Source organism: Niallia yueguangensis, assembly GCF_052663115.1.
On sequence record NZ_JBQTCX010000007.1, the window covers coordinates 1 to 115,343 of the forward strand.

The 115,343-nt window shown below is 35.2% G+C and carries 98 protein-coding genes, 1 tRNA gene, 1 pseudogene, 1 riboswitch and 3 other annotated features (1 of these 104 running past the window's edge); of the genes and pseudogenes, 81 read left to right on the forward strand and 19 right to left on the reverse strand.

All coding sequences use genetic code 11. The annotated features are described in order from the left end of the window. The first annotated feature begins 162 nt into the window (after nucleotides 1-162). From ACTYA4_RS08195 to ACTYA4_RS08285, 19 genes are all read left to right on the forward strand, one after another. Entirely contained in the window at nucleotides 163-624 is a 462-nt protein-coding gene (locus tag ACTYA4_RS08195) for a DUF441 domain-containing protein (protein ID WP_443480627.1), read from the forward strand. A gap of 844 nt (nucleotides 625-1,468) precedes the next feature. Beyond that, nucleotides 1,469-2,587, forward strand: coding sequence for a citrate synthase (citZ, locus tag ACTYA4_RS08200; protein WP_443480628.1), 1,119 nt, complete (start codon nucleotides 1,469-1,471; stop codon nucleotides 2,585-2,587). 405 nt (nucleotides 2,588-2,992) lie between these two features. Further along, nucleotides 2,993-4,261, forward strand: a complete 1,269-nt coding sequence (gene icd, locus ACTYA4_RS08205; RefSeq protein ID WP_443480629.1) for an NADP-dependent isocitrate dehydrogenase — start codon at nucleotides 2,993-2,995, stop codon at nucleotides 4,259-4,261. A gap of 534 nt (nucleotides 4,262-4,795) precedes the next feature. Next, nucleotides 4,796-5,506, forward strand: coding sequence for a winged helix-turn-helix domain-containing protein (locus ACTYA4_RS08210; protein ID WP_443480630.1), 711 nt, complete (start codon nucleotides 4,796-4,798; stop codon nucleotides 5,504-5,506). Further along, entirely contained in the window at nucleotides 5,507-7,267 is a 1,761-nt protein-coding gene (pnpS, locus tag ACTYA4_RS08215) for a two-component system histidine kinase PnpS (RefSeq protein ID WP_443480631.1), read from the forward strand. It begins immediately after the preceding gene. Nucleotides 7,268-7,778: 511 nt separating this feature from the next. Continuing rightward, nucleotides 7,779-10,403, forward strand: a complete 2,625-nt coding sequence (gene polA / locus ACTYA4_RS08220) for a DNA polymerase I (protein ID WP_443480632.1) — start codon at nucleotides 7,779-7,781, stop codon at nucleotides 10,401-10,403. A gap of 20 nt (nucleotides 10,404-10,423) precedes the next feature. After that, nucleotides 10,424-11,248: a DNA-formamidopyrimidine glycosylase gene (gene mutM / locus ACTYA4_RS08225; protein WP_443480633.1), complete on the forward strand. Its 825-nt coding sequence runs from the start codon at nucleotides 10,424-10,426 to the stop codon at nucleotides 11,246-11,248. 205 nt (nucleotides 11,249-11,453) lie between these two features. Further along, nucleotides 11,454-12,089 (forward strand): sporulation membrane protein YtaF, encoded by a 636-nt coding sequence (ytaF, locus tag ACTYA4_RS08230; RefSeq protein ID WP_443480634.1) that lies wholly within the window; start codon nucleotides 11,454-11,456, stop codon nucleotides 12,087-12,089. A 77-nt stretch (nucleotides 12,090-12,166) separates the two neighbouring features. Then, complete coding sequence (gene coaE, locus ACTYA4_RS08235; protein WP_443480635.1) at nucleotides 12,167-12,766, forward strand: dephospho-CoA kinase; 600 nt, start codon at nucleotides 12,167-12,169, stop codon at nucleotides 12,764-12,766. Nucleotides 12,767-12,994: 228 nt separating this feature from the next. Continuing rightward, nucleotides 12,995-13,450 (forward strand): transcriptional regulator NrdR, encoded by a 456-nt coding sequence (gene nrdR, locus ACTYA4_RS08240; RefSeq protein WP_443480636.1) that lies wholly within the window; start codon nucleotides 12,995-12,997, stop codon nucleotides 13,448-13,450. 159 nt (nucleotides 13,451-13,609) lie between these two features. Then, entirely contained in the window at nucleotides 13,610-15,010 is a 1,401-nt protein-coding gene (locus ACTYA4_RS08245; RefSeq protein WP_443480637.1) for a replication initiation and membrane attachment family protein, read from the forward strand. A gap of 15 nt (nucleotides 15,011-15,025) precedes the next feature. Further along, entirely contained in the window at nucleotides 15,026-15,955 is a 930-nt protein-coding gene (dnaI, locus tag ACTYA4_RS08250; RefSeq protein ID WP_443480638.1) for a primosomal protein DnaI, read from the forward strand. 291 nt (nucleotides 15,956-16,246) lie between these two features. Beyond that, nucleotides 16,247-17,122, forward strand: coding sequence for a putative sporulation protein YtxC (locus ACTYA4_RS08255; protein ID WP_443480639.1), 876 nt, complete (start codon nucleotides 16,247-16,249; stop codon nucleotides 17,120-17,122). A gap of 407 nt (nucleotides 17,123-17,529) precedes the next feature. Further along, nucleotides 17,530-19,461 carry a threonine--tRNA ligase gene (gene thrS / locus ACTYA4_RS08260; RefSeq protein ID WP_443480640.1) on the forward strand — a complete coding sequence of 644 codons (1,932 nt, stop codon included), beginning with the start codon at nucleotides 17,530-17,532 and terminating at the stop codon, nucleotides 19,459-19,461. A gap of 202 nt (nucleotides 19,462-19,663) precedes the next feature. Continuing rightward, nucleotides 19,664-19,807, forward strand: a sequence feature (ribosomal protein L20 leader region). Between the two features lie 226 nt (nucleotides 19,808-20,033). Beyond that, the gene (infC, locus tag ACTYA4_RS08265; RefSeq protein ID WP_443480803.1) at nucleotides 20,034-20,537 is read left to right on the forward strand and encodes a translation initiation factor IF-3; all 504 of its coding nucleotides are present in this window, start codon (nucleotides 20,034-20,036) and stop codon (nucleotides 20,535-20,537) included. Between the two features lie 16 nt (nucleotides 20,538-20,553). Beyond that, complete coding sequence (gene rpmI / locus ACTYA4_RS08270; protein WP_152114027.1) at nucleotides 20,554-20,754, forward strand: 50S ribosomal protein L35; 201 nt, start codon at nucleotides 20,554-20,556, stop codon at nucleotides 20,752-20,754. Nucleotides 20,755-20,781: 27 nt separating this feature from the next. Continuing rightward, a complete protein-coding gene (rplT, locus tag ACTYA4_RS08275) occupies nucleotides 20,782-21,138 on the forward strand; it encodes a 50S ribosomal protein L20 (RefSeq protein WP_443480641.1) in 357 nt (118 codons plus the stop codon). A 376-nt stretch (nucleotides 21,139-21,514) separates the two neighbouring features. Next, complete coding sequence (locus ACTYA4_RS08280; protein WP_443480642.1) at nucleotides 21,515-21,796, forward strand: DUF1294 domain-containing protein; 282 nt, start codon at nucleotides 21,515-21,517, stop codon at nucleotides 21,794-21,796. A gap of 63 nt (nucleotides 21,797-21,859) precedes the next feature. Next, nucleotides 21,860-22,447, forward strand: a complete 588-nt coding sequence (locus ACTYA4_RS08285; protein ID WP_443480643.1) for a TVP38/TMEM64 family protein — start codon at nucleotides 21,860-21,862, stop codon at nucleotides 22,445-22,447. 59 nt (nucleotides 22,448-22,506) lie between these two features. Here ACTYA4_RS08285 and ACTYA4_RS08290 read toward each other — a convergent pair whose 3' ends face one another. Beyond that, nucleotides 22,507-22,869: a sigma-w pathway protein ysdB gene (locus ACTYA4_RS08290; protein ID WP_443480644.1), complete on the reverse strand. Its 363-nt coding sequence runs from the start codon at nucleotides 22,867-22,869 to the stop codon at nucleotides 22,507-22,509. Nucleotides 22,870-23,100: 231 nt separating this feature from the next. On the opposite strand from ACTYA4_RS08290, the gene ACTYA4_RS08295 reads away from it, so the two are divergent. Further along, the gene (locus ACTYA4_RS08295) at nucleotides 23,101-24,186 is read left to right on the forward strand and encodes a M42 family metallopeptidase (RefSeq protein ID WP_443480645.1); all 1,086 of its coding nucleotides are present in this window, start codon (nucleotides 23,101-23,103) and stop codon (nucleotides 24,184-24,186) included. Nucleotides 24,187-24,226: 40 nt separating this feature from the next. Here the strand turns inward: ACTYA4_RS08295 and ACTYA4_RS08300 are convergent, their stop codons facing one another. After that, nucleotides 24,227-24,763 carry a 2TM domain-containing protein gene (locus ACTYA4_RS08300; RefSeq protein WP_443480646.1) on the reverse strand — a complete coding sequence of 179 codons (537 nt, stop codon included), beginning with the start codon at nucleotides 24,761-24,763 and terminating at the stop codon, nucleotides 24,227-24,229. Nucleotides 24,764-24,852: 89 nt separating this feature from the next. Here ACTYA4_RS08300 and ACTYA4_RS08305 point away from each other — a divergent pair, with 89 nt between their 5' ends. Continuing rightward, complete coding sequence (locus tag ACTYA4_RS08305) at nucleotides 24,853-25,437, forward strand: TetR/AcrR family transcriptional regulator (protein ID WP_443480647.1); 585 nt, start codon at nucleotides 24,853-24,855, stop codon at nucleotides 25,435-25,437. A gap of 46 nt (nucleotides 25,438-25,483) precedes the next feature. Here ACTYA4_RS08305 and ACTYA4_RS08310 read toward each other — a convergent pair whose 3' ends face one another. Beyond that, the gene (locus ACTYA4_RS08310; RefSeq protein WP_443480648.1) at nucleotides 25,484-26,605 is read right to left on the reverse strand and encodes an AI-2E family transporter; all 1,122 of its coding nucleotides are present in this window, start codon (nucleotides 26,603-26,605) and stop codon (nucleotides 25,484-25,486) included. 1,080 nt (nucleotides 26,606-27,685) lie between these two features. On the opposite strand from ACTYA4_RS08310, the gene ACTYA4_RS08315 reads away from it, so the two are divergent. Next, nucleotides 27,686-28,339 carry an MOSC domain-containing protein gene (locus ACTYA4_RS08315; protein WP_443480649.1) on the forward strand — a complete coding sequence of 218 codons (654 nt, stop codon included), beginning with the start codon at nucleotides 27,686-27,688 and terminating at the stop codon, nucleotides 28,337-28,339. An 88-nt stretch (nucleotides 28,340-28,427) separates the two neighbouring features. On the opposite strand, the gene sspI is transcribed toward ACTYA4_RS08315, so the two are convergent. After that, nucleotides 28,428-28,634: a small acid-soluble spore protein SspI gene (gene sspI / locus ACTYA4_RS08320; protein WP_443480650.1), complete on the reverse strand. Its 207-nt coding sequence runs from the start codon at nucleotides 28,632-28,634 to the stop codon at nucleotides 28,428-28,430. Nucleotides 28,635-28,776: 142 nt separating this feature from the next. On the opposite strand from sspI, the gene ACTYA4_RS08325 reads away from it, so the two are divergent. The 15 genes from ACTYA4_RS08325 (at nucleotide 28,777) to ACTYA4_RS08395 (ending at nucleotide 48,499) form a co-directional block, all read left to right on the forward strand. Beyond that, nucleotides 28,777-29,526, forward strand: a complete 750-nt coding sequence (locus ACTYA4_RS08325; RefSeq protein ID WP_443480651.1) for a TrmH family RNA methyltransferase — start codon at nucleotides 28,777-28,779, stop codon at nucleotides 29,524-29,526. A gap of 327 nt (nucleotides 29,527-29,853) precedes the next feature. After that, nucleotides 29,854-30,098 (forward strand) — a binding site (T-box leader). A gap of 78 nt (nucleotides 30,099-30,176) precedes the next feature. Further along, entirely contained in the window at nucleotides 30,177-31,217 is a 1,041-nt protein-coding gene (gene pheS, locus ACTYA4_RS08330; protein WP_443480652.1) for a phenylalanine--tRNA ligase subunit alpha, read from the forward strand. Nucleotides 31,218-31,235: 18 nt separating this feature from the next. Beyond that, a complete protein-coding gene (pheT, locus tag ACTYA4_RS08335) occupies nucleotides 31,236-33,656 on the forward strand; it encodes a phenylalanine--tRNA ligase subunit beta (protein ID WP_443480653.1) in 2,421 nt (806 codons plus the stop codon). A 406-nt stretch (nucleotides 33,657-34,062) separates the two neighbouring features. After that, nucleotides 34,063-34,536, forward strand: a complete 474-nt coding sequence (locus ACTYA4_RS08340) for a tetratricopeptide repeat protein (RefSeq protein WP_443480654.1) — start codon at nucleotides 34,063-34,065, stop codon at nucleotides 34,534-34,536. Nucleotides 34,537-34,762: 226 nt separating this feature from the next. Then, nucleotides 34,763-35,023 (forward strand): cell division protein ZapA, encoded by a 261-nt coding sequence (zapA, locus tag ACTYA4_RS08345; RefSeq protein WP_443480655.1) that lies wholly within the window; start codon nucleotides 34,763-34,765, stop codon nucleotides 35,021-35,023. A 7-nt stretch (nucleotides 35,024-35,030) separates the two neighbouring features. Then, a complete protein-coding gene (locus ACTYA4_RS08350) occupies nucleotides 35,031-35,573 on the forward strand; it encodes a CvpA family protein (protein WP_443480656.1) in 543 nt (180 codons plus the stop codon). A 105-nt stretch (nucleotides 35,574-35,678) separates the two neighbouring features. Then, a complete protein-coding gene (polX, locus tag ACTYA4_RS08355; RefSeq protein WP_443480657.1) occupies nucleotides 35,679-37,400 on the forward strand; it encodes a DNA polymerase/3'-5' exonuclease PolX in 1,722 nt (573 codons plus the stop codon). Between the two features lie 33 nt (nucleotides 37,401-37,433). Next, nucleotides 37,434-39,785 carry an endonuclease MutS2 gene (locus ACTYA4_RS08360; RefSeq protein WP_443480658.1) on the forward strand — a complete coding sequence of 784 codons (2,352 nt, stop codon included), beginning with the start codon at nucleotides 37,434-37,436 and terminating at the stop codon, nucleotides 39,783-39,785. 150 nt (nucleotides 39,786-39,935) lie between these two features. Further along, nucleotides 39,936-40,343, forward strand: coding sequence for a DUF350 domain-containing protein (locus ACTYA4_RS08365; RefSeq protein WP_443480659.1), 408 nt, complete (start codon nucleotides 39,936-39,938; stop codon nucleotides 40,341-40,343). Nucleotides 40,344-40,899: 556 nt separating this feature from the next. Continuing rightward, nucleotides 40,900-42,585, forward strand: a complete 1,686-nt coding sequence (locus ACTYA4_RS08370; protein WP_443480660.1) for a long-chain-fatty-acid--CoA ligase — start codon at nucleotides 40,900-40,902, stop codon at nucleotides 42,583-42,585. A gap of 15 nt (nucleotides 42,586-42,600) precedes the next feature. Further along, on the forward strand, nucleotides 42,601-43,341 hold the full coding sequence (locus ACTYA4_RS08375; RefSeq protein WP_443480661.1) for an electron transfer flavoprotein subunit beta/FixA family protein: 741 nt from the start codon (nucleotides 42,601-42,603) through the stop codon (nucleotides 43,339-43,341). Between the two features lie 16 nt (nucleotides 43,342-43,357). Further along, a complete protein-coding gene (locus ACTYA4_RS08380) occupies nucleotides 43,358-44,344 on the forward strand; it encodes an electron transfer flavoprotein subunit alpha/FixB family protein (protein WP_443480662.1) in 987 nt (328 codons plus the stop codon). Between the two features lie 135 nt (nucleotides 44,345-44,479). Continuing rightward, a complete protein-coding gene (trxA, locus tag ACTYA4_RS08385; protein WP_443480663.1) occupies nucleotides 44,480-44,794 on the forward strand; it encodes a thioredoxin in 315 nt (104 codons plus the stop codon). 159 nt (nucleotides 44,795-44,953) lie between these two features. Next, entirely contained in the window at nucleotides 44,954-46,726 is a 1,773-nt protein-coding gene (uvrC, locus tag ACTYA4_RS08390) for an excinuclease ABC subunit UvrC (RefSeq protein WP_443480664.1), read from the forward strand. 65 nt (nucleotides 46,727-46,791) lie between these two features. After that, nucleotides 46,792-46,973: riboswitch (Lysine riboswitch) on the forward strand. A gap of 296 nt (nucleotides 46,974-47,269) precedes the next feature. Further along, nucleotides 47,270-48,499, forward strand: a complete 1,230-nt coding sequence (locus ACTYA4_RS08395) for an aspartate kinase (RefSeq protein WP_443480665.1) — start codon at nucleotides 47,270-47,272, stop codon at nucleotides 48,497-48,499. 58 nt (nucleotides 48,500-48,557) lie between these two features. Here the strand turns inward: ACTYA4_RS08395 and ACTYA4_RS08400 are convergent, their stop codons facing one another. From ACTYA4_RS08400 to panE, 3 genes are all read right to left on the reverse strand, one after another. Beyond that, entirely contained in the window at nucleotides 48,558-49,013 is a 456-nt protein-coding gene (locus ACTYA4_RS08400) for a YslB family protein (protein WP_443480666.1), read from the reverse strand. A gap of 161 nt (nucleotides 49,014-49,174) precedes the next feature. Further along, nucleotides 49,175-49,783 (reverse strand): hypothetical protein, encoded by a 609-nt coding sequence (locus ACTYA4_RS08405; RefSeq protein WP_443480667.1) that lies wholly within the window; start codon nucleotides 49,781-49,783, stop codon nucleotides 49,175-49,177. 101 nt (nucleotides 49,784-49,884) lie between these two features. Then, entirely contained in the window at nucleotides 49,885-50,811 is a 927-nt protein-coding gene (panE, locus tag ACTYA4_RS08410) for a 2-dehydropantoate 2-reductase (RefSeq protein WP_443480668.1), read from the reverse strand. 222 nt (nucleotides 50,812-51,033) lie between these two features. Here panE and ACTYA4_RS08415 point away from each other — a divergent pair, with 222 nt between their 5' ends. From ACTYA4_RS08415 to ACTYA4_RS08425, 3 genes are all read left to right on the forward strand, one after another. Next, nucleotides 51,034-51,699, forward strand: coding sequence for a cupin domain-containing protein (locus tag ACTYA4_RS08415; RefSeq protein ID WP_443480804.1), 666 nt, complete (start codon nucleotides 51,034-51,036; stop codon nucleotides 51,697-51,699). Between the two features lie 174 nt (nucleotides 51,700-51,873). Next, nucleotides 51,874-52,560, forward strand: a complete 687-nt coding sequence (locus ACTYA4_RS08420) for a hypothetical protein (RefSeq protein ID WP_443480669.1) — start codon at nucleotides 51,874-51,876, stop codon at nucleotides 52,558-52,560. Between the two features lie 112 nt (nucleotides 52,561-52,672). Next, the gene (locus ACTYA4_RS08425; RefSeq protein ID WP_443480670.1) at nucleotides 52,673-53,245 is read left to right on the forward strand and encodes a hypothetical protein; all 573 of its coding nucleotides are present in this window, start codon (nucleotides 52,673-52,675) and stop codon (nucleotides 53,243-53,245) included. Between the two features lie 803 nt (nucleotides 53,246-54,048). On the opposite strand, the gene ACTYA4_RS08430 is transcribed toward ACTYA4_RS08425, so the two are convergent. After that, nucleotides 54,049-54,237, reverse strand: a complete 189-nt coding sequence (locus ACTYA4_RS08430) for a hypothetical protein (protein WP_443480671.1) — start codon at nucleotides 54,235-54,237, stop codon at nucleotides 54,049-54,051. 314 nt (nucleotides 54,238-54,551) lie between these two features. Here ACTYA4_RS08430 and ACTYA4_RS08435 point away from each other — a divergent pair. Then, nucleotides 54,552-54,761 (forward strand): annotated as a pseudogene (locus ACTYA4_RS08435) (LuxR C-terminal-related transcriptional regulator). 76 nt (nucleotides 54,762-54,837) lie between these two features. On the opposite strand, the gene ACTYA4_RS08440 reads toward ACTYA4_RS08435, so the two are convergent. The 3 genes from ACTYA4_RS08440 to ACTYA4_RS08450 are packed head-to-tail and all read right to left on the reverse strand — an operon-like array spanning nucleotide 54,838 to nucleotide 56,989. Further along, a complete protein-coding gene (locus ACTYA4_RS08440) occupies nucleotides 54,838-55,185 on the reverse strand; it encodes a hypothetical protein (protein WP_443480672.1) in 348 nt (115 codons plus the stop codon). 19 nt (nucleotides 55,186-55,204) lie between these two features. Next, the gene (locus ACTYA4_RS08445; protein WP_443480673.1) at nucleotides 55,205-56,086 is read right to left on the reverse strand and encodes an SAR2788 family putative toxin; all 882 of its coding nucleotides are present in this window, start codon (nucleotides 56,084-56,086) and stop codon (nucleotides 55,205-55,207) included. Nucleotides 56,087-56,098: 12 nt separating this feature from the next. Next, complete coding sequence (locus tag ACTYA4_RS08450; protein ID WP_443480674.1) at nucleotides 56,099-56,989, reverse strand: S8 family serine peptidase; 891 nt, start codon at nucleotides 56,987-56,989, stop codon at nucleotides 56,099-56,101. 738 nt (nucleotides 56,990-57,727) lie between these two features. On the opposite strand from ACTYA4_RS08450, the gene gerE reads away from it, so the two are divergent. Then, nucleotides 57,728-57,952 carry a spore germination transcription factor GerE gene (gene gerE, locus ACTYA4_RS08455; RefSeq protein ID WP_016201768.1) on the forward strand — a complete coding sequence of 75 codons (225 nt, stop codon included), beginning with the start codon at nucleotides 57,728-57,730 and terminating at the stop codon, nucleotides 57,950-57,952. A 182-nt stretch (nucleotides 57,953-58,134) separates the two neighbouring features. Next, the gene (locus ACTYA4_RS08460; RefSeq protein ID WP_443480675.1) at nucleotides 58,135-58,599 is read left to right on the forward strand and encodes a DUF2691 family protein; all 465 of its coding nucleotides are present in this window, start codon (nucleotides 58,135-58,137) and stop codon (nucleotides 58,597-58,599) included. Nucleotides 58,600-58,732: 133 nt separating this feature from the next. On the opposite strand, the gene ACTYA4_RS08465 is transcribed toward ACTYA4_RS08460, so the two are convergent. Further along, nucleotides 58,733-58,990: a YciI family protein gene (locus ACTYA4_RS08465; protein WP_443480676.1), complete on the reverse strand. Its 258-nt coding sequence runs from the start codon at nucleotides 58,988-58,990 to the stop codon at nucleotides 58,733-58,735. A gap of 331 nt (nucleotides 58,991-59,321) precedes the next feature. Here ACTYA4_RS08465 and ACTYA4_RS08470 point away from each other — a divergent pair, with 331 nt between their 5' ends. The 4 genes from ACTYA4_RS08470 to racE all read left to right on the forward strand — a co-directional run bounded on the left by ACTYA4_RS08470 (nucleotide 59,322) and on the right by racE (nucleotide 62,653). Further along, the gene (locus ACTYA4_RS08470; protein ID WP_443480677.1) at nucleotides 59,322-59,954 is read left to right on the forward strand and encodes a TetR/AcrR family transcriptional regulator; all 633 of its coding nucleotides are present in this window, start codon (nucleotides 59,322-59,324) and stop codon (nucleotides 59,952-59,954) included. Further along, nucleotides 59,954-61,219 carry an MFS transporter gene (locus ACTYA4_RS08475; RefSeq protein ID WP_443480678.1) on the forward strand — a complete coding sequence of 422 codons (1,266 nt, stop codon included), beginning with the start codon at nucleotides 59,954-59,956 and terminating at the stop codon, nucleotides 61,217-61,219. Before ACTYA4_RS08470 ends, ACTYA4_RS08475 begins: the two co-directional genes overlap by 1 nt. Nucleotides 61,220-61,386: 167 nt before the next feature. Then, nucleotides 61,387-61,845, forward strand: coding sequence for a MarR family winged helix-turn-helix transcriptional regulator (locus tag ACTYA4_RS08480; protein WP_443480679.1), 459 nt, complete (start codon nucleotides 61,387-61,389; stop codon nucleotides 61,843-61,845). Between the two features lie 10 nt (nucleotides 61,846-61,855). After that, nucleotides 61,856-62,653 carry a glutamate racemase gene (gene racE, locus ACTYA4_RS08485; RefSeq protein ID WP_443480680.1) on the forward strand — a complete coding sequence of 266 codons (798 nt, stop codon included), beginning with the start codon at nucleotides 61,856-61,858 and terminating at the stop codon, nucleotides 62,651-62,653. Nucleotides 62,654-62,736: 83 nt separating this feature from the next. Here the strand turns inward: racE and ACTYA4_RS08490 are convergent, their stop codons facing one another. Beyond that, nucleotides 62,737-62,943, reverse strand: coding sequence for a DUF5316 family protein (locus ACTYA4_RS08490; RefSeq protein WP_443480681.1), 207 nt, complete (start codon nucleotides 62,941-62,943; stop codon nucleotides 62,737-62,739). A gap of 283 nt (nucleotides 62,944-63,226) precedes the next feature. Here ACTYA4_RS08490 and ACTYA4_RS08495 point away from each other — a divergent pair, with 283 nt between their 5' ends. The 4 genes from ACTYA4_RS08495 to ACTYA4_RS08510 all read left to right on the forward strand — a co-directional run bounded on the left by ACTYA4_RS08495 (nucleotide 63,227) and on the right by ACTYA4_RS08510 (nucleotide 65,840). After that, entirely contained in the window at nucleotides 63,227-64,297 is a 1,071-nt protein-coding gene (locus ACTYA4_RS08495; RefSeq protein WP_443480682.1) for a GerMN domain-containing protein, read from the forward strand. 214 nt (nucleotides 64,298-64,511) lie between these two features. Continuing rightward, nucleotides 64,512-65,105, forward strand: coding sequence for an XTP/dITP diphosphatase (locus ACTYA4_RS08500; protein WP_443480683.1), 594 nt, complete (start codon nucleotides 64,512-64,514; stop codon nucleotides 65,103-65,105). 10 nt (nucleotides 65,106-65,115) lie between these two features. After that, on the forward strand, nucleotides 65,116-65,628 hold the full coding sequence (locus tag ACTYA4_RS08505; RefSeq protein ID WP_443480684.1) for a metallophosphoesterase family protein: 513 nt from the start codon (nucleotides 65,116-65,118) through the stop codon (nucleotides 65,626-65,628). A 138-nt stretch (nucleotides 65,629-65,766) separates the two neighbouring features. Continuing rightward, nucleotides 65,767-65,840 (forward strand) — tRNA-Arg (locus tag ACTYA4_RS08510). Nucleotides 65,841-66,322: 482 nt separating this feature from the next. Here the strand turns inward: ACTYA4_RS08510 and ACTYA4_RS08515 are convergent. After that, a complete protein-coding gene (locus ACTYA4_RS08515) occupies nucleotides 66,323-67,156 on the reverse strand; it encodes a hypothetical protein (RefSeq protein ID WP_443480685.1) in 834 nt (277 codons plus the stop codon). 548 nt (nucleotides 67,157-67,704) lie between these two features. Between ACTYA4_RS08515 and ACTYA4_RS08520 the strand changes: the two genes are divergently transcribed. The 22 genes from ACTYA4_RS08520 (at nucleotide 67,705) to yihA (ending at nucleotide 99,562) form a co-directional block, all read left to right on the forward strand. Further along, a complete protein-coding gene (locus tag ACTYA4_RS08520) occupies nucleotides 67,705-68,733 on the forward strand; it encodes an agmatine deiminase family protein (RefSeq protein ID WP_443480686.1) in 1,029 nt (342 codons plus the stop codon). Between the two features lie 22 nt (nucleotides 68,734-68,755). Continuing rightward, a complete protein-coding gene (aguB, locus tag ACTYA4_RS08525) occupies nucleotides 68,756-69,634 on the forward strand; it encodes an N-carbamoylputrescine amidase (RefSeq protein WP_443480805.1) in 879 nt (292 codons plus the stop codon). A gap of 499 nt (nucleotides 69,635-70,133) precedes the next feature. Next, the gene (locus tag ACTYA4_RS08530) at nucleotides 70,134-71,162 is read left to right on the forward strand and encodes a FecCD family ABC transporter permease (protein WP_443480687.1); all 1,029 of its coding nucleotides are present in this window, start codon (nucleotides 70,134-70,136) and stop codon (nucleotides 71,160-71,162) included. Next, entirely contained in the window at nucleotides 71,159-71,941 is a 783-nt protein-coding gene (locus ACTYA4_RS08535) for an ABC transporter ATP-binding protein (protein WP_443480688.1), read from the forward strand. Before ACTYA4_RS08530 ends, ACTYA4_RS08535 begins: the two co-directional genes overlap by 4 nt. 243 nt (nucleotides 71,942-72,184) lie before the next feature. Further along, nucleotides 72,185-73,270 (forward strand): ABC transporter substrate-binding protein, encoded by a 1,086-nt coding sequence (locus ACTYA4_RS08540; RefSeq protein WP_443480689.1) that lies wholly within the window; start codon nucleotides 72,185-72,187, stop codon nucleotides 73,268-73,270. A gap of 177 nt (nucleotides 73,271-73,447) precedes the next feature. Continuing rightward, nucleotides 73,448-76,531 carry a hybrid sensor histidine kinase/response regulator gene (locus tag ACTYA4_RS08545; RefSeq protein ID WP_443480690.1) on the forward strand — a complete coding sequence of 1,028 codons (3,084 nt, stop codon included), beginning with the start codon at nucleotides 73,448-73,450 and terminating at the stop codon, nucleotides 76,529-76,531. Nucleotides 76,532-76,550: 19 nt separating this feature from the next. Continuing rightward, a complete protein-coding gene (locus ACTYA4_RS08550) occupies nucleotides 76,551-77,624 on the forward strand; it encodes a response regulator (protein ID WP_443480691.1) in 1,074 nt (357 codons plus the stop codon). 982 nt (nucleotides 77,625-78,606) lie between these two features. Beyond that, nucleotides 78,607-79,209, forward strand: coding sequence for a LysM peptidoglycan-binding domain-containing protein (locus ACTYA4_RS08555; RefSeq protein WP_443480692.1), 603 nt, complete (start codon nucleotides 78,607-78,609; stop codon nucleotides 79,207-79,209). After that, complete coding sequence (locus tag ACTYA4_RS08560) at nucleotides 79,152-79,523, forward strand: LysM peptidoglycan-binding domain-containing protein (protein WP_443480693.1); 372 nt, start codon at nucleotides 79,152-79,154, stop codon at nucleotides 79,521-79,523. The genes ACTYA4_RS08555 and ACTYA4_RS08560 overlap by 58 nt, the downstream gene beginning before the upstream one ends. Before the next feature lie 1,155 nt (nucleotides 79,524-80,678). After that, nucleotides 80,679-80,930 (forward strand) — a binding site (T-box leader). Between the two features lie 125 nt (nucleotides 80,931-81,055). Next, nucleotides 81,056-82,771, forward strand: a complete 1,716-nt coding sequence (gene ilvB, locus ACTYA4_RS08565; RefSeq protein WP_443480694.1) for an acetolactate synthase large subunit — start codon at nucleotides 81,056-81,058, stop codon at nucleotides 82,769-82,771. After that, a complete protein-coding gene (gene ilvN / locus ACTYA4_RS08570; protein ID WP_443480695.1) occupies nucleotides 82,768-83,286 on the forward strand; it encodes an acetolactate synthase small subunit in 519 nt (172 codons plus the stop codon). Before ilvB ends, ilvN begins: the two co-directional genes overlap by 4 nt. A gap of 52 nt (nucleotides 83,287-83,338) precedes the next feature. Then, nucleotides 83,339-84,361, forward strand: a complete 1,023-nt coding sequence (gene ilvC, locus ACTYA4_RS08575; RefSeq protein WP_443480696.1) for a ketol-acid reductoisomerase — start codon at nucleotides 83,339-83,341, stop codon at nucleotides 84,359-84,361. Next, nucleotides 84,348-85,889, forward strand: a complete 1,542-nt coding sequence (locus ACTYA4_RS08580) for a 2-isopropylmalate synthase (protein ID WP_443480697.1) — start codon at nucleotides 84,348-84,350, stop codon at nucleotides 85,887-85,889. The genes ilvC and ACTYA4_RS08580 overlap by 14 nt, the downstream gene beginning before the upstream one ends. 235 nt (nucleotides 85,890-86,124) lie before the next feature. Beyond that, nucleotides 86,125-87,225 carry a 3-isopropylmalate dehydrogenase gene (leuB, locus tag ACTYA4_RS08585; RefSeq protein WP_443480698.1) on the forward strand — a complete coding sequence of 367 codons (1,101 nt, stop codon included), beginning with the start codon at nucleotides 86,125-86,127 and terminating at the stop codon, nucleotides 87,223-87,225. Between the two features lie 108 nt (nucleotides 87,226-87,333). Further along, nucleotides 87,334-88,743 carry a 3-isopropylmalate dehydratase large subunit gene (leuC, locus tag ACTYA4_RS08590; RefSeq protein ID WP_443480806.1) on the forward strand — a complete coding sequence of 470 codons (1,410 nt, stop codon included), beginning with the start codon at nucleotides 87,334-87,336 and terminating at the stop codon, nucleotides 88,741-88,743. A 33-nt stretch (nucleotides 88,744-88,776) separates the two neighbouring features. Continuing rightward, a complete protein-coding gene (leuD, locus tag ACTYA4_RS08595) occupies nucleotides 88,777-89,373 on the forward strand; it encodes a 3-isopropylmalate dehydratase small subunit (protein ID WP_443480699.1) in 597 nt (198 codons plus the stop codon). A 546-nt stretch (nucleotides 89,374-89,919) separates the two neighbouring features. Next, the gene (locus ACTYA4_RS08600) at nucleotides 89,920-90,948 is read left to right on the forward strand and encodes a tetratricopeptide repeat protein (protein ID WP_443480700.1); all 1,029 of its coding nucleotides are present in this window, start codon (nucleotides 89,920-89,922) and stop codon (nucleotides 90,946-90,948) included. Nucleotides 90,949-91,175: 227 nt separating this feature from the next. Then, on the forward strand, nucleotides 91,176-92,462 hold the full coding sequence (gene tig, locus ACTYA4_RS08605) for a trigger factor (protein ID WP_443480701.1): 1,287 nt from the start codon (nucleotides 91,176-91,178) through the stop codon (nucleotides 92,460-92,462). A gap of 361 nt (nucleotides 92,463-92,823) precedes the next feature. Next, nucleotides 92,824-94,089, forward strand: coding sequence for an ATP-dependent protease ATP-binding subunit ClpX (clpX, locus tag ACTYA4_RS08610; RefSeq protein WP_443480702.1), 1,266 nt, complete (start codon nucleotides 92,824-92,826; stop codon nucleotides 94,087-94,089). 408 nt (nucleotides 94,090-94,497) lie between these two features. Then, on the forward strand, nucleotides 94,498-96,165 hold the full coding sequence (lonB, locus tag ACTYA4_RS08615; RefSeq protein ID WP_443480703.1) for an ATP-dependent protease LonB: 1,668 nt from the start codon (nucleotides 94,498-94,500) through the stop codon (nucleotides 96,163-96,165). Between the two features lie 488 nt (nucleotides 96,166-96,653). Further along, the gene (gene lon, locus ACTYA4_RS08620; RefSeq protein ID WP_443480704.1) at nucleotides 96,654-98,981 is read left to right on the forward strand and encodes an endopeptidase La; all 2,328 of its coding nucleotides are present in this window, start codon (nucleotides 96,654-96,656) and stop codon (nucleotides 98,979-98,981) included. Further along, on the forward strand, nucleotides 98,978-99,562 hold the full coding sequence (gene yihA / locus ACTYA4_RS08625) for a ribosome biogenesis GTP-binding protein YihA/YsxC (protein WP_443480705.1): 585 nt from the start codon (nucleotides 98,978-98,980) through the stop codon (nucleotides 99,560-99,562). The genes lon and yihA overlap by 4 nt, the downstream gene beginning before the upstream one ends. 181 nt (nucleotides 99,563-99,743) lie before the next feature. On the opposite strand, the gene ACTYA4_RS08630 is transcribed toward yihA, so the two are convergent. After that, the gene (locus ACTYA4_RS08630) at nucleotides 99,744-100,229 is read right to left on the reverse strand and encodes a LiaI-LiaF-like domain-containing protein (RefSeq protein WP_443480706.1); all 486 of its coding nucleotides are present in this window, start codon (nucleotides 100,227-100,229) and stop codon (nucleotides 99,744-99,746) included. Between the two features lie 258 nt (nucleotides 100,230-100,487). Between ACTYA4_RS08630 and ACTYA4_RS08635 the strand changes: the two genes are divergently transcribed. Further along, nucleotides 100,488-100,820, forward strand: a complete 333-nt coding sequence (locus ACTYA4_RS08635) for an ATP-binding protein (protein WP_443480807.1) — start codon at nucleotides 100,488-100,490, stop codon at nucleotides 100,818-100,820. A gap of 3 nt (nucleotides 100,821-100,823) precedes the next feature. Here ACTYA4_RS08635 and ACTYA4_RS08640 read toward each other — a convergent pair whose 3' ends face one another. From ACTYA4_RS08640 to ACTYA4_RS08650, 3 genes are all read right to left on the reverse strand, one after another. Then, nucleotides 100,824-103,118, reverse strand: coding sequence for an MMPL family transporter (locus ACTYA4_RS08640; protein ID WP_443480707.1), 2,295 nt, complete (start codon nucleotides 103,116-103,118; stop codon nucleotides 100,824-100,826). Beyond that, entirely contained in the window at nucleotides 103,118-103,819 is a 702-nt protein-coding gene (locus tag ACTYA4_RS08645) for an AAA family ATPase (protein ID WP_443480708.1), read from the reverse strand. Before ACTYA4_RS08645 ends, ACTYA4_RS08640 begins: the two co-directional genes overlap by 1 nt. Before the next feature lie 420 nt (nucleotides 103,820-104,239). Then, nucleotides 104,240-105,307, reverse strand: a complete 1,068-nt coding sequence (locus tag ACTYA4_RS08650; RefSeq protein WP_443480709.1) for an AvrD family protein — start codon at nucleotides 105,305-105,307, stop codon at nucleotides 104,240-104,242. Between the two features lie 213 nt (nucleotides 105,308-105,520). Between ACTYA4_RS08650 and ACTYA4_RS08655 the strand changes: the two genes are divergently transcribed. Together ACTYA4_RS08655 and ACTYA4_RS08660 are read left to right on the forward strand one after the other, a co-directional pair. Beyond that, nucleotides 105,521-107,215, forward strand: a complete 1,695-nt coding sequence (locus tag ACTYA4_RS08655; RefSeq protein WP_443480710.1) for a sensor histidine kinase — start codon at nucleotides 105,521-105,523, stop codon at nucleotides 107,213-107,215. A 156-nt stretch (nucleotides 107,216-107,371) separates the two neighbouring features. After that, nucleotides 107,372-107,986, forward strand: coding sequence for a response regulator (locus ACTYA4_RS08660; protein WP_443480711.1), 615 nt, complete (start codon nucleotides 107,372-107,374; stop codon nucleotides 107,984-107,986). Between the two features lie 489 nt (nucleotides 107,987-108,475). On the opposite strand, the gene ACTYA4_RS08665 is transcribed toward ACTYA4_RS08660, so the two are convergent. Then, nucleotides 108,476-109,699: an MFS transporter gene (locus ACTYA4_RS08665; protein ID WP_443480712.1), complete on the reverse strand. Its 1,224-nt coding sequence runs from the start codon at nucleotides 109,697-109,699 to the stop codon at nucleotides 108,476-108,478. 739 nt (nucleotides 109,700-110,438) lie between these two features. Here ACTYA4_RS08665 and hemA point away from each other — a divergent pair. The 5 genes from hemA to hemB form a co-directional block, all read left to right on the forward strand. Further along, entirely contained in the window at nucleotides 110,439-111,779 is a 1,341-nt protein-coding gene (hemA, locus tag ACTYA4_RS08670; RefSeq protein WP_443480713.1) for a glutamyl-tRNA reductase, read from the forward strand. Nucleotides 111,780-111,858: 79 nt separating this feature from the next. Then, a complete protein-coding gene (locus ACTYA4_RS08675; protein ID WP_443480714.1) occupies nucleotides 111,859-112,683 on the forward strand; it encodes a cytochrome c biogenesis protein in 825 nt (274 codons plus the stop codon). 347 nt (nucleotides 112,684-113,030) lie between these two features. Then, nucleotides 113,031-113,969, forward strand: a complete 939-nt coding sequence (hemC, locus tag ACTYA4_RS08680; RefSeq protein ID WP_443480715.1) for a hydroxymethylbilane synthase — start codon at nucleotides 113,031-113,033, stop codon at nucleotides 113,967-113,969. Beyond that, on the forward strand, nucleotides 113,962-114,732 hold the full coding sequence (locus tag ACTYA4_RS08685; RefSeq protein WP_443480716.1) for a uroporphyrinogen-III synthase: 771 nt from the start codon (nucleotides 113,962-113,964) through the stop codon (nucleotides 114,730-114,732). The genes hemC and ACTYA4_RS08685 overlap by 8 nt, the downstream gene beginning before the upstream one ends. Nucleotides 114,733-114,744: 12 nt before the next feature. Next, nucleotides 114,745-115,343: the 5' portion of a porphobilinogen synthase gene (gene hemB / locus ACTYA4_RS08690; protein ID WP_443480717.1), read on the forward strand. Its footprint extends 379 nt past the window's final position; 599 of the gene's 978 nt are visible here — the first part of the coding sequence; it begins with the start codon at nucleotides 114,745-114,747; its stop codon lies off the right edge, out of view.

The window sequence follows — 115,343 nt, forward strand, 5'->3', positions numbered from 1 at the left end:
CCACCCCGCGGAAAGCGAAGCAATCCGTAGTGGAAAGCAACCTCAACAATAAAAAACAAGCCTTACTTTTTATTGTTCTAAACCAAGTCCTCAAACGAATTTGAAGGTGCGAAGTTTGAATATTTAACTTATGATATAATAGTGAAGAAAGGAGCTTTGTTTGTGTTTTCACAATCGTTTTTATTTTTATATCTTTTAGCTATCATTGCTTTTATTGCCAAAAATAATTCGTTGCTTTTTGCCGTTGTATTTTTATTATGTATGAAAATAATTGGTTTAGATACTAAAACCTTTTCCTTGATTCAATCTAAAGGCATAAATTGGGGTGTAACGATTATTACGATTGCTGTTCTTGTCCCTATTGCAACAGGTGATATTGGATTTAAAGATTTAACCTATACATTTAAATCACCGTTTGCTTGGATTGCTTTAATTTCAGGAATAGTAGTGGCTCTTTTAGCAAAAGGAGGAATTACCCTTTTGGCTGAAGATCCACAAATTACAACAGCATTAGTTCTTGGCACCATATTAGCTGTATCTATTTTTAATGGTGTTGCAGTCGGGCCTCTTATTGGGGCGGGAATTGCTTACATTGCCATCAAAGCAATGGAATGGATTAAGTGAACGAAAGAGGAGAGTTAGTCACATCTAGTATTACATAGCGTCCTTGTGGCAGCTTTATCTTTGGGTGTTTTCTCAAAGATTGTTGTTTTTTACATAAAAAAACATTTGAAAAAGTGTAACAATAAAGTAGAAGATTTAACAAGTCAGACAAAAATCTAACCCATTCTTATATGGATAGAGATGTCTGCCTTTTTTTTGATTGACTAAAAGTTTTTAATATTAATCGCTTTTTTATAAGTTTATCTTATGATAAACGATAACTTTATTATAATTTACTTATGAATAGGATTATATTAAAATCGGTAAATAGGGAATAGGAAAAATGAAAAGTGTGAATTGTTCGACTATAATCCTATTTTTAGTATATGATTATAAAGAGAGGATAATACATATGATGAAAGATGTATTTAACGCTCGCGAAACATTTGACTTAGATGGGAAGCGTTAAATTTGGTATTAATTAGCTTCATTAGAAGAAGTTGGAATCGATAAAGTTTCCAACCTACCATATTCTTTTAGCGTTCTAATAGAATCCGTTTTAAGATGAATGGATGGTTTTGTTCATATATCATAATTTTGTGGTAACGAGTTAGATATGTGTCTAGCTTCACAGTACAGGATGTACAAGTGCCGATATTGCCACAGGGCGTGGCGTAATTAATCGATTTTCCATGTTTGCGTAGTTGGTTGATTTACCTCTCTTGCGCTCTTAATAGGCCAGTGTTTTTCTTGCTACACTGTATAGGAAAGTTAATCTAATGCAGGCGATAATAATTTTTATAATAACTGTGGAAATGAAGTTTACTATATAGGAAACGAATTCAAGAGTAAAGGAGAGAGGCGTATGACAGTTATAAGAGGTCTAGAAGGGATAATAGCGACAACTTCTTCTATCAGCTCTATTATTGATGATTCATTAGCGTATGTTGGATATGATATTGACTCATTAGCAGAACATGCTAGTTTTGAAGAAATTGTCTTTTTATTATGGAATAGAAAATTACCAACAGACATAGAGTTAAGAAAATTTCAACAAGAGTTGGCGGAACATGCTGAACTTCCGGATTCGTTCATTGAGCAGCTTAAAATTATGCCGTTAAAGCAGGTTCATCCAATGGCAGCTCTTCGTTCAGCAGTTTCTCTTCTTGGCGTGTATGATGAAAGTGCTGAATTGATGGATGATAAATCGAATTATTTAAAAGCAGTGAAACTACAGGCGAAGATGCCAACCATCGTAACAGCGTTTTCCCGCTTAAGAAAGGGATTAGAACCAATTGGTCCTAGAAAGGATCTTAGCATTGCTGCAAACTTTCTATACATGTTAACAGGGGAAGAACCAGAGCCAATTGCAATTGAAGCCTTTAATAAAGCATTAGTATTGCATGCAGATCATGAGTTAAATGCGTCTACGTTTACAGCACGTGTTTGTGTAGCAACGTTATCCGATATTTATTCTGGCATTACTTCCGCAATCGGTGCTTTAAAAGGACCGTTGCATGGCGGTGCAAATGAAGCAGTTATGAAAATGTTGACAGAAATAGGAAGTTTAGAAAATGTTGATGCTTATATAAAAGAAAAAATGGCTAAGAAAGAAAAAATCATGGGATTCGGCCATCGTGTTTATCGAAAAGGAGATCCACGTGCAAAACATTTGAAAATAATGGCGAAAAAATTAACTGATTTAACAGGTGAAAGTTATCTTTATGATATGAGTGTAAAAATAGAGACGATGTTAAAACAAGAAAAAAATCTTGTACCAAATGTCGATTTCTTTTCCGCGTCTGTCTATCATAGTCTTAAAATTGATCATGATTTATTTACACCAATATTTGCAGTCAGCAGGGTATCTGGATGGCTTGCCCATATATTAGAGCAATATGACAACAATCGGTTAATTAGACCTAGAGCAGATTATGTAGGACCTGAAAGATTAGCATATATTCCAGTAGATGAACGCTCCTAAAGCGGGTTATCTTTTTAGTGATAAAAGGTGAATAATTTTTATCAGGTGAAATAGAACCTGATTCCCTGAAGTTTCAGCTAACTAAAACGAGTTCACCTATAAAAACAATAATGATGTTGTGTACTAAAGTAATTACTTTTTATAGGCACTGTTAAACGATAATGTTATTTAATGGGAAGGGAGTCGATTCCCTGACCTTTTGAAAATCAACAATGGAATTTAACAGAGTCTTTTTATAAAATAATGAAAGATTTTTGAAGTTAGATGGATGTCTAGCTCCGGCGCCTAGCATCTGGGAAAGATAACCTCTTGTGTCTATTCAAGAGAACATTTTTCTTCGGGGCTGAGCAAGGCGTCTGCGCTTTTCTCATAAAGGACATAAAATTCTTAGACGGAGGGATTTACATGCAAGGTGAAAAAATTACAGTCGTTGATGGAGTATTAAATGTACCAGCAAATCCAATAGTTCCTTATATTGAGGGAGATGGAATTGGTCCTGATATTTGGGCTGCAGCTTCCAGAGTATTAGATGCTGCTGTAGAAAAGGCTTATGATGGATCACGAAAAATCGTATGGAAAGAAGTACTTGCAGGTGAAAAAGCGTATAATCAAACAGGGGAATGGCTGCCTTCTGAAACATTAGATGTTATTAATGAATATTTAATCGCTATTAAAGGGCCATTAACAACGCCTGTTGGCGGCGGAATTCGTTCCCTGAATGTAGCGTTGCGACAAGAGTTGGATCTTTTTGTATGTTTACGTCCGGTAAGATGGTTTGAAGGCGTGCCTTCTCCAGTAAAAAGACCACAAGATACAGATATGGTCATTTTTCGCGAAAATACAGAAGATATTTATGCTGGTATTGAATATGAAAAAGGCTCAGAAGCTGTTGAAAAACTGATATCATTTCTTCAAAATGAAATGGGAGTAAATAAAATCCGCTTCCCTGAAACTTCTGGAATCGGAATTAAACCAGTATCACAAGAAGGGACAAGTCGCCTTGTTCGTTCAGCAATTAATTATGCCATTAAAGAAGGCAGAAAATCAGTTACGCTTGTACATAAGGGTAATATTATGAAATATACGGAAGGTGCTTTTAAAAACTGGGGCTACGAATTAGCAGAAAAAGAATTCGGAGACAAAGTGTTTACGTGGGCACAATACGACCGAATTAAAGAAGAACAAGGGGCAGATGCAGCAAATAAGGCACAAGCGGAAGCTGAGAGCTTAGGAAAAATAATTGTAAAAGATTCGATTGCCGATATCTTTTTACAACAAATATTAACTAGACCATTAGAATTTGACGTAGTAGCAACTATGAATTTAAATGGCGACTATATTTCAGATGCTCTTGCAGCACAAGTTGGTGGAATTGGAATTGCACCTGGAGCAAATATTAATTATGAAACAGGACATGCCATTTTTGAAGCAACACATGGTACAGCACCAAAATACGCTGGCTTGGATAAAGTAAATCCTTCATCTGTTATTCTTTCAGGTGTTCTGCTATTAGAACATTTAGGCTGGGGAGAAGCTGCTCAATTAGTAATTCAATCAGTAGAAGAAACAATTGCTTCTAAAGTAGTAACATATGATTTCGCCCGTTTAATGGACGGAGCAACAGAAGTAAAATGTTCTGAGTTTGGTGATGAACTGATTAAAAATATGAAGTAATACAGATAAGATTTTGTGGGAAGAGTATTTAAAGAGACTCTTCCCTCTTTTTAATTTTGGCTGTTTTCTAAAAGTTTATTGTTTTTGAATAAAATAATAAGCATAGCTGAAGCACTGAGCAGCCTGAATACACGTAGACTCCTGCTTAGAAAAGCGAGAAAGACGAGACCTCACAGGAGCCTGGCGACGAGGAGGATCGGCACTCGTCCGCGGAAAGCGAAGTGTATTCAGGCTGCGGGTTAAATAACAACAATTTATACGGAAAGAGCCTTAATTTTTAAAGGTGAATAGAACGAAATTATGGATAGAACAATTAATGGAGAAGCAGAAATTGTTCATTTATTTAGGGATGGAAGCGCTTTTTATGCTTCAGCTGCTTTCTTGACGGAAATATGTGAAATGAACGGATGGAATAATACGATATGCACTTCAATGTGCGAAAAACCAACGTTTTCTTTTATGAAATGTATATATTATAATAAAAGGGGGAAAATGGGGGATTCATAGGGGAATTATAATATTTGGAGGCAATGTATGAAAAAGAAAGTTCTTGTCGTAGATGATGAACAGTCTATATTAACACTAATACAGTATAACCTACAGCAGGCGGGTTATGATGTTATAACGGCGATGGATGGAGAAGAGGGCATGAATCTGGCATTAACAACTAATCCTGATGTTATTTTGTTAGATTTAATGTTGCCAAAATTAGATGGCATGGAAGTTTGCAAGCAACTTCGTCATCAACGAATAAATACTCCTATTCTTATGTTAACAGCAAAAGATGATGAATTAGATAAAATACTTGGATTAGAATTGGGTGCAGATGATTATATGACAAAACCTTTTAGTCCAAGGGAAGTAATTGCCAGAATAAAAGCTGTATTAAGAAGATCCCAGTATCAGTCTGAAGTACCGCAAAAAGAACCACAAGAAGATGATAGTATTGGTATTGGTGAATTAAAAATATTTCCTAATTTTTATGAAGCATATTTTAAAGAAGAATTATTAGAGCTTACTCCAAAAGAATTTGAATTATTGCTGTATTTGGCAAAACATAAGGGACGTGTTCTGACAAGGGATCAGCTATTAAGTGCAGTTTGGAATTATGATTTTGTTGGAGACACACGGATTGTAGACGTACATATAAGCCATTTAAGGGAGAAAATGGAGAGTAATACAAAAAAACCGATTTATATAAAAACGATCCGTGGTTTAGGATATAAACTTGAGGAACCAAAGTAAATGCGAAAGTTTAAATCAAAATTGCTTTCTAGTCTTTTATTACTTGTATTTATTGTTTTTCTGCTAATTGGTTTAATTCTCGGCCAACTAAACAAAAAATCTTATTTACAGTCATATGACCAAAGAATGAAAAGGGAAAGTATGTTCTTGGCAAATGAAATTGAAAATGCTGGTGGCATTGATTCTGTAAAGGCATCTACAATTAAAGAATATAGTGAATTGTTAGACTTGCAAATTACGATTACAGATAAAAAAGGAACGATTCTTTTTGATGAAGGACAAATGGAAGAAAGTTTACATGGTGCTCATATAAAGGCAATTGAATCGATTATCAGAAAGGGAAGGACAAACATGGAAGTGGGTGGGAATGCAGATTTTCATTATTATTCCAACGTCCTATCATTTAAAAATCAAAAGCAAGGATATTTATTTTTAAGTATAAAACTACAAGACATTCAGTATGCATACCATCAAATCAATGGGATTGTTATTGTTTCTCTAGTTGTTGCCTTTGCTCTACTATCATTAATAGGATTTAAACTGATTTATCGTTATATGAGACCGGTAGAATCGGCTACAAAAGTTGCTTCTGAACTTGCCAACGGAAATTATCATGCTCGTACTTATGAAGATCGAGTCGATGGAACGGGCGTGCTTAGCTCATCTATTAATACTTTAGCGAAAAATTTTCAGGATATGGTGAAAGCCCAGGAAATCCAACAAGATCGCCTAGGTACATTAATCGAGAGTATTGGAAGTGGGCTCTTACTTATTGATAGCAGAGGATATATTAATTTAATTAATAAAGCATATAAGGACTTGTTTTCTGTTCATTCTTCTGATTATTTATATAAACTCTATTATAAAGTTTTAGATCATCGGGAAATTACTGATCTAGTAGAAGAGATTTTTATGACGGAACAAAAAGTGGTAAGAGAGCTTGTTCTACAAGTAAATGAAGATAATAGAAATTTTCAAGTATACGGTGTGCCAATTATCGGTGCAAACGATGTATGGATGGGAATATTATTGGTTTTCCATGAAATAACTGAATTAAAAAAGTTAGAACAAATCCGAAAAGACTTTGTTGCGAATGTATCGCATGAATTGAAAACACCAATTACGTCCATTAAAGGATTTTCTGAAACACTATTAGATGGAGCAATGGAAAATAAAGAGACATTGGTAGAATTCTTAAGGATTATTTTAAAAGAAAGTGACCGGATGCAGCAGTTGATTCAAGATTTACTTGATTTAACAAAGTTGGAGCAGCATGGATTCTCATTAATACGTGAACGATTAAATATTTTAGATATTTTAGATGAGGCCATTAAGATTTTATGGAAAAAAGCGGAAACGAAAGAGTTGGAATTAATTTTTAAACAAAAAGAAGAAAGTATATGGATTGAAGGAGACAGAGGCAGACTAACACAAGTGTTTCTTAACCTCATTTCAAATGCTATTTCGTACACGCCTAATGGTGGGAAAATAACGGTTTCTGTTTTAGAAAGACGTAAAGATGTCATTGTTTTTGTGGAAGATACTGGTATAGGGATTGAAAACAGTGAAATAACGAGGATTTTTGAACGCTTTTATCGAGTAGATAAAGCAAGAAGCAGAAATTCCGGAGGTACAGGTTTAGGACTAGCAATCGTAAAACATTTAATCGAATTACATAAGGGGACGATTAAAGTAGAAAGCAAAATAGGGAAAGGGACCACTTTTCAAGTACAATTAAAAAAGGAACTTCCTTATTTGTGAGTGATTAAATAGAAGGGTCATTAGATTGTAGGTGTGCTTTGTTGAGGACTAGAGGTCACAACAGTGTGAACAGATTCGCCAGTGATGGTTCTCAACCTTTATAAAACAATTTGTACGAGTTTACACTACTTTTACAAACTATTTATAATCTATTAATACTTCCTTGCTACAATGTTTGGTGAAGACCCCCTTATCCATAAGGCTAAGTCGAGAGCCGAAAGCTACCCCGCTTTCGGCTCTCACCTATCTATAAGACAGTTGAGAGCTGTAAGAAAAGCTGTCGCAGAAATTCGACAGTAATTTTCCCCAGACTTTTTGAAAACCTCTATTAAGCCTATTAAAACAGCAGCCGCATTTAAAATATTCCATTAACCTCCTTTTATGAGCCTTTTTGAAAGGTACTGCTTTCCTTACAATCTTTTTATCCGCATGGTAAAATAGAGTGAACGAAATAATAATAGTATTTAGGTAATTACATACATATCGTGAATAATTAAGGAGGATTTTTATTTTGACAAAAAAGCTCATTTTAATAGATGGAAACAGCATTGCTTATCGTGCCTTTTTTGCACTGCCGCTTTTAAATAATGATAAAGGGGTGCATACTAACGCAGTTTATGGGTTTACGATGATGTTAATGAAAATATTAGAAGATGAAAAGCCGAGTAATGTACTGGTAGCATTTGATGCAGGTAAAACAACTTTTCGGCATAATACATTCAGTGAATATAAAGGAGGCCGCCAAAAGACACCTCCTGAATTATCGGAACAATTTCCATACATTAGAGAATTGTTGAATGCATTTGGCATCCGCCATTATGAATTGGAGAATTATGAAGCAGATGACATAATCGGGACGTTATCCTTGCAAGGAGAAAAAGAAGGCTATGAAGTCATCGTAATCTCTGGTGACAAGGATTTAACCCAGTTAAGCTCTGAAAAAACAACGGTGTATATTACAAAAAAAGGTATCACGGACATAGAAACGTATACCCCAAATCATATTCAAGAAAAATACGGTTTAAAACCAGAACAAATCATTGATATGAAAGGGTTGATGGGCGACAGCTCTGATAATATTCCCGGCGTTCCAGGTGTAGGAGAAAAGACGGCCATTAAGCTTCTAAAAGAATTCCAAACACTAGAAACTCTATTGCAGTCGATTGATCAAGTGAGTGGGAAAAAATTAAAAGAGAAGCTGGAAGAATTTAAAGACCAGGCAATCATGAGTAAAGAACTTGCTACGATTACAAGAGAAGCGCCACTGGCAATTGGCTTAAATGAAGTGGAGTATCCTGGTATGCAGGCAGACAAGTTAAAGGGAATCTTTAAAGAACTAGGGTTTAATTCCTTGTTAGCAAAATTAGGAGACGATGTTGCAGAAGAGGAAGTAAGCCTTGATAAGATAGAGTATAAGGAAGTAATTGAAATTTCTAAAGACATTTTTGCAGATGAAAACGTAATGTATGTAGAAATACTAGACGATAACTATCATTATGCTCCTATTATCGGTCTTTCCCTAGTAAACGAAAAAGGTGCATTCTATCTTCCGATAAAGCTTGTACTAGAATCTGAAGTTTTCAAAGAGTGGGCAGAAGATGAAACAAGCAAAAAAATTGTGTACGATGCAAAACGTTCCGAAGTGTCTTTAAGGCATAAAGGGATTCATTTAAAGGGCATCACGTTTGATGTTTTACTTGCAGCCTATATAGCAGATCCTTCTGTCACCATTGAAGACGTTGCATCGGTTGCCAAAAAATACGGATATATGAATATCCAATCAGATGAAGCATTTTATGGAAAAGGTGCAAAACGAAAAGTACCAGAAGAAGCTATCCTTTCTGAACATCTAGTTCGAAAAACGCTGGCACTTGCAGCAATAATTGACAAAATGGAAGAAGAACTAAAAGAAAACGGACAAGAAGCATTATTTTATGATTTAGAAATGCCGTTAAGCCTTGTGCTTGCAGATATGGAGTTTACAGGAATTAAAGTGGATTTAGACAGACTCCAAACAATGGGCGCAGAAATTAATGAGCGATTAAAAGAAATTGAAAGCCGCATTTATGAATTAGCTGGAGAAACGTTTAATATTAATTCGCCGAAACAGCTTGGTGTTATTCTTTTTGAAAAACTTGGTTTGCCTGTTATTAAAAAAACAAAAACGGGCTATTCTACTTCAGCAGATGTACTCGATCAGCTAGCAAGTTCTCATGAAGTCATTGGAGAAATTTTAAACTATCGACAATTAGGAAAACTTCAATCAACGTATATTGAAGGACTGCAAAAAGTGGTTCATAACAGTAAAATACACACTCGTTTTAATCAAGCATTAACACAAACAGGACGGTTAAGTTCAACAGATCCGAACCTACAAAATATCCCGATTCGTTTAGAAGAAGGAAGAAAAATTAGACAAGCGTTTGTGCCTTCAGAAGAGGGCTGGATTGTTTTTGCGGCGGATTATAGTCAAATCGAGCTGCGAGTTCTAGCAGATATAGCGAATGACGAAAAATTGATTGAAGCATTTAAAGAAGACCACGATATTCATACAGAAACAGCGATGTCTGTTTTTCATGTGGACGCGGATGAAGTAACTTCTAATATGCGTAGACATGCAAAAGCAGTTAACTTTGGCATTGTGTATGGAATTAGTGACTATGGTTTATCACAAAGCCTTCATATCACAAGAAAAGAAGCAGCAAGGTTTATTGAACGGTATTTAGAAAGCTACCCTGGTGTAAAAAATTATATGGAGGAAATTGTTGCTGACGCAAAACAACAAGGTTTTGTATCCACATTGCTTCATAGAAGAAGATATTTGCCTGAGATTACGAGCAGAAACTTTAATGTAAGAAGCTTTGCAGAAAGAACGGCGATGAATACACCGATTCAAGGAAGTGCTGCGGACATTATTAAAAAAGCTATGATTGAAATGGCGAAGCGTATAGAAGCAGAAGGTTTAAAAACACGATTATTATTACAAGTGCATGATGAATTAATATTCGAAGCGCCAAAAGATGAAATTGAAAAGTTAAAAGAAGTCGTTCCTGATGTAATGGAACATGCAGTAGAATTAAAAGTCCCATTAAAAGTGGATTATTCATACGGAGATACATGGTTTGATGCAAAGTAAAGGAAATGAGGAGAAAACTATTGCCAGAATTACCTGAAGTGGAAACAGTCAGAAGAACATTAAAAGAACTAACGCTGCACAAGGTTATAAAAGAAGTCGTTGTTTCTTGGGCAAAAATGATAAAAAAACCAGAAAATGTCGAAGAATTTTCTGATGCATTAGTTGGACAAACAATAGAAGATGTACAAAGAAGAGGAAAGTTTTTATTAATTGTTACGACCGATTTTACGATTGTATCGCATTTACGGATGGAAGGGCGTTATGGCGTATTTTCAGCTGACGATCCAGTTGATAAGCATACTCATGTTATTTTTTATTTTGAAGATGGTACAGAATTGCGCTATAAGGACGTTCGTAAGTTTGGAACGATGCATTTATTTAAAAAAGGGGAAGAGCATCATTCATTGCCTCTGTCTCAACTTGGACCGGAACCATTTGACAGCTCCTTTACGATCATGAATTTTAAAGAAAGATTAGCAAAAACGACAAGAAGCATAAAAACAGCTTTATTGGATCAAAAAATAGTCGTAGGTTTAGGAAATATTTATGTTGATGAAGCGTTGTTTAGAAGTCGCATCCATCCAGAAAGAATAGCAAATACATTAAATGACGAAGAAATCGACTGTTTATACAAAGAAATTATTGCTACATTATCAGAAGCCGTGGAAAAGGGAGGAAGTACGATTCGCTCTTATGTAAATTCTCAAGGGCAAATTGGTATGTTTCAGCTTGAACTGTATGTTTACGGCCGAAAAGGAGAAGCATGCAAAAATTGTGGCACGACATTAGAGAGAACCATTGTCGGAGGCAGAGGAACCGTATATTGCCCTGATTGTCAAAAGTAATAAAAGTCCGTGTTCAAAAAGGTAAAAAATTAGAAGCAAGAAGGTCGAGGCGGAGTAGCTAAGCAAGCTGACGAAGAAATTCGACAGCTATTTTTCCCGGACTTTTTGAACATCCTTTAAAAGAGAAAATCCATTACTTATTTAACATTGGATGGGCTCCTTCCATATATTATAGTACTATTCATTAGGAAGGGGCTTTTTTCATATGGCACAAGTAATTTCTCTTATTTTGCTGGCACTAGCTGTAAGTATCGATAACTTTAGTGTAGGTTTCACTTATGGTCTTAGAAAAATGAAGATACCTTTTAAATCAATCTTCATTATTGCTTGCTGCTCAGGATTTACATTATTAGTGGGAATGTTTTTTGGGCATGTGATTTCCCGCATATTTTCTCCAAACTTTGCAGAAAGTATCGGCGGTTTTATTTTAATATTATTAGGCATTTGGATTTTATTTCAATTTTTCCGGCCTTCAAAGGAAAAAGAAGTATTAACACATGAAAAAAATATTATTAATTTTGAGATTAAGTCCCTTGGTATTGTTATTAATATATTAAAAAAGCCAATGTCTGCTGATTTTGATAACTCTGGTACGATAACTGGAATGGAAGCAGTCGTACTAGGGCTTGCATTATCTTTAGATGCATTTGGTGCGGGGATAGGCGCCTCTATGCTAGGGTTTTCTCCTGTTTATTTAACCATTGCTGTTATTGGGATGAGTACTTCTTTTGTTTCTTTGGGAATAATAGGAGGATCTTTTTTTTCGAAAAAGAGCTTCATGGAGAAATTTTCTTTTATTCCTGGTGTTATTTTAATTATTATCGGCATTTTTAAATTATAGAGGTTGTTCAAAAAGTTTCAAGATCTCTTTCAAAACAGCATTAAAAGAGCAAAATTAGAAAAAAGGCAGGAATCATAATGACATTAATTGTGGGGCTGACAGGTGGCATTGCCAGTGGGAAAAGTACTATTTCAGCTTATTTTCAATCACTAAATTTCCCCGTTATTGATGCAGATGTAGAAGCACGGCTTGCAGTAGAAGCAGGTGAACCGGCATATAATGCCATTGTTGCACATTTTGGAACCAGTATTCTTCAAAAAGATGGCAGCATAAATAGAGGGAAGCTTGGTGAAATTGTTTTTAACAATGAAAAGGAAAGAAAAGTATTAAACAGTATCGTTCATCCAGAAGTGCGAAAAAGGATGGATGAAAAGAAAAAAAAGGCGATGGAAGATGAAGCCAAGATGGTTATTTTAGATATTCCGCTATTATTTGAAAATAACTTACATAAGGGCTGCGATCAAACAATCCTCGTTTATGTGGAAGAAGAAATTCAAATAAAACGGTTAATGAAAAGAAACAAACTTTCTTATGAAGAAGCAGTGCTAAGAATTCAAGCGCAAATGCTGCTAACAGAAAAACGTGCTTTAGCAGATGAATTAATTGATAATAATGGAACAATAGAAGGTGCGAAAATGCAGGCAAAAAACATTTTAAAAAAATGGGGCATATTGTAAGTGTTGAATATAGAAATGAAGTTTTGCGAATGAAGAGCGGATGACAGCGAATCAAGACTACTTTTGTGTAAAAGTGGAGTCGTGAGAACATCTTTTTTGGGCTGGTCAAAGCGCTTTCGTTTTTCTTATAAGAAATCCTCACAATTACTTGTACAAATAATTACTTTTCTATAAGATGATAGTAAGTATCAATACATTGCGAAACAATGAATTCGGGAGTTGATAAAGATGAGATGTCCTTCATGTCAACATAACAATACTCGTGTTCTTGATTCACGACCTGTTGATGATAGTCGCTCGATCCGAAGAAGAAGAGAGTGTGAAGTTTGCGGATATCGCTTTACTACTTTTGAAAAAGTAGAAGAAATCCCTTTAATAGTTGTGAAAAAAGAAGGCACACGGGAAGAGTTTAGCCGTGATAAAATATTACGAGGACTAATAAGAGCATGTGAAAAAAGACCGGTTGCGTTAAAACAATTGGAAGAAATAACAGCAATAGTAGAAAAAGAGCTTCGCAGCAATGCTGTTTCAGAAGTTAAAAGTGACATTATCGGCGAAATGGTGATGGATCGACTGGCAGAAGTGGATGAAGTGGCATATGTGCGTTTTGCTTCTGTTTATCGCCAATTTAAAGACATTAATGTCTTTATCAATGAGTTAAAGGAATTAATCAAAAAAGATTAGTTTATGTTCTGTTTCTAACAAATGGAATGATGGTGAAATAGTTTATAATTCACATTATTTCCTAAAAGGGAGCTAAAGGATTCTTTGGCTCTTTTTTGAATTTTAGCATTTCTGTTTCAATAATAAGTGGAATTGGAAGAGGGAGGGATAAGCTGAAATATGGCACAACATTGGCAAGACTTGCTTCCAATTGATAGGTATCATGTAGCTGTTAATGGTTTATTAAATGATTATGATCGGAAAATAATTACCTTTCTATATCAGCCTTTAATCGGTACGTATTGCATCAGTTTATATATGACATTATGGGCAGAGGTGGAAGAAAATCGGCTTTGGTCTACATCTAATTCTCATCATAGCTTAATGAATTTTATGAATTGTGGATTAAAAGAGATTTATGAAGCCAGGTTAAAGTTAGAAGGTATTGGACTATTAAAATCATTTATGAAAAAAGAAGATGAAAATCGCACCTTTATTTATGAAATACAGCCTCCATTAACACCTGAACAATTTTTTCTAGATGGTATGTTAAATGTTTATCTTTATCGGAAAATAGGGAAGGCACAATATGGCCGTTTAAAACGATTCTTTTCCGATCAAAGCAAGCCGGATGCTGGTGATTATCAATCTGTAACAAAAGCATTTCAAGATGTATTTACATCCGATCATAATCGTATTATTCAGTCCAATTATGAATTGGAAAAAGAAGATAAGCTAGAAGAAGAGTCCGTTTATATGGGAAGACAGGAGCAAAATGGGATTCAAATTCAAAATAGCTCTTTTGATTTTGACCTGCTTTTTGCAGGGCTGCATGATTCATTAATATCAAAAAAAGCGTTTACGAAAAAGGTGCTTGATGCCATTCAAAACCTGGCATTTTTATATGGGATTGATGCGATTCAAATGAAAAATATTGTCATTAGTGCCATCAATCAATCGGATGATATTGATATAGAAGAGCTTAGGATTTCTGCAAGAGATTGGTATCAATTTCAGCATAATGATCTGCTGCCGATGCTAGTAGATCGAACCCAGCCTCAGATGCATCAAATGAAAATGGAAAAACCAACAACAAAAGAAGAAGAGTTGTTGCATTACTTGGATCGTACATCCCCAAGACAGCTTTTAAAGGATATATCTGGCGGTGCTGATCCATCGAAAGCCGATTTGCAAATTATTGAGGAAATCATGTTTACTCAAAAGTTATTACCTGGTGTAATAAATGTTCTCATTCAGTATGTTATGCTGAAAACAGATATGAAACTGACAAAAGGTTATATGGAAAAAATTGCTGGACAATGGGTAAGGAAGAATATCCGTACCGTAAAAGATGCGATGGATCTTGCCAAAAAAGAACATCTGCAATATTTAGAATGGGCACAAGGGAAAAATAAGAAACAAACAACCTCTAGGAAAAAAGCTATTCGAACAGAAAAGATTCCAGAATGGTTCGGAGAAGAGCAAGAATCTGGAAATAATAATCATGAGCGAAATGAAAGTGAAGACTTTTTAAAGATTAAACAAGAGCTGGAAGAAGAAATAAAAAATTTAAGAAAATAGGTGGTGAAGACGATTGTGGAAAAAATAAATGATACGCTGCGTAAGCTGGGGGCAAACTCCAGCTTTCAGGAAAGATATAAGGTGATGAAACAAGAAGTGCTTAACCATCCAGATGTACGAGCTTTTTTTCGTGAGCATGAAGAAGAACTTACATCAAATATGGTGGAACTTGGCATGAGCAAATTGTATGAGTTTGCTAATCAAAGTAAGGAATGTAACAAATGCCCGAATCTGCAGTCTTGTATTAATATGATGAAAGGATATCATCCAAAACTCGTGATTATTAGAGGAGCAATTGATATTCAATATGATCGTTGTCCAAGAAAAGTGATGGAGGATAACCAGAAGAAAAAAGAAAAATTAATTCAAAGCTTATATGTTCCTAAGGATATACTAGAAGCTTCTTTCTCCAATATGGATATTGGAGAAGATCGTACAGATGCTGTAAGGGCTGCTATTAATTTTGTAAAGCAGTACGAGCCTGGCCAAAGGCAAAAGGGAATTTATTTTTATGGTAAATTCGGTGTCGGAAAGTCATATATTTTAGGCGCTATTGCCAATGAATTATCCCAAAAGCAAATTTCTTCCATGATTGTATACGTACCAGAGCTTTTTAGAGAAATGAAGAGTTCCATCGGTGACAGCACGTTAAACGAAAAATTAGAAAGAATAAAACGAGAGCCGATACTTATGCTAGACGATATCGGTGCTGAAACGATGTCGAGCTGGATTAGAGATGAAGTGCTTGGACCGATACTGCAATTCAGGATGTTGGAGAATTTACCAACTTTATTCACTTCTAATTTTGACTTTAGTGGATTAGAGCATCATTTAACCTATTCTCAAAGAGGAGAAGAGGAGAAGATGAAAGCGATGAGAGTGATGGAACGAATAAGATATTTAGCAAATCCTATTCATGTAAAAGGACCAAATAAAAGAATGTAATAAAAAAGCGGACATTTTCCAACAGTATAATACTGTGGGAAAATGTCCGCTTTTTTTCTTGTAAATTTACTTCTATTTTTCATATTTCCTCCATATACATGCTATCAGGGATTTCTTTAAAAAATTAGAATTAAATCGACTCAATTTAGATACCTGTCTAGCTCTGGCGCCTAGCCCCTGTGAAAAATAACCTCTTGTCTCTAAAAGTAAAAAACACTTTTTGAGTCAAGAGAGCATTTTTCTTCGGGGCTGATCAAGGCGCCTGCGCTTTTCTTATAAGGGGGGATATGATTGATTGAAATTACTTTTAAACATCTAGATGATGTGAAAAAATTAAAAAAACTCATTCATCATAAGTTCTACCATGTAGAATGGAAGGTAAATGATAATGAAGGAATAAATGAATATTTGTTAGTAATAGGTTGGAAAAAACCTTTTAATAATAGTAGAAATTTAAAAAAATTACAAATGCTTTTTTTTCAATATATTTTAAACAATAAATGTGATGATTGGACAAAGGAAATATTAGCAAAGCAATATTTCTTTAAAGATGAAACGGAACAACGACATATAGTGGAAATTATGCATTCTTTAATAGAAGGAAAAAGAGAAGAACTGGAAAATTTAGTTCATGATGTGGATATAGAAGCATGTTTAACAGAAGCGATTGAAGAAATATTTCAGGGGGATGTTTCCTTTTCTTTCGATTCTTTCGTTACTTTTCGTTTACGTACTTTTATGGAAGTATTAAAAAAATATATAGAAATCTCCATTGATGAATATAAAATGGAGCAGGAATATCAAGTGTTTATTCAAACTTTAAGGGATTTTTTATCCGATCGTGTTTCGAAAAAACAAACTATTCATGTTCTGCTTGATTTAGACATTCAATTTTATGACGAACATTACCGGGAAATGACACAACAAGACATAATGATGATGTGGGATAAAAAATTATTTGCTCATCAGTCGGTGTATATCGATCCTTTTTCCATCGGTCCACTTTTATCATTAGCTCCTAATAAAATTTATTTATATACAGAAGATAGAGAGCAGCCTATTGTTCGAACAATTGTCAATATATTTGAAGAACGTGTGCAAATTTTAGGAAAACAAGACTTTTTTCAAGATGTCAGCATCCTTTCTCGCCGATTCGAACAGAAATAAAGGATTGCCCTTGATTTTCTACCCTTTTAAGCATATAATAACGTACATAAATTAACTATATTTTTGTTACATGTTATGATGAGGACAATAGTTTTCTTATACGGTTCAAAGAGAGGGAAGATAGAGCTGAGAGCTTCCTAACACGATGAGATTACTTACCACCTTTAAACTTCAGCCAAGAACAGGTGATAAACCTAATTAATGGTTGGCGGTTTGCAGCCGTTATCTGTTTTATCTAAGCCGTTTAAAAAGCATTTTTTAAGCGGGAATTAGGGTGGAACCACGTGCTTATAGATGATATAACTCGTCCCTTTCTATTTAAGGGACGGGTTTTTTGTGTTTTCATTGGCCTTTTTAAAGTGTGTGGAACATCCTCTTCAACATGTTAATGAAAAGGAGGAATTATCATGTCAGAATTAATGAAAATATCGTTTCCTGATGGAGCTGTTAAGGAGTTTCCAGTCGGAACAACAACAGAAGAGATCGCTGCGTCTATAAGTCCTGGGTTGAGAAAAAAAGCGCTTGCCGGAAAAATTAATGGTTCTTTATATGATTTGAAAAGACCAATTAATGAAGATTGTTCTTTTGAAATAATTACACCGGAAAGAGAAGAAGCACTGGAAATTTTACGTCACAGTAGTGCTCACTTAATGGCTCAAGCGATTAAACGACTGTATAAAAATGTGAAACTAGGTGTTGGCCCTGTTATTGAAGGCGGATTTTATTATGATATTGATATCGAAGAATCTTTAACACCAGAAGATCTTCCATTAATTGAAAAAGAAATGACAAAAATCATTAACGAAAACATTGAGGTTATCCGCAAAGAAGTAAGTCGGAATGACGCAGTTGATCTGTTTAAAGAAATGGATGACGAATATAAATTAGAGCTGATCGAAGCGATTCCAGCAGATGAAACAGTAACATTATACGAACAAGGGGAGTTTATTGACCTATGCCGCGGAGTGCATGTTCCTTCTACTGGAAAATTAAAAGAGTTTAAACTGCTAAGCATTGCAGGAGCTTATTGGCGTGGAAACAGCGACAATAAAATGCTGCAGCGTATTTATGGAACAGCGTTCTTTAAAAAAGCGGAATTAACTGAGCATCTGCGTTTACTAGAAGAAGCAAAAGAAAGAGATCATCGTAAAATCGGAAAAGAACTAGACTTGTTTATGACATCACAAAAAGTGGGACAAGGCCTTCCTCTATGGCTGCCTAAGGGTGCGACTGTTCGCCGAATCGTAGAGCGTTATATTGTCGATAAAGAAGAAAAACTAGGATACGACCATGTGTATACTCCTATAATGGGAAGTGTCGATCTTTATAAAACATCTGGCCACTGGGATCATTATCAAGAGGATATGTTTCCTCCGATGGAAATGGATAATGAACAATTAGTGCTGCGTCCAATGAATTGTCCTCACCATATGGTCGTGTATAAAAATGATATTCACAGCTACAGAGAACTGCCAATTCGTATTGCAGAACTGGGAACGATGCACCGTTACGAGATGTCTGGAGCATTATCTGGTTTACAGCGCGTTCGCGGCATGACATTAAATGATGCACATATTTTTGTTCGTCCAGACCAAATTAAGGATGAATTTAAACGGGTTGTAAATCTTGTTTTAGATGTTTATAAAGATTTTGATATTACCGAGTATTCGTTCCGTTTATCTTACCGCGATCCGGAAGATACAGAAAAATATTTTGATGACGATGAAATGTGGAACAAAGCACAAAGCATGTTAAAAGAGGCAATGGATGATCTTGGTTTAGACTATTTTGAAGCAGAGGGAGAAGCGGCGTTCTACGGCCCTAAACTGGATGTTCAAGTGAAAACAGCACTAGGGAAAGAAGAAACGCTTTCTACTGTTCAATTAGACTTCTTGCTTCCTGAACGATTTGATTTAACATATGTTGGTGAAGACGGAAAACAACATCGTCCAGTTGTTATTCACCGCGGTGTTGTATCAACAATGGAAAGATTTATTGCTTTCCTTATTGAAGAGTATAAGGGCGCGTTCCCAACATGGTTATCACCAGTGCAGGTTCAAGTTATTCCAGTTTCACCTTCTGTTCATTTTGATTACGCGAAACAAGTACAAGAAAAATTACAGCTGCAAGGATTCCGTGTAGAGTTAGATGAACGTGATGAAAAAATCGGCTATAAAATCCGTGAAGCACAAATGAGAAAAATCCCATATATGCTAGTACTTGGTGATAAAGAAGTAGAAGAACAAGCGGTAAATGTTCGTAAATATGGCGAGCAAAAATCAGAAACGGTTCCATTTGATGCATTTTTAGAAAACTTAAAAATAGAAGTAAGCCGTTAAACAATCCGTATTTTTATTGAGCAAAATAAAAGAATACTAATAAGCTAAATAGACTAAAAAAGTTGTTTGTTCGAAAAAAATCATGAAAAGTATTGCATTGTATAAATAATTTTGATAAAATTTTTCTCGTTGTGATATTTCTTTCGTTGACTAATATATATCTACTGTGATATAGTTACTAAGGTAAATTGAATATGAGTTTGAGGAAAAGAAGAAGCACCCGCTTCTCACCTGATTGACACAAGATTCTAAAAGTAGTTAACAGGTAATACGTGAACATTTATTAGTCTTACTATGTTTGTTATCGTAAGTGTGGGTGGATTTCCATCCACACTTTTTTATTGTTTAGCTGCATGCAAAGAATGTTGGTACAGATATTCACTGATGAAAGCTATTACATGGAAACTGTGAACTATTTTTTCCATACGATTCAACTTGGAGGTCAAGTGTCAATTAGTGTTATTAACGAGTGGGACTTGAAAAGTTTCTCCTTGTTAAAAGATAGGAACTTCTTGACCCGAACGTTGTATTCGTTCATAAACCTTGGAGGTGTATTAACTATTAGCAAAGATATGATTTTAAATGAAGGTATTCGCGCTAGAGAGGTTCGACTTATTGACCAAAATGGTGAACAGCTTGGTATTAAAACAAAATTCGAAGCTCTTGAAATCGCAACACGTGTAAATCTTGATGTTGTTCTTGTTGCACCAAATGCAAAACCACCAGTAGCTCGTATTATGGACTACGGAAAATACAAGTTTGAGCAGCAGAAGAAAGAAAAAGAAGCACGTAAAAATCAAAAAGTTATTAATATTAAAGAAGTTCGCCTAAGTCCGACTATAGATGAGCATGACTTTAATACAAAGCTTCGCAATGCTATTAAATTCCTAGAAAAAGGCGATAAGGTAAAAGCATCTATCCGTTTTAAAGGACGTGCTATTACACATAAAGAAATCGGTCAACGTGTATTGGTTCGCTTTGCAGAATCTTGTACAGAAGTTGCCTCAGTGGAATCGCATCCGAAAATGGACGGCCGAAGCATGTTCATGACTTTAGCGCCTAAAACCGACAAGTAAAGAGGAGGAATACGAAATGCCAAAAATGAAAACTCACCGTGGAGCTGCTAAACGTTTCAAAAAAACTGGCTCTGGTAAATTAAAACGTTCACATGCTTATACAAGCCATTTATTTGCTAACAAATCTACAAAACAAAAACGCAAACTTCGCAAAGGTGCTTTAGTATCTTCTGGAGATTACAAACGCATCCGTCATTTATTAGATAACATTAAGTAATACTCAGGAAAATAGGAGGGAAACAATATGCCACGTGTTAAAGGCGGTACAGTTACACGCAAACGTCGTAAAAAAGTTCTTAAATTAGCTAAAGGTTATTTCGGTTCCAAACATACATTATACAAAGTTGCAAACCAACAAGTAATGAAATCTTTAATGTATGCATACCGCGATCGTCGTCAGAAAAAACGCGACTTCCGCAAATTATGGATTACTCGTATCAATGCAGCTGCACGTATTAACGGTTTATCTTACAGCCGTTTAATGCACGGATTAAAAGTTGCTGGTATCGAAGTAAACCGCAAAATGCTTGCTGAGCTAGCTGTTAGCGATGAAAAAGCATTTGCTGAATTAGCTTCTGTTGCAAAACAAAACTTAAAATAATTACTGAAAAAAGAAGGTATACGGTTACCTTCTTTTTTTGCGTATATGGGTTTGTCTAATATAATAGGAGAGACAGCGGGAAAAACGAGTGCTAAAGTGAAGAAAAAAACAATGCCCCTCTTTAAAGCATATTAGTCCGCACCTTCACCGATAAACTATCAGATTGAAAACAAAGGCTATATTAAAGCTCATTGTTGATTTTGGCACTTTGTTTATTGGAGTGGAAGGCGTGAGACTCCTGCGAGATAAGCGAGTCAAAGGGAGACCCCACAGGAGCAAAGCGACGAGGAGGCTCCCGGACCGCCCGCGGAAAGCGAACGCCTCTCGCTGCAATCAACAGGCAAGTTTAACAGAGCCAAAATAAAAGGAGGAAAAAATGAACTACATTCTATACATACTAGCAATTTATTTCGTTTTTATTAATATAGTTGGTTATTTTTTGATGAAAGTCGATAAAAAGCGAGCGACTAAACATCAATATCGAATAAGTGAAAAGACGTTATGGAGCATTGCCTTTCTTTTTGGCTCTATTGGCTTAACAGTGGGCATGAATACTTTTCGGCATAAAACAAAACATACGAATTTTAAAGTAGGGCTGCCGTTATTATCATTGCTTGAAATAGGAATTATCGCTTATATTCTGTTCCTATTGTCATAAAAAGCAAGACCGCATTATACAATGAAGTAACAGCTAGATTCTACAGAACTGAAGGTGATGAAGGTGAATGAACAATTATCGATGTTATTTGTGATGATTGAATTAAGCGGGATTTTTGCACCAATCGCATTTATTCTTTTTCATACGGCAAGGCAAGTGTTGTTTATTCCTCCGATGATTGTTTGTATTGCTGGAGGAATTCTTTTTGGAATCACATTAGGAACGATTTATTCGATTATTGGCTTGACACTAAATTGTATCTTTTTTTATCTTATCATTCATAAGTTCCCGAAAATACATCGTAAACTTTCCGTGTTAAAAAAACGCTGGTTTGGAGAATTTCGAAATTTAACCGTCGGACAAATCACCGTACTTCGCCTCATTCCCTTTATTAACTATCATTTATTAAACTTTTGCTTGTTGGAAAAAAGACAGGGTATAAAAGATTATATAAAATATGCATGTATAAGCAACATCCCGTTAGCATTTTTTTATACGATTTTTGGACAGTTTATTAAACAATTTACGCCGACGATGATGATCATCATCTTATTTTCCTTATGCATCCTTGTGTATATTTTAAGGGAAAAAGTGACCATCATTAAGTGGAAAGAATTTTTTAAAGAAGCACATGAAATTCAAAAAAGCTAAAACAAAATCGTTTTAGCTTTCAGGCTGATGGCAAACACGATCTACAATAGAAGATCGCTTTAAATTTTTGGCAAGTTCCACTGTATTTTTGCATGTGGATAAGTAGATTGAATAGAATTCTCTATAAATAGTTTATCTTCCTTCATAAGTTTTGTGTCAAACGGTTCTGTTGGCCAAATCAAAATACTAACTACATTGCTGGATGAAGGATTGTTATCAACGTATTTTTCTCCTTCGAATAAAAAACCTTTATACGTCAAAAGAAAATTCATTCGCACATTTTTAGGGTCATCCAATAAATAATATTTGTTTTGTCTGCGATAGAATGCCAGTTTTCTTTCTGGTTTTAGGAAAAATGCAACGATGCGATAAAGGATAAATAGAATAAGTGCAAGCAATAATGAACGCAATATCCACATCATATAAAAGCCTCCAATGAAATTGTCATTAAGATTACAATTAACTAATGTTATACGTTCAAAAAGTTAAAAGGTTTCATTTTTTTTGAAAAAATTTTATGTCTTTAAATCATTAATTTGGAGAAAAAGTAATTATTTTAATAGAAAAAGGAAAAAGTGATATACTAGGAACATAATTTATTACCTAGTATAATAAGAATTGTTTGGACAACTAACATTAAGGGAGTCGAAATAATGAAAAAAATGGATGAAACGTTACTCATGTTAAAGGAATTAACAGACGCTAAAGGGATTCCTGGCAATGAGCAGGAACCAAGAGAAGTCATGAAAAAATACATAACTCCACATGCAGATGAAGTTACTACCGATAATTTAGGCAGTTTAATTGCCAAAAAAATCGGCAATGAAAAAGGTCCGAAAATTATGGTAGCTGGACATTTAGATGAAGTTGGTTTTATGATCACCCGTATTGATGACAAAGGCTTTCTTTATTTTCAAACAGTAGGAGGCTGGTGGTCACAAGTCATGCTGGCACAGCGAGTAACCATTGTCACAAAAAATGGGGAGCTTACAGGTGTGATTGGTTCAAAGCCACCGCATATTCTACCACCGGAAGCACGTAAAAAACCAGTTGAAATAAAAGATATGTTTATTGATATTGGTGCGTCGTCAAAAGAAGAAGCCGGGGAGTGGGGCGTTAGACCTGGTGATATGGTCGTTCCGTATTTTGAATTTACTGTGATGAATAATGAAAAAATGCTGCTTGCAAAAGCATGGGATAACCGGATTGGTTGTGCAATTGCAATTGATGTACTAAAAGGATTAAAAACAGCCGAACACGAAAACATTGTATACGGTGTTGGAACGGTTCAAGAAGAAGTTGGGTTGCGCGGTGCAAAAACAGCTGCGCAAAAAATTAAACCAGATATTGCTTTTGCTGTGGATGTTGGCATCGCCGGAGATACACCTGGAATAACGGAAAAAGAAGCATTAAGCAAAATGGGAAAAGGTCCACAAATTATTTTATACGATGCATCAATGGTGTCCCATAAAGGATTAAGAGATTTAGTAACAGATACAGCAGATAAATTGGAAATTCCTTACCAATTTGACAGTGTACCTGGAGGTGGAACAGATTCAGGGGCTATTCACTTAACACATGATGGTGTACCAGCACTTTCTATTACCATTGCAACACGTTATATTCATTCTCATGCAGCTATGCTTCATCGAGATGATTATGAAAATGCTGTAAAATTAATTATCGAAGTGATAAAAAAATTAGATCGTGAAACTGTGGATAGGCTGACATTTTCATAAAATATATACTGTTTTTTAATCGTTCGAGAGAGAAGTTATCTTAGTGGCCTTCTCTCTTTTTTTTTGGCCAGACTGTATAACTGAAGCTGATGATAAAATCAATGCCAAGAATAATAGACCAAATTTTTATCAAACGGATAAAGGGATCTGTTTGTTGTGGGTTATTGATCCAAGTAATGATGATAAGCAATAAGGAAGTGCCAATCACATAAGATAATAAGTGACGCAGCCACCCCGTTCTTTCTTTTTTTGCATGCTCCTGTCCGTATTTTTTCTCTGGCTTTGGACCGTTTGCAAATTGATAGGCAAAGCGCTGATCCATCCATTTAATAAGCTGATGCCCAAATCCTATTGTAACTCCAATATAAACGGCTGCTAATCCATGGACAGTAGATGCTGGACTGCCGTTTTTTAAATCAACAACTGTGAATAAAAGTAAAAACAAATCAATGAAAGGCGTAAGCAATAACAAAATATTTCCTAATTTTTTTTGATGGAAAATATACCGGCAGCATAACCCGACCGTAACGACTATCCAAAAAGCAATTTCACAGCCTATAATCAAATAACCAATCATAATAAATTCTCCTGTTTTTAATACAGATGTATTATAAAAATAAAATAACACAACTGTATTAAAAAAACAATAGATGATATACTGAATATATGCCGAAAATAGTTGATCATAAAAAACAAAAAGAAAAAATTGCAAAAGCAACCTGGAGTGTAATTAAAAAAGTTGGAATTGAAAAAGCTTCTGTCCGGACAATAGCAGAAGAAGCAGAACTATCTGTCGGTGCTTTGCGCCACTATTTTAAAACACAATCAGAGTTGCTGCAGTTTACGATGAAACTTGCATCTGAAAGAGTGAATGAGCGAATTTCTTCCTTAACTTTTAGCGAAGATGTATTAGAAGATATCTGTTCCGTATTATACGAACTTCTTCCATTGGATAAGGAAAGAAAAGAAGAAATGGAGGTTTATTTTGAATTCACGAAAAAGTCTTTTGTTGATTCAAATATTATTGCAATACGAAACCAAATATATAAAGAATTAGAATTAGGCATTAGCCGTTGTATCGAGTATTTAATCCAAAGCGGCAAAGCGTCTCCTACTTTATCTATTCCTTTAGAAGTTGCACGATTATTTGCGCTAATTGATGGGTTGGCGTTGCATGGATTAATGAATGAAATAGAGGAAGAAAAAATAAAAGAAATTGTAAAACTGCATGTACAATCGTTGTGTAAATAGGAATACTGAAATAAGTAAGAGGTCCCTATAAGAGACCTCTTACTTATTAACTAAAATTATTATTAGGATGTTCTTCTTCAACCGCAATGGCGGCTTTTCTTGCCCGCAACAGACGAATAATATTTAAAACAATCGTTTTCGCGACAGCGTAAGTCGGGATCGCTAAAATCATGCCAAGCACACCAGCTAAATTTCCAGCCACCAATAATAAAATAATAATCGTTGCCGGATGCGTATCTAATCTTTTTCCTAAAATAAGCGGTGATAATACATTTCCTTCGACTTGTTGAGCGATGGTAATAACCACGATAACAAGAAGTGCCTGTGTAGGCGATGTAAACAACGCGATAATAACAGCAGGCGCACCGCCGATTAAAGGACCTACATAAGGAATAATATTTGTAATGGCGACAATCATAGCCATTACAAGCGCATAATCCAAGTCGATAATCCAATAGCCGATATATGCTAATGTACCGACAAATGTTGCAACCATTACTTGACCTTGAATATAAGCAGCCAATGTTTCACTTGTTTCTTTAATAATTTTTACACCTTCATTACGGTAAGAGGAAGGAAAAAATTTGGATAATGCAGAAGGGAATTTATTCCCGTCTTTGAAAAAGTAAAACAGTAAAAATGGAACGGTTACAATGGTGACCGTAATATTTGTCATCGTACTGATAATAGTGGAAAGGCTATTTGTTAAATTACTTGGAATTGTTTGGGCAATTTCGTTTAGCCTGTCACCAATATCCTCCAATGTCACGTAATTTTGATTCAACAGCCATTGATATTGTTTTGTATCATTTAAATAATGGAAATATTTAATTGTTTGATCAGCATAATTAGGAATATTGCTGAACAGTTCTGTTATCTGTTTAGATATTAGCGGGAAGACACTTCCAATTGCCAGAATGACTAAACCGATAATGACAACATAGATAAGCAAAATCGCCAATGTTTTAGGAATTTTAGATTTTTGTAAAAAAACAACAATAGGGTTAAGCAGAAAATATAAAAACCCGGTAATAATAATAGGAGCAAAAAGCGTAGAAAAGAGCACTCCTACCGGTTGAAATAGAAAAGAAATTTTTGTGCAAATATAAATGATGGCGACAATTAATAATATTTGCAACAGCCAGTATTGAAACTTCTTTTTAGTCAAATTCTTCACCTTTTTCTTTTATAGTAAAGGCACTGTTAAACTTGCCTGTTGATTTCCGTTCCAGGCGTTCGCTTTCCGCGGGCGGTCCGGGAGCCTCCTCGGCGCTTTGCGCCTGTGGGGTCTCCCTCTGACTCGCTTTTCCCGTAGGAGTTTCACGCCTTCCACTCCAATCAACATAGTGCCAAAATCAACAATGAGCTTTAACATAGCCATAGTAAAAGTAGTATAGCATAGAAAAGATTCCTTATATACCCAATTTGCAGAATAGTAAAAAGGAATGTGATTTGCGTTGATAAAAGGAATACGAAAAAGCTGGACAGATAGTTTCAAAAAAGGAAAAATTTATTGGAAGTTTAAAAAAATAGTGTGTTTATGGATGGGAGACAATGGATTGTTGATAGTCAAATTTTCCGATTTAGAGAAAAATTATTAGAATGGATTTTGCTTAAAACTACAAAAACATAATAAAAGGCTGTTTTCTAAAAGTTTGTTGTTTTTGAATAAAATAATAAACATGGATGAAGCACTGAGCAGCCTGAATACACGTAGACTCCTGCGGGAAACGCGAGAAAGACGAGACCCCACAGGAGCATAGCATTGATGCGGCTCGGCACTCGTCCGCGGAAAGCGAAGTGTATTCAGGCTGCGGGTTACATAACAACAATCTATACGAAAAGAGCGTAATAAAAAATTGTTTTTAATCTATAAGCCATGTAAAGTTGTTTATCTTCTAAGGCAATCTTGGCATAGTTTAACAAGAATAAATATGGATTGACTGATGTCAGAATATAGAATAAAATGAGGAAAAATTTACAAATGTAATGAAACGATGATTAGGGGTATTTAGGAATCGTAATTGTTCAGAGAGTTGTCGGCTCGTGAAAGGCAGTCAATAAAATTACCCAACTCGCCCATAATTGGTTAGTTTGAATTATTGTTATTGGAAATAAATATAACATTTTGCTAGAAGAGATTTTTCAAACACATCGTTAAAAAGCTAATGATCGTTTATTGAATGAGGAACGATTTTATGTATAAGATGTGCTATTAATTTTGATAAAGAGGGAGTTCATACATAATATGCGAGATATTGAACTAATGAGTTTTGCTATAGGGTTGCCTAAAAAGATGAAGTATAATCTTGATAAAGAAATGGATACGGGGATCTGTAAAGAAGAAGTGGAACAGGCTTTCTTAGATAAAGAAGGCTTTCGTGGTGATGGAGTAGCTGATTTAAGGTATCATGGGGGTCCAGATCGTGCTGTTTGCGTCTATCCTTATGAACATTATTTAGTTTGGGCAAAAGAGTTTAGTAGTACATTACCTTTAGCGGCATTCGGAGAAAATTTAACAGTAACAAACATGTTGGAACGTGATGTATGCATTGGAGATGTTTATCAACTAGGAGATGCAATAATACAAATAACACAAGGAAGAGTTCCTTGTAGTACGATAACAAAGAGAACGAATATACCAGGTATTCTAAAAAGAATCGTAGAAACTGGTCATACGGGTTATTTATGTCGAGTTATAGAAGAAGGCACTGTCAGAAAGGACTCAAAAATAACGTTAATAGAGCCTCATCCAAAACAAGTCTCCATTCTTTTTAGTAATCAAATCTATTTTCATAGACAGAAGGATGTTGAAGGGATTAAAAAAGTATTAGAAGTCGAAGAATTGGCTTGCGAATGGAGAAAACAGTTAACAGGGCGATTAGAGAAACTAACGAAATAAATGATGAATACTGAGATATTTTTCAACCAGCAAAAATCGGTTTCCATAAGTGAAGAACCGAAAAGTCTTCACTTATGGGTTCTTCTCTTTATTTTAACCCGCTTTCAAGTGTTTGCAGCATTTCTGTTTTTTCTGGTTCAGAAGAATTTTGCCAGATGATTTCGAAAAGAACGCCAAGTCCTGGAAGCATTTTTTCTTCCCCGTTTTGAATAGCATCGACAATCGTATTCTTTAACTCATCTTGTGAATTTCCTGAAACATTATGAATAATCGCGTTACGTAAATTTAAATTCATTGCTGGATATGCCCTCCTGAATAATTTTCTAGTGAATGCTTAAAGAAACATTCTATTATAGCATTTCTCCTTTACCGTTTATTATGTATTTCGATTGAGCTATAATGAGTATTAGTGCATTATAAAAGTGAGGAGAAATAAGTTGAAGCATATACATTCCGTTAAAAACCCTCAAGTAAAAGAGTGGAAAAAACGTTTAAGCAAAAAGGAAAGAGATAAAACAGGAACATTTCTTGTGGAGGGATTTCATCTTGTGGAAGAAGCGTTTAAAGCAGATGCGATTCTTGATTTAATCATTTCAGAAGAGATTGATTTACCTGGGTGGGATTATGGAGATATACCCGTTACCATTGTGACAAAAGAAATTATGGACCAACTGACAGATACAGAAACACCACAAGGAATTGTTGCAGTTTGCAAGCAAATGGAGAACGCGTCTATTATTTCTTCAGGTAAAACGTTTATCGTATTAGATAAAGTACAAGATCCAGGAAATTTAGGGACAATCATCCGAACAGCGGATGCTGCGGGAATGGATGCTGTTATTATTAGCGAAGGAACAGTCGATATTTATAATCCGAAAGTCGTTCGCTCCGCACAAGGCAGTCATTTTCATTTACCAATTTTAAAACAAAATATCCCGAATTTTATCGATGCTTTAAAAGAAAAAAGCATCCCTGTCTTTGGAACTTCGCTTGAAAATGGGAAAAACTATCGAGAGGTAGAACGCACACAGCAAGGATTTTGTCTCATAGTTGGAAATGAAGGAAATGGAGTCAGCAAGGAAGTACTGGCAAAAACGGATGCAAATTTATATATCCCTATTTATGGGAAAAGCGAGTCCTTAAATGTTGCAGTGGCTGCTGGTATTTTATTGTATCATTTTAACTAATGGCTGTTTTCTCAAAGTTTGTTGTTTTTTACATAAAACATTTGAAAAAGTGTTTCTTAGCAGCCTGCATACACGTAGACTCCTGTGGGAATGCGAGAAAGACGAGACCCCGCAGGAGCGAATGCGACGAGGAGGCTCGACGCTCGCTAAACGGACGAAGTGTATGCAGGCTGTGCATATGAAAGCAACAATCTATACGAAAACAGCCTAACTAATAGACAAACTATTGACGAACGATTAACTCAGATTACCCATTTATCAAAATAAACAAAGATTGCATTTGAAAATCGTATGAAAATATACTATAATTAATGGCAAATTGCATGAATAAAAACAAAGACGGAGAAAAGTAGTTTATTGCTTTGATAAAGGGAGAAAATGCCTTAGACTGAAAGCATTTTTATCAAAAAGATAAATGAAGTTCACCTCCTGAGTTGGCATCGGGACCATTTCATTTAGGTGAAATGTAAAGATGTACCGGTTTAATAAGCCGTTATCGAAATGAAGCGAACTTGATGCTTTTTATTGAGTTAATTAGGGTGGTACCGCGAATACAAAACCTCGTCCCTTTTTTAGGGAGAGGTTTTTTTTGTTGCCGAAAAACAAAAACTTGCTGCTATATCATGCAAATCGTTTAAGGAGGAATCAATGTGGAAGCAAAATTAAAAGAACTGCAGGCGGAAGCTTTACAAAGCATTTCAAACGCTGAAAATGTGAAACAATTAAATGATATTCGAATTGCTTATCTTGGAAAAAAAGGACCTATTACAGAAGTGTTAAAAGGGATGGGCAAACTTTCAGCGGAAGAGCGTCCAAAAATGGGAGCATTAGTAAATGTGATCCGTGATGAGATTACAAATCAGATAGAAGAGAAACAAAAAGTATTAGAAGAAGCAGAAGTGCAAAAGAAAATTGCAGCCGAAACAATTGATATCAGCTTGCCAGGCCGACCAATTGCTGTTGGAAACCATCATTCTTTAACGAGAGTAATCGAAGAAGTAGAAGATTTATTTATTGGCATGGGTTATACAGTAGAAGAAGGCCCAGAAGTAGAAGTTGACTACTACAATTTTGAAGCGCTGAATTTGCCAAAAAATCATCCGGCTCGTGATATGCAAGACTCTTTTTATATCACAGAAGAACTATTATTACGAACACATACTTCTCCTGTGCAGGCTCGTACAATGGAAAAACATAAAGGCAAAGGTCCTGTTAAAATCATTTGTCCAGGGAAAGTGTATCGCCGCGACAACGATGATGCAACACATTCGCATCAATTTATGCAAATTGAAGGTCTTGTAGTTGATGAAAATATTCGCATGAGCGATTTAAAAGGAACATTGGAAGTTTTTGCAAAAAAAATGTTTGGAGAAGAAAGAGAAATTCGTTTGCGCCCAAGTTTCTTCCCGTTTACAGAACCATCTGTTGAAGTGGATATTTCATGCAGCATTTGTAAAGGAAGCGGCTGCAGTGTTTGTAAAGGAACTGGCTGGATTGAAGTATTAGGTGCTGGAATGGTGCATCCGAATGTACTGGAGATGGCCGGCTTTGATTCAAAGAAATATTCTGGATTTGCTTTTGGAATCGGTGCAGAACGCATCGCAATGCTAAAATACGGAATTGATGATATTCGTCATTTCTATACAAATGACATTCGTTTCTTAAAGCAGTTTTCAGTACCGGAATATTAAGGTTGGAGGAGAATAATAATGTTAGTATCCTATAAATGGTTAAAAGATTATGTAGATTTAAGTGATATCGATCCACAAGAGTTGGCTGATAAAATTACAAAAAGCGGGATTGAAGTAGAAGGCGTTGACGTTTTAAATGACGGCATCAAAAATGTCGTAATCGGTTATGTAGTAGAAAGAGAACAGCATCCGAATGCTGACAAACTGAACAAATGTTTAGTAGATGTTGGTGAAGAAGCACCTATTCAAATTATTTGCGGCGCAGCCAATGTCGATAAAGGACAAAAAGTAGCAGTAGCAAAAGTTGGTGCGGTACTTCCTGGTAATTTTAAAATCAAAAAGGCGAAACTTCGCGGCGAAGAATCAAATGGAATGATTTGTTCATTGCAAGAGCTAGGCATCGAAAGCAAACTAACAGCGAAAGAGTATGCAGAAGGTATTTTTGTTTTCCAAAGTGATGTCGAAGTTGGCCAAGATGCGCTAGAATATTTACAGCGTGACGATGCGGTATTGGAATTAGGATTAACACCTAACCGTGCTGATTGTTTGAGCATGTTAGGGGTTGCGTATGAAGTGGCAGCTGTTCTAGGAAAAGAAGTAAAGCTTCCAACAGTTGAATATCCGACAGCAAATGAGAAAGCATCCGATTATGTACAAGTGAGCGTGGAAAATAAGGAAGATGCTCCATTATATACAGCAAAAATCATCAAAAACGTAAAGATTGCTCCATCTCCTTTATGGATGCAAGGTCGATTAATGGCAGCAGGCATTCGCCCGCATAATAATGTCGTGGATATTACGAATTACATTTTATTAGAATATGGCCAGCCTCTTCATGCATTTGATTATGACCGTCTAGCATCAAAAGAGATTCTTGTCAGAAGAGCGAAAAAAGACGAAACGATTGTAACGCTGGATGAAGCAAAACGAGTACTGTCAGAAGATAATTTAGTTATTACAAATGGCGAAACAGCAGTAGCAGTCGCTGGTGTAATGGGTGGAGCAAACTCTGAAGTGCAATCTGATACAACAACTGTATTATTAGAAGCTGCTTATTTTGACAGCGGCGTAATCCGCAAGTCATCGAAAGTATTAAGCTTAAGAAGTGAAGCGAGTGCACGATATGAAAAAGGCATTGATCCAAATCGTGTTCGTTTAGCGGCAGAAAGAGCAGCACAGCTTCTGCATTTATATGCAGGAGGCGAAGTTTTGGAAGGCGAAGCGGTTGTTGATACATTAACAGCAGAACCAAAAACGGTGTCTATCTCATTAGAAAAAATTAATAAAGTATTAGGTACTGCTTTAGAAGTAAATGAAGTAAAAGACATCTTTGCACGACTTCAGTTTGAAACAAAAGAAGAAGATACTGTATTTACAGTAACTGTACCAACAAGAAGAAATGATATTTCCATTGAAGAAGATTTAACAGAAGAAGTGGCACGTCTGTATGGTTATGATCATATTCCAACAACATTGCCAGTTGGTGCATCGATTCCTGGTGTGTTATCTCCATACCAGAAAAAACACCGCACTGTTCGTAAATATTTAGAAGGTGCCGGTCTTTATCAAGCGATTACTTATGCGCTGACAAGTGAAAAGAAGGTGCAGCAATTTGCTTTAGAAAAACGTAATCCTGTTCGTTTAAGCATGCCGATGAGTGAAGAACGCAGTCTTCTTCGACAAAGCATCATTCCACAATTATTAGAAGTGGTAAAATACAACAGTGCTCGTCAAAATGAAAGCCTTGCTGTATATGAAACAGGTGTTGTTTTCTTAGCAAACGAAGGTGCAGCCAATGAGCTTCCAGAAGAAAGAGAACATTTAGCAGGGGCGATTACTGGCTTATGGAGTGCGAACCTTTGGCAAGGAGAGAAAAAAGCAGTTGATTTCTTTGTGATCAAAGGGGTATTAGAAGGGTTATTCCAAAAACTAGGTGTTATGGATAAAATTGCTTTTGTAAGAGGAGCAATCGACGGCATGCATCCAGGAAGAACGGCAGATGTATTATTCAACGGCGAAGTAATAGGATTTGTTGGCCAAGTGCATCCGCAAGTACAAAATGATTTGGATATAAAAGAAACATATTGCTTTGAATTAAATTTAAGCAAGCTTTTAGCAGCAGACGTAGAAGATCTTCACTATACAACGATTCCTCGTTTCCCTTCTGTAACGAGAGATATTGCTTTAGTTGTCGATACAACGATTTTAGCAGGCGATATTCAAAATATCATTGTAGAAGCTGGCGGCTCCTTATTAAAAGAAGTTCAAGTATTTGACTTGTACGAAGGAGATAAAATGGAAGAAGGCAAAAAGTCGATTGCCTACACATTAAAGTATTTTGATCCAGAACAAACATTAACAGAAGAAATGATTACAAAAGCACATGATAAAGTATTAGCAGCAGTAAAAGAAAAAGCTGGTGCGGTACTAAGAGGATAAAAGAAACCGATTTGTTTAAGGGGTTGTCTCTAATAGAGATGGCCCTATTTTTTTATTGGCTGTTTTTCAAAGTTAGTTGTTTTTTACGTAAAAAATGGAAAAAGAAGTACTCAGCAGACTGAATACACGTAGACTCCTGTGGGAATGCGAGAAAGACGAGACCCCACAGGAGCGTATGTGACGAGGAGGCTCGACGCTCGCCCACGGAAAGCGAAGTGTATTCGGGCTGCGAGTTTAAAAGCAACAATCTATACGAAAACAGCCTTGTTTTTTGAAGAACTGTTAAAGAAGAGGGTTGTTTGAATAAGGTGTGTGAAAAGAAAAAAATGAATAGAATGAGTGGTAAAATAAAGAAAAAATGTTTTGGGAATTGGTATAGGTTAAATTCTTTGAAGAGGGGATACACATGATAGAAAACGTAAAAGAACTATTAAAAAACAAGGAATTTGAAGAAGCTAAAAAATTGCTTATCAGCCTACTTGAAAAAAATCCTGATGATGCTGAACTCAATTTTTATTGTGGTTCCATTCATGATTCTTTAGGTTTTGAAATAGAAGCTATTAAATATTATGAGAAAGCACTGTCAAATAATGTTGAAGGTGAATTAAGAGAAATGCTATTCATACAATTGGGAAGTAGTTACCGATGTATTGGTGAGTATCAATTATCTAAATCAATACTAACGCAAGGGTTGAGTGAGTTTCCAACTAACTTAGCCATCCAAACTTTTTTAGCTATTACACTTTATAACTTACAAGAAAATAAAGAGGCCGTATCTTCTTTATTAAACGTATTACTTGTTTCTTCTGATGATAAGTGGATAAAAAAATATAATAAGGCGTTTCAATTCTATTCTAATAATTTAGATGAAATATGGTAAATAATTTGTTAAACTAACAGGTGATTTAGCTAACGGAAAATCATGTAAATGGGCCCTTTTTTATGGTCTTTTTTTATGTGACATCACCATTACTATTTACTATAACTTTTTGCAAAAAAATAATAAATTGTAAAAGCATGACGTAATTTGACAGGGTATGACTTTCCTCTCTTGAACGGTTCATGTTATGATAGAGATTAGGATTCTTATGATTGGAGGCATAATTGTGACAGACACACCAAAAAACCGTACAACTGTAGAAATATATGGTACACCATATGTAATAATAGGTGAAGAACCGTCAAGCCATGTACGCTTGGTTGCCTCTATAGTAGATAAAAAAATGCGAGAACTCTATGCGAAGAATCCATCCCTTGATTTAAATAAATTAGCCGTGTTGACGACTGTTAATATAGTAAACGATTATGTTAAATTATTAGACCGAGTCGAACAGCTGGAAAATGAATTAAAAAGAGAAAAGGACTGAAAAAGTCATGTTGGATTTTATTGTTATTGTGTTATTGTTATTTGGACTGTTAAGAGGCTTAAAAAGAGGTTTTATTTTACAAATAGTCCATTTAACCGGGTTTATTGCTGCCTTTATTGTGGCAAATAAATATTACATACCTTTATCTGAAAAGTTAACCCTTTGGGTGCCATATCCTAATGTAGGTGAAAATAGTTTCATTACAACCCTTTTTAGCAATGCAAATGTGGAAGATGTATTTTATCGGGCAATTGCATTTGTGCTGATTTTTTTTGCTGTGAAAATCGTATGGCAAATAATTGGCAGCATGATAGACTTTGTTGCTAGTTTACCAGTTTTAAAACAGCTGAATACATGGGCGGGAGCGATATTAGGATTTATTGAAGTGTACTTAGTTATTTTTATTCTATTATATATCGCAGCACTTATGCCAATCGAATTTATTGAAAATAATTTAAATAAGTCGATAATAGCAGCTGGTATTATTGAAAACACCCCTTATTTTTCCGAAAAAATTAAAACGCTTTGGTTTGACTATATGGCTTCTTAAAAAGGGTATAAGACTCTTCTAGAAAATAGAGGAGTCTTTGCTTTGCACTTTCAACTAATTATTGAAACAGAAAAGAACATGATATGATAAAAGCAGGTGATAAAAATGAACATAACAAAAAAAGAAGTAATGCGTTTATTAGAACAAATTGCCGTCTATATGGAGTTAAAAGGAGAAAATACCTTTAAAGTTTCAGCCTTTCGGAAAGCTGCGGCAAGTTTAGAAAATAATGAAAAAAGCTTATCTGAAATTACTGATTATACAGCACTTCCTGGAATCGGCAAAGGAACGGCTGCTGTTATTGAAGAATATGTTACAACAGGAACATCCACAGCGTTACAACAGTTGAAAGAAGAAGTACCAAAAGGATTAATTCCACTATTACAGCTTCCTGGTCTAGGAGGAAAAAAAATCGCCAAGCTATATAAGGAGCTTGCTGTTACGAATGCAGAAGATTTACAGACTGCTTGTGTCGAAGGAAAAGTGCAAGCACTTAGTGGTTTTGGAAAAAAAACAGAAGAAAAAATCCTCGAAGCATTACAAAATGTAGGTTCGAGACCAGAAAGACTACCGATTGCTTATATGCTGTCAGTAGCTGTCTCTATTGAAAAAGACCTAAAGGAAATAGAAGAAATTAGTCAATTTTCTCGAGCTGGCAGTTTAAGAAGAATGCGCGAAACAATAAAAGATCTAGATTTTATTATTGCAACAGACAATCCTTCAGCAGTAAAAAATAAATTAACGAAGCTACCTTCTATTAAAGAAATAACGGGTGCAGGAAATACAAAAGTAAGCATCGTATTAGATTTAAAGTATGATGTTTCCGTAGACTTCCGCATCGTAACTCAAGCTGAATTTGCGACAACACTCCATCATTTTACCGGTTCTAAAGAACATAATGTAAAAATGAGGCAGTTGGCAAAAGAGCGGGGAGAAAAAATTAGTGAATACGGCGTGGAAAATGTAGAAACAGGAGAAATAAAAACATTCGCTGCAGAAGAAGATTTTTATCATTATTTTCAGCTTCCGTTTATTCCACCAGAATTAAGAGAGGATGGTAAAGAAGTAGAAGCATTTAGGGAAGACAATACGATTATTTCTTTGGAAGATATAAAAGGCGATTTACATATGCATTCTACATGGAGTGATGGTGCTTTTTCTATTGAAGAAATGGTAGAAGCAAACAGAGCCCTTGGTTATCAATATATGGCGATTACCGATCATTCTCAATATTTAAAAGTGGCCAATGGACTAACGCCCGAACGTTTGCGCGAACAAATTCAAGAGATAAAAAGGTTAAATGAAAAATATGACGATATCACGATCCTTGCTGGTGTAGAAATGGATATTCTGCCAGATGGCTCATTAGATTATGAAGATAGTTTATTAGCGGAATTAGATATCGTTATTGCATCCATTCATTCTTCTTTTTCCCAACCGAAAGACAAAATAATGGAAAGATTAAAAAACGCGATGCAAAATAAATATGTTGATATCATCGCCCATCCAACAGGCCGGAAAATCGGCATAAGAGACGGTTATGATGTCGATATGGAACAATTAATTCTTTTAGCAAAAGAAACAAATACAGTATTGGAACTGAATAGCAATCCAAATCGTTTGGATTTGCATGCAGAGTACGTGAAAATGGCCCAAGATAAAGGGGGTTACATTATCATTAATACAGATGCACATCATACAAAAGAGTTAAATAATATGAGCATTGGCGTATCAACAGCAAAAAAAGGCTGGATACAAAAAGAAACAGTAATAAATACGATGGATAAACAAGACTTGCTGAACTTTTTGCAAAAAAAGAAGCAGTAATATAAATAGAAGAAAAGCAAAGGAGAAAACTCCATGCACGAAAGAGTATTAAAAACATTAGAGTTTGACAAAATTAAAAGCCAATTATTAGAACATGTATCTTCATCTTTAGGACAGTGGAAAGCAGAACAACTAGTTCCTTCTACAGAGTTTGAAGAAGTGGTTCGCTGGCAGGAAGAAACAGATGAAGCAGCTAAAGTATTCCGCATGCGCGGGAATATTCCATTAAGCGGAATATACGATATTCGTCCACATGTAAAGCGTTCCTCAATCGGCGGAATGCTGAGTCCTGCAGAGCTGAATCAAATCGCGAATACGGTGCATGCAAGCAGACAAATCAAAAGATTTATCGAAGAATTTAATGACGAAGAAAGAGTGCCGATTTTAGCTGAACTCGTAAACCAAATTATTGTTTTAGCTGAAGTAGAAGAAGAAATTAAAATGGCAATAGATGAGCAAGGCGTTGTCATGGATAGTGCGAGTGAAGCGTTGCGAAGCATTCGCCATCAGCTTCGGAGAAATGAATCGAAAGTAAGAGAAAAGCTCGAAAGCATGATCCGTTCCTCCAATGCAGCAAAGATGCTTTCAGATGCCATTATTACGATCCGCAATGATCGCTTTGTTATTCCGGTAAAACAAGAATATAGAGGGAATTATGGCGGCATTATTCATGATCAAAGTGCTTCAGGGCAAACCTTATTCATTGAGCCGCAGTCGGTTGTGACGCTTAACAATGAGCTGCAGGCAATCCGTGTAAAAGAACAGCAAGAAATCGATCGGATTTTAACGCAATTAACGGCACTTGTTTCTGGATACAGCACAGAGCTTTTAGATATTGTTGGTGTGTTATCAGAAATTGATTTTATGTTTGCAAAAGCAAAATATGGACATCGATTAAAAGGAACGAAGCCGAATATAAATAAGGAAGGCAAGATTTCTCTTTTTAAAGCAAGGCATCCATTAATTCCTGTTGATGTAGTCGTCGCAAATGATGTGACATTAGGAGATGATTTTTCCACGATTGTCATAACAGGACCAAATACAGGCGGAAAAACCGTTACGTTAAAAACAGTCGGGTTATGTACGCTGATGGCTCAGGCCGGCTTGCAAATTCCAGCGTTGGATGGTTCAGAAATGAGCGTATTCGATGCAGTGTATGCAGATATTGGCGATGAACAGTCGATTGAGCAATCATTAAGTACGTTTTCTTCCCATATGGTCAACATTGTCAGCATATTAGAGGAAGTTGACCATAACAGCCTTGTATTATTTGATGAATTAGGTGCAGGAACCGATCCGCAAGAAGGGGCGGCACTGGCCATTTCGATATTGGATGAAGTGAATCGCCGCGGCGCGCGTGTTATTGCTACGACCCATTATCCTGAATTAAAAGCCTATGGCTACAACCGAGAAGGGGTTATGAATGCAAGTGTTGAATTTGACGTGGAAACATTAAGTCCAACCTATAAATTATTAATTGGTGTGCCAGGGAGAAGTAATGCTTTTGAAATAAGCAAACGTCTAGGGTTGCAGGACCAAGTAATTGCTGCAGCACGAGCTCATGTTAGTGATGAAAGCAGTAAAATAGAAAATATGATTGCATCATTAGAAGAAAGTCGAAAACATGCAGAAGAAGAGTACAAGGACGCACAAGAATTACGAAAGCAAGCAGAAATGCTCCACCGTGATTTACAAAAGCAAGTAATGGATTATTATGATAAAAAAGAAACACTTCAAGAAAAAGCAAAAAAACAAGCTGCTGACATCATTGAACAGGCGAAACAAGAGGCAGAACAAGTTATTTCTGATTTGCGGAAAATGCAGCTTGAAAAACGAGCAGAAATAAAAGAGCATGAATTAATTGAAGCAAGAAAAAGATTAAGTGATGCAACGCCAAAAACAACTGTAAAAAGAAAAGAAGCAATTAAAACGACTACCCATGATTTCCAATCAGGGGATGAAGTGAAAGTATTAACATTTGGTCAAAAAGGACAGTTGTTGGAAAAAATTTCTGATAAAGAATGGCAAGTCCAAATTGGCATTATGAAAATGAAGGTGAAAACAAAAGATTTGGAATTTATTAAAACACCGAAAGTAGTCGAAACAAAACCACTTGCATCGATTAAAGGCAAAGATTATCATGTGAGTTTAGAGTTGGATTTACGCGGCGAAAGATTTGAAAATGCTTTAGTAAGAGTAGAAAAATACATTGATGATAGTTTGCTTGCCGGATACCCTAGAGTTTCGATTATCCATGGAAAAGGTACAGGTGCGTTAAGAACTGGCGTACAAGAGTATTTAAAAAATCATCGATCGGTAAAAAGTATTCGATTTGGAGAAGCAGGAGAAGGCGGCAGTGGTGTTACCGTCGTAGAATTAAAATAAAGGCGGCGCGAGCGGAGCCACTCTGTCCTTAATAAGGATAAACAACAAATATAGAGTGCAATCAAAAGTTTACTTCTATAAAAATTGGCGAAGCTCCGACCCCTTTTCCATAGGAGTGTATATATAGAAAACAAATAGAGGAGATAGTGCATGAATCAATTTTGGACTAACGAGTATATAAAAACTGCAGGTGATTATAGTGTTGTCATTTTAAGCATGGTCGTATTTTTGGCTATTTTTGAATTGGTAACTAAGTATAATAATTGGGAAGAAATAAAAAGAGGAAATCTTGCCGTTGCAATGGCAACAGGCGGGAAAATGTTTGGAATAGCCAATATATTTAGGCATTCCATTATGCAAAACGATTCTTTATTAACGATGATTGTTTGGGGCGTGTATGGATTCTTTTTATTGTTGGTAGGGTATTTTATTTTTGAGTTTTTAACACCAAAATTTAGAATAGACGAAGAAATCCAAAACGATAACAGAGCAGTTGGATTCATCTCCATGATTATCTCGATTGGTTTATCTTTTGTAATCGGCGCTGGCATTTCATAAAATAGATTGGGGATGTTTTATTGCTTGGCAGTTTTCTCAAAGTTTGTTGTTTTTTACATAAAAAAATGGGAGAAGCAGTACTCAGCAGACTGAGACTCCTGTGGGAATGCGAGAAAGACGAGACCCCACAGGAGCGTATGCGACGAGGAGGCTCGACGCTCGCTAAACGGACGAAGTGTATTCAGGCTGCGAGTTTAAAGCAACAATCTATACGAAAACAGCCTATTGTTTCTATCACTGTATTGAAAAAACACGTGTTTTCTATAAAGAGGACGCGTGTTTTTTTTTATAGTATCAGAATTTATAAGTTTCAACTTAGATTAGTGTCTAGCTCCGGCGCCTAACCCCTGTGAAAAATAACCCTTTGCCTCTAAAAGTAAAAAGCACTTTTCGAGTCAAATGAACATTTTTCTTCGGGGCTGAGCAAGGCGCCTGCGCTTTTCTGATCTTCAGCTTGGCTTAGCCCTTTTTTAATATGGGCGGATTTTAAATAACTGAACGGATCCTTGCGCCATATAATAAACTAGTACAAGAGACAAGCAGGAGGAATGAGTTTATGTATCGTGAAAAACCGTGGCTGGATCTTTATCCACCGGAAATACCGAAAGATGTTTATTATCGACCCTATACGTTGCAGCAATCATTAATATATGCTGCAAAAGAATATCCAGATCATAAAGCGATTCATTTTATGGGAAAGGAGTGGACATTTCAGGAAGTATACAAAAAATCAATGACGCTGGCAGGTTATTTACAGAAAATAGGATTGGAAAAAGGCGATAGAGTAGCCGTTATGCTGCCAAATACTCCGCAAACGGTTATTGGCTTTTATGCGATTCTTTTAGCAGGCGGCATCGTAGTCCCTACAAATCCTTTATATCAAGAAAGAGAAGTTCATTTTATATTAAAAGATTCAGGAGCTAAAATGATCATTACATTGGATCTTTTATATAATCGAATCCAGCAGGCAAAAAAAGATACAGAGCTTAAACAAATTATTGTTACAAAGATACAAGATTTTCTCCCATTCCCTAAAAACATCCTCTATTCTATCGTGCAAAAAAAACAACAACGAAAAAATACCCCAATTTATGAAAGCCATTCTACCCATATGTTATTTGACATATTAAAAAAACCATTCATAGAAGTAAAGGAATATCAAACTGATTTTGAAGAAGACGTTGCCATTCTTCAATACACAGGTGGAACAACAGGTTTTCCAAAAGGGGTAATGCTGACTCACCGTAATTTAATCGCAAATACCGCGATGGTACGTCAATGGTTATACCGCATGAAAAAAGGAGAAGAAATAATACTTGGCATTATGCCTTTATTTCACGTATACGGCATGACGACCTTAATGATTCTATCTGTGATGGAAATTTATAAAATGATCTTAATTCCTAAATTTGATGCAGCTGCCACTTTAAAAACCATCCAAAAGCAAAAACCAACGATTTTCCCTGGAGCTCCTACCATTTATATTGGACTTTTAAACCATCCACAAATCGAAAAATATGATCTTACTTCCATTAAAAGTTCCATAAGCGGATCAGCGCCATTGCCTGTTGAAATCATCGAAAGGTTTGAGGAAAAAACAGGCGGAAAATTAGTCGAAGGATATGGATTAACGGAGACTTCTCCGGTAACGCATGCTAATTTTCTCTGGGATCATGAAATTGTGAAAGGGAGCATTGGAGTGCCGTGGCCAGGAACAGATGCAGCTATTTTTTCACTTGAGACAGGACAGAAACTTCCTCCTGGAGAAATTGGCGAATTAGGAATCAACGGTCCACAGGTGATGAAGGGGTACTGGAATAATCCAGAAGAAACCGCAAAAGTATTAAAAAACGGCTGGCTGTTAACAGGTGATATTTGTTATATGGATGAAAAAGGCTATTTTTATGTTGTAGACCGGAAAAAAGATCTTATTATTGCTAGTGGATTTAATATTTATCCAAGAGAAGTAGAAGAAGTGTTATATGAGCATCCAGATGTAGAAGAAGCAGCAGTGGTTGGCGTTGGAGATCCTTATCGAGGAGAAACAGTCAAAGCATTTATCGTGTTGAAAAAAGGAGCAACATTAACCGCAGAAGATTTAAATCATTTTATGAGGAAACGAATTGCATCCTTTAAAGTACCTCGCTTGTATGAGTTTAGAGCAGAGCTGCCCAAAACAGCAATAGGAAAAGTTTTACGGAGAGAATTAAAGGAAGAACATCAACGAAATACGGATATGTAAAGGAGGGAACACCTAGTGAATATTATCGTATTGTTATCCAGAACATTTGATTCCGAACAGCAAATTACAGTTCAAGATAATAAGGTGCAAATAGTTGATGTCAATTATATGATCAATCCGCTTGATGAAAGGGCATTAGAAGAAGCCATTCGCTTAAAAGAAAAGCATGGAGGAACGGTATTGGTTGTAACAGCAGGAGAAGAAAATGCAGAAAAGCAGCTTCGGCTCGCATTAGCAATCGGAGCAGATAAAGGCGTATTGTTGTTATTAGATGATGCAAAAGAAGAACCTGTCGTTATTGCCAATGCATTATCCTCGTATTTACAAACGGTTCCATTTGATATTATTTTAGCCGGTGCATTTGCTATGGATGGCGGCAGCGGGCAAGTTGGACCTCGTGTAGCAGCCGCACTTAACATTCCGTATATAACCAATATAGCAAAGTTGACTATAGAAAATGGAAAAGCAATTGTTGAAAAAGACACAGGTGAAGAGGTGGCAACGTATGGCGGTCCATTGCCATTATTAGTGACTGTTCCACAAGGATTAAATGAACCAAGACTGCCTGCTTTAGCCGGTATTATGAAAGCAAAAAGAAAATCTTTAGATAAAATTACTCCGCAACTCAATAATTCCTTATCGATAACCACCGAACAATATCAATTTCCTATTGTTGAAAGACAAAATGTTTTTATACAAGGAGACAGCGAAAAACAAGCTGGTCAACTTTCAGAGATCATCAAAAAAATGAGGTAGCTAAGGAGGGGTAATTTTGAGAGAGAAAATCCTTATTATAGGTGAAATGAAGCAAGAAAAAATACGTACTGTCACATTTGAATGTTTATCGGCTGCTAACGGAATCGCTGCTGATGCGGAAATCGTCGTTCTATTATATGGGAAAGATAAAACAACATCGGATGTAGATGATCTTTTGCAGTATAAAATGGACAAAATACTATGGATCAGTACGAAAGAAACACCATTTTCTGATGAAGCATATAGAAAGCATGTAGAAGCTATATTAAAAAAAGAAAAACCAGCAAAGGTATTTATTCCTCATACTGATTTTGGAAAAAGCATCGCAGCCTATTTAAGTAAAGTATTAGCCATTCCTCTCCTTTCTAATGTAAACGGCATGAGACGTGAAAAAGATTCGATAGTATTTACACGATCAATTTTTTCGGGAAAACTAAATGAAACGGTTCGATTAGATGAAGATACTTTTATCGCTGCCATAAAGCCAAATAGCTGGGTAGTACCTAATGAACACGGGAAACAAGCAGTCGTTATAGAAGAACAGGTAATGGATAAAACAACACCAGTTTTTCCTTTATTAAAAGTGGAAAAAAAGAACGGCAACAGCATCGATTTATTGGATGCAAAAGTAATCGTTGCAGCTGGAAGAGGCATAAAAAATACAGAAGGAATGGAATTAATAAAAAAATTAGCATCGTTGCTTGGAGGCACAGTCGGCGTTTCCAGAGGGGCGGTTGAATTAGGCCTTAGCGATTCATCGCTGCAAGTTGGGCAAACGGGCAAGACGGTGGGACCTGATCTTTATATCGCTTGCGGAATTTCAGGAGCGATTCAACATATCGTCGGAATGAATGGTGCAAAAGTGGTCGTAGCGATTAATAATGATCCCGATGCACCTATTTTTAAAGAAGCAGACTATTGTATTGTAGGAGATATATTTGAAGTAGTGCCATTGTTAATTCAACAGTTGGAAGGTGCAGAATATGGAGAAAGTGCTGATTAATTGAAGTGCTAAATATATCGAATAGAAGCAATAAGTGTAGGGAAAATTATCGACGAAACAAATTATTAGCATCCTAACAAAAACGATGGTATACTTTCGATATTAAAAGTTAACCACTTAGAGGAGGCAGTTGTAATGGCAATATCACATGCAACAGATCAAAATTTTCAAACAGAAACAGGTTCAGGAGTAGTACTAGTAGATTTTTGGGCACCTTGGTGCGGACCTTGTAAAATGATTGCTCCAGTATTAGAAGAATTAGACGCTGAAATCGGAGAAAAAGCAAAAATTGTTAAAGTTGACGTGGATGAAAACCAAGAATCTGCAGCTAAATTCGGCGTAATGAGCATTCCGACATTATTAGTTTTCAAAGATGGCGAAGTAGTGGATAAAGTAGTTGGATTCCAACCAAAAGAAGCTCTTTCTGAATTATTATCTAAACATGTTTAAAAGAGTTAGTGAAGGACAAATTGTTCTTCACTAATTTTTTGTCTTCTATCCTATTTCCTTCCACGACTTTTTCCTTGCTGAAAGCATTCTCCAACAAGTATCATATATAATAGAGTGTAGTAGATTAGTGTAGATTCAAGCATTCAGGGAGGAAAGACGATGAATAGTACAATAAAAAATAAACTGATGCTCTTACCTGATCAGCCTGGATGTTATTTAATGAAAGACCGACAAGGCACAGTGATTTATGTAGGAAAAGCAAAGGTATTAAAAAATCGAGTCCGCTCTTATTTTACTGGTTCCCATGATGGAAAAACATTAAGACTCGTTAACGAAATTGAGGATTTTGAATATATTATTACTTCTTCTAATATGGAAGCATTATTATTAGAGATTAATTTAATAAAAAAGTATGATCCAAAATACAATATTATGTTAAAAGATGATAAAACGTATCCTTTTATTAAGCTGACTGCAGAAAAACATCCACGCTTAATTACAACAAGAAAAGTTAAAAAGGATAAAGGCAAGTATTTCGGACCATATCCCCATGTCCAAGCAGCAAATGAAACAAAAAAACTGCTTGATCGCATATATCCATTAAGAAAATGTACGACACTGCCTGACAGGGTCTGCCTCTATTATCATATGGGCCAATGCCTGGCTCCATGTGTAAAAGATATTCAAGAAGCAGAATATCGTCAAATCGTGGATGAAATTACAAAATTCCTTAACGGTGGCTACAAAGAGATTAAAAAAGAGCTTACGGTGAAAATGACTGCTGCAGCAGAAGAATTAGACTTTGAGCGGGCAAAAGAATATCGTGATCAAATCGCTCATATTGAAGCAACAATGGAAAAACAAAAAATGACAATGGCCGATCTAGTGGATAGAGATGTTTTTGGCTATTCTTTTGATAAAGGCTGGATGTGTGTTCAAGTATTTTTTATTAGACAAGGGAAATTAATTGAACGAGATGTAAGCATGTTTCCTATTTATCAAGAACCAGAGGAAGAAATGCTCACGTTTTTTGGACAGTTTTATGAAAAAGAAAACCATTTTAAACCGAAAGAAATCTTAATTCCTAGTAGCATTCAGGGAGAGATGGTGGAAGAACTTCTCGGAGTAAAAGTATTAAAACCGCAAAAAGGACAAAAAAAAGAACTTGTGCTGTTAGCAAAAAAAAATGCCGAAAATGCGTTAAAAGAAAAATTTGCGTTAATTGAGCGTGATGAAGAAAGAACGATTAAAGCTGTAGAGAATTTAGGGAAGCAGATGGGGATTTATACGCCGCATCGAATCGAGGCATTTGACAACAGTAATATTCAAGGTACAGATCCGGTTTCTGCGATGATTGTTTTTGTGGATGGAAAACCAGCAAGAAAAGAATACCGGAAATATAAAATAAGAACGGTGCAGGGACCGGATGACTATGAGTCGATGCGAGAAGTAGTGAGACGGAGATATCAGCGTGTGCTAAAAGAGGGATTGCCACTGCCGGATTTAATAGTAATTGATGGCGGAAAAGGGCATTTGGAAGCAGTCAAAGAAATTCTTTTATTTGAATTAGGCTTGGATATTCCCGTGGCAGGCTTGGCAAAAGATGAAAAACACCGAACCTCGCAATTATTATACGGTGATCCGTTGGAAATCATTCCATTAGCTAGAAACAGTCAGGAATTTTATTTGCTGCAACGAATTCAAGATGAAGTACACCGATTTGCGATTACCTTTCATCGCCAAGTCCGTGGGAAAAATGCCTTTCAATCTTTATTAGATGACATACCTGGAATTGGGGAAAAGCGTCGAAAGCTGTTATTAAAAACATTTGGCTCTGTAAAAAAAATGAAAGAAGCAACAATCGAAGAATTCCGTACGATCGGCATACCGGCAAATGTAGCGGAAGAGCTATTGAACAAACTGCAAGAATAATTCATTAATCAACTATTGTATAAAAAAAAACTCTATGCTATAATGATGGCAACTTATTCTTAATAAGTGAAGGTAGAGGTGCGAACTTCAATAGTAATAATCCAGAGAAGAATGAGCTTCAAAGAAGGATTATGAAAGGGACAGTTCGCCGAAGTAAAGAAGAACTCATTATTTTCTTTGCTGGTTTTGTATTGAACAAATGCAAGACTGTCAAAACAAGGAATTGTTTTGGAGGGCTATCTCACTGTTTGTGCACATTTTAATGGAGTTTTTCTGCACAGCAATGAGACGTTCTCATTGCTTTTTTTATTGTCTTAAAAAGCAATGAAAAAAGTATTTATCGAAGTAATAGTGAGAGTTCAAAAAGGCAGCAAATTAGAAGCAAGAAGGTCGAGGCGGTGTAGCTTTGAGCAACGGAACGTATGCAATTAAATACGTGAGTAGCGGAAAAGCAAGCCAACGAAGAGATTCGCCGCTGATCATTTGATGACTTTTTGAATATCCTCTACACTTCTAAGAGAAAAAAAGAAAGTAGGGAATGCTGTGGGTTTAGTAGTACAAAAGTTCGGTGGAACATCAGTAGGCAGTGCAGAAAGAATCAAAAATGTTGCCGAGCGCGTAATCGAGGAGAAAAATAGAGGAAATGATGTTGTCGTTGTCGTTTCTGCAATGGGTAAAACAACGGATGAATTAGTAAGACTAGCTGGAGAGTTGTCAGATCGTCCTTCAAAAAGAGAAATGGATGTATTGCTTTCAACAGGAGAACAAATAACGATCAGCTTATTATCAATGGCTTTAAATGCTAAACAAGTAGATGCGATTTCTTATACTGGCTGGCAAGCAGGAATTCAAACAGAATCGGTACATGGAAATGCACGCATTTTAAATATTGAAACAGAAAAAATGCACGCTCAACTAAAAGAAGGAAAAGTTGTCATTGTAGCAGGCTTCCAAGGCGTGGCAGAAGATGGTTCGATTACGACATTGGGAAGAGGCGGCTCCGATACAACTGCAGTAGCGTTAGCTGCAGCGCTTAAAGCGGATAAATGCGATATTTACACAGATGTAACAGGTGTATATACAACAGATCCTCGATATATTAAAAATGCAAGAAAATTATTATCCGTATCTTATGATGAAATGCTCGAGTTGGCAAATTTAGGAGCAGGTGTACTGCATCCTCGAGCAGTTGAATACGCAAAAAATTATCAAGTACCACTTGTAGTACGCTCAAGCATGGAAAGAGAAGAAGGAACAATCATCGAGGAGGAAGTATCAATGGAGCAAAACTTAGTTGTAAGAGGGGTAGCGTTTGAAGATAATATTACTAGTGTAACGGTGTTTGGATTAAAAAATCCTTTAACAAGCCTATCTACGATTTTTACTACATTAGCATCCCAACATATTAATGTAGATATTATTATTCAAAGCTTAACCGACCAACAAACAATGAATGTATCTTTTTCGATTAAAGACAGTGATCTGGAAGAGACAGTGAAAGTACTGGAAGAGGTTAAAGCAGAATTATCTTATGAGAAAATAACTTCTGAACAAGGACTTGCCAAAGTATCGATTGTAGGATCAGGCATGATTTCCAACCCTGGTGTTGCAGCTGATATGTTTAAAGTGTTGGCAACAAAAGATATTGTCATCAAAATGGTAAGCACTTCAGAAATTAAAGTATCAACAGTTATTGAAAAAGACAAAATGGTTCAAGCGGTTGAGGCTTTGCATGATGCATTTGAACTTAGTGCGATTCCTGTAAACGCGTAAGCAAGATTAAACTGAAAAAAGCTGCCTAGATTGGCAGCTTTTCTTATGCAAAAGAAAATTATACGGGGTCTTTACTGTCCCAACGCACGGTTATCGTTATTTTTTTGTCTCTTCTTTTTGGATCTTCAAACGCTTCGGCAATGACTTTTTTTAGATGTTCATGTTGCTGGGCTAAGTAGCCTGTCTCGAGTTGAAAGGTGCATTTTCCTTTTTCTCTTAATCTTTTTTCAATCAAAGGACTAGTTAAAGTATACTCCATTTCATATTTGGACTGCTTGCTGACTTCAAGCGTTCCCCAGCCTGCTTTTTCAAAAAAATTTCTCGCCTCTTCTATGTGTTCAAGCGGAAACATTCTGGCAATTCTTTTTCCAGCCCAATACAAAAGTTCCGGTGTATCTCTTCCTAATAAATCTGGTATTAATATTTCACGAATTAATTCATAACCATAAGCAGGAACAGTAAGAGGTTCTTCATCCACTCTTGATCTTCCTTCTACAGATGTTAACTCACTCAATAGTCTCTCCTCTTTCTATCATTCTAGTGTATCTATTTGTCATAATTGTAAGATGATCGTAATAATGTTGGAAAAAATAGATTGCTTTAATAGTATACTGTAAATCTAGAAAAAAAACAGCTATCATCTGTAAGCAAAAAGCCAGTCTAAATGTATTCAGACTAGCTTCCTTTATAAGTGGATGTTAATTCTTTTTTATATTGCAAGGCGGAAATCAAATGTAATCCTTTTAATGTGGGAATTTGTTTATTCAGCATTTCCAGTGCTTCTGCTTTTTGGCCTTCTTTTACTTTATGCTCCATTTCCAGCCAGGCAAGCATGACTTTATCGTTTATGCGATCTTTATTTGTTTCATAATTAGATAGATCGCCTTCTTTAAGGGAAATCATTGCTGTATAATACCATTTGGCTTTCGTTTCCTTCATTAAAGGGAGCAGTTCTTTAACTAAATGAAACTTTTTTTGTTTAGCCAGTAAAATAATCTCAGAAACGATTTTAACTTGCTTGTAGCGAATTTTATCTAGCTGTTTCCTTGCTTCTTCCTCTTCATCATGAAAGAGCAAAAAAAGAAAATGATAATGAGGGTGCTTTGATTTTTGTAAAAACTGCAAAATTTTCTTTTCGTCTTTTTCAAATAGGATCGGGTATAAGGATAGATAAAGCATAAAAAAGAAGAAAAGAATGGAGACTATGATAATTAGCGAAATATGCAGCTTAAAGAAAAACATGACTAAAACAGTTATAAAAAGAAAAATATAAGGCAAGATCAAATGAGTTCCTCCGATAATAAGTATGTAAAAAGGGAATCTTGCAAGAGGATATTTCAATATGTTTCGCAAGAATTCCCTGCAAAAACAGAAAATTTTACAACTTAGCTGTTTTCTAATTGCATTTTTTTATACACTTTGACATTCTGATAAACAACTTGCAATAATGGCGCAGGGACAGAAGTGTTTTTTGCCAACTCCAATAAGTATCCTTGTAAATGATCACCTTCAATAAGGGAACCTTTCTCCATATCGCGCTGCATCGATGATTTCATATCGTATCCAATCGCATCAATTGTCTTCATATGCTCGTCCACAATATTTTCATGAATAGGCGCACCGTATGCTCGCATAATCTGAGCCGCTTCCTCAAACATTTGACGGATGAAGTCTTTGCCGCCATCACTTTCGCGAATAGGTCCAATCGGCGCGCGCAATAGCGAAGTGACACCCGACATAACAGAGATAAAAAGATATTTATGCCACATCGCTTGTTCGATATGATCACTTAAAATAAAATCTGCTTTCGCACCGCTAAAGGAATCTGTAATTTTATGTATTCGTTCCGTATCTTGGTTTCCAAATTCACCGTAAACAACCCGGGCAGCTGCACTTGTCTGAACAACATCGCCTTCTTTATTTAAAGTTGTTTCGATAAAGCATAAACCGCCAATAACCTTATCTGCGCCAAAAGCTTCTTTTAACGTATCTAAATGGGAAATACCATTTAATAGAGGCAACACGACCGTTTTTTCTCCAATAAAAGGTTTAAGATCGTTTATAGCTGCTTCTAAATGATAGGATTTTGTAGAGAATAAAACTAAATCAAATGGTTCTGCAGCATCCGTTGTAGTAACTAATTTAGGTTGAAAAGAAAAGTCTCCATTTACACTGCGTATGACAAGACCATTTTTCTCCAGCTGCTTCTTTCGGCCACTGCGAACAAGAAATGTCACATCCTCACCTTTTTCAACTAAGCGTCCGCCGAAATATCCACCAACGCCGCCAGCTCCTAATACTAAAATACGCATATAAACCTTCCTTTCAAAAAAACATGCATTTTGCTCCATTGTAGCATATTTGTACCATTTATTTATTGTTTCAACTATTGAAAAAACAAAATAAATACGGTAGGATAATTAGCCGTCAAAATTTCAACCTATGATAATCACCCATTTTTTAATCTTTCATACAATGGTCTTGTATCAAATTTTTAAATAATAGGGGGATATTCTGTCGTGTCAACATCTTATATGGATTATACGAAATCAAATGTACAGTATTTTTTTGATATCAATAAAAATCGGTTGAAAACCCGTAATGCACAAAATTATATCAACGAATTAGGAAGAAACAATTTAAATACACTGGGAGATGTTTCCTTGCTTGATATATATTTAAGCAAAGGTCGTGTGGTGGAACCGCATTATCATCAAAATGCAGCTGAACTTGTTTATTGTATTTCAGGATCAGCCGTTGTTTCCCTTATTAACCCTTTTAATAATACATTGACAAATATTCCAATAAAGCCTGGGCAAGTAGCAAATATTCCGCAAGGCTGGTGGCATTGGGAAATAGCTAATGAGGATAAAACCCATTTACTTGCCATTTTTGATGCACCATATCCACAATATATTTTTGGATCGGACATTCTGACAAAAACACCAATAGAAGTGCTTGCTCATACGTATTGTTTAAATCCAGAACAATTAAAGAAAACACTTGCTCCGTTAAAAAATCAAACCATTGTCATTGGACCTACTGATGAATGTGTCAGCCAAACCGAGCAAAGGAAGCAAACATATATAAATACTTCTAATTCTCAACCGCTACATTATCAAAATAACAAATCATATATGCCTCAAAATCGATATTATTCTCCTCAACCTAGGTATAATCAAGGCTATTATTATGGATAACTTGCCATTCTTTTAAGTAAATACAAAAAGGATGGAATGTGTTTACACTCATCCTTTTTAGAAATATGTAGTTTTTTGTCGAGTATAATTTGTAAATAAAAGTATGTACTTATGTTATAATTCAATTTTTGGTAGGGGAAACAAATAAGTCAAAAAGTTGTAAGGAGTTTTGGAATGCAAAGAAAAAAGAGTTTAATCGTTTTATTTTTGGTACTAGCAGTAGGTTTGGCTTTTTTTCTTTATCAAATGGATGATAACAAGGAGATAAAAAGCAAAAAAAATGATGAAGTTGTAATAACTAGATCTATAGAAAAAAACTCTGCTGAAAGGGTTATTTTGGGTGAAAAGGATGAAGAATACGTTGTTGGGAAGGATCTTCAACCTGGTTTTTATGATATAAAGCCATTAAACAGTAAAGAAGTAAATTTTTTCGGGTGGAAACTAAGTGAAAACGAAGAGCTGCATGCAATTGCTTTTAGGAAAAATAATAAATTTCACGTGTTTGAAGGTCAAGTCGAAATGACGCCCTCAAAGTTTCAGAAATTAAAAAAGGTGAAAGATTACTATATTATTTCCAATTCAGGATATTATGAAGTAGGTAATGAATTCCCTGAAGGCAGATATGAATTTATATTAGATGATAACTCTGTCTCATTAGATACCTATATTAATGTTCGAACGAGAGAAGATAAACCGAAAGTGACTATTCAATGGGATAATAAAAAAAGTGCTCGTTCTAATAGTGTCATTTTAAAAAAGGGTGATAGCATTTATATTGATAAGACAGATTCAAAAGAAAAACAAAGAGACGAAGTAATGTTGAAAGTAAAAGAAGCGGAAAAAGATACATATTATGATTAACTGATTTGATGAACTTATTATTTTTAACAAGAATCCTTCACCCACTAACTAGGAAGTTGAAGAAAAATAATGAACTATTTAGAAAAGTACTATTTAGGGAGTAGATAAATAATTGAAATCTAAAGAAAACGTATTGTGGAGTATATTTAAGTTATACGGTATTTTGTATGTTTTATTATATATTGGTTACATCTTTATCATAAACATTCTGGATTCTTCTTACAGTATCGTGAGTATTCCTGCTATTCTAGTACCTTATGTTTTTTTACTATTCTTTCTATTTGTTTTATGGAAATATACGAATTGGAGAACAGAAAGAAAAGCAAAGACTAAATTTATAACCAGGACAACTATTGGTATTATCCCGCCTCTATTTTGTGCAATTATTTTAGGAGTAAACGAATATAAATCTAATTTCTCTGTGAAAAAATGGTTGATTAACGAGAGCGAAAGAGTGTATATGGTAGATGACTTATTAAATGAATATGAATTAATAGGTATGACAAAAAAAGAAGTAAGTACGCTATTGGGACCGACTGAAGCAGATGATTATTTTAAAGAAGAGAATAATATTGTTTATTACCTTGGAAATGAAAGAAGCCTAATTAGTATAGACAGTGAATGGTTAGTTATTACTTTTGATGAAAATAAGAAAGTTGTGAAGTATGAGGTGGTAACAGATTAAATTTTTTCTTTTTTACATAAGAATTGTTAAAGGTGAATTTTTGAAGAATATCTCGATTTTTGAGATGTATTGATTTTCAGGACTTAAATGAATTAGCAGACAGTCATTAACTAGAAAGGGGAAACAGCATGAATTTTTTCTTTAAGCCTACAGTGGTATGGCTGCTTTTAAGTATTGTTTTCCTGTATTTAGTGGGCTTATTTACTATAAGGCCGGAAGTTACATCAGGCAATGGCAATCTTGGCCTTATTTTTGTTTTGCTCGCCGTAATCATTTTTCTGCGATTCGCCAAGAACTTATGGAAAAGCCTAGGTACGCTTGTTTTGCAGCCGCGAACCTGGAAGTTCGTAAGCCTTGGATCGCTATTTGTTCTACTGTTGGCTAGTTTCTTGGAATATCGGTATACGTTGAATTTGATCGATCAATTAGGGGGCACTCCCGCACAGAAGTCCTCAAGAATTTACCGCTATTCATGGGTTAATCAATATACAAATACTTTATTCATCAATGTTTATACCTTTATTATGTTAATTTCAGGTGTCGTATTCTTACATGCGATATTGAGGAGAAATCGTAAGAACAGTAAAAAAAGTGCCTGACAATTATTTTTCTAGACGTTGAAAATGCAAAAAGCTTATGAGACACCCTTTAAAAGGGAGGTTGTTCTTTTTTAGTACAAAAGATAAAAGATAAGCCATTTTTTCCTGAAAAACCTATATAATAAATTGAGTTTTTGTTTAATCTTAAACAGAGCTATTAGGGCAAATTAATCTTACCTCTTGAAGTAGTGGGACCTACAAGTATTATAAATATTTCATGCTTAAACCTAAGTAAATGAAAGTGGAAACTAAAATAAACCCAGAGAAAAAAAGAACTTTATTTCGATTAGACAAATTTTTCATCCAACCCCATCTTTTTCGGTCTGTATCAAACCAGTAACAGTCAATGATAACCGTTAATACAATAATTAGTAAGATTACGAAAGAACTCATTAGTTACCCTCCATTTCTTTATATCCAGTATATGTTAATTTTATTGTAACATATTCCATTAAATAAGTCTGCTTGCTCCACCTTTTGCTATTAAAGAACAATATTTATAAACATTCATAAAAAAATAAATTATCACATCATTTAAACTTTACCGAAAGAAGTAAAAACAATTTTAAACCACAATAAAAGAAAAAAGTCGTCCAAATTTCCCAAAATGTAGTCACTCCAAGGCTTCTCCCTACATAAGATATTCAGACTATGATAATACCCACCCCAGAGTTCATAGCTGGCGTAGGCAAGGAGGGTTATACTATTTGAAGGAGAACGAATTTACTCACAAGCCATTATTAACAAAAAGAGAAAGAGAAGTGTTTGAGCTGTTAGTATAAGACAAAACAACGAAAGAAATAGCAAGTGATTTAAAAAACAGTTCGAAATCATATTTTAATTGTAATGGTAGCTTTCATGTATTCTTCCTCCATTTTATTGTGTTCGTAAAAGTTAATCATTTTTGCAAGATGTAAATATATGAAATTATATAGCATACTACTAAATAAATAACTACAAAAAAGCACTATCCTGAAGATAGTGCAAGAAGTGTCATGACATTCGTAAGTCTCTTTTCATTTCTTCATATTCACGTTTAGAATTATTACCATGTAAACTAAGAATATGTTTTTCTAATTCTTCTAGTTTTGAAACAAAAATAGGATGAAGCTCTGTTGTATTTGCTTTTCCATACATACAATTTGTATAAAAAATTAATTGAGAAGCGATAAAATCGTCATTTGTTTCAAGTATAGCATCTATCATATGAGGGATATACTCAAAAGCTTCAACACTACTTTTATTATCTATGATTCTATCAAAAGAATGAGCTAGATAGAACTCATCTTCATTTATTTTCTCAACCCAGTTTTCTAAAATGCTTTCAATGTCTTTATGCATAAATAAAACCCCTTGTTTATTATTTAAACTTAAAATCGTCAAATTTTTTAGTTTTTTTGTTATATACAAAGTGTATTACAACGTTTTGGCCTTCCTTTGTTTTTAATTTTCTCTCCATTTTAACCCAACCATCTTTATGGTGCCATCTGCTGTCATTCAATTTAATACTTGTAAATTCAGTAGCTCCATCTAATGGGTTATTTAATACATGATCCATAAAGATTTCCTCAACTAAATCTTTCGGATTTTGCCTTCCTGTAGAACCTTTTCCTAGTGATTTTTTTGCTATTTTTTTACTGATATCTTTGACGGCACTTTTAATAGCAGCTTTTCCGAATTGTTTGATAACCCAACTGATTCCAATTCTTACTATAAAACCTACTAAAACAGCTACAACAGGAACTATAGATGCTTGTAATTCAGTTGAATCTACATTAATAACTTCTCCGGTATCTACATTAATAAGTGTAGCATTAAAGTCCTCATCAGATACACTATTAAGCAATATTTTGTAAGTGTGTTCAACTAGTTCACCATTTTCAGCCTCTGAAGAAAAGTCAAAAGACATCTCGTTTGTCTCATTATTAATTGATAGAGCGCCATTTGCTGATAGTTCTTCTGCATCTATCTTCGTTTCTATAACAGTTTCTGTTTTTTCAACTTCTACTGTTGTTTCTAAAACATCTGACACATTGCCTTCAATTGTATCCTCAACAAAGGAAGCGGCATCATCAGAGGCAACTACTATACCTTCTTCTGTTGGATCAATCTTAGTTATTATGCTTTCTTCATTTAATACGTTTTCTTGGGTTTCATTTGACTCTTGTGCTTTTGCTACTCCCGGTGTTATGTAAGCAAATAAAAATACACTGGTAATAATATAAATAAATAAATTTTTCATTCTACATCTCCTCTAGGGAATATATAAAAATCCCTTGCCTGTATATTTTTTATTATCTAATTCTTTAATTTTTAATAGATTAGAAGAAAGTATATTTGTTTTGGGGGAACCGTTTGAAAGATTGAATGCTATTATTCCTGTAGCATATGCAGTAGCAAAAGATGTCCCACTTACTATATTTTTTCCTCGTATCCTTCCTATTATTGGTATATCTACTCCTGGTGCTACCAAGTTTATTTTCCCAGTTGCTGCTAATGAATAATGGTTAAATTCTTTATCAACTGCTGAAATTGAAATTACGCCGGGATATTTTGCGGGATAATCAGTATACAAACCAAAAGTATTACCAGCTGCTGCTACTATAATTATTCCTTTTTCTAAAGCATCGTTAATAGCTTTCTCTAACACTTCTGAGTTTTTTTGAAAACCAAAACTTATATTAATAATGTCTACCTTTTGTTCAATGCTCCATCTAATACCTTTAACAACATCTTCAATTTTTCCACTTCCATTTTTATCGAGTACTTGTACATCGTATAAATGCGCAGAAGGGAAAATACCGATGACATTTTCTTTGTTCGGTTTTGCTGCAATAATCCCTGCAATCGCAGTACCGTGTCCAAAAGAATCATAAGTTTTCTTTTGCCCATTGGTAGCGTTATAAGTTTTTTTTACCTGTGCTTTAATAGCTTCATGGTTACGGTTAATTCCACTATCTAGTATGGCAATTTTAATATTTGCTTTATCGGGCATTTTTATCTTTTTGGATTCTAGTACATTACAAACAGCCCAATTTCTTTCACAGTCTTTACTATTTAAAACTATTTCAGAATTTTTTTGTGTACAAGAAGTGAAAACAGCAATAAAAACTATTAATAAAAATGGAGTGGAAAATCTTCTCATTATGTACTTAACATCCTTTTATATAATTTATTAGGAGTATATTTTTATCCAGTAATTGTCACCTTCTTCCTATGAAAATGTTAAATAACAATTATGTAAAATGGTAACATAATATAGAAAATGTGACAATATTGTGAATAGTAATTAGAAAATTTTCTAAATTTTATTAAGATTAGGTTGACTTTGGGAGTTGATTCGAATTTGTTTTAATTGATGATAAAAATCCAAATTAACAAGAATTATGTGTTAGTTCAAATAAGTAGAAAAGGCGGGGATAGGTATTTTGTAAGTTCTTATTCTGAAATAGAGGTGATAATTCAAGCAAAGGGTTTTAAAGCAACTTTATGTTATGAGGTTCTTTTGCTTGTTAATGTAGATGTGATGTTTGTAGCTAATTTACTATGAGGAAACAATTAGAGAATGCATCTAATCGCCAATTCTTCATTAGACTTGATTTGGCGACAATAATTATTATCTTATCTACATGGTTCTTTTCACTTTTGTAGTTGAATTTGTTAAAAGTAGTTCAGCGTATTTCAGAAAAATATAAGAAAATTATTCAATATTCAATCTCCTGCAGAAAGAATATATCCAATCCAAACCACAATAAAAGAAAAAAGTCGTCCAAATTCCCCAAAATGTAGTCACTCCAAGGCTTCTCCCTACATAAGATATTCAGACTATGATAATACCCATCCCAAAGTTCATAGCTGGCGTAGGCAAGGAGGGTTATACTATTTGAAGGAGAACGAATTTACTCACAAGCCATTATTAACAAAAAGAGAAAGAGAAGTGTTTGAGCTGTTAGTACAAGACAAAACAACGAAAGAAATAGCAAGTGATTTATTCATTAGCGAAAAAACAGTTCGAAACCATATTTCAAATGCTATGCAAAAGCTGGGCGTTAAGGGGCGTTCACAGGCTGTTGTAGAGCTCCTTAGAATGGGAGAACTAGAACTTTAAACAAGGAAGATGATTCAAAAAGAGGAGTGTTCCATACAATATTGTTGTGGGATTCAGAATCTTATGTTGGATCATCTTCTTTTTACATATGGAGGGTTTTTTTTAAGTTAGTTTTATGAGTTTTTAAAGTAATTTAAATGGAATGGATTAACCCTTATATTAATCTTAGGGAGTTGCGATTTATGAAGAGAGGGATTAGCTTTGAAATTCCAAATGAATACGGAACATTTCTTGGAGAAGTACTAAAGCCGATTGACACCACTGCATTCAGTTGGAGAATTGGTAACGGTGAGTCATATACAGTAGTTGATGATGGATTAGATAAAGAGCTTTTCCCCGTAGATAAAAAAGTAATAGAAGGTGCAGAACTCAAAAATTTATTAGAAAACAATAAATATTATATTATTTTCGCTGACTTACAAGCATTTCCAAAAGGTGAATTTTCTAAAATTGAGACATATGAAGAATTTATTGTAAGCAAGTGTAAACTTGTTCTATTAGTTGTGGATTGCTGTAATGTTACTATTTATTGTAAAAATAAGGAAGTAATCAAATTGCTATACAACAATGCAAAAAAATATGGATTTGAAGATGTTGAATATATTACCGATGAAAACGATACAAGAACTAGGCTATCTGTCTGGTAACCTCAAAAAGACATTCATGAATAAAGGTCTTTAAAATCAACGTTATTATTTACCTTAATGTTGTTTAAATAAATTGAAAACTTGTTCTTATAAGACAAAAAATTAAGATGAAGAAGAGAACCTCTTCCTCATCTTAATTTTTTACCATCCATTCTTTCACGTCTACAGTAGAAGAACCACTTTTAATTAGCGGGTCTGATTCGCTGATTTTAACCGCTTCATCTAGTGAGTCACATTTAATGACGTAGGCACCGCCAGTACTGTCACTAAAAGGTCCAAAAGCTTCTAATTGATTATTTTCTTTAAGTTTGTCTAAAAAATCATAATGTGGTTGGACATAATTTTGATCGAAGTTTTGTGTTCTTGTAGTAGTTAGCAAGTAAAGATTCATTAGTAGCACTCCTTTTTTAAGTATGTACAGAAATGATTATAACATGTTTGTTATGAAAAATATGGTAATTTATTTTAAAAAATTCCCAAAAAACCATTGTAAAAATGACACAACTGTCACTATAATAAAAGTGACAGTTGTGTCATTTTAATTCAAGAGAAGAAAGTGTAAAAGTTTTAAAGTTAGATAGATGTCTAGCTACAGCGCCTACCCCTTGTGAAAAATAACCCTTTGCCTCTAAAAGTAAAAAGCACTTTTTGAGTCAAATGAACATTTTTCTTCAGGGCTGATCAAGGCGCTTCCGCTTTTCTTATATTTGGAGGGATTTACTTTGTCACCGAAAATTTCTGAAGAGGAAAAAGAGAAACGGCGCATGCAAATTATTCATGCTGCTATTGAAGTGTTTAAACGCAAAGGATACGAAGCTTCTACTATGCAAGATATTGTCGAGGAAACAGGGATGAGCCGGGGGTGGGTGTATCTTTATTTTTCAAGCAAAGAAGACATGATGCAGGCAATCCTTGTTACGAATCAAAAAGAACAAGATACACTGTTCAAAACCTTGTTTACGAGTGAGCATTCCGTTTGGGCAGGGGTGAATAAGATTTTCGACATAATGGAAGCGCAGTTGAACGATGCTTCTGATGATCTAATCATCGCTGTGTATGAATATTTTCTCAGTGGATGGAGGCTGTCGGATCGTCGTTCGTTTCTTGATAGTCATTTTGAAAAAAAGCATGAATCTTTATTTTACTATTTACAAAAGGGAGTCGCAAACGGGGAGTTTAAACCGGAAGTTGATCTAGAAGTAATTATGAAAATGATCACTTCCTATTTCGACGGCCTTTTGCTTCACACAAAATCAGCCGGTTGTAAAAATGTTCGTGTGAAGGAACAGCTAATTCTTTTTAAGTCGATATTAAAAAAGGTTCTACAAGTTCATGATTTGGAAGGGGATTTATAATGGCCATTTTTAAAAATAAGCTATTTACAAAATTATTTTTAGCCTCCTTTGCCTCCCAGCTTGGAACGACGATTGGCAACGTTGCATTTGCATTTTATTTATTAGACCATTTCAGCAAACAGCCATTTTATGCGACTATTGCCGAATTAATGTACTCACTGCCAATTTTAGTTGTATTCTTTTTCGTTGGTGTTGCTGCCGATCGATTAGACAGAAAGAAAATAACGGTATACTCTGACTGGATTCGAGCAGGCTTAACAGTTCTATTATTAGTAACGCTGTACTTCAATGTTTTGTGGCTTGCTTTTGTCATTTTATTCATTCGCAGTGCTGTATCTAAATTTTTTGCGCCAGCAGAAATGTCCATATTACAAGGAGTTCTTGATAAAGAACAGTATATGCAGGCGTCTGGGCTTAATCAAACAGTGCTCGGATTGTTTATGTTATTCGGCATGGGGATTGGGGCAATTTCTTATCACTATATAGGAATGATTGGAACGGTGATCATTGATGGAATCAGCTTTGTTGTTTCTGCCATATTAATCAGCAGCTGCGCTATTCCTCTTGAGGCAAGACTTCCAAATGGGAAAACTAATGTAAAAGAAATGAATATTTCTACTGTTAAAAACGATTTTAAAGAAGGGCTAACCTATATACTTCATTTCAAATTATTAAAATCGATTGTTTCCGGCTTTTTAGTGTTTGGCTTGATTAATGGCTGCTTTGCTGTTCTCCCGCTTTTTACGATGAAATACAAATTGGCGCCTAGTCATTATGAGCAGTATGCTTCCTTGTTTTCGATATTTTTAGGAATTGGTTTTTTGCTTGGGAGTGCAATTGCCAATCAACTTATTAAAAAGTTTAAAGTTCATTCTGTTGTGATTAGTGGCGTCTTTTTGAGTGGTGTTTTTACACTTTTGCTGGGGACGTTTGAAAAGGCTTGGCTTTATTTTATCATCGTAGTGATTATAGGAATTATTTTAGCACCAGTAAATGTGGCACTGTCAGGATGGATGACACAATTAGTTGAACCTACATTTATGGGAAGGGTTTCAGGGTGGATTGATCCATTAATGATGCTATCCCATTCTGTTTCACTCGGAATCATTGCAGTTATTTTCCCGGCCTTAGTCAAGGTGGATACGATTTATTTTGCAATCGGTATTTTATTGGTAGTAGTTGGAGGGTATTATCTTCTTACGTTGCCGAAGTTGGCGAAAAAACATGTGAAAGTAGATATAGTTGCAAATACAGAAATAAAATAAGTGTCAATAAAGAGCATAACTTCATCTATAAATAACAATCCTTTCCTTTCTGTTATCAATTTACGTACAAGGATTTGTAGATTATAATTGTATTAATTGGGCATAAAGGAAATAATGTAGGAAACATCGTGAAATTTTAACTGGATAGATATTAGGAGATGTAATAGATGAATGTAGAAGAAAAAAACTCAAAAGAGTATATTGATATTATTGCAACGGTTGAAAAAGATATGAGGTACATATCAGGGATTATTAAGCAAAAAGGTCGGGAAATTTTAAGTAATTATACGATTACTCCGCCACAATTTGTTGCATTGCAGTGGCTGTTTGAAGATGGAGATATGACAATCGGCGAGCTTTCTAATAAAATGTATCTTGCTTTTAGTACGACAACTGATTTAGTCGATCGAATGGAGAAAAATGTCCTTGTGCAGCGTGTGAAAGATCCGAATGACCGAAGAGTTGTCCGAATACATTTATTAGATGAAGGAAAAAGATTAATTGATGAAGTGATCAAAAAACGACAACAATACTTGGAAGAAGTATTGGGCGATTATTCGTTTAAGGAAGTTGAACAATTAAAGGATACGTTTATGCGATTACATCAAGAAATGCGAGAAAAATGAGGCGGTTTTTTTGGAAAGAGCAATTGGGGTTATAGATTCGGGAGTCGGCGGGCTGACAGTAGCCAAAGAAATTATGCGCCAACTCCCATATGAAAACATTATTTATTTAGGCGATACGGCGAGATGTCCTTATGGCCCAAGAACGGGAGAAGAAGTAAAAACATTTACTTGGGAAATGACCAGATTTTTATTGCAAAGAAATATAAAGATGCTTGTCATCGCTTGCAATACGGCAACTGCAGTCGCATTAGAAGAAATAAAAGAGCAGTTGCCGATACCGGTTATTGGCGTCATTATTCCAGGAGCCCGCACGGCGATAAAAGTGACAAAAAATAATAATATCGGTATGATAGGCACGATTGGAACTGTAAAAAGCAAAGCATATGAAAAAGCGTTAAAGCAAATTAATTATCGGGTGAAAACGGAAAGCCTTGCCTGTCCTAAGTTTGTACCATTAGTGGAAAGTGGAGAATACGGTGGTGCTGTTGCTAAAAAAATTGTAGCAGAGACATTAAAGCCATTAAAAGATACGGAAATTGATACACTTATTTTAGGTTGTACCCATTATCCTTTGCTTGAAAAGGTGATTCGCAAGGAAATGGGAACTTCTGTTAAAGTAATTAGTTCTGGTGCAGAGACGGCAAGGGAAGTAAGTACGATTCTTTCCCATAATAATCAGCTCGCTTCTTATACGAATAAACCAACCCATCTTTTTTTCACGACAGGCTCAAAAGACATATTTGCGAGGATTGCATCCAACTGGCTTAAACAGAAGATTCAAACAGTAGAAACGGTTAAACTGACATAACGAAGCAAATGCTTCGTTTTTTATTTGGCTAATAATGTTGTTTTTGTAAGAAGTAAAGGACCTCTTTAATGGTTTATTTTTGTCTATAGAAAGTAAATTAATCCAGCAACCCCTAAAGAAATTAATCCAACTAAACCAGAAATCATTGCTACTTTTGTCCTGAAATTCCTATCGTCTTTTGTTTCAGTATAAAAATTAGCTCTTTGTTGTTGTCCATCCGTCCAAGCTCCAATAAAAATGCCAGAAATAATCATTCCAATAATACCAACAATAAAAAACAACTTTAACATGTACGTTTCTCCTTTCCATTCATTGATTTATTTACGTTTCAAAGTATAAATTCGTTTCATAAAATTTTACAGTTTTTAAATAACTGGGGCTTTTGTTGAAGATAAGGAAACACAAATTTTGTAAAATAATAGGTTTAGGCTTAGTTCTACTTTAATAGAGACAAGCCTATTTATTTTTTTTGAATTCTATTTAGTAAAAAAGAAATTTTTCACGCCTAAACGGTCTAATTTATAAAATGACTCGTATATATATTAGTACAAACCGTCTTAGGAGTGATGAATGATGTCTAAGCATAAAAAAACAGTCATCGTTTCAGCCGTAGTTATTTCCACAATGATGCTTTCTGGATGTAGTTTATTTGGTGGGGACAATAAAGTGAATGACGATCCGCCGAAGAAGATTACATATAGTGATAATGCAGCGAAGGAAAGTGGTAATACTACTGCTAAAGAAACAAACGCCAAAGCACCAGCTGAAAATTCTATTGCCACTGAATTGTATTTACTAGATAAAGATGGCTATGTTGTACCGCAAACAGTCAACTTGCCAAAAACTAAAAGCATCGCAACAGAAAGCTTACAATATTTAGTGAAGAATGGACCGGTAACGGATTTGCTTCCAAATGGTTTTCAGGCAGTTATTCCACAAGATACAAAAGTAAGCGTCAATATAAAAGACAAAGTGGCTACTGTTGATTTTTCCAAAGAGTTTAAAGAATATAAAAAAGAAGAAGAAGCGAAAATTTTACAATCTATCACATGGACGTTAACACAATTTGATTCCGTTGATTCGGTGAAGCTGCAAATTAATGGAAAAGAATTAACGGAAATGCCGGTGGATGGTACACCAATTCAAGGTCCTTTAACACGCTCGATAGGAATTAATATAGATACTAATGATATAACCGATATTACGAATACAAAGCCATTAACTGTTTATTATATTGGCGGTGAGGCGTCGGCATACTATTATGTGCCTGTAACAAAACGTGTGAGCAATACAGAAGACAATAATATCACAGCAGCAGTAGAGGAACTGGTGAATGGTCCTGGGCAAAATTCTCCATTAGTATCTGGAATGGCGACAGATGTTGCCTTGCTTAATAAACCGACTGTTGAAGATGGCAAAGTAACGTTAAACTTTAATGATTCCATTTATAATAGCTTTAATGACGAGGAAAAAACGGTTTCAGATGATGTTCTAAATTCATTAGTATTATCATTAACAGAGCAAGAAGGAATTGAAAGTGTTACTGTTGAAGTAAATGGTAAAGCAGATTTGCAAAATGAAGAAGGCAAAAATATATCAGAACCTGTATCTCGTCCGCAAAAAGTGAACACAGGTAGTTATTAAAAAAGAATTTTTGCTATAATAAATAGAAACGGAAAAGGGTATGCAAATGATGCTGCCCTCTTCTTTTTGAAAAAAATAAGATGTGTCTTCACTTTATATGAAATGTTGAGCTAATTTGTCCAACTTCAAGAAACCACTTTCAATTTAAAGGTAGTATAATTATGTAAAGCTGTTGGAATAAGATTGACTATACTAATACATATAGGAGAAAAAAATGAAAGAAATTATTATTGCTACTAAAAATGAAGGCAAAGCTAAAGAATTTGTGCAAATGTTTGCACCCCTTGGCTACGCGGTGAAAACATTGCTCGATTATCCAGAAGTACCTGAGGTTGAGGAAACAGGAACTACTTTTGAAGAAAATGCGATTTTAAAAGCAGAAACAGTTTCTAAGCTCATAGGAAAAGTTGTTATTTCCGATGATTCAGGATTAATAGTAGATGCACTAAATGGGGAACCTGGGGTATATTCTGCGAGATATGCAGGTGAACAAAAAGATGATCAAGCGAATATGGATAAAGTGCTCGCTGAACTAGAAGGAGTGCCAACAGACAAAAGAACCGCACGTTTTTGCTGTACGCTAGCTGTAGCAAACCCAACAAAGGAGACGTTAACCTTTACGGGAACTTGTGAAGGGATTATATTAGAAGAAAAACAAGGAGAATTCGGCTTTGGCTATGATCCAATTTTTTATGTAGTGGAAGAAGAAAAAGCAATGGCTGAATTTCCTCCAGAAAAGAAAAATACTATAAGCCACCGAGCAAACGCGTTACAGAAATTAAAAGAACAATTACATTCTGTTTTATAGGGGGAGTAGAATGAAGGTTCTCATTGTTAGCGACAGTCATGGATTAGTAGACGAATTAGGCGAGTTAAAAATAAGACATAAAGAGGAAGTAGATTTGTTCCTCCATTGTGGAGATTCTGAACTTCCGGCAAATGAAAAAGCAATGAATGGCTATGCAACCGTTCGGGGAAACTGTGATTATGAAGAAAAGTATCCAAATGAGCTCGTGAAAGAAAAAGACGGTGTGAAGATTTTTGTAACGCACGGCCATCTTTACGGAGTAAAATCTTCCATTACCAGCCTTTCTTATCGTGCGAAGGAATTGGGCGCCCATATTGCTTGTTTTGGACATTCGCATTTTTTAGGGATGGAAATGATCGATGATATTCTTTTTATTAATCCAGGAAGCTTAAGATTGCCAAGAGGAAGAACAGAAAAAACATATGTCATTTTAACGATCGAAAAAAATCAATATACAACAGAAGTATATGATTTTAACAAAGGGAAGCTAACAGAATTAACGTCAACATTCCCATTATCTTAAAGGTTTTCACTATTTTCCTAACAAGGAAAGAAAAAATTTCTTTGTTAGGAAAAAGTTTTTAAAAACTGTTGACTTTAATATAGATAACACATATAATAAATATTGTCCTCGTGAGGAATAAATAAAAAATAAAATCATGTCCCAGTAGCTCAGCTGGATAGAGCAACGGCCTTCTAAGCCGTCGGTCGGGAGTTCGAATCTCTCCTGGGACGTCATAAGGTTCTTTTTACACAAGATAGAACCAGTACTAAATACTCGTGAATGTTGATATATCAATGTTTACGAGTATTTTTTGTTTTTCGAGAAAAAGGCTGAAAAAGATAGGTTTTTAAATTTTTTTACACAAATTTTACACATTAACTAGCCTATATTTCGGTTGTTCTTTCTGCATCTTCTTCACGTAATTCGTTAACCTCAAAAGAAACCAGCGACCGTACGCATAATAACTGAAAGAAACCCTTCTGTTATTAAGAAGGGTTTACTTCATTAAACATTAGTTTTTTGTGTTTTAAGTTCAAACAATTTATTAATAGCATATGAACTAATTGCAAGGGAAGGAATTCCTATAATAAAATACCAGAGATTTTTCGGCATTAAAATATTGTAAAAATATAAAAATAGTACTGCCCATGCAAATACCGTTAAATATTTTAAAGTCTTTTTCAAAATATTCACCACACTTAATATGATCAATTTAATATATGTTTATCCATCCATTGTTAGGTTTTTTGTCTCTTTTGTCAATCTGTTTTGCAATCATAGTACCAACATCGGTGTAATCCAAAGCGATCGCAACTGCAGCTCCAACTGCCCAAGCCAGTTTGTCGGCTCCCCAAGCTTTTAATCTGCTTGTAACTGTTTTAGTGAAGATTCTTTGAGCTTCTTTTTTTCCTTTGTTAATAATAAATGATTGGATTGCCCCAACTCCACCACCTACGGCAACACCAATAGCTACATTTAATACTGAACCGGCAAAATTTACTCCAATTTTTATATCTCCTTTAATAGAAGCTGAAGCAGTGTTGACACCAACAGTTTGTGTTAGAGCATCATTTAAAAAGGAAACTTGATTGGTAGAATTATCGCCGGGAATTTCTTCTAGTTCAGTTTCTAGTTCTTCTTGTGCTGAACCTAGGTTATTATATGTATCAGAATTTTCATCAAAGAAACTAATTAGTGCATCTTGATATGCTTCTTTTTCTTCTCCCTCTAATCCTAATAAGGTTACTTGCTCTTCTACTACGTTATTAAATTGCTTTTTTTCTTCCTTATTCATTTCCTGAATGGATACATTTTCAACTGCTTCCGCCAGGTCAAAATCTTTAGATAGTACTTCTTTATCTAGTTCAACATCTGTTGTAATTCCTTGCACTTCTTCAGTTGCTAAAACATCTGCTATTGAAGAAACCGGTTCTTGTGTTTCTTCGATAGAAGGATTAGCAAAGCTTGTTAAAGTAGATAGAGAAGTAGCGATTAATGCTACTACCGTTAAACAAGAAATTTTTTGAAATAAATTTAACTTTTTCATAACTTTCCCCTTTATTTCTATAATTTTCAAAATGCAGAATACATTCTAACATAGAAAAGATGAAAATCTACTAATGTTTTTTAAAAAAAGTAGATTTTGTGAGCAAACAGGTAAATCGACTCAATACAAAAAATCTCCTTATAGTAAGAAAGGAGGAATAACAATGTACGATAATAAAATAAGATGCCCAGAATGCGGTGAAAACTTTAGATTGAACGACCACATTCGTATATTTTACGAAGAGAATAATATTGGTAAAAGAAATTAATGGAACGTATATTAAAGCTTATTGCTTAAATGAAGAGACAGCCACGTATTCTTAAGATTGATTCTATCTTTGTTGTTTTCATTGTTCGGATTAAAAAAAGGAGTTCAAATCTATTCCTATAAATTTCGTGATCCCATAATCCCTATTATCCCCTCCCCCACAAACAAAATAATTCTATTGAATTTCCCGTCCTAATTATGTGATAATGATTTCAGATTGATCTTTTTAACTGTTGCTACAATGCTTAATACTAAATATAAAATAATAAAGAGGTATATAGATGGTTCCAAAAAATTTACATTATAAAATGCCGGCAGAATGGACGGAGCATGAGCGTACTTTTGTTGCATGGCCTGTGCAAGATTCTATGTGTTTCCCTGAGGATTACGAACAGGTAGTCAAGGAATATTATGTTGAGCTTGTAAAAGCGATTGCAGAATTTGAACCTGTCACAGTAGTAGTAAATCCTGATGATGTGGAACAGGTAAAAAATTATTTTTCTGAAGAGAATGTTGAATTGCTGGCAATTGCCCATAATGATGCGTGGATTCGTGATAATGGTCCTACTTTTTTGACTAATGAGGAAGGACATATTGCGGGGGTTAATTGGAAATTTAATGCTTGGGGAGGAAAGTATGCTCCTTGGGATTTAGATGATCAAGTGGCGCCAAGCATCCTCGATCATTATGGTGTGAAACGTTTTGATGCACCGCTTGTAATGGAAGGCGGCTCCATCCATGTAGATGGGGAAGGAACGGTTATCACAACAGAGGAATGTTTATTAAATCCGAACCGTAATAAAGAAATGTCCAAAAGTGAAATTGAGGACTATTTAAAGCAATACTTAAATATTGAAAAAGTGATATGGTTAAAACGTGGTTTAAGTGGTGATGAAACGGATGGCCATGTCGATAATATCGCTTGCTTTGCAGCGCCTGGAAAAGTGTTAATTCAAGTTTGTGATGATCCGAATGATGAAAACTATGTGATTACGCAAGAAAATCTTGAAATATTAAGAAATACGACAGATGCAAAAGGAAGAAAGCTGGAGATTATTTCGATCGGGCAGCCGCCAATGGCTGAGTTTGACGGCAGCAGACTGACATTAAGCTATTTAAACTTCTATTTTGTAAACGGAGGAATTATTCTTCCTGTCTTTGGAGGCAATGCGGAAGAAGCGGATCAAATGGCTGAACAAGTATTAGCTTCTGTTTATCCTGAAAGAAAAATTCGCAAAATTAATGGCATGTCCATCATAAAAGAGGGCGGCAATGTTCACTGCACGACCCAACAGATGGTAAAAATATAGTTGGAAAATGAGGGGATAAATGATGAGAAACGTAAAAGTAGCAGCGACACAAATGAGCTGTTCCAATAATATAGAAGAAAATATTCGCAAAGCAGAGTCCCTTGTTAGACAAGCAGCAGAGAAGGGAGCACAAATCATCCTGCTTCAAGAACTTTTTGAAACACCATATTTTTGTCAAAAAGAAAAAGCGGATTATTATGTGTATGCAACAGAATTAGAGCAAAATAAAGCTGTCAATCATTTTCGACAAATTGCTAAGGAGCTTCAAGTAGTGTTGCCAATTAGCTTCTATGAAAAGAAAAATAATGCACGCTACAATTCTTTAGCTGTTATTGATGCAACTGGAGAGGTGCTTGGATTATATCGCAAAAGTCATATTCCAGACGGTCCTGGTTATGAAGAAAAGTTTTACTTTAACCCAGGGGACACTGGATTTAAAGTTTGGAATACACGTTATGGGAAAATTGGGATAGGGGTATGCTGGGATCAGTGGTATCCTGAAGCAGCTAGATGCATGGCATTAATGGGAGCAGAAATCATTTTCTATCCTACTGCAATTGGATCGGAACCACAGGATGGAGACATCGATTCAAAAGACCACTGGCAAACTTGTATGCTTGGACATGCTGCAGCTAATCTAGTTCCGGTTGTTGCGTCCAATCGTATTGGGGTTGAAGAAGATGAAGATTCTAGCATTACTTTCTACGGCTCCTCCTTTATCGCTGGCCCTCAAGGGAACAAAGTAGTTGAATCAAGCCGTGATAACGAAGATGTCATCGTTGCGGAGTTTGATTTGGATCAATTAGAAATTCAGCGTATTGAGTGGGGAATTTTTAGAGACAGACGCCCTGATTTATATAAAACAATTGCCACTTATGATGGAGAGCAAATCATAAAATAGTGGAATGTAAAGATAAGAAAAATAAAGAGGCACTTATGAATGTTGTTAAATCAATGTTCATGAGTGTTTTTTTTATTTACAGAAAACTTGAAAAGTTGATTTTGTTGTATCATTCTAACATTATTTTTTTCAAATTTAAAAATCACATCATTTTAGACACATGATGTTAAAAAAACAAGCAATGATAATGAGATTTTATCATATAAGCGTTGTCATTATGACATTTATTTGAATTTTCCGACAAATATCTAGATGGAATGACACTTCTGGAATAAAATACATATTATTCATATACAGTTATCATTACTTATCATTAAATCATCTTTTTCATGCTTTTAAAGGGGGGATATATTAAATGTTGGAAGGAAGGAGTGGGATGTAGTTAAAAGCAGTATAAAGTAAATATCATCTATATGAAGAAGTGATTAACTGATAAAAAAATGACATGCAACACTACTGTAAGATTGATGAATATTGAAAATAAAAAATAGGTGATATAGTGAACAAATCCAGCAGCAGAAACAATTTTACTATTATGAGCATCCTTGTATTATTAACAATAATAGTATTTTTTAGTTCATTTATTGTAGGGCGGTATTCGGTGCCATTAGATCAGTTGCTTCATATTTTTTATGCTAAATTATTTCATCTTCCTCAGACTTGGCCTGATATAACTGAAACAGTAGTATTTAATGTCCGATTTCCAAGAATTGTAGCAGCCATGATCGTTGGTGCTGTTTTAGCAGTGGCGGGATCGGCCTATCAAGGATTATTTAGAAATCCAATGGTGTCGCCGGATATTTTAGGTGCATCTGCCGGTGCTGGTTTTGGTGCTGCAATTGGTATCTTGTATTCCTTTCATACGATAGGAATACAATTATCATCTTTTCTATTTGGATTAGGTGCAGTGGCACTAACATATTTGCTTAGTCACTTTGTTGACAGCAAAGAAAACGAAGTGCTTATTCTAGTCATTACCGGTATGGTTGTTTCTACCCTTTTTTCATCTTTTATTTCGATTATTAAATACGTAGCGGATCCTTATAGTAAACTCCCAGCAGTCACATTTTGGCTAATGGGCGGGCTTGGATCGATTACGAATAAAGACCTGCTATTTGTATCGATTCCCATTTTTATTGGGGTTGTTCCTTTATTGCTTTTGAGATGGAAACTAAACATACTCTCTTTTGGAGAAGAGGAAGCAAAATCACTGGGGATTAATACAACATTGATTCGAATCATTATCATTACTTGCTCCACACTTATTACTGCAGCTGCTGTCTCCATTAGTGGAATTATTGGCTGGATAGGACTTATCATACCTCATTTAACAAGATTAATTGTTGGTCCTAATTACAAAGTGCTGTTGCCAGCCTGTCTGCTTATTGGAAGTTCCTTTTTATTACTGGTTGATAATATCGCTCGAAGCTTATTTTCTATGGAAATACCTCTTGGAATCGTGACATCCATCATAGGTGCTCCTTTTTTTATTCTTATACTGATAAATGGAAAGAAGAAGATATTATGATATTAGAAATTAACAAAGCGGCTTGTGGTTATGGAAAGCATCCAGTTATAAAAGATATTTCTTTACAGATTAAATCAGGAGAAATATTGAGCTTGCTCGGTCCGAATGGAGTTGGGAAAACGACGTTTTTTAAAACAATTCTTGGATTTTTAAAATTACAAAGTGGAGAGATTTTATTAGATGGTGAAAATATAAAGAATTGGTCCAGAAAACGCTTAGCTCAAGCGGTAGGGTACGTACCTCAAGCTCATAATGTCCCATTTCCGTTCACTGTTCTTGATGTAGTGACGATGGGGAGAACTGCTCATCTAGGTCCATTTTCCTCCCCTTCTTCATCTGATGTAGAAATTGCGGAAGAAATGATAGAAGCATTGCAAATTTCCTTCTTGCGAAATAAGATCTACTCGAAAATTAGCGGAGGTGAAAGGCAACTAGTTCTTATTGCGAGAGCTTTAACGCAGCAGCCAGGCATTCTTATCATGGACGAGCCTACATCAAATTTGGATTTTGGCAATCAAATCAGAGTGCTTCAACAAATTAAACGGCTTTCTGAGCAAGGATTAGCTGTCATTATGACAACCCATTTTCCTGACCATGCTTTTCTTTGTTCTACAAAAGCTGCATTATTACAGAAAAACAGGGAATTTATTATTGGCAAAGTAGATGATGTTGTAACAGAAGAAAATTTAAAATCTGCGTATGGAATCAATGTGGGAATTATGATGAAGGAAACAGAAGAAGAGGAAACAATCAAAACCGTTGTTCCATTGTTAAATTAATTGTAAAGGCTGTTTTCTCAAAGTTAGTTGTTTTTTACGTAAAATAATGAGAGAAGAAGTACTCAGCAGACTGAATACACGTAGACTCCTGTGGGAATGCGAGAAAGACGAGACTTAAGTAGAGCGTATGCGACGAGGAGGCTTGGCGCTCGCCCACGGAAAGCGAAGTGTATTCAGGCTGCGCGTTTAAAAGTAACAATCTATACGAAAACAGTCATTTTAAAAAAATGGGGGTATTCACAATTGAATAAATGGATGAATTATTTGAAAAAAAGTGTATTTATATTAATAAGTATTGCCGTATTGGCTGGTTGCAGCAATCAAAGCTCTACAACTAGCCAAAAATCTCCTCAAGAAGATAAACCTGAAAAAATCACCATTAAAGATGCAAATGGTAAAGAAGTGGAAGTGCCAACAAACATTGAAAAGATAGCGGATGCTTGGCCTGCACATAATGAGGTGCTTTCTATGTTAGGGGCTGGAAATAAAATTGTGTCTACTGTTCATACAAAGGAAAGTCGCCCTTGGTTATATAAAGTAACTCCTCAATTGAACAATGCTAAAACAGTTTTTAAAGCAAATGCAGAAGCAAATATAGAGGAAATGCTAACAACAAGTCCAGATATCTTTTTTACATCCTCAACGGATAAAAACGCTGAAAAAATATCTAGCCTAGGAATCCCAACTGTACAATTAAATTTTACTGATTTTGCAGGATTGAAAAATTGCTTTCAATTAACAGGAGAGATTTTGGGAAAAGATGCAGAACAAAAGGCGGAGAAATTTAATGCCTATTTAGATGATAAAATTAAAATGGTAAAGGATGTTACTTCTCAGATTCCATCAGATCAAAAGTTAAAAGTATTACATTTTAATAATGGGAAGCTTATACTTGTAGACGGAAGCAATACGATTATTGATGCTTGGGTCAATGCCGCTGGAGGAGTAAATGCCGCTGCCGACATTGATGGCAATATGAAAGAAGTAACTATGGAACAAATCTTACAATGGAATCCAGATGTCATTATTTTAGGTGCAAATGCTAAAAATTTGAAACAAACTTTTGAAAAAGATCCTGATTGGCCAAAAGTAAATGCAGTAAAACAAGGGAAAGTATTTCAAAACCCTGATGGAGCATTTTTGTGGGATCGTTACGGTGCAGAAGTAGCGCTGCAAATTCAGTGGGCTGCAAAGCTATTAAATCCAGACAAATTTGCGGATTTGGATATGGTAAAAGAAACAAAGTATTTTTATAAAAACTTCCTAAATTATGAGCTGACAGATGATGAAGCAAACAGAATTATCAGCGGAAATCCACCCGCAAACTAAGAATATGAAATACGGATATATAACAATGAAGTGATAGCTGGTGCTATCTCTTTTCATTATGTAATAATTGTTATATTTATTTTTTGAAGTTAAATTATTGTCGTTAACTCCTGGTGATAAACTGGTAAAATATAAAAATAGTTATTGTATATTGATCGATTACCAGGAGTGAAATGAATGAAGAAAATAGTTGCAATATTTGCCGTTTTAGTTTGCTATACAGTTCTTTTTTTTCTGATTGAATTTATAAACAATAAATTTGAAACGAAGGCGCCAATAGCGAATAATGGAGTTATCAACTTAGAAAATTGGGATTTTATATACGGTGGGAATGTCCCATTAAACGGAGAATGGGAATTTTATAAGAATAAACTATTATCTCCAGAGGAAATTCACGCATATCAAGGAAGTAAACCAATGTACATAAAGACCCCAAGTAATTTGATGAACATTCGTTTTACAAATAAAGAAACAGGGGTAAAAAAAGGAACTTATCGATTAGTGATTCACACCAATGAAAAAGACCAAATCTTTGGAATTAAAGTAACTTCTATTCATATGTCAAACAGTATTTATGTAAATGGTAAGTTGATTGGGAGCAGCGGTGTTCCATCAGATTACAAAAGCTATGAGCCGCAAAATAAACCGTATGTTAGCTATTTTCCAATAGAAAAAGGAAAAAATGAAATTATCGTTCAGTTTGCTAATTTTCATTTTAAACCAAGCGCAGGAATCGTGAAGCCGATCTATTTTGGAGAGCAGAAGCAAATATCGAGATTGAGAGATCTTTCTATTGTGAATGATTGGTTGATGATTACGGCTTTTTTTATGATGGGATTATACTTTTTTGGTTATTATCGACAAAGAAAAAGAGATATTCATTTATTATATTTTTCCGTATTTTGTCTTATGCTAGCAATCAATATATCCACAGCCACCGGAGATAGAGTTATTTATATGATATTTCCTAATATGTCTTATTTTGTGCTGATTTGGCTTCAAGGCTTTTCTACTGTACTGACGAGTGTGACATTTGTTCTTTATCTTTTCTCTGCCTATAAATCGTTAGTGTTAAAATGGATTGTTATCCTTTTCGTAACCCTCGGGGGATTACTATTAATACTTGATTTATTATGGATTGGGCATGTATCCAAAAACTTGGTCATTTCTCATTCTATCATGGCTCTCTCCGCTTTAATTTATGCAACATATATTTTAACATTAGCTGTGATGAATAAAATGGAGGGGAGTATGTATCTCATCATTGGTGTATTGTCTATGGGCATATATATCATTACAACGACGATTAATGGATATGGTTCTGTTCCTATATTATCCTTTTTTTCGCTAACATCTATCGTATTTTTGCTAATGATTTCTTTACTGATGTCGCTACATTTTTCGAATGCTTTTATTGAAATTGAGTCCTTATCAAAGAAATTACTAAAAATCGATCAATTGAAGGATGAGTTCATTGCGAAAACATCACATGAATTTAAAACACCGTTAAACGGAATCATTAATATATGTCAAACGATACTGAAAGATCAAGGGAAAATACTTTCGAGTAAGCAGCGAGAGAAAGTTACACTGATTACGCAAATAACCTTTCGATTAGCCGATCTTGTGAAAGATATACTCGATTTATCTAAAATGAAACAAGGGATGCTTCAAGTCAATCCAATGCCAACAGATGTTCGTCCAATTGTTACTGTTGAAATTGCGATACTTGCCTTGATGGCAGAGAAAAAACAGTTGCAAATCGTCAATCAAGTTCCAACTAATTTACCTAATGTGTTAGTTGATGAAAATCGATTGAGACAAATAGTAAATAATCTATTAGAGAATGCCATTAAATATACTGATCAAGGAAGCGTTACGATTTCAGCTGCGCAAGAGAACGACATAATGAAGATAACAGTAGAGGATACAGGGATTGGCATTCCACAATCAGAATTTGAAACTATTTTTCATGCTTTTCAACAACAAGAATCAAAAGGACAGGACGGTGCAGGATTAGGGTTAAGCATTGTGAAGCAACTAGTGGAGTTGCAGGGAGGAGAAATATGGGTAGAGTCGGTAGTAGGAGAGGGATCTGCTTTTCACTTTACATTACCAATCGCCGAAATGAATGTACCGATTATTTCGCTTCAAGCAAGCGAGGCAGTGCCAGCAACAAAAAGCCCTCCTATTTTGATAAATACACCTTATCGTTTAGTCGATAAAAATGCACCAACAATTCTTATCGTCGATGACAATATAGAAAATTTAAAGATTCTGATCGATATGATTGAATCTATTCCATACAACGTAATTGCGGTGAAGAACGGAGAAGAGGCATTACAAGAAATTGCAGCTAATCCACATATTGATTTAGTTATTTTAGATTTAATGATGCCAGGAATGACAGGTGATGAAGTATGTATGAAAATCCGTGAAATGTATAGCTTAATAGAGCTGCCGGTGTTGATAGTGACGGCAGCGCTTATTGATTCTGATAAACATTTTGCTTTTCAAGTCGGTGCAAATGATGTTCTGCAAAAGCCGTTTAATTATTCGGAATTTGAAGCAAGGATACAAAGTTTAATTATGATGAAAGATGCCACAAGCCAAGCGATTAAGTTAGAAACAGCTTTTTTGCAATCACAAATAAAACCGCACTTTTTATATAATGTTTTAAATTCTATAATGGCTTTAAGCTATATAGATGTAGAAAAATCGCGTGAAACAATTGGTCACTTTGCCAGTTATTTAAGGGGAAGTTTTGATTTTTACAATACATCCAACCTCACGTCTTTTGAAAGAGAAATGTCCATCGTCACATCTTACGTACAAATAGAAAAGACTCGATTTCAAGAAAGAATTCAAGTGGAGATAGATGTGGAACCTTATCTTGATTTTTCCTTGCCGCCTTTAATGATTCAGCCACTTGTTGAAAATGCGATTCAGCATGGCATTGAAAAGAAATCAGAAGGTGGGTGGGTGAAGCTCACCGTAAGAAAAGAACTGGATGGTTATATGATCAAAGTCGAAGATAATGGAGTAGGAATGTCCGAGGAACAATTAAAAGCCGTAATGGCAAAAGAGAGTAATAGAAGTGTCGGGTTAAAAAATATTAATTATCGGCTTCAACATTTTTATGGGGCAGAACTGCAGATTGAAAGTGAACTAAATAAAGGAACAACGATAACGATGATGATTAACCAAGTATTTTTACCGAAAAGTAATAAAAAAATAGGTAGCAAAAACTTATTTAAATAATAAGGAAAGGAGGAGGCAGATGGAAGCGGTTATCATTGATGATGAGCGACTATCAACTTTTTTATTACAAAAAATGTTAGCGGAGTTTAATTGTTTCACAAAAATTTCAACATTTGAAAATGGGGAAGATGTACTTAACTTTATACGAGCAAATCATGTCGATGTTGCTTTTGTTGATATTGAAATGCCGGGAATAAGTGGTGTGAATCTAGCGGTAGAAATGCGGCGAATACATAAAAGTATTAAAATTATTTTTATTACTGCACACACGAACTATGCTGTTCAAGCATTTGAAATAGAGGCGCTTGATTATGTTGTTAAACCATTTACCCCTGAAAGAATTGAAAATACAGTGAAGCGAATTGCAGGAGGTCTATCAGTTCATCGCGAGCAAGGCGAAAAGAAGCAAATGCTTCATTGTTTAGGAGAGTTGAGGGTAACGAAGCAACATGGAAATTCACCTATTTTATTAAATAAGTGGCGTACAAAAAAAGCAAAAGCATTATTTTGTTATTTTATTCATAACCGAAATCAAACGATACATAAAGATGTGTTAATTGAGCTGTTTTGGAATGATGTTTCATTGGAAAAAGCACATACGAATCTTCACACGACGATTTATCAAATTCGTAAAATGATTCAATCCTATGCTATCCCCTTTGAAATCGTGCGTGTAGGGGATGGCTATCGTTCAGAAATGAAAAATATCGTGCTAGATATGGATATATTTGAAGAGAAGATAAGGCAATTGCCAGAATTAACAAGCGAAACATTAACAGCATATGAATCGGTTATAGCTCTGTACGAAAATGATTATTTTTACGATAGTTATTATGCATGGGCTGAGAGTGAGAGAGTCCGGCTGCAAAGTATATGGATGAGATTTGCTTTTTCTCTCATTGCTTTTTACATAGAAATGAATCGTTACGAGCAGGTCATTAATCTTTGTTTTCTTATTCAGAAAATAGACCCATTAGAAGAGAAGTCATATATCAGTTTAATAGAGATATATAGTAAAACCGGAAATACAGCAGGAGCAAAGAAACAAATAGAGAAATTACATGCAATTCAAGAAGAAATAAATTTGCCTTAAAATCAGTGATGGGGTCATTGTTGATTAATTAGTCAATACCAATCGGGTCTTATCAGGTAATGCATTAAAATAAATTAAACTTGTTAGTACAGCAAATAGATTTGTGAGCTATGCTCTTTATTTCATGGCAGTGGAATAAAGGGCATAGCTTTTTTGTTAAAAGATAAGAAAGCATAAAATTTCGAACCTAGTTTAGTGTCTAGCTCCGGCGCCTAGCCCCTGTGAAAGATAACCTCTTGCCTCTAAAAGTAAAAAACACTTTTTGAGTCAAGAGAACATTTTTCTTCGGGGCTGAGCAAGGCGCCTGCGCATTTCTTATTGAAAACCTAAAAGTGTTCAGAATTTGTTCAGAGCAGTTTTATACAATGATAAAAAATTAATTCAACATATATTTAATCGGGATTTTTTTATTTTCTTGTTTTGCTTTTTTTCATTCATCAGTCAGAGTGCAGACTTTTTCTATACCGACACAAATTACAGATCATTTGTTAATAGATGTAAGTTATTCGATCAGAATGGTAATAATTTAATGGAAATGCTAATAAACCAAGTAAAGAGTCACCTGAGTTAATGAAATAAAAAGTTACACGGTAGACAAAGTTAGCATCATTCACGGTTGCAGATTTTAAACAAGGACACTATCGATTTGTGGAAAAAAAGGCAATGAAAAATTATGGCTGATTCAAATGTATGCTTTTTTCTATTCTTAAGTTGATCTTTTTACATGGCTCTTTTCTCAATGTTTGTTGTTTTTTACATAAAAAAATTGGAGAAGAGTACTTAGCAGCCTGCATACACGTAGACTCCTGTGGGAATGCGAGAAAGACGAGACCCCACAGGAGCGTATGCGACGAGGAGGCTTGACGCTCGCCCGCGGAAAGCGAAGGGTATGTAGGCTGCGAGTTTAAAAGCAACAATCTATACAAAAACAGCCTTTTATAAAGTGATTTTGGTATATCGCAATTAAATGGAGGATTTAATCATGACAATCAAATCTAGGAAACAGCGTATTCAAGAACAAAAAGCAGCTGAAGACAAAAAACGTAATCAAAAATTTACGTCAGGTGTTTTAGCTACAGGCATTGGAACAACGGCTTTTTTTGGGAATATGCAAATGGTAGAAGCTTGTGACTGCGTGGAAAATTATACAATTGAAAGTGGTGACACTTTGTATAGTATTGCTAAAAATTACAAAGTAACAGTAGATCAGTTGAAATCTAAAAATGGATTTGAATCTGACCGAATATATGCAGGTCAAGATATAATTGTTCCTTTCCTAGATGAAAAGGGTAATCTTCCTATTGTTGGAGAACCTATGGAAGAAGGTGAAATTGTTCACTATATCCAAAACGGAGATACACTTTGGAGTTTATCTCGTAAATACGGAGTATCGATTGAAAAACTTATGAAGGACAATAACCTTCAAAGCACAATACTTATTGAGGGGCGTTTATTAACAGTTAATACAGGCGTTGAAATTTTTAACCTGTCACTAAATATATTCCTGCAAAAAAAGCAGAAAAAGTGGTGCAAACACCTGCTAACACATATACAGTACAGCCTGGTGATACCCTTTATTCTTTAGCGAAGCGTTTTAATGCTTCAGTAAAAGAGCTTCGAGAGTTAAGTGATTTAAAATCCGATGGCATCTTAATTGGACAAAAATTAGAAATTCCTGCTCGTGATGTTATCACGACAAAAGCAACAATTTTGGGGGTTGTCGATTCTGCTTCCATTGAAATAATCGCACACCATGTAACATGGGTGCTTGAAGTATCTTATGGTTCCTCTCAAAAATTCTCTAATCAAATAGGTAAAAAAGTTACTATTACTTTTACAAAAGGTAATAATAACCAACGCCCTGCATTGATTAGTGTTGACGAAATATTTGACATTTAGGATTTGTTTATTTATATTGTTGGTTGCTATTTTTGAATAATATTATTATGCATTAGGTAGTATTTTCATAAAACACAAAAATATGATGTAGTTATATGTATAATCATCTTGCGCAACGATGTAAGGTTTTTTCTCATATTTATTCTTAAATAGATAAAATATTAAAGAGTTATGTTTAAAAAACATTTTAATTAGAAGAGATGTGAGACACTCCTTGCTTCGATATCAGGTTGAAAGGGAAAACTCATGCTGGTTATAAAGGAGAAAGAATGATAATTATTATAGAAGAAATTTCCTGATTGTTATTAAATATTATAAAAATATGTTTATAAATACATGTGTAGGTTAATTTTAAAAGTTTAAATTGCCTAATCAATCAATTTAATTAAAGGATGTTTTCTCAAAGTTTGTTGTTTTTTACATAAAAAAACATTTGGAAAAGCGTTTCTTAGCAGTCTGCATACACGTAGACTCCTGTGGGAATGCGAGAAAGACGAGACCCCACAGGAGCGTATGCGACGAGGAGGCTCGACGCTCGCTAAACGGACGAAGTGTATTCAGGCTGCGAGTTTAAAAGCAACAATCTATACGAAAACAGCCTATTTTAAAGATGGAGAAAACGTCCTAAACATTCATTTACCTTTAATTCATGATAACAAGTTATAAATGGAGAGATATAAAAAGTGTGTTAGAAAATATAACAAGTAAATATACGATTCGGTCGTTATTGTATTATAATTTAGTTCGAATCATCATCATTCCTAAAATACAAGGATAATAAATATAAGAAGGAAAACGGATTATATAAGGTTTCGTACATAACGGGAGATAATAAAGTGTGTTTTATGCCTTTTAAAGTAAAAAAATAGTGAACTAATTGTAAAAAATACAATTTTTTTAAAAAAAATTTCAAAAAAAATAAAGGGGTAAAATTATTTATATATCAATATTGTAAACGGTTTCTAAGAGTGGGGTATAGCTTTAATTATCTAACAATTCTCAAAAATACTGTTGACTCTTGTTTCATTTCGGCGTAAGATAACTTCATCGAAAGCAATACAGAAAATAACAACGAGATTAGCTTTTGTATATGAATAACAGAATGTTTTTGACGCATAATAAAAAACAGATGAAAACGATGATTTTAAAGATATTGAAAATACGATGATAAGGATAAGTAGTTTCAAATTTGGGATTCCACAGAGAGCCGGTGGTGCTGAGAGCCGGTGAAGTCAATTGAAATGAACTCGCCTTTGAGTGTTAGCTTGAAAGATATTTCGACTAGAGCTAACCGAGTGATACCCACTCGTTACCAAACACTAGAACAGAACTGTTCACTGAGTGCATACATGAATAATGTGTATGAATGAGGGTGGTACCGTGGAAAGAAGCCTTTTCACCCCTTTGTCTACTAAAAAAATTATTAGTAAACAATGGAGGTGAAAAGGCTTTTTTTATGAACAATAGTCTTTAATTTAGTCATACTACAAGATTCCTTAACTAAATTACTTTTTATAAGGGGGTTAAACAAAATGTTACAGGAAACTGCCTTTGACAAAACAAAGGCTAATGCAAAACCGTTAACTGGTTCAGATCTCTTGTTGCAAGCATTGGAAAAGGAAAATGTAGAATTTATTTTTGGTTATCCAGGTGGTGCAGTACTGCCGATCTACGATAAAATTTATGATTCTAAAATATTTCATGTATTGCCGCGTCATGAACAAGGAGGCATACATGCTGCTGAGGGTTATGCAAGAATTTCGGGTAAACCTGGTGTTGTCATAGCGACAAGTGGGCCTGGTGCTACAAATATAGTAACAGGACTTGCAGATGCGATGATGGATTCATTGCCATTGGTTGTTTTTACAGGGCAAGTTGCAACAGGCGTTATTGGAACAGATGCATTTCAAGAAGCAGATATATTAGGGATTACTACGCCGATAACTAAATATAATTGTCAAATTAGAAGCTTGGAAGAAATTCCGAAAATTGTAAAAGAAGCCTTTTATATCGCAACAAGCGGAAGACCTGGTCCAGTATTAATCGATATTCCGAAAGACATTGCGGCAACCATTACAGAAGTGCCGGAAGAGCAGGAAATTGATTTGCCAGGCTACCAACCGACTACACAACCAAATTATTTGCAAATTCGCAAATTAACCGAAGCAGTAAGTGCAGCGAAAAAACCTGTTATTTTAGCAGGTGCAGGTGTAATTTTTGCAAAAGCAAATAAAGAATTAAAACAATATGCAGAACAGCAGCAAATTCCAGTGGTGCATACATTGTTAGGCTTAGGAGGATTCCCAGCTGACAATAATTTATTTGTTGGAATGGGAGGTATGCACGGTATTTATGCAGCTAATATGGCTTTATATGAATGTGATTTGCTAATTAATGTCGGCGCAAGATTTGATGATCGATTAACTGGAAATTTAGCACATTTTGCACCGAATGCAATTAAAGCACATATTGATATTGATCCTGCAGAAATTGGTAAAATTATTCCAACGAAAATTCCAGTTGTAGCAGATGCAAAAGAAGCTTTAGTGGAATTGATTAAACAAGATGGTAAAAAACCAGAACATAATGAATGGTTGGAGAAAATAGAAGGTTGGAAAAAAGAGTATCCTTATTATTATGAAAATTCTGATTTGTTAAAACCGCAAAAAGTGTTAGAACTATTGCATGAAAAAACAGAAGGAAACGCGATTGTCACAACAGACGTTGGCCAGCATCAAATGTGGACAGCACAATATTATCAGTTCAAGGAAGCGAACAGATGGGTTACATCTGGAGGCCTTGGGACAATGGGATTCGGGTTGCCTTCTAGTATTGGAGCTCAATTAGCAGATCCAGATGCAACGGTTTTAGCGATAAGCGGTGATGGTGGATTCCAAATGTGCAGCCAAGAGTTAGGGCTGATTAAAGAATTAAACTTACCTATTAAAATAATCATCCTTAATAATCAGGCCTTAGGAATGGTAAGACAGTGGCAAGAAATCTTTTATGATTCCCGTTTCTCTCATAGTAAAGAATCTGTACAGCCATCCTTTGTTAAACTTGCAGATGCATACGGCATAAAAGGTTATCAAATTACTTCAGAAGAAGAGGCGGAATCGATTCTTGACGAAGTACTCAACGTAAGAGAGCCAGTTTTACTTGAATTCCGCATCGATCCTAATGAAAATGTGTATCCAATGATCGCACCTGGCAAAGGTTTACATGAAATGGTAGGGATGAAGCCATGAAGAAAATAATTAGTTTAACTGTTTTAAATAAATCTGGTGTGCTCAATCGCATTACTAACTTGTTTTCTAAAAGAAATTATAATATTGAAAGCATATCTGTAGGTCATACAGAGAATGAAGGAATTTCCAGAATCACTTGTGTTGTTCATGTAGATAATGAAAGTGTAGTGGAACAAATTACAAAACAATTGAATAAACAAGTGGATATTTTAAAAGTAGTGGATATTACCGATCAGTCCATTGTTGCACGTGAACTGGCATTAATCAAAGTGCTGGCTACACCACAAACTAGACATGAACTGTACTCGTTAATTGAACCTTTTAGAGCATCAGTAATTGATGTCAGCAAAGAAAGCATTGTTATTCAAATTACAGGTGAATCAACAAAAGTGGAAGCATTTATTGAATTGCTTCGACCATACGGTATTAAAGAATTGGCGAGAACGGGCACAACCGCCTTTCCTCGCGGCTCGCAAAAAAGCGTAAATTCTAAAAATACTTTTTCAATCGTTTAAGCAATTTATTAAAATAAAAAAATTAACTTACATTCGAAAGGGAGAATAAAAAATGGCTAAAATGTATTATAACGGAGACGCAAACTTAGGATTCTTAGAAGGAAAAACTGTAGCAGTAATTGGATATGGTTCACAAGGACATGCACATGCTTTAAATATGAAAGACAGCGGCGTAAATGTAATCATTGGTTTAAGACAAGGTAAGTCTTGGGACAAAGCAGTAGAAGATGGCTTTAACGTATATCCTGTTGGAGAAGCAACTGCAAAAGCAGATATCGTAATGATTCTTTTACCAGATGAGCTACAAACAAAAGTTTATAATGAAGAAATTAAACCAAATCTTACAAACCAACCATTAATGTTTGCGCATGGATTCAACATTCACTTTAACCAAATCGTTGCACCAGAAGCTTGTGACGTATTATTAGTAGCTCCAAAAGGTCCAGGACATTTAGTGCGCAGAACATATGAGCAAGAAGCAGGTGTACCAGCATTATTCGCTATCTACCAAGATGTTACAGGTGAAGCAAAAGAATTAGCATTAGCTTATGCAAAAGCAATCGGTTCTTTACGTGCAGGTGCATTAGAAACGACTTTTAAAGAAGAAACAGAAACAGATTTATTTGGTGAACAAGCTGTTCTTTGTGGTGGATTAACTGCACTTGTAAAAGCTGGTTTCGAAACATTAGTAGAAGCTGGATATCAACCAGAGCTTGCATACTTTGAGTGTTTACACGAATTAAAATTAATCGTTGATTTAATGTATGAAGATGGAATGGCTGGAATGAGATATTCTATTTCTGATACTGCACAATGGGGCGACTTTGTTACTGGACCAAGAATCGTAACAGAAGATACGAAAAAAGCAATGAAAGCAGTATTAACAGATATTCAAGAAGGAAAATTTGCTAAAGGCTGGATTTTAGAAAACCAAGCAAATAGACCAGAATTTACTGCAATCAACAACAGAGAAAGTGAACATTTAATTGAAAAAGTTGGTAAAGAACTACGTGCAATGATGCCATTTGTAAGAAGCTCTAAAAAGAAAGAAGTGGTAGGTAGTGTCCAAAATTAAGATTTTTGATACAACATTAAGAGATGGAGAACAATCACCAGGAGTAAATCTAAATCTTGCTGAAAAAATATTAATTGCCGAACAATTAGAAAGATTAAATGTCGATATTATTGAAGCAGGTTTTCCTGCCGCTTCTAAAGGAGACTTTACGTCTGTGCAAAAAATTGCACAGACGGTTAAAAATTGTTCTGTTACAGGGCTTGCAAGAGCAGTGCAATCTGACATTGATGCAGCATGGGAAGCGTTAAAAGATGGAGCAGAACCAAGACTTCATGTGTTTATTGCAACTTCTCCTATCCACCGTCAATATAAATTGAAAATGTCAAAAGAACAAGTAGTGGAAAGAGCGGTAGCAGCTGTTAAATATGCTGGGCAAAAATTTCCGATTATCCAATGGAGTGCGGAAGATGCATGTAGAACAGAGCTTCCATTTTTAGCGGAAATTATTGAAGAAGTAATTCAAGCAGGTGCTAATGTAATTAATATTCCAGATACCGTTGGATACATAAATCCATATGAGTATAGTGAGATTTTTAAGTATTTAAAAGCAAATGTTCCATCTTTTGATAAAGTTTCTTTCTCAACGCATTGTCATGATGACTTAGGAATGGCAACAGCTAATTCATTGGCAGCGATTGAACATGGTGCAACACAAGTGGAATGTACGATTAACGGCATTGGGGAAAGAGCAGGAAATGCGTCCCTTGAAGAAATCGCAGTTGCGCTTCATATTCGCAATGACCACTATAAAAAGAATACTAGAATCAACTTAAAAGAAATCAGCAGAACTAGCAGCCTTGTTAGCGAGCTGACAGGTATGGTTGTTCCAGGCAACAAAGCAATTGTTGGACGCAACGCTTTTGCTCATGAATCAGGAATTCATCAAGATGGTGTGTTAAAGGAAAAATCGACTTATGAAATTATTTCACCTGAATTGGTTGGCTACGAGTCAAATAACAACATGGTATTAGGTAAACACTCAGGCAGTCATGCTTTTAAAACTCGTCTTGCTGAATTAGGATTAAAAGTAGACGATAGTGATGTAAAGGAATTATTTATCGCATTTAAAGAATTGACTGATCACAAAAAAGAAATAACAGATGAAGATATTATCGCCATTGTGTTAGAAAAGAAGCTGTCTAAAGAAGAAAAATATTATGAGCTTGTAGATGTTAAGGTTAATCATGATGAAGAAAATTCAGCAGTAGCTTCTATTAAGCTTTCAGGTGCCAAAAATGAATTAATTGAACAAACTGGCACTGGTTCGGGTAGTGTGGAAGCACTTTATAATACATTGGAAAAGGCGATAAATGGTGATTCTAAGCTGTTGGATTACCGAATCCAATCATTAGGCGGCGGAAGAGACGCATTAGCGCATGTGTTTGTACAAGTTCGTTATGAAAACACAGAATCGAACGGGCGAGGACTTGACCAAGACGTGTTGGTTGCTTCTGCAAAAGCATACTTAAATGCAATTAATAGAGTGATATTAGCAAAAGAACAAACAGTTGAAATTGTAAATAACTAGTTCTTTATCAGATTAACAGGCAGTATCATCATTCGATTGAGGATGGGAAGTTAATTGCCCGTAAACCTGATTTGTACAACTACCCATCTGTGAAGAAAACAGCTTTACAGATGGTAGTTTCACTTTTAGTGGATGTTCAAAAAGTCATCGAAAGATAGCGACGATTCTCTTCGTTGGATTGCTTCTCATTTGTTACCTTTTTGAACACACACTTTTATGGAAAGGGCGAAAAGTAATGAAAAAGAAAATCGCTGTATTACCTGGTGATGGCATTGGACCAGAAATCGTACAAGGTGCCATTGAGATTTTACGAGTGATCGAAGAAAATTTTGAACATCAATTTGACTTTAAATTTGGAAACATCGGTGGAAGTGCTGTTGATATAGATGGAAGTCCGTTGCCGGATGCAACAATTGAACTATGCAAAGAAAGTGATGCGGTTCTTTTAGGAGCGGTTGGTGGACCAAAATGGGAAACACTGCCGGTTCCTCTTCGTCCAGAGCAAGGGCTTTTGAAAATAAGAAAAGAATTAAATCTTTTTGCAAACTTAAGACCTACTACTTATTATGCAAGCTTAGCAGATTCTTCTCCATTACGTAAGGAGATCATTGAAGGTGTCGACTTGCTTATGGTAAGAGAACTTACTGGTGGAATTTACTTCGGAAAACCGAGTGAAAGAACAACGGTTGACGGAAAACCTGGTGCTGTTGATACATTAGTATACAGCAAAGAAGAAATCACAAGAGTAATTGAAAAAGCATTTCAGTTAGCAAGTACACGGGATAAAAGAGTGACATCAGTAGATAAAGCAAATGTACTTGAGTCAAGTAGATTATGGCGCGAATGTGCAAACGAAATCGCAGAAAAATACCCGGATGTTACATTAGAGCATATGTTAGTGGATAATGCAGCGATGCAGCTGATAAGAAATCCAAAACAATTTGATGTCGTTGTGACAGAAAATATGTTTGGAGATATATTAAGTGATGAAGCATCTGTGCTGACTGGTTCATTAGGAATGCTTCCATCTGCTAGCATTTCCGAAGAAGGTCCATTTTTATATGAACCTATTCACGGTTCTGCACCAGATATCGCTGGACAAAATATTGCTAACCCACTTGCAACTATTTTATCTGCTGCGATGCTTTTACGTGTATCGTTCCAATTGGAAGAAGAAGCAGATTTAATTGAACATGCGGTAAATCAAGTATTAAATAATGGATTCCGTACAAAGGATATTATTTCACCAAATACAAAAGTTGTTTCTACAACTGAAATGGTAGAAGAAGTGAAAAAAGTAATCTTATCTCAAGTAGCAGACAAATTAAAAGCTTAATGAGTGCAATAATAAATAGATAAAACCAATATTTTATAATGGCAGAATAAAAGGATTTTATTATATAGTATAGAATATGCAATAAGATAATGAAGAAAGTGAGGGATGATGGTGGGAAAATCAATTATTGAAAAAATATGGGAAAAGAATACTGTCTATAAAGAAGAAGGTAAACCAGATTTGCTATATATTGATCTTCATCTTGTGCATGAAGTAACATCTCCTCAAGCTTTTTCCGGTTTAAGAATGAAAAATCGTAAAGTGAGAAGACCTGATCGTACGTTTGCAACAATGGATCATAATGTTCCTACTCTTAATCGTTTTCAAATAGATGATGAAGTCGCATTAAATCAAATGACGACGTTAGAAAAAAACTGTTTGGAGTTTAATGTGCCGTTAGCAAATCTTGAAAGTCCCGACCAAGGAATTGTTCATGTAATTGGTCCGGAACTTGGTTTAACACAACCTGGAAAAACAATTGTTTGTGGAGACAGTCATACATCAACACATGGAGCGTTTGGAGCACTTGCTTTTGGAATTGGTACTAGTGAGGTGGAGCATGTTCTTGCAACACAAACACTTTGGCAAACAAAACCAAAAACGTTAAAAGTGGATGTAAACGGCAAGCTTGCAAAAGGAGTTACAGCAAAGGATGTTATCCTTTATGTCCTTTCTAAATATGGGGTTAACTTCGGAACAGGCTATGTGATTGAATATACTGGGGAAGTAATTAAAAACCTTTCTATGGAAGAAAGAATGACGATTTGTAATATGTCGATTGAAGGTGGAGCAAGAGCTGGTCTTGTTAATCCGGATGAAACAACTTTCAACTATTTAAAAGGCAGAAAATACGCACCAGAGAACTTTGATGCAGCAGTAAAAGAGTGGCAGGAACTTGTTTCTGACAACGATGCTGAGTATGACAAAGTGATTGAAATTGACGGAAATGATATTGCACCAATGGTTAGCTGGGGAACAAATCCTTCTATGACTGCAAAAGTGGACGAACAGATCCCAGCTTCTTCTGATTATAAAGAAGAAACAGATCGCCGTGCATTGCAAAGCGCCCTGCAATATATGGATTTAAAAGAGGGCCAGTCTATAACAGATATTAAAATTCAACATGTGTTTATCGGGTCTTGTACTAATTCCCGAATAGAAGATTTGCGACAAGCAGCAAGCATCATTAATGGACGTAAAGTTCAAGAAGGCGTTCGTGCATTAGTTGTTCCAGGATCACAAAAAGTAAAAAAACAAGCAGAAGAAGAAGGGTTAAATAAACTCTTTACAGAAGCTGGATTCGAGTGGAGAGATGCAGGCTGCAGCATGTGCCTAAGCATGAATAATGATATTGTTCCAAGCGGAGAACACTGTGCGTCAACATCAAACCGTAATTTTGAAGGCAGACAAGGTGCTGGAGCAAGAACACATTTAGTAAGCCCAGCTATGGCAGCAGCAGCCGCTCTAAATGGCCGCTTTGTTGATGTGAGAAAAGAGCAAGTAATCGAATTAGTATAGATCAAAGGAATAAAATAGCAAGGAGGGGGAAAAATGAGCGGATTTACTAAGTTGGTTGGAAAGGCAGCAGCGATGGATCGTGTCAATGTTGATACGGATCAAATTATTCCAAAACAATTTTTAAAACGTATCGAAAAAACAGGCTTTGGCCGATTTGCTTTTTATGATTGGCGCTATAAAAAGGATGGGGAACCAAATCCTGATTTTGAATTAAATTACCCTGAAAATCAAGGTGCATCTATTCTTATTGCAAATGAAAACTTCGGATGCGGTTCTTCTCGTGAACACGCTCCTTGGGCGTTGCAGGATTATGGATTCCAAGTAGTAATTGCACCATCTTTTGCAGATATCTTTTACCAAAACTGTTTGAAAAACGGCATGCTTCCTATTCGTTTGGATAGCAAAAAGGTCGAATATTTGTTGAATGCAGCAAAAAACCAGCCGTATTCATTACATGTTGATTTAGAAGAAGAGACAATTGAAGATGAAAAAGGGTTTAAAGAAAATTTTTCTATCCATCCTTATTGGAAAAAAATGCTTGTCAATGGCTGGGATGAGATTGAAATAACATTACAGTATGACGACGCAATTAGCGCATACGAAAATCGTTCATCTAAAGTTTCCGTATAAGTGAGATAAGAGTTTGTCCTTTGGGCAGACTCTTTTTCGTTCAGCTCATTTATAAACTAGAACGATTTGCGATTGTATGGTTTCTTGCATGAAAGGGAAAAAAAATGCTAAACTAGCTAAAAATGAGTGTTTAAAAAAAGACAATCAATTAGAAGCTTTAATTTGCTGTCTTTTTGATAAGGTAAGAAAGTATAAAAGTTTCACATTAGACGAGTGTCTAGCTCCGACGCCTAGCCCCTGTGAAAGATAACCTCTTGTCTCTAAAAATAAAAAACACTTTTTGAGCCAAGAGAACATTTATCTTCGGGGCTGGACAAGGCGCCTGCGCTTTTCTAAAAAAATGGCTCTGATTGTTGATTTTGGCACTATGTTGATCTTCGTTCTAGGCGTGAGACTCCTGCGGGAAAAGCGAGTCAGATGGAGACCCCACAGGCGCACAGCGCTGAGGAGGCTCCCGGACCGCCCGCGGAAAGCGAACGCCTCTCGCTGCAATCAACAGGCAAGTTTAACAGAGCCTAAAAAATAGAAACATTAGGCGGTAAGTAAATGAAAAAGCGGGATTTGAAAAAGAAAGATAATATCGTATTTTTCCCCGATTTAGATCAGCGGTTATTAGAAAAAGGTTTGGAAGCAATTCAAGAAAAAAATTATCATAAAGCTATTTCTTTCTTAAAAGAAGCATTGGAGCTAAATGCTGAAAATAGCGAAATACAAATTGGTTTAATTGTTTCTTATTATGAATTAGGGTCGTTGCATGAAGCAAAAGCTATGGCCAAAAATATGCTGGATCAGGGTTTAGGTGATTATATCCATGTACTTGATTTATATTTGATGATTCTTGTTCAACTGCATGAATATGCAGAGATTGTGACAACGATTGAAGTGTTGTTGGAAGATCATCAAATTCCAGCAAATAAAATAGAGCATTTTTCAAAAATGCTTGATTTTAGCAGACGGATGGCATTGAGTGAGAACGATCAAGCAAATGAACATGTAACAAGAAGCAAACATGCAATAGAAGAAAAATTAGACTTATCATCCATAAAAGACGAAAATGAACAAATGATGCTTATTGCAAAATTGGCCAATCAAAATATCCGTTCCTATATGGATGAGATAAAAGTGTATCTTTTATCAGAAGACGGAAGTCCATTTTTAAAAACGTTGCTGTTAAACATATTAAAAGAACAGGAATATGATAAAGAATTAACGGTTCATAAATTTAATAGAACAATAAACGTTATTCCAATCATGCTCGAAGATTTGCAGTCACAACCCCAATTTGAAGAAATTAATCATATATTAAAAGGAAATTTAGAGCATGAAGACCCTGTGCTGCTAGAAAATATTAAAGCGCTGCTAGAACGTCAATTTTTCCAATTATATCCTTTTAAGTTAGAGCGATTTTCAAATAAGGCATGGGCTGCTGCTTACCATTTTGTTATGGAAGAGTACTATGGACAAGAAAAGGGAATAGCTTCATATAGCAGTCTTTATGGTGTAAATGAAGCGGATATAGAAGAAGCAAAAACCTTTATAAAGAGCTTAGAGGAAATTTCTTACCCTAATATTTAGGCTAGAATGTTGAAACAACTAGAACCTATGATATAATGTAATGGTTGCATTTAGAAAATGCTAAAAATATTTTGACTGATAGATGGCTGCTTTTTCTATTATTTATGATGATAATAGGCATATCACTAAACATGTAGGTATGATTTTTACAAAATAATATAAAGCAGAATCTAAACAAAAGTTGGAAGTAATTAAAAGTAGAATAGATTGTTGGAGGGAAACATAGTATGTCAGCTAAATGGGAAGTTTTAGAAGGGAACCGTGGTGTCTTAACAATTGAAGTAGATGCTGAAAAGGTAAACGAAGGTTTAAATGAAGCGTTCAAAAAAGTAGTAAAACAAGTAAATATTCCTGGATTCCGTAAAGGGAAAATTCCGCGTGGAATGTTCGAACAACGTTTTGGGGTAGAATCTCTTTACCAAGATGCTATCGATATCTTATTACCAGAAGCATATGCTGGTGCAGTTGAAGAAACTGGCATTGAACCAGTAGATCATCCTGAAATCGATGTTGAGCAAATTGAAAAAGGAAAAGCGCTTATTTTCAAAGCTACTGTTGTTGTAAAACCAGAAGTAACTTTAGGCGAGTACAAAGGTCTTGAAGTTGAAGCAGTAAACACAGAAGTAACAGAAGAGGATGTAGATGCTGAAATTAAAGCACTACAAGAAAAACAAGCAGAATTAGTAGTGAAGGAAGAAGGAGCTGCTGAATTAGGCGATACAGTAGTAATGGATTTTGAAGGATTCCAAGACGGAGTTGCTTTCGAAGGCGGAACTGCTGAAAACTTCTCTCTTGAATTAGGTTCTGGCCAATTTATTCCAGGATTTGAAGATCAAGTAGTTGGTATGGCTACTGGTGATGTGAAAGAAATCGAAGTTTCATTCCCAGAAGAATATCATGCAGCTGAATTAGCTGGAAAACCAGCTACATTTAAAGTAACAATTCATGAAATTAAAGGAAAAGAACTTCCTGAATTAGATGATGAATTTGCTAAAGATGTAGATGAAGAAGCAGAAACTTTAGACGCATTAAAAGAAAAAATTAAAACACGTCTAGAAAATGAGAAAAAACATCAAGCAGAACATGCAGTACGTGATACAGTAGTAGAAAAAGCTGCTGAAAATGCTACAGTTGACATTCCTGAAGCAATGGTTAAAACAGAAATTGACCGCATGATGAACGAGTTTGAACAACGTCTTCAAATGCAAGGAATGAACCTTGAGTTATACTTCCAATTCTCAGGTCAAGATAAAGAAGCGCTTCAAGAGCAAATGAAAGAAGATGCTCAAAAACGTGTTCGTGTGAACTTAACATTAGAAGCAATCGTTCAAGCTGAAAACTTTGAAGTATCAGAAGAAGAAGTGATAGCTGAGCTAGACAAAATGGCAGAAATGTACAAAATGTCTGTAGATGCGATTACACAAGCACTTGGCGGCACTGAAAACTTAAAAACAGATTTAAAAGTGAGAAAAGCAATCGATTTTCTTGTGGAAAACAGTAAAACTGTTGCATAATAGAAGTAAGTAAAAAAAACTAAGGCGCGAATCAATCGTGCCTTAGTTTTATATTAGTAAGATGGAACATAGTATAAGTAATACCCATATTCTTTTTATCCTATTATGTACAGGAACCATCTATACTTCTAATTTTTCCAGGCTTAAATATTAGTAAATCTGGATATGCTTATAAGAAGTACATACTTTTATTTACTCGGATTTATTCGTTCGTTATTCCCAAGCTGTATCATTTCCTGTACATAGGCCATTGTGTTAAAATGCAATACATAACTGTTGTAAGATTTGTTTAATAAGAAGGTTAGAACGATTAATCCGAGGGATAAACATATACAAAGAAGTTTTTTTAAGGGGTGAAGACATGTTTAAGTTTAATGATGAAAAGGGACAACTAAAATGTTCCTTCTGTGGCAAAACACAAGATCAAGTTCGTAAGTTAGTTGCTGGACCTGGTGTTTACATTTGTGATGAGTGTATTGAATTATGCACAGAAATTGTAGAAGAAGAGCTTGGTACAGAAGAAGAAGTAGAATTTAAAGATGTTCCAAAACCTAACGAAATTCGCGATATTCTAGATGAATATGTAATAGGGCAAGATCAAGCGAAAAAAGCTCTTTCTGTCGCGGTATATAATCACTATAAACGCATTAATTCTAATAGTAAAATTGATGATGTTGAGCTTTCAAAAAGTAATATTGCTATGATTGGACCAACAGGAAGCGGGAAAACACTTCTTGCTCAAACGCTTGCAAGAATATTAAATGTACCGTTTGCGATTGCAGATGCAACTTCTTTAACGGAAGCGGGATATGTTGGGGAAGATGTTGAAAACATTCTTCTGAAACTGATCCAATCAGCAGATTATGATGTTGAAAAGGCCGAAAAAGGTATTATTTATATTGATGAAATTGATAAAGTAGCTCGTAAATCGGAAAACCCATCCATTACAAGAGATGTCTCTGGTGAAGGAGTGCAGCAAGCTCTCTTAAAAATCTTAGAAGGTACTGTTGCAAGTGTTCCGCCACAAGGTGGAAGAAAACATCCTCATCAAGAATTCATTCAAATTGATACAACAAATATTTTATTTATTTGTGGTGGAGCATTTGATGGAATTGAACCGATTATTAAAAGACGTCTTGGTCAAAAGGTAATCGGATTTGGTTCAGAAACAAAAGAGCCTGAAATCGAAGATAAAGATCTTTTATCAAAAGTATTGCCAGAAGACTTGCTTCGTTTTGGTCTAATTCCAGAATTTATTGGTCGTCTTCCGGTTATTGCGAGCCTTGGACAATTAGATGAAGAGGCACTGATTGAAATTCTAACAAAACCGAAAAATGCTTTAGTAAAGCAATACAAAAAAATGCTTGAATTAGATAATGTGGAGTTGGATTTTGAAGAGGGAGCTCTTAAAGAAATCGCTAAAAAAGCGATTGAACGTAAAACGGGAGCACGTGGTTTAAGATCTATTATTGAAGGCATTATGCTCGATGTAATGTTTGATCTCCCTTCCCGCGACGATATTGTGAAGTGTATTATTACTGAAGAAACAGTAGCAAATAACGCTGCTCCAAAACTTGTAATGGAAGACGGCACGATCGTCGAAAAAGAAACAAAAACATCTGCATAACAACAGTTATCGAAGGATACGGGGCTGTCCAATAAGGTCATGTTTATGACTTATTGGACAGCCTTTTTTTGGAAGTGGGGATAGGCGGCTCACACCTCCTTTATTTTGTATAGTTTCTATCTGTACAAAGCATTTCGGCTTTAAGTGAAAAAAATGATTAGAGAACGCTTCTTTTTTTCTTGGCTCTGTTAAACGATAATCTACGAGACTCCTGCCGAAAAATGGACTGACAAGACCCCACAGTGAGGTACGAACGGCACTGAAAAAGTGTTTTATTAGAATTTTTACACGGCATGAAACGGGAATCAATGCAATCTTCCATATTTTTTGCAAGAAAACTTGTTTATTCCAACTCATGGAAGGAGATACTACCATTTATCAGCATGATATTATTCAGGAGGTATGAAGATGAGTTGGACGGAGATTGCTTTATTTGTCCAATTATTTTTTGGCATAATAATTGGACTTTACTTTTGGAATTTACTTAAAAGTCAACGAACACAAAAAGTATCGATTGATCGCGAATCAAAAAAGGAAATGGATCAATTGCGAAAAATGCGCTCCATCTCGTTAACAGAGCCTTTATCGGAAAAGGTTCGTCCTACTAGCTTTGCAGATATTGTCGGCCAGGAAGATGGAATTAAATCTCTGAAGGCTGCGCTTTGCGGTCCCAACCCTCAACATGTGATTATATACGGACCACCTGGAGTAGGGAAAACAGCAGCTGCTAGACTTGTGTTAGAAGAAGCAAAAAAAGCTCAGAAGTCTCCTTTTCGAATGAACTCTGTATTTGTTGAGTTGGATGCAACGACAGCAAGATTTGATGAAAGAGGAATAGCAGATCCTTTAATTGGTTCGGTTCATGACCCGATTTATCAAGGTGCTGGCGCGATGGGACAAGCAGGGATACCACAGCCAAAGCAAGGCGCGGTTACGAATGCACATGGAGGCGTATTGTTTATTGATGAGATAGGCGAGCTGCATCCGACCCAAATGAATAAGTTATTAAAAGTGTTGGAAGATCGTAAAGTATTTCTTGAAAGTGCGTACTACAATGAAGAAAATACGCAAATACCTTCCCATATTCATGATATTTTTAAAAATGGTCTGCCTGCTGATTTTCGGTTAATTGGGGCAACAACGAGAACTCCTAATGAAATACCGCCGGCTATTCGTTCCCGCTGTATGGAAGTATTTTTTCGAGAATTAACGAAAGAGGAAGTAGTGAAGATTGGTCAAAAAGCTGCTGATAAAGTCAAGCTGACGATTAGTGATCATTCATTGGAAATATTAGCTGAATATGCAAGAAATGGAAGAGAAGCTGTTAATATTATTCAAATCTCTGCTGGACTGGCTATAGGTGAAGACAGAAGCTTTATTAAAGAGGAAGAATTAGAGTGGGTTATTAATTCTAGTCAGCTTGTGCCGCGAATGGAAAGAAAAATTAACAAAGAATCATCTGTTGGCTCTGTAAATGGTTTAGCCGTATATGGAACGAATATCGGAGCGCTGTTGGAAATAGAGGTTACCGTTATTCCAGCTAAGGAGAAAGGTTCTATTAATATTACAGGCATTGTAGAAGAAGAAAGCATCGGAGGACAAGGAAAATCAATTAGAAGAAAAAGTATGGCAAGAGGGTCTATTGAAAATGTAATTACTGTTCTTCGTTCGATGAATGTACCGGCAGATCAATATGATATTCATGTAAACTTTCCGGGTGGTGTACCAATTGATGGTCCATCTGCAGGTATATCAATGGCAGCAGGAATTTATTCTGCCATTTATAAATTTCCAATTGATCGTAAAGTAGCTATGACAGGTGAAATAAGTATACATGGTAAGGTGAAGCCTGTTGGTGGTGTGCTTGCAAAAGTGAAAGCTGCCAAAAAAGCAGGAGTGCAAAAAGTAATTATTCCAAAAGAAAATATGCAATCCGTACTGCAGGAAGTCCAAGGAATTACGCTCATTCCAGTTACGACAATAACAGAAGTATTGGATCATGCTTTAATTAAAGAATCGTTAAAAGAAGAAGCAATACAAGCAACAATAGACATAACAAAGAAAAAAAGTATGTAATGAAGAAAAATGTTCATTTTCCTCAGAAAGTGTTATTTACTTTCAGAGGAAAAGGGTTTTATTATTCATAAGGGCTAGGAGCTGTAGCTGGACAAAGCGAAAGCGCCTTGATCAGCCTTGTAAAAAAGCTTTAATTTTCCTCACAATAGGGAAAATTAAAGCTTTTTTAAGTAATGTGTTATTCAGTATTTTGAAAAATGAATAGGAAAGTTTTCCTAACTATAAAAATTGATTTATAATAGAGGAATATCCTTTAGAAATATATTTTTTTATGACATATTAAATGCAGTTTGTTAAGATACTAACACTATCTTCTATTTTTAGTGAATATGGAAAAATACTAGGAATTTAATATTGAGAAAGAAAAAGTATTATGCTGCATATCATCATTATAACCCTAGTTAATAGACACTTTTTCATAAATAAGATAGAATTGTACAAAGTATTAGAAATGTAAAGGAATTTTTTATAGCTGGAGGTGCAACGTGATGGAGGAAATCAAGAATACAATTGTCCCCCTCCTGCCGCTTCGAGGTTTGCTTGTTTATCCAACGATGGTGCTACATTTAGATGTAGGCCGTGATAAATCGGTGCAGGCACTTGAAAAAGCAATGGTAGATGACCATTTAATTTTTTTAACCATGCAAAAAGATATGGATATGGATGATCCTTCTGAAGAGGATTTATACAAAATAGGTACATTAACAAAAGTAAAACAAATGTTAAAGCTGCCAAACGGTACGATAAGGGTATTAGTAGAAGGGCTTAAAAGAGCTGAATTTCAGGAATTAATAGAAGAAGATGGGTATTTTGCTGCAAGCTTGCAAATATATGAAGAAGATACTTCCAAGAACGTGGAAGATGAAGCATTAATGCGCACGATGCTGCAATATTTTGAGCAATACATAAAAATTTCAAAGAAAATATCAAATGAAACATATTCTGCTGTATCAGATATGGAAGAGCCAGGAAGAATGGCCGATATTATTGCTTCCCATTTACCAATTAAATTAAAAGAAAAACAACATATTCTCGAAACGTTTGAAAATAAAAAAAGAATCAATTATGTGATTGATATTATTCACAATGAAAAAGAAGTCCTAAATTTAGAAAAGAAAATAGGACAGCGTGTAAAAAAATCAATGGAAAGAACGCAAAAAGAATATTATTTGCGAGAACAAATGAAAGCTATTCAAAAGGAACTTGGCGATAAAGACGGCAAGAGTGGAGAAGTAAGTTCACTCACAGAAAAAATTGAAGCAGCCGGTATGCCAGAACATGTAAAAACAACGGCTTTAAAAGAGCTGGACCGATATGAAAAAATACCTTCTACTTCTGCTGAAAGCTCTGTTATTCGCAATTATATTGAGTGGTTAATTGCATTGCCTTGGTCAAAAGCGACAGAAGATGATTTAAATATTGTCAAAGCAGAAAAAATCTTAAATAAAGATCATCATGGACTTGAAAAGGTTAAAGAAAGAGTGTTAGAGTATTTAGCGGTGCAAAACTTAACCAATTCTTTAAAAGGACCTATTTTATGTTTAGCAGGACCTCCGGGAGTCGGGAAAACAAGCTTAGCTCGTTCTATTGCTAAATCTCTGAATCGTCATTTTGTGCGCATTTCTTTAGGGGGCGTTCGGGATGAATCAGAAATAAGAGGACATCGCAGAACATATGTAGGAGCAATGCCTGGCAGAATCATTCAAGGAATGAAAAAAGCTGGAACAATCAACCCGGTATTTTTATTAGATGAAATTGATAAAATGTCAAACGATTTTCGCGGAGATCCTTCGGCAGCGATGCTGGAAGTATTGGATCCAGAACAAAATCACAACTTTAGCGATCATTATATTGAAGAAACATATGATCTTTCAAACGTGATGTTTATCGCAACTGCGAATAACTTAGCAACGATTCCAGCTCCACTAAGGGATAGGATGGAAATTATTTCGATCGCTGGCTATACAGAGCTTGAAAAAATACACATCATAAAAGACCATTTATTAGCAAAACAAATTAAAGATCATGGTTTAACTAAAGGTCAGCTTCAAATAAGAGAAGATGCAATTCAACAAATTGTCCGCTTATATACGCGGGAAGCAGGCGTACGTGGTCTAGAAAGACAAATAGCAACCATTTGCCGGAAAACAGCGAAAATAATCGTATCTGGTGAAAAGAAAAAAATTATTTTAACAAGCAAAAATGTAGAAGAGTTTCTCGGCAAACCGAAATTTAGATTTGGGAAGGCTGAAGAGGAAGATCAAGTTGGAGTGGCAACAGGTCTTGCTTATACAACGGTCGGCGGTGATACGCTGCAGATAGAAGTATCATTAGCACCTGGAAAAGGGAAGTTAGTGTTAACAGGTAAATTAGGCGATGTAATGAAAGAGTCCGCTCAAGCAGCATTCAGTTATATCCGCTCTAAATCTGAGGAACTTGGGATTGATCCAAAGTTTCATGAAAAAAATGATATTCATATCCATGTTCCAGAAGGTGCTGTACCAAAAGATGGTCCTTCTGCGGGAATTACAATGGTTACTGCTCTTGTTTCTGCTCTTTCTGGCAAGCCAATCAGAAAAGAAGTCGGGATGACAGGGGAAGTAACATTAAGAGGTAGAGTGTTGCCGATTGGTGGATTAAAGGAAAAATCATTGGGCGCCCATCGTGCTGGTTTAACCACCATTATTTTACCAAAAGACAATGAGAAAGACTTGGAAGATATTCCAGAAAGTATACGTGAGGATCTTGAATTTATTCTTGTATCCCATGTAGACGAAGTATTAAAACATGCTCTGAACGGAAGTGTACATTCTTGAAAGTAAATAGTGCAGAAATAGTTATTAGTGCTGTAAGGCCAAACCAATATCCTGATGCAGATATACCAGAATTTGCATTAGCAGGTAGATCAAATGTAGGGAAATCCTCGTTTATTAATAAAATGCTTGGAAGAAAAGCGCTAGCTCGCATTTCCTCCAAGCCTGGTAAAACACAAACATTAAATTTTTATTTAATTAATGAAATGCTTCATTTTGTAGACGTTCCTGGATACGGATACGCAAAAGTTTCGAAAAAGGAACGGGAAGCATGGGGGAAAATGCTTGAAACGTATTTCACATCAAGAGATCAGCTGAGAGCGGTTATTTTAATTACTGATCTTCGCCATCCCCCAACAAAAGACGATATATTAATGTATGATTTTTTAAAGCATTATAATATCCCTTGTGTCATTATCGCGACAAAAGCGGATAAAATATCCAAGTCACAATGGCAGAAGCATTTAAAAGTAACAAAAGAAACATTCGATTTAAGCGAAGACGATTATTTGATTCTTTTCTCTTCTGAAACAGGCGAAGGAAAAGATAAAGTATGGTCGCTGCTGCAGTATTTGGCGAAATAAGCGCCAGCGGTTTTGGTTGATAAGGAATCAAAATAGATAAAGTTTTAATTAATGGTGAGTACTTAATCGGTGCTCATCATTTTTTTATATAGTAGAGGAAAAGCTTTGAGCAGCAAAAAAAGAAAAAGCAGTCACTAAAAAGAAATTTTTAGTGGCTGCTTACATCTGTAATGAAAAATAGTTACTTCTTCCTTGTAAGCAAATAATACGCTCCTAGAAGCAGGAAAAGAATAGGTATAATTTTATTCATTGTATTTGTACTTATTTTTAAAAATCCTAGTGATTTTAATATGTCTTGGTTAAATAATAAAAAGATGGCTAACAACAAAAATAATAGTCCATTCATCATGCCTTGTCCCGATTTTTGTTGTTGCAGTATAAATCCTAATGCAATAATTAATAAGAATGTGCCAGTATGATCTGGCCAAATGGCAAGTTTATTCACTAAATGAAAATGAAGTCCGAAACCAGTCAACACCACACCAGGTAAAATCGAACCGTGATCTTTTCCCCAATATCCTTGAAATAAAAAAGCGATTCCGACAATCAATAATAATGTTGGCCAAACAAAAAGTGATGAAAGAGATGGAATTGGATATTCTTTTAAAAGAATATATAATCCAAAGCCGATTAATATCATGCCAGAGAATAGTTTTTGCGTTTTCATTTTTTCCTCCGCTTCCAGTAACTTAAACTGAATCCGAAAGATATTGTTACTATACAAGGAGTAAACATAAATCTTCCTGTTAATCAGAATTACTTGTTTTTTTGTCTCGTTTGATAGGTATAAGGAGTCAGCGTATCTTTGCTCCCTTAGTTCATTTCGACACGAAGGGGAAGGAATCCTTTTTTTGTTGCTCCGCCTCATGTCCTTTGTTTTTTCATTTTTATTTTATTCCTCCTTGAATTTATTAATAGAAAGAACATAAGGGTATTTGTAAATTTATTCAGTAATACTGTTAGGTACGGTGCAAATGAAGAGCTAAAAATCGATATGAATGGGTATATAAAAGGGGAGTATGCCTTTTTTGTCATCGAAGATAATGGGATAGGTGTTCCAGATCACGATCTTGATTTCCTTTTTCAGCGTTTTTTCTCAGTCGATAAATCGCGTCAAAGCAAGGCGGGAGGAATGGGGCTTGGTTTGGCAATAAGATTCTCGATTCCTATTGATAGAGGAAGTTTCTCTTGGAAAAAACAAAACAAGCGTTTGGTTCACTTGCTTTACCTCGCTTGTTTTGTCTTTACGTTCAATTAAAGTTTACTTTGTTGCCATTTGATTTAATGATTCCTTACGTTCGTCAACAACCCTTTTCTTTCTAAATGGCATCCACCAGTTCCGTTTTCCAAGTAAAGCCATTGAAGCTGGAACCATGATAAATCGAATAATGGTGGAATCTACCAAGATGGCGACGGCCATTCCAAAACCAAGTGTTTGGATGGGAAGCATATTTGAGAAGGCAAACCCACCGAAAACGGCAATCATTAATAGTGCTGCACCTGAAATCAGCGGTCCTGTTTTATTAAGCCCTAGTGCCACGCTATCTGTATTGTTCCCTGTTTTTTCATACAGTTCTTTTACGTTGCTAAGAAGTAATACTTCATAATCTGTACTAAGTCCAAATAACAGAGAAACAAGTAGAATAGGAACGAAATTCTGTATATAGCCATTTGCATCAACATGGAACAATGATGCACCATGACCATCTGCAAAAACGAACACAAGGATTCCATATGTTGCTCCAATGGACAGCAAGTTCATCATAATGGCTTTAAGTGGCAAAAATACACTTTTGAATGTGAAGAACAAAATGATATAGCCAATGACTAGCATGCTGGCGATAGCAGGAATAAGACCATCAGAAATGACACGATTCGTATCAATCCCTTCAGATGTTGGCCCACCAACAGAAACGGTTAAATCATTAGGTTTATTGGCTTTATCTGTATAGTTATCTTGGATATCTTTTACTAACCGAGCACTTTTTTCTGAAGCGGAATATGTCCCAGTACTAACATCAATCACCATAGTATTTTGTTTATCATTTAAATAACGTTTAATAGCAAGCTGATCTGTTTGCGGTAATTGCTCATATTGCTTACTTAAGATTGTTTTTATTTGATCAGGATCATTCGTGTTTAATACGGTAAATAATGAATAAATATTTTCAACATTTTTTGACTGGCTAATTTTCTTGTTTAATTTATTTATATACTCTAGGTTTTCTTCTGAAGCTATATTTCCTGATTTACTTTGGATCACAATACTAATTGGATTGGTTGCGCCGCGTTCAAATTGTTTTTCAATAAGCTGATAACCTTGTCTCACTAAAGATTCACTTGGCAAAATTCTTACATCAGGGGTGAAGGTTTTTAAATTTTTAGCTGGAAACGCACAAATTGCGATTAGTATAAGAGAAACGAACAAGAAAAAGAGTGGTTTCTTCATAACTCCTTTCGTGAAGCGGTACCAACCCGTTGTTTCAGGTTGAGATTTCTCTTTAAACCAAGGAAGTGTTAAACGATTAATGTTATTTCCAAGAAGATACAAAATAACTGGCATTAATAAAAGATTTGTGATAATGGACATCGCAACAACAACAATTGAACCTATTGCAATAGATTGAATGGCCGACAAGTTTACAAGAAATAGTGATGACATTGAAGCAATAACTGTTAAACCTGAAAAGAAAACGGTTCTACCTGCTGTTTTCAAAGTAGTTTTTATAGCTAAAAGCTTATCTTTTGTCTTTAATTCGTCTTTGAATCGACTAACCATAAATAAGGTATAGTCAATTCCTATTCCCATCCCAAGCATGGTGACCGCATTTGACACGAATGCCGATAACTCCATATGTGATGCGATAAAATAAAGGATGCCTAAACTCATGACTACGGATGCCATTGTTACGAGTAGAGATGTCAGGGCTGAAACAACACTTCTAAAAATAAAAAGCAGCACGATAAAAATTAACGGCATAACAAATATTTCTACTGAGGCTAATCCCTTTTGACTATAAACAGTGGTATCACCCCAAACAGCGGAAATCCCAACCAAATAAGCTTTGGCCTGTTCTTTGTTTGCAGCATGATCAAGCCGCTGTTCCATATCTGGAAGGTTGTTTATTGCATAACCTTCTTTCGTTTTCAAACTAACAAATCCAATGCTTGTATGCTTATCTTTTCCTGTCATACTCGCAAGGGCTTCAGACGGTGCATCGAGTAGTGTATAAATGGATTCGATCCCATCTTCTTTTTCTAAATGTTGAACAATCTTTTTTAGTGTATCATTGTAAGCTTCCGTACCAACTTTGTTGTGTTTATCTTGAACAACGAGTGTAAGTGAGGTCTCTCCACGCCCTGTAAAACCTTCTTTCGTCGCTTGTTTAGCGGTTAGCGATTGGGAGTTGTCGACATCCCATCCTCCCCCGCTTAATAGAGGTGTAACTTTTGTTCCGAACATTCCCCCAGAAACAATCAATATTAAAAATAACATCGCCATAAAAAAACGATATTTTTGCAAAAAAACGCCTAATCTATCTAAGAATTTATTCATTATATACCCACCTTATAAGAGAGTCTTGTTCTTTCTGTAGCTATGCTTATAGCCTCTTCATAACTCATCATACATTTTAAATTTAACCTATCAACTATCTGCTTAAGCCTATTCTCAAGAGATCCATGGACTACTAAATAATCGATGCCAAGTTCTTTTATCGTATCCAATAGTAAATCATTGCAAATTGATCGAAAAGTTTCACTCTGAGGTCGATGACCGTCTCTAACTAAAGGGAATTCAATAGGTAAATGAATGAATATATCATAGTAATCTTTTGCATAGGTTTTAACTATATTACCAAAGCTGTCAATAAAACCATTTAGTACTTTTTTATATGGTAAAATTGCAATTCTTGATATAGCTTTTTTGATGTAATTGTTTCCCATATAAATATCATATTTTAATCTAGCAAGACCATAAATATATTCATGAATGGAAGATCCATCAGTAACATAGCTACCAACTATATTATTTTCATTTATGGCTCGCTCAACAAATCTACGTATTCCAAGTTCATATAATTCAAATATAGTACATTCTTCTAATTCTTTACCCGGTGCATAAACTGGGAGCAATTCTCTCATTGTACGTGCATAAGATCTGTTAATACCAGTTAATGCCGATAAAGCTTCTGTTGTAGTAGTTTTTCCAGAAGAATAGGAGCCTGAAATAGCTACTTTTATAGGTTGATTCATCATTAAATTCCTTCCTTTATTTTTTTATTGGCTCTGTTAAATTCCATTGTTGATTTTCAAAAGGTCAGGGAATCCACTCCCTTTCCGCGGACATTCTTTCAAGCCTCCTCGCTCGTTCCTCGAGGTCACTGAAAAAGTGGACGCTATGAAATATAGATAGTGAAAATCCAAGCATTTCGAGGTTTTCGTTCGGTTTTCCGAGGCTTACCACACGCTTTTCGCGGGGCGAGCGCCGAGCCTCCTCGTCGCTTTGCTCCTGTGGGGTCTCGCCTGTCTCGCTAATCCCGCAGGAGTCGTGTGGACGCCTCTCCTAACCAACATGATGGTCGTTTTCAAACTCTCTATACCATTTTCCTCCTATTAAATATAAGGGTTTTACCTATAATTTATATAATAAAACACTTCTTCAGTGACCTCCGTTCCTCACTGAGGGGTCTTGTCAGCCCGTTTTTCCACAGGAGTCTTGCAGATTTCCTTCCCATAAACAACATTATCGTTTAACAGAGCCTTTTTATTAGGAAGTTGATGTGCAACTTTAACTTTCAATTCAAAACCGCTTAAATTGGGTAATGTAACGCTAAACGTTCCTGTTCTCCACTCACTTCCTCTTAAATTTAAGCGTTTGATATTATTTACAGAAACAAGTTGATAAAAATCCTTAAGCGTTTTATACGGAGAATCATACTTAAGTTTAATTTCTCGCATCCACAAATTATTAGAATGTTGTCTATCAATTTGATCTAATTGGTAAAATAATGCTTGTATCTGTTGAGAAGCACAAACAAATATATCTACTAGTGTGTAACAAGGAAAGAACCCAGAAGACATACCATTATATGTACTAGAATCTAAATCTTTTTGGGTGATTATTTTTATTTTAGAAATGATTTCAAAATTATCTAAATCCACAATAGTCAATCCCACTTGTTGATCAAAGCACTTTAATAAATGGTCGTAACAAAACGAAATATAGTTTTCTAAGCTTTCTTGATAAAGACTGTTTCGGGCAGTTAACTCTTTTATGGGATGACCAATCTCCAATTTAATAGTCATATTACTAACTTTAGTTTCAAAAGTACTAGTAAAATAATTTTCAATCTTTGCTTTTGTCGTACCCATGTATTTAGAATGAATAGATATCTTATCTAAATGATTGGTAGCATTAGCACCAGATTTAATATGTACACCACAAATCCATAGTTTTTCTAAATCCTGTTTGGAGAAATTAAAAAGTTTACAGATAAAATTTTCACTCATGTGCAAAGCAATTAAAAACCCATCTAAAGTAGTTAAATGGGGATGGTCTGCGTTTTCTTTTTGTGACCATTTTCCTGAATAAAAAATGTTGCACAATGCACTTGCTTCATGATTAATTAAATTAAAATGAACATTATGGAAATGATGTTCTGCTAATCTAAAACCATAACTCAGGAATCGTTTTTTTGCATCACCAAGAATTTGATTAATATCTTTATACATGAGTATAGTCATATATCATCCTCCTTATTTAAAAACCTATATAAAACATATAAGGAAACGTTCTTGAAAACATCGGGGCTTTACGTAGGTTAAATTGCGTTATTCCGCATTTGATATTTTTACTTTTTGGAATATAAAATAAGGAATAATATTACAATTCTCAACAAAAGCAGATATAATAGAAAAATCAATAGGAATAAAGTTTTATCTAATAAGGGGGATTTAATGAGATTTGTATTAATACATAAAAATAAAATCGTTCTTTTTTGTTTTCTTTTATTCATTGGCATTTTTTTTGTTTTTTTACAGGGGATAAAAAATTCAAATTATGTGGGGGTAATGCTTAAGCAAGATATTCATCATAAATGGGTGATCAATAAGGTTTATCCAGGAAGTGAAGCGGAAATGCTGAAAATTCCCATCGGTGCAAAAATTATTTCGATTGATCAACAAGACCCTTGGGATCAAGTCAGCGTAAGAAAATGGTTTGTCATTAATAAAGCCCAAGAAATGAAGATAGAGGACAATGGAAAAATAGTAAATATTGTTTTTTCTTCTGAAAATAGTAAAAACATATACAAATATCTATTCATGACAATCATCACACTTGTTGCCATGTTTATAGCCTTGTTTACTTTTTATAAATGGACTGGTTCAAAACAAGTTCTTTATTTGGCGCTTGTCTCGTTAACGAATGGAATCGGTTTTTTAGTAGCAATTCCTTCGAGTGAAGGTCAATTTATTGGCAGGGTTTGTTTATATCTTACCTTACTTTGGCTTCCTACCTTTATTATTCATTTTACCTTTCGTTTCTTAATCAATAAAAGGGTTGCCATTATAAAATATATACCAACACTTTTTTTCTGTTTATCTATTATAGGAACTATTTTCATGGGCATACATATTGTTTATTCCTTACCGTACTTCTTAATAGAATGGCTTAATTCCTTTATCTTTATCCCATTCGCTGTAGGGATTTTTACCAGTATTTTTATTTTGCTTGTACATTTAATGAGTAATATATCAAAAAAAGAAAAATATCAAACGGTTCTTTTTGCATTAGCTTTACTTATAAGCTTTCTACCATTTTATTTATTTTATATTTTTGCGGGACAACACATCTTTCCATTTATCATTACGATTTTATTTTTTCCTTTACATTTGCTTGTTGCTTTTTTTATTTTAATCTTAAACGGCTCCATCCCTTTTTCACAAAGTATTCCTATCTTATTTTTTAGAGGAATGTACTCTGTTATGACCGTAATACTAACTTACAATCTGTTTCTTTTTGTGAATACACAAAACAAATGGATGATCGCTTTTTTTGGTGTTATTTTAACTAGTACTTTGTATTTGTTTTATCAAAAATTGGATAATTGGAATCTGACTCGAAGAAATAAATTTCAAAAGACAGTTTTCCAGACTGATACAATAGATATAAATGATAACTTAATTATTATAGCTAAAGAAATGGAAAGAGAAAAAATAATGATGTTGATACATGATAACATCATCCAAAATGTAGTGGGGATAATCAGAAATTTACGTGAATTAGAAAAACAAAGTGCCAATAAAAAACTAGTGAAAAATGTAATTGATGATAGTGAAGATATATTATATCAACTCAGGGATTTATGCACTGATATATATCCTTCCATGATTGAAGATTTAGGTCTAGCGAAAACAACAATATCATTTGTAAAAGAAACGATGAAAAATCATATTGTAAATATTGTTCTCAATATGGAGCAATGTGATGAAACGCATATAAGTGTCCCTGTTAAGCATGTTATTTTCAGGATGATGAAAGAGTTAGTTACAAATGTTATAAAACATGCGAAGGCAAAGCAAATAGAAATTCTTTTAACTATCAACCAGAATTGGATCACAGTGGTTGTGCAGGATGTGGACAAGGAATAAATAATGAAAATGTTGATAGTAGCAAAAGCATCGGTTTGCATTCTATTAAAAAACAAGCCGACATGTATGGTGGAAGCTTGAAGATCGTGAGTAGAAATGGAGTGGGAACAAGAGCGATGATTAATATTCCATTTTCCCAAAAGGTGGTGAATGTGCATGAAGAATAAAATCAAGATTATTCTTGTAGATGATCACAAGATGTTGCTGTCAAGCTTATCAAATGTTTTGAATAATAGTGAAATGGTGGAAATTGTTGATTCCTTTTCTGATCCTTTAGAAGCCTTAATGAACATTGACCACACGAAATGTGATGTTGTTGTCTCTGATGTTCGTATGAAACAAATGAATGGTCTGATTCTGGCCAAAGAATTAAAGAGAAAGTTTGGCAATAAGATCAAAATCATCTTAATTTCTGGCTTTTATACAGAAGAATATCATAAAAATGCTCTAGATATTGGTGTACATGCTTTTTTGCCTAAAGAATCTTCTGATGAACAGCTTCTATCCGTTATAAAACAAGTTACATTAAATAATGTTCTTATACCCTTTGATTTGCTAAAGGTAAATAACGAAAAAGTGTTGAGTGAGACTGAAGTGAAGGTTCTGTTGTTTATTGCCCAAGAAAAGACGAATGAAGATATTGCTCAAATGTTATACATAAGCAAACGCACAGTTGAACATCACTTGACTTCCATTTTCAGAAAGCTTGATGTGCAAACGAGAGTCGGGGCAGTAGTTAAGGGGATTGAAAAAGGAATTATTTCTACGTAAGGTGGTGCCTTTAATAAAAGTTTTTAAACCAGAACCATATATTTAACGATTTCAAAAAAAACGATAATAATAATAAGGCTATAGATTGTTGCTTTTAAACTCGCAGCCTGAATACACTTCGCTTTCCGTGGGCGAGCGTCGAGCCTCCTCGTCGCATACGCTCCTGCGAGGGGGTCTCGTCTTTCTCGCATTCTCACAGGAGTCTACGTGTATTCAGGCTGCTGAGTACTTTTTCTCCCATTTTTTTACGTAAAAAACAACAAACTTTGAGAAAACAGCCAATAATAAAAAGCTTTGCATTATTTATTGCAAAGCTTTTATAATTACGTACACTATTATAGTAATTTTCGTATTTTTTTTGTACTTAGACCTGTAATTTTGTAATATCCTCTAGCGGAAGATAACCTCTTGTATCTAAAAGTAAAAGACACTTTTGAGCCAATAGAACATTTTTCTTCGGGGCTGTTCAAGGCGCTTCCGCTATTCTAACTATGATGCAGAATAACTTACTTTTTTGCCCAAATCCTCTTTTACAATCTTTCTATATCTGAAGTTTACAAAGGCTGCTGCTGTAAGTCCTATTAAAGAAATTGCAGCATCAAAAATAAAGATAATGGATATATGTCCGGTTTTCGACATTAACCCAGTTGCAATTGGCAATAGTACAGAAGCAAAACCTGCAGCCGTCGCGACTAATCCCGTAACCGTCCCTTTTCTTTCCCAGAATAATTCGGTCATAATGGCTATTGTTAACTGAAAAACACCTGCTGTAGAAAAACCTAAAAAGAAAGAAGCAATGATCGCTATGCTAGGTGATTTTAATGTTAATAAAACCATTACGGACAAAAAGGTAATGATTGGATAGATGACAACGACATGGATTGGTCGGATTGCTTTTTTTAACAAAATGGACAATGCTAAAACAGAAATTAAGGCACCGATGCTATAATAGCTTAATAATTTAACGGAGCTTGTACTAGACAGTCCGAGCACTTTTTGTCCAAAGGTTGGCAGCCAAATTTGCGCAACAGTAAAAAGGGAAGTGGATGTGAACCCCATGATGATAAGAGCAAGTCCCTCTTTCCAAAATTGCGGTTTTGAGTGAAATTTCCTATTTGCAGAATCATCTTCCGAGATGCTGTTGTTTTCCATTTTATGATGAGGAAATGACATCGTAAATAAGAACATCATATTAAGAAAATAAATCGCTGCTGGAATAAAAAAGGAATAGCCATAAAACATATCTTGATTAGCAAAAAATGCAATCATCAATGGGAGTAGAGCTGCTCCTGCAGACATAAATGCCTTTACCAATACACTAGCAGACCCAGTCGATTTCGGAAAAATTTCGATCAGTGCTGGATAAGTCCCTGCATCCATCGCTGAATTAGCAATTCCGGCAAGAATAGCAAACAGAAAAGCGATTTGATAAGACGGCGCTAATGGAATCCCGACAAGAAAAATCCCCATTGCTAACGCTGAAAATAAAATCAGTGGTTTTCTTCCGAATTTGTCAGACAAGATTCCTGAAAGTGAATAAGTAAATAATTTACCAATCCCTATTGCTGAAATAAGGTAACTGATCCCTGCACTGTCTGTATTTAATTGTTTTGTTAAATAAGGCATATTCGATGCAAGCATGATATTCACCATACCGAGAATAAAATAATTAATGTACAGTCCAGAGGCTGTTTTCATATAGTTATTTTTCATTACGTACACTCCTAAATAAGTCATATAACTAACTTAACCATTTTATTTGGATATGATGAAATTTGCAATCTAGTATTAGGAAAATTATATAAAATTTTCATCCATTCACAATGCTTTAAACCAAGGAATTCTTATACACGTCAGTCGACATTTTCCTACGCCCAGCGAATATCTGTTTAACATATTAGTAAAGAATGAAATGGATAAAAAAATAAGATAGCAAGATTTCCAAAGACAGTTTAATACGATTAAATTATCATGAGTAAAATAGTTCCAATTAAGAGATAATAAGCGAGTAAATGAATGATCATAATTAATGGAAAGGCTGTTTTCTAAAAGTTTAATGTTTTTGAATAAAACAATAAACATGATTGAAGCACTGAGCAGCCTGAATACACGTAGACTCCTGTGGGAAAAGCGAGAAAGACGAGACCCCACAGGAGCATAGCGACGAGGAGGCTCGGCACTCGTCCGCGGAAAGCGAAGTGTATTCAGGCTGCGGGTTATATAACAATAATCTGTACGAAAAGAGCAAATGGAAAAAAGTCGATACGGCAGATTGGTGCATGTTATGGTAAAATGATAAATAGCGATTGTTTTTTGAATTTCACATTTTGTTCACAAATAGGCGATTGTTTTTTATACATTTGTGAAGAAAATCTGTTATGATAAATCTATATTTAGAATTATTATAAATAAGCTTCTGTTTATTCGAAATGTTAGGGGTGCTATTTAACTTATGCATATAATTGTTGTTGGTCTTAATTATAAAACTGCCCCAGTAGAAATACGTGAGCGTTTAACTTTTGATTCATTAAGCATCGGGGAAGCAATGAATCAGTTGCAGCATAAAAAAAGTGTATTAGAGAATGTGATTGTTTCAACATGCAATAGAACAGAAATATACGCTGTGGTCGACCAGCTGCATACCGGTCGCTATTATATAAAAGAGTTTTTATCAGAATGGTTTGGAATAGAGCAAAAAGAATTTGTTCCATATTTATTTGTTTATGAGCAAGACGGTGCAATCAACCATTTGTTTGAAGTGGCATGCGGATTAAACTCTATGGTCGTAGGAGAAACACAAATACTTGGCCAAGTACGAGATAGTTTTTTTGAAGCACAGAAAATTAAAGCTGTCGGTACGGTTTTTAATCAACTCTTTAAACAAGCAATTACATTAGCAAAAAAAGCCCATACTGAAACGGAAATCGGCGGAAATGCCGTTTCAATTAGTTATGCGGCTGTGGAACTGGCGAAAAAGATTTTTGGAACAATCGAAAATAAAAATGTCCTTATTTTAGGCGCTGGAAAAATGGGCGAACTAGCAATTCAAAACTTATATAGCAATGGGGCTAAAAATGTTACGGTGATCAATCGTACTTTTGAAAAAGCCCAAGGATTGGCTGATCGATTTGAAGGAAAGGCAAAGCCGTTTAATGAGCTGCAGTGTGCTTTAATGGATGCTGATATTTTAATTAGTTCAACAGGGGCTAAAAATTTTGTTATTACAAAAACGATGATGCAAAATATTGAAAAAGTCCGTAAAGGAATGCCTCTTTTTATGGTGGATATTGCGGTTCCAAGGGACTTAGACCCTGCATTAGCTGAACTGGAAAGTGTTTTTCTTTATGATATAGATGATTTAGAAGGCATCGTGGAAGCTAATCTGCAAGAAAGACAAAAGGAAGCAGCAAAAGCCATGCTGATGATTGAAGAAGAAATAGTAGAATTTAATCAATGGCTGCATTTATTAGGAATTGTCCCTGTTATATCTTCTTTACGCGAAAAAGCAATTTCTATTCAATCTGAAACGATGAAAAGTATAGAAAGAAAACTGCCGCATCTTAGCGAACGAGATAAGAAAGTATTAAATAAGCATACAAAAAGTATTATTAATCAGCTGTTAAAAGATCCGATTCTGCAAGTGAAGGAATTGGCTTCAACAAAAGATGCAGAAAACTCATTGGAGTTATTTATCAAAATCTTTCAGTTGCAAGATAGGCTGGACAAGCAGCAGCCGACTAAAAAAGAAAAAGAAGTTTACACGACTTCTTATCAAGCAACATTACAACCCTAAAAATTTATAATTATTGTACAAAATAGTTTTCATGTTATTCCGATTTAATAGGAATTGGATTGTTAGAGGGGAAGCATATATGCAGGATATGTACATGACAAGGCTTCATGAATTAATGATTATTTTATATGCATTTTCTGTTTTGTTTTATTTTTTTGATTATATGCATAATAACCAGAAAGCAAATAAAACAGCTTTCTGGTTACTTTCATTTGTTTGGGTGTTACAAACTTCTTTACTGGGATTATACATGATGGAAACGGGAAGATTTCCTGTGCTGACCATTATGGAAGGATTATATTTTTATACGTGGGTATTAATTTCCTTATCACTTGCGATAAACCGCTTATTGAAGGTAGACTTTTTTGTTTTTTTTACGAATTTATTAGGTTTTATTATGATGGCCATCCACTCTTTTGCCCCTATTCGGGAGCAAGGGGAAGGACTTGCGGAACAAGCCGTTTCTGAACTGCTTTTTATTCATATTACTGCCGCTATTTTATCTTATGGAGCTTTTTCACTTTCGTTTATTTTTTCGCTGTTATATTGCCTTCAATATGATCTTCTCAAAAAAAAGCGCTGGGGAAAAAGATTAAAAAGAATTCCTGATTTAGCAAAGCTGGAGCAAATTTCTTATGTGTTAAATGTCATAAGTGTTCCGATCCTTTTAATTGCATTAATTCTTGGCATTCAATGGGCAATCATTCAAAAACCTTATTTTACTTGGTATGATCCGAAAATAATTGGATCATTTATTGTATTATTAACATATAGCACCTATTTGTACTTACGTGTTTCTAACAAAAGAAGAGGGAAAAATATCGCTTTATTAAATATTGCTAGTTTTTTAATCGTCTTGATTAATTTCTTTTTAATTGGAAATTTTTCTTCTTTTCACTTTTAAAAAAATGGCTGTGTTAAAGCTAATTGTTGATTGGAGCGGAAGGCGTGATACTCCTGCGGGATGAAAATAAGAAGTGTATTCAGCGTGAAGGTATGAGGAGTTAGAGTTAAGAATGATGTTGGTTTGGAGAAGCGTTCGCTCGACTCCTGTGGGATTAGCGAGAAAGGCGAGACCCCGCAGGAGCAAAGTGACGAGGAGGCTTGGCGCTCGCCCCGCGGAAAGCGAGCGATAAGCTTCAGAAAACCCTTTTCAACAGAGCTTATTTTCAAGGTAACCCAAAAAATAAATGTTATATAAAAGGGAACGTTCAGCTTTAGAAGGTTTAAACTAATTTTTGGAGGGGTTTTATGAGAAAAATAATTGTTGGTTCAAGAAGAAGCAAGCTCGCAGTAACGCAAACAAATTGGGTGATCGAGCAATTAAAAAAACTAGATTCCTCTTTTAACTTTGAAGTCAAAGAAGTGGTTACAAAAGGAGACGTTATTTTAGATGTAACGCTGTCAAAAGTTGGCGGAAAAGGTCTGTTTGTCAAAGAAATCGAACAAGCAATGCTAAATAAAGAAATTGATATTGCGGTACATAGCATGAAGGATATGCCAGCTGTTTTACCGAGTGGGTTAATCATAGGCTGCATTCCGCAAAGAGAAGATCATCGAGACGCATTAATCAGCAAAAATCATACGCCTTTAAAAGAGTTAAAAAAAGGAGCGATTGTTGGAACAAGCAGTTTAAGAAGGGGAGCTCAACTTCTAGCGGAACGACCGGATTTAGAAATTAAATGGATTCGTGGCAATATTGATACCCGCCTGAAAAAGCTGGAAACAGAAGATTATGATGCCATTATATTGGCTGCTGCCGGATTAGCGAGAATGGGCTGGACAAGTGATGTTGTAACAGAATTTCTTGAACCGGAAGTTTGTCTTCCTGCTGTAGGGCAAGGGGCACTGGCAATTGAGTGCAGGGAAGATGATAAAGAAGTATTAGAATTATTAAGTAAACTATCAAGTGAAGAAACAACAAGAACTGTTTATGCGGAAAGAGCATTTTTAAATAAAATGGATGGTGGATGCCAAGTTCCGATTGCAGGGTTTGCTGAAATACAAGACGATAAAGAAGTTGTTTTAACAGCGCTTGTTACCTCTCCAGATGGAAAAACGGTTTATAAAGAAAAAATAAGTGGAAATAATCCAGTCGAAGTAGGAGAGCGTGCTGCATCCATCTTAACAAAAAAAGGGGCGAAGAAATTAATCGATCAGTTAAAAGAGGAGCATATTATTGATGGCTGATCCGCTCCTTGGGAAAAAAATTCTGATTCCACGGTCAAAAAAACAAGCAGCCTCACTTTCTGAAGAGGTTACTGCACTAGGCGGGATCCCAGTTGAAATTCCTTTATTATCTTTTAGAGAATGTCCGCTTCCTGCAGACATGTTATCAAAGTGTAAAAAGGAAGATTATTATGATTGGATTATATTTACAAGCAGCAACGGAGTGCGGGCTTTTTTTCATCAACTAGATGGCTTTGAGAATAAAGTTCCAAAAATAGCGGTGATCGGAGAAAAAACAACGAAAACGCTGTTAACATTCGGATATCAACCAGAGTTTATTCCAAGTGAATACGTTGCGGAAACATTTGTTGAAGAATTTAAGCCGTTATTACATAATAATGAAAAAATATTGATTGTAAAAGGGAACTTAGCAAGAGATTATCTTAGTACCAATTTAAAAAAATGTAATGCTACAATAGAAGAGGCAATTGTGTACAACACGTATTTTCCAAAAGAAAGTGAAGAGCTGTTGGCAAAAAAGCTATTGGAAAAAGAATTGGACATTCTTTTTTTTACAAGTACGTCAACAGTTGATCATTTTATGTCTGTTGTGGAAAAATATGATTTGCTAAAAAAAATAAGTGATTGCACAGTTGTTTGCATTGGTCCTGTTACAAAAAAAAGGTTAGACTACTATGAGATAAAAGTTGATGTTTTACCGGAAGTGTTTACCGTCGATAGCATGATAGCAGAATTAGTTCAATATTTAAAAATAAGTAGATAGAGGAGAATTCATATGACTTTGGAATTTACACGTCACCGCAGACTAAGACAATCTGCAAGTATGAGAGCACTTGTACGAGAAACATATTTACATATTGATGATTTAATTTATCCAATCTTTGTCGCAGAAGGAGAGAATATTAAACGAGAAATATCTTCGATGCCGGGAATATATAATCTTTCTTTAGACCGTTTAGCAGAAGAGATGGATGAAGTGCAAGCACTTGGAATTAAGTCTGTCTTATTATTTGGCATTCCTTTAGAAAAAGACGAATGCGGTACGCAAGCTTTTCATGATCATGGGATTGTACAAGAAGCTATTCGATTCATAAAGAAGAACTATCCAGAAATCGTAGTCATTGCCGATACTTGTTTATGCGAATACACAAGCCATGGGCATTGCGGCATCGTCGAAGAAGGATACGTATTAAACGATGAATCACTCGAATTGCTTGTAAAATCTGCTGTCAGTCAAGCAGAAGCAGGTGCAGATATTATTGCACCATCTAATATGATGGATGGTTTTGTTGCAGCAATAAGACAAGGATTGGATAAAGCAGGTTTCATCAATATACCAATCATGTCATATGGGGTGAAATATTCTTCTGCTTT

What these genes read in the sequence shown, in the direction of transcription:
- ACTYA4_RS08675 (WP_443480714.1), top strand. Translation starts at nt 111,859, where the DNA reads ATGCAGGATATGTACATGACAAGGCTTCATGAATTAATGATTATTTTA.
- ilvB (WP_443480694.1), top strand. Translation starts at nt 81,056, where the DNA reads ATGTTACAGGAAACTGCCTTTGACAAAACAAAGGCTAATGCAAAACCG.
- ACTYA4_RS08210 (WP_443480630.1), top strand. Translation starts at nt 4,796, where the DNA reads ATGAAAAAGAAAGTTCTTGTCGTAGATGATGAACAGTCTATATTAACA.
- uvrC (WP_443480664.1), top strand. Translation starts at nt 44,954, where the DNA reads ATGAATAGTACAATAAAAAATAAACTGATGCTCTTACCTGATCAGCCT.
- nrdR (WP_443480636.1), top strand. Translation starts at nt 12,995, where the DNA reads ATGAGATGTCCTTCATGTCAACATAACAATACTCGTGTTCTTGATTCA.
- ACTYA4_RS08490 (WP_443480681.1), bottom strand. Translation starts at nt 62,943, where the DNA reads ATGTTAAAGTTGTTTTTTATTGTTGGTATTATTGGAATGATTATTTCT.
- ACTYA4_RS08245 (WP_443480637.1), top strand. Translation starts at nt 13,610, where the DNA reads ATGGCACAACATTGGCAAGACTTGCTTCCAATTGATAGGTATCATGTA.
- clpX (WP_443480702.1), top strand. Translation starts at nt 92,824, where the DNA reads ATGTTTAAGTTTAATGATGAAAAGGGACAACTAAAATGTTCCTTCTGT.
- ACTYA4_RS08365 (WP_443480659.1), top strand. Translation starts at nt 39,936, where the DNA reads ATGAATCAATTTTGGACTAACGAGTATATAAAAACTGCAGGTGATTAT.
- ACTYA4_RS08360 (WP_443480658.1), top strand. Translation starts at nt 37,434, where the DNA reads ATGCACGAAAGAGTATTAAAAACATTAGAGTTTGACAAAATTAAAAGC.
- ACTYA4_RS08350 (WP_443480656.1), top strand. Translation starts at nt 35,031, where the DNA reads ATGTTGGATTTTATTGTTATTGTGTTATTGTTATTTGGACTGTTAAGA.
- ACTYA4_RS08655 (WP_443480710.1), top strand. Translation starts at nt 105,521, where the DNA reads ATGAGATTTGTATTAATACATAAAAATAAAATCGTTCTTTTTTGTTTT.
- ACTYA4_RS08520 (WP_443480686.1), top strand. Translation starts at nt 67,705, where the DNA reads ATGGTTCCAAAAAATTTACATTATAAAATGCCGGCAGAATGGACGGAG.
- ACTYA4_RS08475 (WP_443480678.1), top strand. Translation starts at nt 59,954, where the DNA reads ATGGCCATTTTTAAAAATAAGCTATTTACAAAATTATTTTTAGCCTCC.
- ACTYA4_RS08305 (WP_443480647.1), top strand. Translation starts at nt 24,853, where the DNA reads ATGCCGAAAATAGTTGATCATAAAAAACAAAAAGAAAAAATTGCAAAA.
- ACTYA4_RS08645 (WP_443480708.1), bottom strand. Translation starts at nt 103,819, where the DNA reads ATGATGAATCAACCTATAAAAGTAGCTATTTCAGGCTCCTATTCTTCT.
- lonB (WP_443480703.1), top strand. Translation starts at nt 94,498, where the DNA reads ATGAGTTGGACGGAGATTGCTTTATTTGTCCAATTATTTTTTGGCATA.
- ACTYA4_RS08450 (WP_443480674.1), bottom strand. Translation starts at nt 56,989, where the DNA reads ATGAGAAGATTTTCCACTCCATTTTTATTAATAGTTTTTATTGCTGTT.
- citZ (WP_443480628.1), top strand. Translation starts at nt 1,469, where the DNA reads ATGACAGTTATAAGAGGTCTAGAAGGGATAATAGCGACAACTTCTTCT.
- ACTYA4_RS08300 (WP_443480646.1), bottom strand. Translation starts at nt 24,763, where the DNA reads ATGATTGGTTATTTGATTATAGGCTGTGAAATTGCTTTTTGGATAGTC.
- ACTYA4_RS08665 (WP_443480712.1), bottom strand. Translation starts at nt 109,699, where the DNA reads ATGAAAAATAACTATATGAAAACAGCCTCTGGACTGTACATTAATTAT.
- ACTYA4_RS08495 (WP_443480682.1), top strand. Translation starts at nt 63,227, where the DNA reads ATGTCTAAGCATAAAAAAACAGTCATCGTTTCAGCCGTAGTTATTTCC.
- pheT (WP_443480653.1), top strand. Translation starts at nt 31,236, where the DNA reads ATGTTAGTATCCTATAAATGGTTAAAAGATTATGTAGATTTAAGTGAT.
- ACTYA4_RS08340 (WP_443480654.1), top strand. Translation starts at nt 34,063, where the DNA reads ATGATAGAAAACGTAAAAGAACTATTAAAAAACAAGGAATTTGAAGAA.
- ACTYA4_RS08445 (WP_443480673.1), bottom strand. Translation starts at nt 56,086, where the DNA reads ATGAAAAATTTATTTATTTATATTATTACCAGTGTATTTTTATTTGCT.
- ACTYA4_RS08460 (WP_443480675.1), top strand. Translation starts at nt 58,135, where the DNA reads ATGAAGAGAGGGATTAGCTTTGAAATTCCAAATGAATACGGAACATTT.
- ACTYA4_RS08545 (WP_443480690.1), top strand. Translation starts at nt 73,448, where the DNA reads ATGAAGAAAATAGTTGCAATATTTGCCGTTTTAGTTTGCTATACAGTT.
- leuC (WP_443480806.1), top strand. Translation starts at nt 87,334, where the DNA reads ATGGTGGGAAAATCAATTATTGAAAAAATATGGGAAAAGAATACTGTC.
- icd (WP_443480629.1), top strand. Translation starts at nt 2,993, where the DNA reads ATGCAAGGTGAAAAAATTACAGTCGTTGATGGAGTATTAAATGTACCA.
- polX (WP_443480657.1), top strand. Translation starts at nt 35,679, where the DNA reads ATGAACATAACAAAAAAAGAAGTAATGCGTTTATTAGAACAAATTGCC.
- hemA (WP_443480713.1), top strand. Translation starts at nt 110,439, where the DNA reads ATGCATATAATTGTTGTTGGTCTTAATTATAAAACTGCCCCAGTAGAA.
- ytaF (WP_443480634.1), top strand. Translation starts at nt 11,454, where the DNA reads ATGGCACAAGTAATTTCTCTTATTTTGCTGGCACTAGCTGTAAGTATC.
- infC (WP_443480803.1), top strand. Translation starts at nt 20,034, where the DNA reads ATGATTTTAAATGAAGGTATTCGCGCTAGAGAGGTTCGACTTATTGAC.
- rplT (WP_443480641.1), top strand. Translation starts at nt 20,782, where the DNA reads ATGCCACGTGTTAAAGGCGGTACAGTTACACGCAAACGTCGTAAAAAA.
- ACTYA4_RS08685 (WP_443480716.1), top strand. Translation starts at nt 113,962, where the DNA reads ATGGCTGATCCGCTCCTTGGGAAAAAAATTCTGATTCCACGGTCAAAA.
- ACTYA4_RS08415 (WP_443480804.1), top strand. Translation starts at nt 51,034, where the DNA reads ATGGATTATACGAAATCAAATGTACAGTATTTTTTTGATATCAATAAA.
- ACTYA4_RS08370 (WP_443480660.1), top strand. Translation starts at nt 40,900, where the DNA reads ATGTATCGTGAAAAACCGTGGCTGGATCTTTATCCACCGGAAATACCG.
- ACTYA4_RS08535 (WP_443480688.1), top strand. Translation starts at nt 71,159, where the DNA reads ATGATATTAGAAATTAACAAAGCGGCTTGTGGTTATGGAAAGCATCCA.
- ACTYA4_RS08650 (WP_443480709.1), bottom strand. Translation starts at nt 105,307, where the DNA reads ATGACTATACTCATGTATAAAGATATTAATCAAATTCTTGGTGATGCA.
- ilvN (WP_443480695.1), top strand. Translation starts at nt 82,768, where the DNA reads ATGAAGAAAATAATTAGTTTAACTGTTTTAAATAAATCTGGTGTGCTC.
- ACTYA4_RS08315 (WP_443480649.1), top strand. Translation starts at nt 27,686, where the DNA reads ATGCGAGATATTGAACTAATGAGTTTTGCTATAGGGTTGCCTAAAAAG.
- ilvC (WP_443480696.1), top strand. Translation starts at nt 83,339, where the DNA reads ATGGCTAAAATGTATTATAACGGAGACGCAAACTTAGGATTCTTAGAA.
- rpmI (WP_152114027.1), top strand. Translation starts at nt 20,554, where the DNA reads ATGCCAAAAATGAAAACTCACCGTGGAGCTGCTAAACGTTTCAAAAAA.
- ACTYA4_RS08295 (WP_443480645.1), top strand. Translation starts at nt 23,101, where the DNA reads ATGAAAAAAATGGATGAAACGTTACTCATGTTAAAGGAATTAACAGAC.
- aguB (WP_443480805.1), top strand. Translation starts at nt 68,756, where the DNA reads ATGAGAAACGTAAAAGTAGCAGCGACACAAATGAGCTGTTCCAATAAT.
- ACTYA4_RS08280 (WP_443480642.1), top strand. Translation starts at nt 21,515, where the DNA reads ATGAACTACATTCTATACATACTAGCAATTTATTTCGTTTTTATTAAT.
- leuD (WP_443480699.1), top strand. Translation starts at nt 88,777, where the DNA reads ATGAGCGGATTTACTAAGTTGGTTGGAAAGGCAGCAGCGATGGATCGT.
- ACTYA4_RS08550 (WP_443480691.1), top strand. Translation starts at nt 76,551, where the DNA reads ATGGAAGCGGTTATCATTGATGATGAGCGACTATCAACTTTTTTATTA.
- ACTYA4_RS08640 (WP_443480707.1), bottom strand. Translation starts at nt 103,118, where the DNA reads ATGAATAAATTCTTAGATAGATTAGGCGTTTTTTTGCAAAAATATCGT.
- ACTYA4_RS08600 (WP_443480700.1), top strand. Translation starts at nt 89,920, where the DNA reads ATGAAAAAGCGGGATTTGAAAAAGAAAGATAATATCGTATTTTTCCCC.
- ACTYA4_RS08420 (WP_443480669.1), top strand. Translation starts at nt 51,874, where the DNA reads ATGCAAAGAAAAAAGAGTTTAATCGTTTTATTTTTGGTACTAGCAGTA.
- thrS (WP_443480640.1), top strand. Translation starts at nt 17,530, where the DNA reads ATGTCAGAATTAATGAAAATATCGTTTCCTGATGGAGCTGTTAAGGAG.
- tig (WP_443480701.1), top strand. Translation starts at nt 91,176, where the DNA reads ATGTCAGCTAAATGGGAAGTTTTAGAAGGGAACCGTGGTGTCTTAACA.
- ACTYA4_RS08555 (WP_443480692.1), top strand. Translation starts at nt 78,607, where the DNA reads ATGACAATCAAATCTAGGAAACAGCGTATTCAAGAACAAAAAGCAGCT.
- ACTYA4_RS08440 (WP_443480672.1), bottom strand. Translation starts at nt 55,185, where the DNA reads ATGCATAAAGACATTGAAAGCATTTTAGAAAACTGGGTTGAGAAAATA.
- ACTYA4_RS08500 (WP_443480683.1), top strand. Translation starts at nt 64,512, where the DNA reads ATGAAAGAAATTATTATTGCTACTAAAAATGAAGGCAAAGCTAAAGAA.
- ACTYA4_RS08630 (WP_443480706.1), bottom strand. Translation starts at nt 100,229, where the DNA reads ATGAAAACGCAAAAACTATTCTCTGGCATGATATTAATCGGCTTTGGA.
- ACTYA4_RS08515 (WP_443480685.1), bottom strand. Translation starts at nt 67,156, where the DNA reads ATGAAAAAGTTAAATTTATTTCAAAAAATTTCTTGTTTAACGGTAGTA.
- leuB (WP_443480698.1), top strand. Translation starts at nt 86,125, where the DNA reads ATGAAAAAGAAAATCGCTGTATTACCTGGTGATGGCATTGGACCAGAA.
- panE (WP_443480668.1), bottom strand. Translation starts at nt 50,811, where the DNA reads ATGCGTATTTTAGTATTAGGAGCTGGCGGCGTTGGTGGATATTTCGGC.
- hemC (WP_443480715.1), top strand. Translation starts at nt 113,031, where the DNA reads ATGAGAAAAATAATTGTTGGTTCAAGAAGAAGCAAGCTCGCAGTAACG.
- ACTYA4_RS08660 (WP_443480711.1), top strand. Translation starts at nt 107,372, where the DNA reads ATGAAGAATAAAATCAAGATTATTCTTGTAGATGATCACAAGATGTTG.
- ACTYA4_RS08465 (WP_443480676.1), bottom strand. Translation starts at nt 58,990, where the DNA reads ATGAATCTTTACTTGCTAACTACTACAAGAACACAAAACTTCGATCAA.
- trxA (WP_443480663.1), top strand. Translation starts at nt 44,480, where the DNA reads ATGGCAATATCACATGCAACAGATCAAAATTTTCAAACAGAAACAGGT.
- pnpS (WP_443480631.1), top strand. Translation starts at nt 5,507, where the DNA reads ATGCGAAAGTTTAAATCAAAATTGCTTTCTAGTCTTTTATTACTTGTA.
- ACTYA4_RS08505 (WP_443480684.1), top strand. Translation starts at nt 65,116, where the DNA reads ATGAAGGTTCTCATTGTTAGCGACAGTCATGGATTAGTAGACGAATTA.
- sspI (WP_443480650.1), bottom strand. Translation starts at nt 28,634, where the DNA reads ATGAATTTAAATTTACGTAACGCGATTATTCATAATGTTTCAGGAAAT.
- ACTYA4_RS08430 (WP_443480671.1), bottom strand. Translation starts at nt 54,237, where the DNA reads ATGAGTTCTTTCGTAATCTTACTAATTATTGTATTAACGGTTATCATT.
- ACTYA4_RS08480 (WP_443480679.1), top strand. Translation starts at nt 61,387, where the DNA reads ATGAATGTAGAAGAAAAAAACTCAAAAGAGTATATTGATATTATTGCA.
- coaE (WP_443480635.1), top strand. Translation starts at nt 12,167, where the DNA reads ATGACATTAATTGTGGGGCTGACAGGTGGCATTGCCAGTGGGAAAAGT.
- lon (WP_443480704.1), top strand. Translation starts at nt 96,654, where the DNA reads ATGGAGGAAATCAAGAATACAATTGTCCCCCTCCTGCCGCTTCGAGGT.
- ACTYA4_RS08290 (WP_443480644.1), bottom strand. Translation starts at nt 22,869, where the DNA reads ATGATGTGGATATTGCGTTCATTATTGCTTGCACTTATTCTATTTATC.